The sequence below is a fragment of the Butyrivibrio sp. NC2007 genome, from assembly GCF_000421405.1.
In the GTDB taxonomy this organism is placed as follows: Bacteria; Bacillota; Clostridia; order Lachnospirales; family Lachnospiraceae; genus Butyrivibrio.
This window is the reverse complement of the sequence record NZ_ATWY01000003.1, coordinates 1-115,343: the sequence shown is the minus strand read 5'-3', so window position 1 is coordinate 115,343 and position 115,343 is coordinate 1. Positions and strand designations below refer to the sequence as shown.

109 protein-coding genes and 1 tRNA gene (1 of these 110 running past the window's edge) are annotated in these 115,343 nt (G+C 43.3%); 89 read left to right on the top strand and 21 right to left on the bottom strand.

The annotated features are described in order from the left end of the window. The 7 genes from G632_RS0103420 to pgmB all read left to right on the top strand — a co-directional run. Positions 1 to 138: the 3' portion of a substrate-binding domain-containing protein gene (locus G632_RS0103420; RefSeq protein WP_022767632.1), read on the top strand. The gene continues 1,080 nt to the left of window position 1, outside the view; 138 of the gene's 1,218 nt are visible here — the last part of the coding sequence; its start codon lies beyond the left edge, outside the window; its stop codon occupies positions 136 to 138. An 83-nt stretch (positions 139 to 221) separates the two neighbouring features. After that, positions 222 to 1,235 (top strand): ABC transporter permease, encoded by a 1,014-nt coding sequence (locus G632_RS0103415; RefSeq protein ID WP_022767631.1) that lies wholly within the window; start codon positions 222 to 224, stop codon positions 1,233 to 1,235. Between the two features lie 13 nt (positions 1,236 to 1,248). Further along, the gene (locus tag G632_RS0103410; RefSeq protein ID WP_022767630.1) at positions 1,249 to 2,946 is read left to right on the top strand and encodes a glycoside hydrolase family 3 N-terminal domain-containing protein; all 1,698 of its coding nucleotides are present in this window, start codon (positions 1,249 to 1,251) and stop codon (positions 2,944 to 2,946) included. An 18-nt stretch (positions 2,947 to 2,964) separates the two neighbouring features. Continuing rightward, a complete protein-coding gene (locus G632_RS0103405; RefSeq protein ID WP_022767629.1) occupies positions 2,965 to 3,198 on the top strand; it encodes a poly(A) polymerase in 234 nt (77 codons plus the stop codon). A gap of 67 nt (positions 3,199 to 3,265) precedes the next feature. After that, positions 3,266 to 6,031 carry an alpha-L-rhamnosidase gene (locus tag G632_RS0103400; protein WP_022767628.1) on the top strand — a complete coding sequence of 922 codons (2,766 nt, stop codon included), beginning with the start codon at positions 3,266 to 3,268 and terminating at the stop codon, positions 6,029 to 6,031. Further along, positions 6,031 to 7,530, top strand: coding sequence for a family 43 glycosylhydrolase (locus G632_RS0103395; RefSeq protein ID WP_022767627.1), 1,500 nt, complete (start codon positions 6,031 to 6,033; stop codon positions 7,528 to 7,530). Before G632_RS0103400 ends, G632_RS0103395 begins: the two co-directional genes overlap by 1 nt. A 14-nt stretch (positions 7,531 to 7,544) precedes the next feature. Next, positions 7,545 to 8,183: a beta-phosphoglucomutase gene (gene pgmB / locus G632_RS0103390; RefSeq protein WP_026512359.1), complete on the top strand. Its 639-nt coding sequence runs from the start codon at positions 7,545 to 7,547 to the stop codon at positions 8,181 to 8,183. Here the strand turns inward: pgmB and G632_RS0103385 are convergent. Genes G632_RS0103385 through G632_RS0103370 form a run of 4 tightly spaced genes read right to left on the bottom strand, consistent with a single transcriptional unit; the run spans position 8,180 to position 12,720 of the window. Continuing rightward, entirely contained in the window at positions 8,180 to 9,673 is a 1,494-nt protein-coding gene (locus tag G632_RS0103385; protein ID WP_022767625.1) for an extracellular solute-binding protein, read from the bottom strand. The genes pgmB and G632_RS0103385 overlap by 4 nt on opposite strands. Then, positions 9,673 to 10,476 (bottom strand): ABC transporter permease, encoded by an 804-nt coding sequence (locus G632_RS0103380; protein WP_022767624.1) that lies wholly within the window; start codon positions 10,474 to 10,476, stop codon positions 9,673 to 9,675. The genes G632_RS0103385 and G632_RS0103380 overlap by 1 nt, the downstream gene beginning before the upstream one ends. Then, positions 10,473 to 11,261, bottom strand: coding sequence for an ABC transporter permease (locus tag G632_RS0103375; protein ID WP_022767623.1), 789 nt, complete (start codon positions 11,259 to 11,261; stop codon positions 10,473 to 10,475). Before G632_RS0103375 ends, G632_RS0103380 begins: the two co-directional genes overlap by 4 nt. Before the next feature lie 10 nt (positions 11,262 to 11,271). Further along, positions 11,272 to 12,720, bottom strand: a complete 1,449-nt coding sequence (locus G632_RS0103370; protein ID WP_022767622.1) for an ABC transporter ATP-binding protein — start codon at positions 12,718 to 12,720, stop codon at positions 11,272 to 11,274. A gap of 551 nt (positions 12,721 to 13,271) precedes the next feature. Between G632_RS0103370 and G632_RS0103365 the strand changes: the two genes are divergently transcribed. The 9 genes from G632_RS0103365 (at position 13,272) to G632_RS0103320 (ending at position 21,765) form a co-directional block, all read left to right on the top strand. Beyond that, the gene (locus tag G632_RS0103365; protein WP_022767621.1) at positions 13,272 to 15,113 is read left to right on the top strand and encodes a subtype A tannase; all 1,842 of its coding nucleotides are present in this window, start codon (positions 13,272 to 13,274) and stop codon (positions 15,111 to 15,113) included. Positions 15,114 to 15,324: 211 nt separating this feature from the next. Beyond that, complete coding sequence (locus G632_RS0103355) at positions 15,325 to 15,861, top strand: SGNH/GDSL hydrolase family protein (protein WP_081647056.1); 537 nt, start codon at positions 15,325 to 15,327, stop codon at positions 15,859 to 15,861. A gap of 183 nt (positions 15,862 to 16,044) precedes the next feature. After that, positions 16,045 to 17,550, top strand: coding sequence for a flotillin family protein (locus G632_RS0103350; RefSeq protein WP_022767619.1), 1,506 nt, complete (start codon positions 16,045 to 16,047; stop codon positions 17,548 to 17,550). A 97-nt stretch (positions 17,551 to 17,647) separates the two neighbouring features. Then, a complete protein-coding gene (locus G632_RS0103345) occupies positions 17,648 to 18,382 on the top strand; it encodes a spermidine synthase (protein ID WP_196802265.1) in 735 nt (244 codons plus the stop codon). 26 nt (positions 18,383 to 18,408) lie between these two features. Then, the gene (locus G632_RS0103340; RefSeq protein WP_022767617.1) at positions 18,409 to 19,008 is read left to right on the top strand and encodes an HD domain-containing protein; all 600 of its coding nucleotides are present in this window, start codon (positions 18,409 to 18,411) and stop codon (positions 19,006 to 19,008) included. Then, a complete protein-coding gene (locus tag G632_RS0103335) occupies positions 19,008 to 19,595 on the top strand; it encodes a nitroreductase (protein ID WP_022767616.1) in 588 nt (195 codons plus the stop codon). Before G632_RS0103340 ends, G632_RS0103335 begins: the two co-directional genes overlap by 1 nt. Before the next feature lie 18 nt (positions 19,596 to 19,613). Next, positions 19,614 to 19,811, top strand: a complete 198-nt coding sequence (locus G632_RS0103330; protein WP_022767615.1) for a hypothetical protein — start codon at positions 19,614 to 19,616, stop codon at positions 19,809 to 19,811. A gap of 163 nt (positions 19,812 to 19,974) precedes the next feature. Continuing rightward, positions 19,975 to 20,454 (top strand): DUF2798 domain-containing protein, encoded by a 480-nt coding sequence (locus G632_RS0103325; RefSeq protein ID WP_022767614.1) that lies wholly within the window; start codon positions 19,975 to 19,977, stop codon positions 20,452 to 20,454. Positions 20,455 to 20,571: 117 nt separating this feature from the next. Next, positions 20,572 to 21,765, top strand: a complete 1,194-nt coding sequence (locus G632_RS0103320) for an NAD(P)-dependent oxidoreductase (RefSeq protein WP_022767613.1) — start codon at positions 20,572 to 20,574, stop codon at positions 21,763 to 21,765. 20 nt (positions 21,766 to 21,785) lie between these two features. On the opposite strand, the gene G632_RS0103315 is transcribed toward G632_RS0103320, so the two are convergent. The 5 genes from G632_RS0103315 to G632_RS0103295 are packed head-to-tail and all read right to left on the bottom strand — an operon-like array spanning position 21,786 to position 28,482. After that, on the bottom strand, positions 21,786 to 23,114 hold the full coding sequence (locus tag G632_RS0103315; RefSeq protein WP_022767612.1) for a HAMP domain-containing sensor histidine kinase: 1,329 nt from the start codon (positions 23,112 to 23,114) through the stop codon (positions 21,786 to 21,788). After that, positions 23,111 to 23,833 (bottom strand): response regulator transcription factor, encoded by a 723-nt coding sequence (locus tag G632_RS0103310; RefSeq protein WP_022767611.1) that lies wholly within the window; start codon positions 23,831 to 23,833, stop codon positions 23,111 to 23,113. Before G632_RS0103310 ends, G632_RS0103315 begins: the two co-directional genes overlap by 4 nt. A gap of 37 nt (positions 23,834 to 23,870) precedes the next feature. Then, positions 23,871 to 26,249, bottom strand: a complete 2,379-nt coding sequence (locus G632_RS0103305; RefSeq protein WP_022767610.1) for an ABC transporter permease — start codon at positions 26,247 to 26,249, stop codon at positions 23,871 to 23,873. A 29-nt stretch (positions 26,250 to 26,278) separates the two neighbouring features. Next, positions 26,279 to 27,097, bottom strand: a complete 819-nt coding sequence (locus G632_RS0103300; RefSeq protein ID WP_022767609.1) for an ABC transporter ATP-binding protein — start codon at positions 27,095 to 27,097, stop codon at positions 26,279 to 26,281. Further along, positions 27,097 to 28,482, bottom strand: a complete 1,386-nt coding sequence (locus tag G632_RS0103295) for an efflux RND transporter periplasmic adaptor subunit (RefSeq protein ID WP_022767608.1) — start codon at positions 28,480 to 28,482, stop codon at positions 27,097 to 27,099. Before G632_RS0103295 ends, G632_RS0103300 begins: the two co-directional genes overlap by 1 nt. A 220-nt stretch (positions 28,483 to 28,702) precedes the next feature. Between G632_RS0103295 and G632_RS0103290 the strand changes: the two genes are divergently transcribed. The 18 genes from G632_RS0103290 to aat all read left to right on the top strand — a co-directional run bounded on the left by G632_RS0103290 (position 28,703) and on the right by aat (position 46,578). Then, positions 28,703 to 29,857, top strand: coding sequence for a GTPase (locus G632_RS0103290; RefSeq protein WP_022767607.1), 1,155 nt, complete (start codon positions 28,703 to 28,705; stop codon positions 29,855 to 29,857). Positions 29,858 to 29,958: 101 nt separating this feature from the next. Continuing rightward, positions 29,959 to 32,535, top strand: a complete 2,577-nt coding sequence (locus G632_RS0103285) for a PEP/pyruvate-binding domain-containing protein (protein WP_022767606.1) — start codon at positions 29,959 to 29,961, stop codon at positions 32,533 to 32,535. Positions 32,536 to 32,581: 46 nt separating this feature from the next. After that, positions 32,582 to 33,319 carry a GNAT family N-acetyltransferase gene (locus G632_RS0103280; protein WP_022767605.1) on the top strand — a complete coding sequence of 246 codons (738 nt, stop codon included), beginning with the start codon at positions 32,582 to 32,584 and terminating at the stop codon, positions 33,317 to 33,319. A 23-nt stretch (positions 33,320 to 33,342) separates the two neighbouring features. Further along, on the top strand, positions 33,343 to 34,278 hold the full coding sequence (locus G632_RS18715; protein WP_051154853.1) for a DUF4037 domain-containing protein: 936 nt from the start codon (positions 33,343 to 33,345) through the stop codon (positions 34,276 to 34,278). 431 nt (positions 34,279 to 34,709) lie between these two features. After that, positions 34,710 to 34,782: transfer RNA gene (locus tag G632_RS0103270), tRNA-Ala, on the top strand. 71 nt (positions 34,783 to 34,853) lie between these two features. Then, on the top strand, positions 34,854 to 35,174 hold the full coding sequence (locus G632_RS0103265) for an SCP2 sterol-binding domain-containing protein (protein WP_022767603.1): 321 nt from the start codon (positions 34,854 to 34,856) through the stop codon (positions 35,172 to 35,174). A 75-nt stretch (positions 35,175 to 35,249) separates the two neighbouring features. Beyond that, entirely contained in the window at positions 35,250 to 36,395 is a 1,146-nt protein-coding gene (locus G632_RS22085) for a tocopherol cyclase family protein (RefSeq protein WP_022767602.1), read from the top strand. Between the two features lie 6 nt (positions 36,396 to 36,401). Next, entirely contained in the window at positions 36,402 to 37,307 is a 906-nt protein-coding gene (locus G632_RS0103255) for a patatin-like phospholipase family protein (protein ID WP_022767601.1), read from the top strand. Between the two features lie 4 nt (positions 37,308 to 37,311). Beyond that, positions 37,312 to 37,884: an N-acetyltransferase gene (locus G632_RS20905; RefSeq protein WP_022767600.1), complete on the top strand. Its 573-nt coding sequence runs from the start codon at positions 37,312 to 37,314 to the stop codon at positions 37,882 to 37,884. Between the two features lie 121 nt (positions 37,885 to 38,005). Beyond that, positions 38,006 to 39,019 (top strand): NAD-dependent epimerase/dehydratase family protein, encoded by a 1,014-nt coding sequence (locus G632_RS0103245; protein ID WP_022767599.1) that lies wholly within the window; start codon positions 38,006 to 38,008, stop codon positions 39,017 to 39,019. 89 nt (positions 39,020 to 39,108) lie between these two features. Further along, positions 39,109 to 39,783 carry a response regulator transcription factor gene (locus G632_RS0103240; RefSeq protein ID WP_022767598.1) on the top strand — a complete coding sequence of 225 codons (675 nt, stop codon included), beginning with the start codon at positions 39,109 to 39,111 and terminating at the stop codon, positions 39,781 to 39,783. Between the two features lie 6 nt (positions 39,784 to 39,789). After that, a complete protein-coding gene (locus G632_RS0103235) occupies positions 39,790 to 40,827 on the top strand; it encodes a HAMP domain-containing sensor histidine kinase (protein ID WP_022767597.1) in 1,038 nt (345 codons plus the stop codon). Between the two features lie 97 nt (positions 40,828 to 40,924). Further along, positions 40,925 to 41,293, top strand: a complete 369-nt coding sequence (locus tag G632_RS0103230; RefSeq protein WP_022767596.1) for a hypothetical protein — start codon at positions 40,925 to 40,927, stop codon at positions 41,291 to 41,293. 14 nt (positions 41,294 to 41,307) lie between these two features. Further along, the gene (locus tag G632_RS0103225) at positions 41,308 to 42,543 is read left to right on the top strand and encodes a glycerate kinase type-2 family protein (protein WP_022767595.1); all 1,236 of its coding nucleotides are present in this window, start codon (positions 41,308 to 41,310) and stop codon (positions 42,541 to 42,543) included. Positions 42,544 to 42,618: 75 nt separating this feature from the next. After that, complete coding sequence (locus G632_RS0103220) at positions 42,619 to 43,347, top strand: DUF134 domain-containing protein (RefSeq protein WP_022767594.1); 729 nt, start codon at positions 42,619 to 42,621, stop codon at positions 43,345 to 43,347. Positions 43,348 to 43,382: 35 nt separating this feature from the next. Beyond that, a complete protein-coding gene (locus G632_RS0103215) occupies positions 43,383 to 43,682 on the top strand; it encodes an ATP-dependent Clp protease adaptor ClpS (RefSeq protein WP_022767593.1) in 300 nt (99 codons plus the stop codon). Position 43,683: 1 nt separating this feature from the next. Beyond that, positions 43,684 to 45,912: an AAA family ATPase gene (locus G632_RS0103210; protein WP_022767592.1), complete on the top strand. Its 2,229-nt coding sequence runs from the start codon at positions 43,684 to 43,686 to the stop codon at positions 45,910 to 45,912. 6 nt (positions 45,913 to 45,918) lie between these two features. Then, complete coding sequence (aat, locus tag G632_RS0103205; protein ID WP_022767591.1) at positions 45,919 to 46,578, top strand: leucyl/phenylalanyl-tRNA--protein transferase; 660 nt, start codon at positions 45,919 to 45,921, stop codon at positions 46,576 to 46,578. A gap of 10 nt (positions 46,579 to 46,588) precedes the next feature. On the opposite strand, the gene G632_RS0103200 is transcribed toward aat, so the two are convergent. Further along, positions 46,589 to 48,145 carry a response regulator gene (locus tag G632_RS0103200; RefSeq protein WP_022767590.1) on the bottom strand — a complete coding sequence of 519 codons (1,557 nt, stop codon included), beginning with the start codon at positions 48,143 to 48,145 and terminating at the stop codon, positions 46,589 to 46,591. After that, positions 48,138 to 49,889, bottom strand: coding sequence for a cache domain-containing sensor histidine kinase (locus tag G632_RS0103195; protein ID WP_196802264.1), 1,752 nt, complete (start codon positions 49,887 to 49,889; stop codon positions 48,138 to 48,140). The genes G632_RS0103200 and G632_RS0103195 overlap by 8 nt, the downstream gene beginning before the upstream one ends. 115 nt (positions 49,890 to 50,004) lie before the next feature. On the opposite strand from G632_RS0103195, the gene G632_RS0103190 reads away from it, so the two are divergent. The 4 genes from G632_RS0103190 (at position 50,005) to G632_RS18695 (ending at position 55,364) form a co-directional block, all read left to right on the top strand. Beyond that, positions 50,005 to 51,360 (top strand): ABC transporter substrate-binding protein, encoded by a 1,356-nt coding sequence (locus tag G632_RS0103190; protein WP_022767588.1) that lies wholly within the window; start codon positions 50,005 to 50,007, stop codon positions 51,358 to 51,360. An 80-nt stretch (positions 51,361 to 51,440) separates the two neighbouring features. Next, positions 51,441 to 52,340: a carbohydrate ABC transporter permease gene (locus G632_RS0103185; protein ID WP_051154851.1), complete on the top strand. Its 900-nt coding sequence runs from the start codon at positions 51,441 to 51,443 to the stop codon at positions 52,338 to 52,340. Next, positions 52,340 to 53,176 (top strand): carbohydrate ABC transporter permease, encoded by an 837-nt coding sequence (locus G632_RS0103180; protein WP_022767587.1) that lies wholly within the window; start codon positions 52,340 to 52,342, stop codon positions 53,174 to 53,176. The genes G632_RS0103185 and G632_RS0103180 overlap by 1 nt, the downstream gene beginning before the upstream one ends. Before the next feature lie 16 nt (positions 53,177 to 53,192). Then, positions 53,193 to 55,364 (top strand): glycosyl hydrolase, encoded by a 2,172-nt coding sequence (locus tag G632_RS18695; RefSeq protein WP_022767586.1) that lies wholly within the window; start codon positions 53,193 to 53,195, stop codon positions 55,362 to 55,364. Positions 55,365 to 55,436: 72 nt separating this feature from the next. On the opposite strand, the gene G632_RS0103170 is transcribed toward G632_RS18695, so the two are convergent. Then, positions 55,437 to 55,658 carry a hypothetical protein gene (locus G632_RS0103170; RefSeq protein ID WP_022767585.1) on the bottom strand — a complete coding sequence of 74 codons (222 nt, stop codon included), beginning with the start codon at positions 55,656 to 55,658 and terminating at the stop codon, positions 55,437 to 55,439. 250 nt (positions 55,659 to 55,908) lie between these two features. Here G632_RS0103170 and G632_RS0103165 point away from each other — a divergent pair, with 250 nt between their 5' ends. The 5 genes from G632_RS0103165 to G632_RS18690 all read left to right on the top strand — a co-directional run bounded on the left by G632_RS0103165 (position 55,909) and on the right by G632_RS18690 (position 60,556). Next, positions 55,909 to 56,691: a histidine phosphatase family protein gene (locus G632_RS0103165; RefSeq protein WP_022767584.1), complete on the top strand. Its 783-nt coding sequence runs from the start codon at positions 55,909 to 55,911 to the stop codon at positions 56,689 to 56,691. A 102-nt stretch (positions 56,692 to 56,793) separates the two neighbouring features. After that, positions 56,794 to 57,354: an NAD(P)H-dependent oxidoreductase gene (locus G632_RS0103160; RefSeq protein WP_035781963.1), complete on the top strand. Its 561-nt coding sequence runs from the start codon at positions 56,794 to 56,796 to the stop codon at positions 57,352 to 57,354. A 63-nt stretch (positions 57,355 to 57,417) separates the two neighbouring features. Beyond that, positions 57,418 to 58,575, top strand: a complete 1,158-nt coding sequence (locus tag G632_RS0103155; protein ID WP_022767582.1) for an acyltransferase family protein — start codon at positions 57,418 to 57,420, stop codon at positions 58,573 to 58,575. A 118-nt stretch (positions 58,576 to 58,693) separates the two neighbouring features. Continuing rightward, positions 58,694 to 60,097, top strand: a complete 1,404-nt coding sequence (locus tag G632_RS0103150; protein ID WP_022767581.1) for an MATE family efflux transporter — start codon at positions 58,694 to 58,696, stop codon at positions 60,095 to 60,097. 72 nt (positions 60,098 to 60,169) lie between these two features. After that, the gene (locus G632_RS18690) at positions 60,170 to 60,556 is read left to right on the top strand and encodes a DUF1284 domain-containing protein (protein WP_022767580.1); all 387 of its coding nucleotides are present in this window, start codon (positions 60,170 to 60,172) and stop codon (positions 60,554 to 60,556) included. 83 nt (positions 60,557 to 60,639) lie between these two features. Here the strand turns inward: G632_RS18690 and G632_RS0103140 are convergent, their stop codons facing one another. Then, positions 60,640 to 60,879, bottom strand: a complete 240-nt coding sequence (locus G632_RS0103140; protein WP_022767579.1) for a GIY-YIG nuclease family protein — start codon at positions 60,877 to 60,879, stop codon at positions 60,640 to 60,642. Between the two features lie 146 nt (positions 60,880 to 61,025). On the opposite strand from G632_RS0103140, the gene G632_RS0103135 reads away from it, so the two are divergent. Continuing rightward, positions 61,026 to 61,223, top strand: coding sequence for a hypothetical protein (locus G632_RS0103135; protein WP_022767578.1), 198 nt, complete (start codon positions 61,026 to 61,028; stop codon positions 61,221 to 61,223). 13 nt (positions 61,224 to 61,236) lie between these two features. Next, a complete protein-coding gene (locus G632_RS0103130; RefSeq protein WP_022767577.1) occupies positions 61,237 to 61,446 on the top strand; it encodes a PspC domain-containing protein in 210 nt (69 codons plus the stop codon). Between the two features lie 17 nt (positions 61,447 to 61,463). Here G632_RS0103130 and G632_RS0103125 read toward each other — a convergent pair whose 3' ends face one another. After that, entirely contained in the window at positions 61,464 to 62,663 is a 1,200-nt protein-coding gene (locus G632_RS0103125; RefSeq protein ID WP_022767576.1) for an AraC family transcriptional regulator, read from the bottom strand. Positions 62,664 to 62,794: 131 nt separating this feature from the next. Between G632_RS0103125 and G632_RS0103120 the strand changes: the two genes are divergently transcribed. The 5 genes from G632_RS0103120 to G632_RS0103100 all read left to right on the top strand — a co-directional run bounded on the left by G632_RS0103120 (position 62,795) and on the right by G632_RS0103100 (position 71,087). Further along, positions 62,795 to 64,309 carry an MFS transporter gene (locus G632_RS0103120; protein WP_022767575.1) on the top strand — a complete coding sequence of 505 codons (1,515 nt, stop codon included), beginning with the start codon at positions 62,795 to 62,797 and terminating at the stop codon, positions 64,307 to 64,309. 19 nt (positions 64,310 to 64,328) lie between these two features. Next, positions 64,329 to 66,542: a glycoside hydrolase family 2 protein gene (locus G632_RS0103115; protein WP_022767574.1), complete on the top strand. Its 2,214-nt coding sequence runs from the start codon at positions 64,329 to 64,331 to the stop codon at positions 66,540 to 66,542. A gap of 14 nt (positions 66,543 to 66,556) precedes the next feature. Further along, positions 66,557 to 68,818 carry an alpha-L-rhamnosidase gene (locus G632_RS0103110; RefSeq protein ID WP_026512353.1) on the top strand — a complete coding sequence of 754 codons (2,262 nt, stop codon included), beginning with the start codon at positions 66,557 to 66,559 and terminating at the stop codon, positions 68,816 to 68,818. A gap of 95 nt (positions 68,819 to 68,913) precedes the next feature. Continuing rightward, positions 68,914 to 70,218: a glycoside hydrolase family 1 protein gene (locus G632_RS0103105; RefSeq protein ID WP_022767573.1), complete on the top strand. Its 1,305-nt coding sequence runs from the start codon at positions 68,914 to 68,916 to the stop codon at positions 70,216 to 70,218. Continuing rightward, positions 70,218 to 71,087, top strand: coding sequence for a sugar phosphate isomerase/epimerase family protein (locus G632_RS0103100; RefSeq protein WP_022767572.1), 870 nt, complete (start codon positions 70,218 to 70,220; stop codon positions 71,085 to 71,087). The genes G632_RS0103105 and G632_RS0103100 overlap by 1 nt, the downstream gene beginning before the upstream one ends. 5 nt (positions 71,088 to 71,092) lie before the next feature. On the opposite strand, the gene G632_RS0103095 is transcribed toward G632_RS0103100, so the two are convergent. Beyond that, complete coding sequence (locus G632_RS0103095; protein ID WP_022767571.1) at positions 71,093 to 71,998, bottom strand: DMT family transporter; 906 nt, start codon at positions 71,996 to 71,998, stop codon at positions 71,093 to 71,095. 107 nt (positions 71,999 to 72,105) lie between these two features. Here G632_RS0103095 and G632_RS0103090 point away from each other — a divergent pair, with 107 nt between their 5' ends. The 3 genes from G632_RS0103090 to G632_RS18685 all read left to right on the top strand — a co-directional run bounded on the left by G632_RS0103090 (position 72,106) and on the right by G632_RS18685 (position 78,751). Beyond that, the gene (locus G632_RS0103090) at positions 72,106 to 72,606 is read left to right on the top strand and encodes a hypothetical protein (protein WP_022767570.1); all 501 of its coding nucleotides are present in this window, start codon (positions 72,106 to 72,108) and stop codon (positions 72,604 to 72,606) included. Between the two features lie 178 nt (positions 72,607 to 72,784). Beyond that, positions 72,785 to 77,623: a carbohydrate binding domain-containing protein gene (locus G632_RS0103085; protein ID WP_022767569.1), complete on the top strand. Its 4,839-nt coding sequence runs from the start codon at positions 72,785 to 72,787 to the stop codon at positions 77,621 to 77,623. A 567-nt stretch (positions 77,624 to 78,190) separates the two neighbouring features. Then, complete coding sequence (locus G632_RS18685; protein ID WP_022767568.1) at positions 78,191 to 78,751, top strand: alpha/beta hydrolase; 561 nt, start codon at positions 78,191 to 78,193, stop codon at positions 78,749 to 78,751. 68 nt (positions 78,752 to 78,819) lie between these two features. Here G632_RS18685 and G632_RS18680 read toward each other — a convergent pair whose 3' ends face one another. Next, positions 78,820 to 79,143, bottom strand: coding sequence for a nitroreductase family protein (locus G632_RS18680; RefSeq protein ID WP_081647054.1), 324 nt, complete (start codon positions 79,141 to 79,143; stop codon positions 78,820 to 78,822). Positions 79,144 to 79,225: 82 nt separating this feature from the next. On the opposite strand from G632_RS18680, the gene G632_RS0103070 reads away from it, so the two are divergent. From G632_RS0103070 to G632_RS18670, 6 genes are all read left to right on the top strand, one after another. Continuing rightward, positions 79,226 to 79,702, top strand: a complete 477-nt coding sequence (locus tag G632_RS0103070; protein ID WP_022767566.1) for an RpiB/LacA/LacB family sugar-phosphate isomerase — start codon at positions 79,226 to 79,228, stop codon at positions 79,700 to 79,702. A gap of 17 nt (positions 79,703 to 79,719) precedes the next feature. Further along, a complete protein-coding gene (locus tag G632_RS21880) occupies positions 79,720 to 79,872 on the top strand; it encodes a hypothetical protein (protein ID WP_022767565.1) in 153 nt (50 codons plus the stop codon). A 10-nt stretch (positions 79,873 to 79,882) separates the two neighbouring features. Beyond that, complete coding sequence (locus G632_RS0103060; RefSeq protein WP_022767564.1) at positions 79,883 to 80,350, top strand: hypothetical protein; 468 nt, start codon at positions 79,883 to 79,885, stop codon at positions 80,348 to 80,350. Between the two features lie 17 nt (positions 80,351 to 80,367). Beyond that, complete coding sequence (locus G632_RS18675; RefSeq protein ID WP_022767563.1) at positions 80,368 to 81,018, top strand: metallophosphoesterase family protein; 651 nt, start codon at positions 80,368 to 80,370, stop codon at positions 81,016 to 81,018. Positions 81,019 to 81,276: 258 nt separating this feature from the next. Beyond that, positions 81,277 to 81,912: a hypothetical protein gene (locus tag G632_RS0103050; RefSeq protein ID WP_022767562.1), complete on the top strand. Its 636-nt coding sequence runs from the start codon at positions 81,277 to 81,279 to the stop codon at positions 81,910 to 81,912. Between the two features lie 3 nt (positions 81,913 to 81,915). Then, positions 81,916 to 82,305: an SDR family NAD(P)-dependent oxidoreductase gene (locus tag G632_RS18670; RefSeq protein WP_022767561.1), complete on the top strand. Its 390-nt coding sequence runs from the start codon at positions 81,916 to 81,918 to the stop codon at positions 82,303 to 82,305. On the opposite strand, the gene G632_RS18665 is transcribed toward G632_RS18670, so the two are convergent. The 4 genes from G632_RS18665 to G632_RS0103025 form a co-directional block, all read right to left on the bottom strand. Further along, a complete protein-coding gene (locus tag G632_RS18665) occupies positions 82,299 to 84,146 on the bottom strand; it encodes a glycoside hydrolase family 3 protein (RefSeq protein ID WP_022767560.1) in 1,848 nt (615 codons plus the stop codon). The genes G632_RS18670 and G632_RS18665 overlap by 7 nt on opposite strands. 46 nt (positions 84,147 to 84,192) lie before the next feature. Beyond that, complete coding sequence (locus tag G632_RS0103035; protein WP_022767559.1) at positions 84,193 to 85,416, bottom strand: hypothetical protein; 1,224 nt, start codon at positions 85,414 to 85,416, stop codon at positions 84,193 to 84,195. 14 nt (positions 85,417 to 85,430) lie between these two features. Next, positions 85,431 to 86,315: a hypothetical protein gene (locus G632_RS0103030; protein ID WP_022767558.1), complete on the bottom strand. Its 885-nt coding sequence runs from the start codon at positions 86,313 to 86,315 to the stop codon at positions 85,431 to 85,433. Positions 86,316 to 86,429: 114 nt separating this feature from the next. Further along, positions 86,430 to 87,089: a Crp/Fnr family transcriptional regulator gene (locus G632_RS0103025; protein ID WP_022767557.1), complete on the bottom strand. Its 660-nt coding sequence runs from the start codon at positions 87,087 to 87,089 to the stop codon at positions 86,430 to 86,432. A 106-nt stretch (positions 87,090 to 87,195) separates the two neighbouring features. Here G632_RS0103025 and G632_RS0103020 point away from each other — a divergent pair, with 106 nt between their 5' ends. The 6 genes from G632_RS0103020 to G632_RS0102995 all read left to right on the top strand — a co-directional run bounded on the left by G632_RS0103020 (position 87,196) and on the right by G632_RS0102995 (position 94,533). After that, positions 87,196 to 87,885, top strand: a complete 690-nt coding sequence (locus tag G632_RS0103020; RefSeq protein WP_022767556.1) for an ATP-binding protein — start codon at positions 87,196 to 87,198, stop codon at positions 87,883 to 87,885. Positions 87,886 to 88,093: 208 nt separating this feature from the next. Then, positions 88,094 to 89,398 carry an ATP-binding protein gene (locus tag G632_RS0103015; RefSeq protein ID WP_242826702.1) on the top strand — a complete coding sequence of 435 codons (1,305 nt, stop codon included), beginning with the start codon at positions 88,094 to 88,096 and terminating at the stop codon, positions 89,396 to 89,398. A gap of 216 nt (positions 89,399 to 89,614) precedes the next feature. Beyond that, complete coding sequence (locus G632_RS0103010; RefSeq protein ID WP_022767554.1) at positions 89,615 to 90,940, top strand: ATP-binding protein; 1,326 nt, start codon at positions 89,615 to 89,617, stop codon at positions 90,938 to 90,940. 115 nt (positions 90,941 to 91,055) lie between these two features. Next, a complete protein-coding gene (locus G632_RS0103005) occupies positions 91,056 to 92,156 on the top strand; it encodes a Fic family protein (protein ID WP_022767553.1) in 1,101 nt (366 codons plus the stop codon). A gap of 109 nt (positions 92,157 to 92,265) precedes the next feature. Further along, positions 92,266 to 93,069, top strand: coding sequence for a Cof-type HAD-IIB family hydrolase (locus tag G632_RS0103000; protein ID WP_022767552.1), 804 nt, complete (start codon positions 92,266 to 92,268; stop codon positions 93,067 to 93,069). Positions 93,070 to 93,225: 156 nt separating this feature from the next. Beyond that, positions 93,226 to 94,533 (top strand): ATP-binding protein, encoded by a 1,308-nt coding sequence (locus tag G632_RS0102995; protein WP_022767551.1) that lies wholly within the window; start codon positions 93,226 to 93,228, stop codon positions 94,531 to 94,533. Positions 94,534 to 94,547: 14 nt separating this feature from the next. Here the strand turns inward: G632_RS0102995 and G632_RS0102990 are convergent, their stop codons facing one another. Then, positions 94,548 to 95,558: a LacI family DNA-binding transcriptional regulator gene (locus tag G632_RS0102990; protein ID WP_022767550.1), complete on the bottom strand. Its 1,011-nt coding sequence runs from the start codon at positions 95,556 to 95,558 to the stop codon at positions 94,548 to 94,550. 371 nt (positions 95,559 to 95,929) lie between these two features. Here G632_RS0102990 and G632_RS22645 point away from each other — a divergent pair, with 371 nt between their 5' ends. From G632_RS22645 to G632_RS18645, 24 genes are all read left to right on the top strand, one after another. Beyond that, positions 95,930 to 96,130, top strand: coding sequence for a recombinase family protein (locus G632_RS22645; RefSeq protein WP_442852500.1), 201 nt, complete (start codon positions 95,930 to 95,932; stop codon positions 96,128 to 96,130). Continuing rightward, entirely contained in the window at positions 96,127 to 96,330 is a 204-nt protein-coding gene (locus G632_RS22640) for a resolvase (RefSeq protein WP_022767549.1), read from the top strand. The genes G632_RS22645 and G632_RS22640 overlap by 4 nt, the downstream gene beginning before the upstream one ends. 11 nt (positions 96,331 to 96,341) lie before the next feature. Then, the gene (locus G632_RS0102980; protein WP_022767548.1) at positions 96,342 to 96,686 is read left to right on the top strand and encodes an immunity protein Imm33 domain-containing protein; all 345 of its coding nucleotides are present in this window, start codon (positions 96,342 to 96,344) and stop codon (positions 96,684 to 96,686) included. Positions 96,687 to 96,774: 88 nt separating this feature from the next. Continuing rightward, positions 96,775 to 97,200, top strand: coding sequence for a hypothetical protein (locus tag G632_RS0102975; RefSeq protein ID WP_022767547.1), 426 nt, complete (start codon positions 96,775 to 96,777; stop codon positions 97,198 to 97,200). A 58-nt stretch (positions 97,201 to 97,258) separates the two neighbouring features. Then, positions 97,259 to 97,792 carry a hypothetical protein gene (locus G632_RS0102970; RefSeq protein ID WP_022767546.1) on the top strand — a complete coding sequence of 178 codons (534 nt, stop codon included), beginning with the start codon at positions 97,259 to 97,261 and terminating at the stop codon, positions 97,790 to 97,792. A 22-nt stretch (positions 97,793 to 97,814) separates the two neighbouring features. Next, positions 97,815 to 98,483, top strand: coding sequence for a hypothetical protein (locus tag G632_RS0102965; protein WP_155828831.1), 669 nt, complete (start codon positions 97,815 to 97,817; stop codon positions 98,481 to 98,483). Between the two features lie 2 nt (positions 98,484 to 98,485). Next, a complete protein-coding gene (locus G632_RS0102960) occupies positions 98,486 to 98,956 on the top strand; it encodes a hypothetical protein (RefSeq protein ID WP_022767544.1) in 471 nt (156 codons plus the stop codon). A 28-nt stretch (positions 98,957 to 98,984) separates the two neighbouring features. Continuing rightward, a complete protein-coding gene (locus G632_RS0102955) occupies positions 98,985 to 99,212 on the top strand; it encodes a hypothetical protein (RefSeq protein ID WP_022767543.1) in 228 nt (75 codons plus the stop codon). A gap of 296 nt (positions 99,213 to 99,508) precedes the next feature. Beyond that, positions 99,509 to 99,946, top strand: a complete 438-nt coding sequence (locus G632_RS0102950) for a hypothetical protein (RefSeq protein ID WP_022767542.1) — start codon at positions 99,509 to 99,511, stop codon at positions 99,944 to 99,946. 54 nt (positions 99,947 to 100,000) lie between these two features. Next, entirely contained in the window at positions 100,001 to 100,318 is a 318-nt protein-coding gene (locus G632_RS0102945) for a hypothetical protein (RefSeq protein WP_022767541.1), read from the top strand. 308 nt (positions 100,319 to 100,626) lie between these two features. Then, the gene (locus G632_RS0102935; RefSeq protein ID WP_155828830.1) at positions 100,627 to 101,244 is read left to right on the top strand and encodes a hypothetical protein; all 618 of its coding nucleotides are present in this window, start codon (positions 100,627 to 100,629) and stop codon (positions 101,242 to 101,244) included. A gap of 56 nt (positions 101,245 to 101,300) precedes the next feature. Beyond that, positions 101,301 to 101,654: a hypothetical protein gene (locus tag G632_RS0102930; RefSeq protein WP_022767538.1), complete on the top strand. Its 354-nt coding sequence runs from the start codon at positions 101,301 to 101,303 to the stop codon at positions 101,652 to 101,654. Positions 101,655 to 101,719: 65 nt separating this feature from the next. After that, complete coding sequence (gene gloA2, locus G632_RS0102925) at positions 101,720 to 102,097, top strand: SMU1112c/YaeR family gloxylase I-like metalloprotein (protein ID WP_022767537.1); 378 nt, start codon at positions 101,720 to 101,722, stop codon at positions 102,095 to 102,097. Between the two features lie 112 nt (positions 102,098 to 102,209). After that, positions 102,210 to 103,019 (top strand): hypothetical protein, encoded by an 810-nt coding sequence (locus G632_RS0102920; protein ID WP_022767536.1) that lies wholly within the window; start codon positions 102,210 to 102,212, stop codon positions 103,017 to 103,019. A gap of 328 nt (positions 103,020 to 103,347) precedes the next feature. Beyond that, on the top strand, positions 103,348 to 103,830 hold the full coding sequence (locus G632_RS0102915) for a hypothetical protein (protein ID WP_155828829.1): 483 nt from the start codon (positions 103,348 to 103,350) through the stop codon (positions 103,828 to 103,830). Further along, complete coding sequence (locus G632_RS0102910; protein ID WP_022767534.1) at positions 103,823 to 104,254, top strand: hypothetical protein; 432 nt, start codon at positions 103,823 to 103,825, stop codon at positions 104,252 to 104,254. Before G632_RS0102915 ends, G632_RS0102910 begins: the two co-directional genes overlap by 8 nt. 84 nt (positions 104,255 to 104,338) lie before the next feature. Beyond that, on the top strand, positions 104,339 to 104,710 hold the full coding sequence (locus tag G632_RS0102905; protein WP_022767533.1) for an SMI1/KNR4 family protein: 372 nt from the start codon (positions 104,339 to 104,341) through the stop codon (positions 104,708 to 104,710). Positions 104,711 to 105,286: 576 nt separating this feature from the next. Beyond that, the gene (locus tag G632_RS18655) at positions 105,287 to 106,945 is read left to right on the top strand and encodes an ABC transporter substrate-binding protein (RefSeq protein WP_022767531.1); all 1,659 of its coding nucleotides are present in this window, start codon (positions 105,287 to 105,289) and stop codon (positions 106,943 to 106,945) included. A gap of 24 nt (positions 106,946 to 106,969) precedes the next feature. Beyond that, positions 106,970 to 109,909: a bifunctional diguanylate cyclase/phosphodiesterase gene (locus G632_RS0102890; protein WP_022767530.1), complete on the top strand. Its 2,940-nt coding sequence runs from the start codon at positions 106,970 to 106,972 to the stop codon at positions 109,907 to 109,909. 198 nt (positions 109,910 to 110,107) lie between these two features. Next, positions 110,108 to 110,350 (top strand): hypothetical protein, encoded by a 243-nt coding sequence (locus G632_RS0102885; protein ID WP_022767529.1) that lies wholly within the window; start codon positions 110,108 to 110,110, stop codon positions 110,348 to 110,350. Positions 110,351 to 111,014: 664 nt separating this feature from the next. Then, on the top strand, positions 111,015 to 111,671 hold the full coding sequence (locus tag G632_RS0102880) for a YoaK family protein (RefSeq protein WP_022767528.1): 657 nt from the start codon (positions 111,015 to 111,017) through the stop codon (positions 111,669 to 111,671). 66 nt (positions 111,672 to 111,737) lie between these two features. Beyond that, a complete protein-coding gene (locus tag G632_RS18650) occupies positions 111,738 to 113,873 on the top strand; it encodes a DEAD/DEAH box helicase (RefSeq protein WP_022767527.1) in 2,136 nt (711 codons plus the stop codon). Positions 113,874 to 113,907: 34 nt separating this feature from the next. After that, positions 113,908 to 114,429, top strand: coding sequence for a DUF4256 domain-containing protein (locus G632_RS0102870; protein ID WP_022767526.1), 522 nt, complete (start codon positions 113,908 to 113,910; stop codon positions 114,427 to 114,429). Positions 114,430 to 115,079: 650 nt separating this feature from the next. Further along, positions 115,080 to 115,343 (top strand): hypothetical protein (locus tag G632_RS18645; RefSeq protein ID WP_022767524.1); only part of this gene is annotated, 264 nt, incomplete at its 3' end.

The window sequence follows — 115,343 nt, the reverse complement described above, 5'->3', positions numbered from 1 at the left end:
TACTTCACAGCAAACGCTTCAGATGCACTCTTCACACCTGAAGAAGTACTCAACATGACAGCTTATGCTAATCCTGATGCTACTTACGAGCAGCTCAAGAAATCTATTTCAACACTTACAGTTGATTCACTTAAGTAATTAAAAGAAATACTAATGAAATGGTAATGATGTGGGGGATATTTACTATCCCCCAGGCATCATCCTGGTAATGAGGAAACGATATGAATACAAATAAAGGTTTAGAGATATTCAAAAAAATAGGGTTATCTGTCATTTTTCCATTATTGATGTTTGTGGTGATGCTGATCATTACCGGTACTAATGAAAAATGTTATGTCAATGGAAAGCTGATCTTCCTGTCGGGAGATATGGTGCAGCAGGTATTTCTTAATGCTTCCATGACAATCTGCGTGGCTCTGGCAATATGGATACAGCTCAAAAACGGAAGATTTGATTTCTCCGGCGGAGCAACCATGATCCTTACAGCAATTGTTGCAGGACACATTGGTTATGACACCAGAAACCCATGGCTTGCGCTTATTATTGCAGTAGTACTGGCAGTTGTCTTAAGCATGTTCACAGCAACCGTGTACATCTTAGGTCGCATTCCGATCATCATCTGTACGATCGGTATGACTCTTTTCTATGAGTCACTTACATACCTTGTATTTGGTGGACAGGGTATCAGAGTATTTTACTCCACCGTGGAGACATCAGTATTCGGAAGACTTCCCGGAATCTTCCTTCCTGCAGGACTCGCAATACTTGCATTTGTGGTATTTACCTACTTTACCGCAGCCGGAAGAAAGGGAAAGATCTTATCAAACAACCAGAGAGCCGGTGTAAACATCGGTATCAACGAGAAAAAGAATGTATTCACAACATACATCTTTTCAGGAATCATCCTTGGATTTGCAGCAATCATCTACGTATCACAGCATGAGGTTGGTCCTCAGTCAGGACTTGCCACATCAGGAATCATGTTCTCTTACATCGTTCCTGTATTTATGGGAACCTTCATTGGACTCGCAAGCTGTGATGTTATAGGTATCGCAATCGCTGCAATCGGTATGGAAATCATGAACTACGGACTCAACTGTCTGAACCTTGGAGCAGGCGGATGGCAACAGATCATCCTCGGAATCTTCGTACTTGGATTCTACTCATTCTCAGCTCAGACAGATAAGATACAGGCATTATTTGCCAGAATGAAAGCCGGAAAGGCAAAAGCATAAAGAGGTTATTTCAATGGATTTAAAGGCAAAGCCATTTTATTTATCAGATGAAGATATTAAGTGGGTTGAAGAGACAAAAGCTTCTCTTACATTAGATGAAAAGCTCGGACAGCTCTTTTTCCCAATCGGATATTCCCCAAACGAGCAGTATCTGCAGTATGAGATACTCTCCAAGAACCCCGGCGGACTCATGTTCAGAACAGGAAAAACTGAGGAACTGTTTGATGCATACTCATATCTTCAGACAAACAGCAAGGTTCCAATGCTTCTTGCAGCAAATCTTGAGGCAGGCGGAGACGGAATCGTACTCGAGGGAACATCATTCGGAAAGCAGATGCAGGTTGCAGCAACAGGTGATCCCGAGCAGGCATACAGACTTGCAAAGGTAAGCTGCAGCGAAGGACAGGCAGTAGGATGCAACTACGCATTCGCTCCTGTAGTAGATATCGATTATAACTATCACAGCCCCATAACCAATGTCAGAACCTATGGCTCTGACCCTGAGAAGGTCAAAGAATTTGGCCTTGAGTATATGAGAGGGGCAAAAGAGTGCGGCTCAGCAGTAGCCATCAAGCACTTTCCCGGAGACGGCGTAGATGAAGTTGATCAGCATATATTAACCAGCGTAAACAGTCTCAGTTGTGAGGAGTGGGATGCGACATACGGCGATGTATACAAAACCCTTATCGACGAAGGCGCTCTGTCAGTAATGGTTGGGCATATCGCGCTTCCTTCTTATCAGAAGAAATTTAACCCGGGCCTCCCCAAGAAGCTTATACCGGCTTCTCTCTCTCCTGAGCTTTTACAGAATCTCCTTAGAGATCAGCTTGGATTTAACGGAATGATAATTACGGATGCTACCCCTATGGTTGGTTTCCTCTGCGCAATGGACAGAGAAAAATCAGTTCCGTACTGCATTGAAGCAGGTTGCGATATGATCCTGTTCAACAAGGATTATGACGAAGATATTCAGTTTATGAAGAAGGGCTACGAGGAGGGAATTCTCTCCGAGAAGCGCCTGGATGAAGCACTTACACGTATTCTTGCTATGAAGGCTGCGCTGAGACTCCATGAGAAAAGAGCTAACGGAACTCTTGTACCTGATAAAAAGAATCTTCCTGTTATCGGCAGCGATGAGCACGTTGCCTGGGCAAAAGAGTGCGCTGACAAGTCGGTGACACTGGTAAAGGATACACAAGCTCTTTTACCCATATCTCCTAAAAAGCACAAGAGAGTGCTGTATGAGATCATGGGCGGATGCGCTTCCGAGAAGAGAGTAGAAGAGACCTTTGTAAAGCTCATGGAAGCTGAAGGCTTTGAAATGATCCCCTATGTAAAAGAGGAATTTGATTTCAACAAGCCTATCAAGTTTGAGTCAGTTACTGAGTTCAGGAACAAGTATGACCTTGTTATCTATCTCGGAAATGTGGAGAATGCTTCAAATAAGACCACAGCAAGACTTAACTGGCATACCATCTTCGGAGCAGGCAACAATATTCCATGGTTTGTGGAGGTTGTTCCGACAATGTTCATTTCACTGCAGATTCCATATCATCTTCTGGATGTGCCGATGATCAAGACTTACATCAATGCATATTCAAATCATGATTACGTGATCGAGTCAGTGGTTGAGAAGATCCTTGGCAAGAGCGAGTTTAAGGGCGTAAGCCCCGTAGATCCGTTCTGCGGAAAAGAGTACTTGGCATATTAACTTTGGAGGTAGACAAATATGGTAATCGACAAATTATCGGACTTTGAAGGCTTTTTAGAGGTGGTAGAGCAGTGCAAGGGAGATGTTGAACTGGTGACTCCTGAGGGCGACAGACTTAATCTTAAGTCAAAGCTTTGCCAGATCATAGCATTATCCAGCGTATTCCCTCAGATTGCTGAGATCCCCAATGTTGAAGTGTTCGCGCATCAGCCTGAGGATATGGAGAGGATCGCAAAATTTTTATTTAAGTAATTTGTAGCCTGGATATGAGAAATTCATGTCCGGGCTAATTCTCATATTTGATAAAGGGAAAACTAGTATGAAAATCGTTGATGTAAAGATAAATGGAATTGAAAATCCGATAGGATTCTCCTACCCGAAGATAAAGTGCAGCTGGAAGGTGACCGGGACAACCGGCAAATATCAGGTGCGCTCTAAGATCGTTGTAAGCGAAAAAGAGGATTTCTCAGAGATTCTTTGGAGCAAGGAAGACCACGATCTTGACTGGATCGGAGAGATTATAGATATAACTCCAAAGCCCAGAACAAGGTATTATTTCTACGTTGAAGTAACGGATGATGAGAATAATACTGCCAAGAGCGATGTATGCTTCTTTGAGACCGGCAAAATGGCAGAGAAGTGGAAGGCTAAGTTCATCGGAACAAATGAGGAGCCTTCTTTCCACCCATGCTTTGTAAGAGAGTTTTCTCTTGATGGGGTAAAAGAGATCAAGGAAGGCCGTATTTATGTGACAGGACTTGGTCTGTACGAGGCTTATTTAAACGGCGTTAAGATCGGCGACGACTATCTTGCACCTTTCTGCAACGACTATAACAAGGGCATTCAGTATCAGACCTACGATATCACGAACCTTCTGAAGGCTGATAACAAGCTCTCTATCATCTGCGGAAACGGCTGGTATAAGGGCCGTCTTGGCTACGATGGCGACGTTTCATACTATGGCAATAAGTTTGGTGTCATTGCGGAAGTTTATGTAAATGGCAAGCTCACTGTCATGACAGATGAGAGCTTCAAATATTGCGGAAGCGATATTGTTTCCAGCGATATTTACGACGGCGAGGAGTATAACCGCCTATATTGGAAGGACAAGAAGAACGAGTGCAAGCCTGTGACTGTATGGAAGGACAACAAAGATACGGTGGCAAGGCTTGTGGAGAGATACAGTCTGCCTGTTGTGGTAAAAGAGACTCTTCCTGTAAAAGAGATCATCAATACACCGGCAGGTGAGAAGGTGCTGGATTTTGGCCAGAATTTCACGGGGTATGTATCCTTTAAGTCAAAGCTTCCAAGCGGAACCAAGGTTGTTCTTGATTTCGGCGAAGTCCTTCAGGAGGGCAATTTCTACAATGCCAACTACAGATCTGCCAAGGCACAGTTCACCTATGTTTCAGATGGTTCAGAGGAAGATGTTCGTCCACACTTTACTTATTATGGATTCAGATATGTGAGAGTAACAGGCTGGGAAGGTGAGCTTAATGCCGAAGATTTCACCGGAAACGTGGTTTATTCAGACCTTGAGACCACAGCGACCTTGGACACTTCAGATGCCAAGCTGAACAGACTTGCAAGCAACTGCTTGTGGGGACAGAAGTCCAATTTCCTTGATATGCCAACAGATTGTCCTCAGAGAGATGAGCGTCTTGGATGGACCGGCGATGCGCAGGTTTTTGCTCCTACTGCCTGCTTTAACATGGACACAAGAGCTTTCTACAGAAAGTTTTTATATGACCTTCATCTGGATCAGATGGATCACGACGGAATTGTTGCAAACTTTATTCCAAATATCAGCAAGGCTCCCGGCGGAAGCAGCGTATGGGGCGATGTTGCCACATTCCTGCCAATGGCTCTGTATGAGTACTACGGAGATGAGGATGAGCTTAGGGCCAACTATCCTCTGATGAAGGACTGGGTGGATCATGTCATTCATGAGGACGAAGAGCACGGTGATACCGGCCTTTGGAACTTTGGCTTTCATTTCGGCGACTGGCTTGCTCAGGACGGAATCAGCCCTCAGAGCATGAAGGGCGGCACAGATGACTATTTTGTGGCATCTGTCTACTACTATGAATCACTGATAAAGGCAGGAAGCGCAGCCAGAATCCTTGGGTATGTTGATGACAGCATAAGATATGCAAAGCGCGCAGAGAAGGTAAATACCGCAATCTTAAACGAGTATTTCTCGCCCAGCGGAAGGCTTGCAATTGATACACAGACAGCGTACCTTATCTGCCTCAAATACAAGATTTTTATCAGCAGGGACAAGATTATTGACGGCCTTAAACTCAGGCTCAAAAAGGACTGCTACAAGATTAAAGGCGGCTTTGTAGGAGCCACAATGATGTGTCAGGTTCTTGCTGAGAACGGTATGGAGGATATTGCCTACTACATCCTGTTCCAGGAAGGCTTCCCCGGATGGATGCACTGCATCAACCTCGGAGCGACCACTATCTGGGAGAGATGGAACTCTATCCTTGATGACGGAACCATCAGCGGAACAGGCATGAATTCGCTCAATCACTATTCATATGGCTCTGTAATGGAATATGTTTACCGTTTTATCGCCGGAATCCAGCCTAATTCGGCAGGATTTAAGAGCGCATATATTGCGCCTCAGCTCAGTTCCAAGCTTCAGTATGTGAACTTTGAGTACAACTCTGTAAGCGGTAAGTATTCATCCTGCTGGAAGATAAACGATGACGGCACAATAACTGTAAGAGCCGAAGTTCCTTTCGGATGTTCTGCGGTTTACAGACTGCCCGGAACAAACGGCGAGGAGATACAGCTGGAGGCAGGAATTTTTGAAAAGACCTATAAGCCTGCCAGAGATTACAGGCTCATGTATACCATGGACACAAGGCTTGAGGAATTTGCCGAGGATAAAAGAGCTCTCGACATAATAAAAGCTGATCTACCCCTTGCATATAAGCTTATAGAAAGCAAGGACGTAGAGAGCCTTGGACTTACACTAAATGAGCTGCAGACCATGTTCTTTATGGGCTTTAATCCGCCTATGGTCATGGCAGCGGCAGATAAACTGCTTGCACTTAAAAAGGAGTGGAAATAATGAGACAGGTTTTTAACCCATATTTACCGCTATATGAGTATATTCCCGACGGAGAACCAAGGGTATTTGACGGAAGAGTTTATATCTACGGATCCCATGATTTCGCGGGCGGAGAGAAGTACTGCATGGGAGATTATGTGACCTGGTCAGCACCTGTAGAGGACCTGACAGACTGGAGATATGAAGGCGTTATCTATAAGAGAACCCAGGATCCTTCAAATGCAGATAACAGGATGGACCTGTGGGCTCCGGATGTAGTAAAGGGCGCAGATGGCAGATATTACATGTATTACTGCTTCTCTTTTAACCCGGAATTTGGCGTGGCAGTCAGCGATTCACCCGCAGGACCTTTTTCCTTCTACGGACATGTTAAGTATCCGGAGGATGTGATGGGAGGAAAAGAGCTTCAGGAGAACTTCCCGTTTGATCCCGGAGTACTGGTAGATGATGATGGAAGAGTCTTTTTATACTACGGATTCAGTCCGGCCAAGCCACTTCCTGCGCCTCCGCTCGAAACATTCCTTGAAATGGGAATGAGCAGGGAAGAAGCACAGGCGCAGCTTCAGGCTATCGCTAATACCAAGTTCTCTGACGGAGCCTTTGTTGTAGAGCTTGATAAGGATATGCTCACGGTTAAGGGAGAGCCCCATCTGATGGTTCCCGGCGAAAAGATCGCAGTGGGTACAGGATATGAGGGACACGGCTTCTTTGAGGCCTCTTCGATGCGCAAGATAGGAGATAAATATTACTTTATCTATTCAAGCTCAGTTAGTCATGAGTTGTGCTATGCAACATCAGACTATCCGGACAAAGAGTTTACCTATGGTGGAGTAATTATATCCAACGGAGACATCGGATATAAGGGAAATGTAAAGCCCAGAGCCATGATGGGTAACAACCACGGAAGCATAATCGAAATAAATAACAAGTGGTATATATTCTATCACAGGCAGACTCACGGCACTGAGAGCTCAAGACAGGGCTGTGCTGAGGAGATTCATGTGGCAGAGGATGGCAGTATTGCACAGGTTGAGCTCACAAGCTGCGGTCTTAACGGCGGAGCTCTTGCAGGTAAGGGAACTTACTCAGCTGCCATTGCATGTAACCTTATGTGCAAAGAGAATGACAAAAAGATTGTTTACGGACAGTCTCTTAAGGACTCTCAGCCCTATATTTTCCAGAAAACCGCTGAGAAGGAAGAGGAGTCGGAACAGTATATAGCAAATGTCTTTGACGGTGTTGTTGCAGGATTTAAGTATTTTGACTGCAAAGACGTTAAAAAGATCTGTGTAGAGGCAAAGAGCTACGGAAACGGTAAGCTTCTTATATCGCTGGATTCTGAGGATTCTGCGCCGGCCGGCGAGATCTCTTTTGCGAAAGCAGATGATGGATTTGCATGGTATGAGACAAGCGTAGATATTCCGGATGGGATCCATGGCCTGTTCTTTAGCTTTATTGGTGATGGAAAGATTGATTTTAAGAGTTTTATATTGGAGTGATGAAAGGAGCTGTTATGAAATATAAGGCTGTAATTTTCGATTTGGACGGGGTTATCTGTTTTACGGATGAGTATCATTATCTGGCATGGAAAGAGCTGGCAGATGAGCTGAATATTCCCTTTGACAGGACAATAAATGAGAGACTCAGGGGCGTAAGCAGAATGGATTCTCTTGAGATAATTCTTGAGAAATACACAGGTCCTGCGCTTTCAGACGAAGAGAAGGAAAGACTCGCGACCAAGAAGAATGATATCTACAGAAAGAGTCTTGAGAAAATGTCTCCTGCAGACCTCTCGGATGAGGTCAGAGAGACTCTAAATGCCCTTAGGGATAAGGGACTTAAGCTGGCTATTGGTTCATCCAGCAAGAATACCAAATTTATACTTCAGAGAATCGGCCTGGAAGGTTTCTTTGATGCCATAAGCGATGGCACAAATATCACAAGATCCAAGCCGGATCCGGAAGTTTTCTTAAAGGCTGCTGAGTTTGTGCTCGAAGAGCCCAAGGACTGCCTCGTTATCGAAGATGCTGAAGCAGGCATAGATGCTGCAGTTGCAGGCGGATTTGATGGCGCTGGTATCGGAAGTGCAGCAAACTATTCCAAGGCAACTTATCATCTGGACAGCTTTAAGGATATTTTGAAATACGTTTAACTGTAGAGCTTTTCCTTTGCGGCTTTTTGACGCAGGAGAAAGACTACTATAGCGCAGATCGCCAGTATGATGGTAGCCCATACCCATACAGGAACGGTAAGGATGTTAAAGCACCTTACGCGGATCCACATACGATTGATGACTTCGCTCTTTGCCTGGTCGAAGTAGACCATGATGGAAGCGCGGTCTATGACCTCTGAAGAAGGGTACTGGGCGCCTAATTGGCGTTTAAGCTGTTCCTCGGGAACAGTCAGCACATAATCTTCATCATCAGGGTCTCCTGAGAAGAAATATCCAACGGGGTAATCTGTTGCCTCGTCTTCATCCTCTGCACCGTAATTCCACTCAAGATATTCAAATACGCGACCATCGTCTCCTCCGGAGATGACGGAGGTATATCCGATATAGTACATGTTGCGGATAGCGTTATCAGGTCTTGAAATAAAGTTGATAAAAGCTTCTGCAGCCTGCTGTTTGGCAGGATCCTGGGAAATTCCCTTCTTAAGCATTACCCATCCGTCAAAGTATATATTGGTACTCTCCTTAGGAGCAGCGAAGTTTAAGTAGTAATCGTCTTCTTCGGCCTGATCCATGGCATATACAGCATCTCCTGACCACTGGTAGTTTGCAACTACCTTACCTGTGATCATATCGGCTTTTCCTGAGTCTGTTTCAAAGGAATACAGATTGTCTTTTACCTGCTGCAGATAGTGCTGTACGTTATCTACCGTCTCCTGTGAGACGTCATTCATCTCGGTCTGAAGGGCCATGGCATAGTCAGGCCTTGACCTGAATTCATCAGATGTCAAAAGATCTGACTTAAGAGCACCGACAGCGGCAAAATAAGCGTCTCTGACATTGTCCTTTATGGTAACCTGACGGCGATAAGCCGGGTTTTCAAGAAGCTTCCAGGTAGAAGCATCTTCTTCGCTTACTACATCAGGGTTATACACGAATCCTGTAATACCCCACATATATCCTGCAGCGCAGCGATCCCAGGTAACACCGTTAATATCGTGGGTCTCAAAGATGTTTCTGATGTAGGGAGAAACGCCTTTGATGTAGTAGTTGGTCTCTGTCTCAGGATCAAAAAACTCATCGGATAAGGGCTGAACCAGATCATCTGCCATAAGCTTCATGATCATGTACTCAGAAGGGCACACAAGATCATAGACATCGCCTATTGTGAGCATGTTGTAGAGATCTTCGTTGGTGCCAAAGGTTGAATATTCAACATTTACTCTTTGACCATAAGTCTCGTAATACCATTCTTCAAAGTCATCAACCATGGAGTTTTCTCCGAAAATATCGCCGCTCTCAAGGTCAATCACTTCGTCTTCTCCCCAGTCACCCTGGTCTATATACTCCTCCCAGTTGCAGATGCGCAGTGTTACAGGCTTCTCTGCATCTGAAGCAGCATAAACCGGACGGGAGCAGGTGGTAATAACGCTTGTTATTATAATAATAGCCGTTAGTAGTCTTGCTTTCATCAGGCTCTCTCCTCTTTAATTTCATGTCGCTCGAATTTCAGATTTCTTACGGCAACGATGATGATAACGATCAGAAAGATCAGCGTTGATAATGCCCACAGCGCTGTCTTTATATGAGTCTGCGAACCTTTTGTGGCGTTGACTACGTAGGTGCTGATGGTGTCAAAGGTTGCCGGCTTGGTATAGGTTGCAATGAAGTAGTCATCCAGTGAAAGCGTTATCGCCAGTGAAAAACCGGAGATAATACCTGAAAGTATCTGAGGAACAACCACCTTGGTAAGCGCCTGGAAAGGAGTTGCACCAAGGTCCAGAGCAGCTTCGTAGAGGCTGGAATCCATCTGCTTAAGCTTAGGGATAACAGAGAGATATACAAAGGGTGCGCTCAGAGTCACATGGCCGAAGAGCAGCGGGAAGAAGCTGTCCTTGTTGATGCCCAGAACAACTACAAGCAGAATGCACAGCGAGAAGCCGGTAACAACATCAGCGTTGATGACCGGAATCTGATTTACTGTATCCATCACTGCGGTTGTACGTCTCTTTGAATAGAAGGCTCCTATTGCGCCCAGAGTTCCAAGGAGAGTAGCAAGCAGTGCTGATGCCAGGGCAAGCAGGATCGTGCCCAGTATCATCTCCTGAAGCTCAGGGGTAGTAAAGAGCGTCACATAGTTATTCAGTGTAAAAGAGCGTATGGCTCCGATCTGCGTTGAATCAGTGAAGCTGTACAGAGCAAGCACAAGGATCGGTACGTATAAAAACAGGATGACCAGAATCGGTATTCCGGCCCTAGCTATCTTTTTGGTCATAACAGTGCACCTCCTGCCTTAGCTGTTTCGCCCCTGTCGTCATCATTAATGATGTTGAAAATACATATGATGCCCAGCAGGATAAGTGCGATCATAGAACCACCGTTCCAGTTGTATGCGGAGAAGTAGCTGCCGATAAGACTACCCATGATGTAGGTGCTGTTGTAGAGCATATCCAGTACCACATAGTTGGTCATTGCAGGCAGAAGTACCATGGATACTCCGCTAATGATGCCCGGAAGGGAAAGGGGCAGTGTTACGCGCAGGAATGCATGCCTGTCGTTAGCACCCAGGTCTTTTGCTGCCTCGATCAGAGAAGCGTCCATCTTGGCAAGGGTGTTATAGATAGGCAGAATCATGAAGGGCAGGAAATCGTAAGTCATACCGATAACCGAGTTAAGGAACGGATGGTATGCAAGATTTCCCTCTATCAGGTCCAGAATCTCCTTGAGCGCTGTAATACGGAGCGAGAAGTTGATCCACATGGGCATGATGAAGATCATGATAAGTACGGTATTTTTCTTAAGTCTCCCTGTGGTGAGAATATAGGCAGTCGGATAAGCCAGCAGCAAACATACAGCTGTGGTTGTAAGCGCCAGGGCAAAGCTGTAAAACAGCGTTCCCAGCGTATTAGGGTCAGTAAAAAAGTCTGTCAGGTTCCGGAGCGTGAATTCCCCCTGTCCGTTGGTAAAGGCGTAGTAGAACAGCACCAGAAGCGGAGCTACTACGAAGATCAGCAGGAATACGGCATATGGGATACCTAAGGTTTTTCTGGAAAATCTCATATGCTCCTCCTTATTTCTTAACGGTAAATTTCATCTTATCAAGAGGCAGGATAAGGCCGACTCTGTCGTCCATATTCCAGAGATATTCATCATTAACAATGAAATCCTGCCCAAAATCAGTGTTGATAACGTAGCTGTAGTGGTCACCCTTGTAAATAAGGTTGCTGATAAAGCCTTCTACCAGTACCTGCTCGTCATCAGTGTTATCTGTCATGCGTATGTCGCCGGGCTCAATTGCTGCGACGATATGTATCTTGTCGGGATCAATGACCTCTCCGTGCTCGTCCAAAAGCTCGTGATTTTCATTTCTACGGCTGCCTTTGATGAGCTGAGTCAGGCTGACATCAAGCTCATTATTATTGAACTCGAGACGATGATTTTTGTTCATGTCTACGTGGAAGAAGTTGGTGTGGTTCTCAGCAAGCATGATGTGGATGCCATCAGGCTCAACCTTGATTCCGACATCACTGCCCACTTCTGCAGACTTGGTGTTCTGGATCACAACTTCATATCTGCCGGACTGAACGGTTATCTCATAGTGCATTCCTTTAAAGATAACAGATGTTACCTTTCCGCGGATCTGTCCGTTGCCGGGAGCTACAAGTTCAATATCCTCGGGACGTACAACGGCAGTGATCTGAGTACCCTGGGGCACATCATCGACGCACTGGAAAAGACCGCCTGCAAAACGTGCCTGCATGCTGCCGGTCATGATACCGTTAAAGATATTACTCTCGCCGATAAAGTCTGCAACAAAGGCGTTCTTAGGCTCGTTGTAGATATCTTCCGGTGTTCCGATCTGCTGGATCTTACCCTCTGCCATGACTACGATCTTATCGGACATGGTAAGAGCCTCTTCCTGATCGTGGGTTACGTAGATGAAAGTGATGCCCAGCTCATCGTGCATAGCCTTAAGCTCTATCTGCATTTCTTTTCTCATCTTAAGATCAAGAGCGCCGAGGGGCTCGTCGAGAAGCAGGATTTCAGGCTCGTTGACCAGAGCGCGGGCAATACCTACACGCTGCTGCTGACCACCTGAGAGGGTGGAAACGCTTCTTTTCTCAAAGCCTTCAAGGTCAACCAGCTCCAGGACCTTTTTGACCTTCTTCTTGATCTCGTCTGCCGGAAGCTTTTTAAGCTTTAAGCCAAAGGCGATATTATCGAATATATTCATATGGGGAAACAGAGCATAGCGCTGGAACACCGTGTTGATGGGTCTCTCATAAGGTGGAAGCTGCGAGATGTCTTTTCCATTCAAAAGGATATCTCCGGAAGTCGGCATGTCAAAGCCGGCAATCATTCGAAGAGTCGTGGTCTTGCCACAGCCTGAGGGCCCAAGGAAGGTGACAAATTCCCCGCGCTTTACCTCCAGATTAAAGTCCTCAACAGCCTTGAAGCCATCTTCGAAGATCCTGTTGATGTGTTTGAGTTCGATGATGTTATCGTTCGTGTTCCCCATTTTGGTAAGCTCCTTATTAAATCACAATTCACTGTTTTCTATTTTATCACGTGGACGCTTTACTGTGGGAAAAAGTATAAGAATATTTTTGAGCCCCGGGGACGGAGTCAGTGGCTCATTTTTTGGTCCCTAGGGACGGGGGTAAGGGACCATTTTCCACTGCAATTGCGGAAAAGTGTAAAATGCAGTGGAGTATTAGAAATGAATTTATGAGGGAGTTCCACTGCATATGCATAAAATCATGAAATTCAGTGGAGGGAAAAGAGATTATTTTGGGTGATGGTCCACTACATTACAAGTAATGAGTGAATTGCGTAGGAATACCGGCGCCAATTCTGTTTAAAATGACCACTGCAAAAGCAAGAATTCGTTGAATGTAGTGGAAGGCGGAGAAAAAAAGATGAAAATTTCACCACTGCATTTGTGACAATAAATCAATTGCGGTGGGAAATAAGATTTTTTAGGATTGCTTAATTGGTCTTTTAGGTACGTTTTAAGTTGGATGCATATTATTGCTTTCAGACGAGCAAACAATTCAGGAGGAATGATCAATGATCAGGAGAAAGATTATTTTAGCAATTATTTTGGGCACATCAGTTGCTCTTACAGCGTGTGGAAGCGGTGCAACAACAGAAACACAGGTAAGTACTACACAGGAGAGCACAACGGAAGCTACAGATGCTGAAGATACAGCAGCAGAAGCTAATACAGATGCGGACTCAGCAGAAGAAACATCAGAGATAGTAACAAATCTGTCCAAGATAGATAATACAAAATGGCAGTACAACGAAGAGGATAATGTATACTACCAGCTTGGGATTCAGTATTGTGAGAATCCGGCAGATACAGAGTATGAGGAGCTTGCGATAATTGTTCCGGCAGCTTACATGGATGCTACGGACAACGGAGATGGAACATATACATGTACGCTGAATACTACGGCTGAAGTAAACGGATATACTGCAGAGACAGCGCCAATCGTGTTCCCTGTAAATACACCCGGATATTCAGCACAATCTCCAATGACTGAGTACAGCAGCGCTTCAGAGTATACAGATGCAGGATACATCTATGTACATGCAGGTTGCAGAGGAAGAGATGCCGGAGCTCCGGCTGGTGTTACCGATCTTAAAGCAGCTATACGTTATATAAGGTATAACGAAGGAAATATCGCAGGAGATATGGACAGCATCTTTACATTTGGTATGTCAGGTGGTGGTGCGCAGTCAGCTCTTTTAGGAGTGACAGGTGATTCTGAGCTCTATGATGACTATCTTGAGGCAATCGGAGCTGTTATGGGAGTAAGTGACTCTGTACTTGGATCCATGGGATGGTGCCCTATCACGTCACTTGATTCCGCTGATGAAGCCTATGAGTGGATGATGGGAACCACAAGATCAGGTCTTACTGATGAGGAACAGAGCATTTCAGATGGTCTTACTGTTGCATATGCTGAGTATATAAATAGTCTTGGGCTTACAGATTCCGAGGGAAATGCGCTTACCCTGGAAGAGAGCGAGGATGGAAGATATCAGGCTGGAAGCTATTATGAATACATGGTCAGCGTAATTGAGGAGTCACTGAACAATTTCCTTGCAGATACTACGTTCCCGTATGATTCAGATTCTTCAAGTCAGGGACATCAGGCCGGAATGGGACCTGATGGAGGAAATGGAGGTCCCGGCGGTGGAAGACCTGATGGTGAGAAGCCAAGCGGAGAAATTGATTTCACAGCAATCGATGATATCTCAAGAACTGAGAATAATTCAGGTGTTTCAATTTCCGGAACCTTCGAAACCGCACAGGATTATATAGATGCACTGAACGCAAACGGAACCTGGGTAACCTACGACGAGGCAACAAATACCGCGACAATCACAAGCATTGCTGATTTTGCAGAGGCGGTTAAGACAGCTTCCAAGGGCATCGCAGCATTTGACCAGCTTGATGAGTCACAGGGTGAAAATACTCTCTTTGGATATGGAGACGGAGAAGGTGCTCACTTTGATTCAATGCTTATGTCAGTTTTAAGTGAGCTGGGATCAAGTTACGTTGCGGATTTTGAAGAGGACTTAAGCCAGGAAGATGAACTCGGACACACAGTAGATTACAGATTAAATATGTACTCACCTCTGTATTACCTGCTTTCAAGTTCAGAAGGGTACGGTACATCAAATGTTGCTAAGTACTTCCGTATAAATACCGGCTTATGGCAGAGCGATACAGCAGTTAATACTGAGGCCAATCTGGTTCTTGCGCTCCAGAACTATGGCTCAGAGGTTGATTATAGCTTTGTATGGGGCCAGGAGCACACAACGGCTGAAAGAGATGGCGATTCCACAACCAACTTCATTGAATGGGTAAATGCCTGTGTAGCAGCTGAAGCTGAATAAAATTAGCTCTTGAAAAAGACATTTAATAATATTAGCCTTCTATTAGGAAATTAGAAATTCCTGATAGAAGGCTTTAATTTTTGGAGGAGAGTAAAAGGAAATGAAGTTAGAGGGATTAAAGATCAATTTTCTCGGGGACAGCATCACAGAAGGTCATGGAGTATCTGATCCGCAGAACTTCTAGTGGAGGAGGTTTGAGAAGGACGGCTGTATCTGCAGAGGCTACGGAATCGGTGGAACAAGGATAGCAAATCAGCAGGTTCCATACGATGAGGTTATGGACCGGTACTTTGCATCAAGAGTAGATGAAATGGATGCGGATGCTGACGTTGTTGTACTTTTTGGTGGAACCAACGACTATGGTCACGGAGACGCAGCAAAAGGCAACATGAGCGATCGCACCCCGGATACATTTTATGGCGCTTTGCACGATCTGTATCAGAAGGTTTTAAAGAAATATCCCGGAGCAACAGTCATAGTCATGACTCCGCTTCACAGGACAGAAGAAGATAAGGTATATAACGAGGTCGGCGTTCGCAACTGGGGTACTCTTTTGGATTACGTTGAAGTGATCCGTGAAGTTGCCCAGTACTATGCACTTCCTGTAGTCGACCTCTATAAAGAGAGCGGTATTGAGCCTCAGGAAGATTTCATACGTGAGAGATATTGCCCTGACGGTCTTCATCCCAACGACGCCGGACATGAGATAATCTACAAGCTCCTTAAATCCAAGCTTAAGATGATGTGAGTCACCGGGGACGTTTCAGTTTGACTCATTTTTTTCCTGTTTTGGAAAATAGCCTAAGATAATTCACAAAGCCCGGTATGTATTGTAATACCGGGCTTTCATATAATTTCTTTAACAACAAACGATACTTAAAAACTTAAGTATCACATTTAGGCCAAAGGCCTAAGAAAGAGAGGAGATTGTATGACACTACAGGCTATTTTATTATTTGCAATGATCGCGCTTATCATCCTGATCATTGTTGCAGGATATGTAAAGGCTCCTCCAGACAGAGCATATATCATATCCGGTATGAGGAGAAACCCCAGAATCCTGATCGGACGCGCAGGAGTAAAGATTCCGTTCTTTGAGAGAGTCGATAAATTGTATCTTGGACAGATGACTGTTGATATCAAGACTGAGCAGTCAGTACCCACAAACGATTTCATCAATGTAAACGTAGATGCTGTAGCAAAGGTAAGGATTGGAACAGACACAGAGTCCATACAGCTGGCTGCCAAGAACTTCCTGAATAAGGATCCTGAGCAGATCACAATGGACCTTCAGGATTCTCTGCAGGGTAACATGCGTGAGATCATCGGTACACTTGCTCTTAAGACTATAAATACTGACAGAGACAGCTTCTCAGATCAGGTTATGGAAAAAGCTTCAAGAGATATGAGTAAGCTTGGTATTGAGATTCTTTCCTGCAATATCCAGAATGTTACAGATGAAAATGGTCTCATCAGTGATCTTGGTATGGATAATACCGCTAAGATCAAAAAGGACGCTGCTATTGCAAAAGCTCAGGCCGACAGGGACGTAGCAATCGCACAGGCTGAAGCCGATAAGGCTGCCAACGATGCGAGAGTTCTTGCACAGACTGAAATTGCTGAAAAGAACAACGCCTTGGCTATCAAGCAGGCTGAACTCAAGAGAGAAGCTGATACAGCAGGCGCTATTGCCGATGCTGCTTATCAGATCCAGGAGCAGGAACAGCAGAAGACCATTCAGACAGCAACTGTGAATGCACAGATCGCTAAGGCTGAGAGGGAAGCAGAGCTCAAGCAAAAAGAGGTACTGGTAAAACAGCAGGAACTTGCTGCTGAGATCGAGAAAAAAGCTGATGCCGAGAAATATCAGGCTGAAAAGAAAGCTGAAGCAGAGCTGGTACAGCGTCAGAAAAAGGCTGAAGCTGCCAAGTATGAGCAGGAGCGTGAAGCTGATGCTAAAAAGGCTCAGGCTGAAGCCCAGAAATTCGCTGCAGAGCAGGAAGCAGCAGGTATCAAGGCAAAATATGATGCTGAAGCTGCAGGTATTGCTGCAAAAGGTCGTGCAGAAGCTGAAGCCATCAAGGCAAAAGGTCTTGCAGAAGCTGAGGCAATGGAAAAGAAAGCAGAGGCTTACAAGAAGTACAACGGCGCTGCTATGGCTGAGATGATGATCAAGATCATGCCTCAGATGGCTGCTGAGATTGCAAAACCTCTTTCACAGATCGACAAGATCAATATCTATGGTACAGGCGACGGCTCCAATGGAGCATCACAGATTTCAGGAAATATGCCAATTGTCATGAAACAGGTATTTGATACCATGTCAGAGGCTACAGGAGTTGATTTCTCAGAGATCATGCGTGCCGGAACCTATGATGCAAAGGTAAACAAGAACATCAACATCACAGGTGCTGATGTATCGGTAGAAACTAAGTAAAGAGCTTTACTAAGTAATGGAATCCACTCCCATTCATATAATGGGGGTGGATTTTTGATTGCAGAAAAAGCATAATGACTATATGAGTGCAAAAAACATGTCATTTATGCAAATGCTCAGGCTGGCTGTGGCGCCGAAAACCATTTATCAGTCAGACGACGGGCACATAGTAATCTTCGACAGGATCGAGCATAAGAGGCCGGTAAGGCTTCTTTTGTATGACGGAGTGCGGGAATCAGGGGTGTATCTCGATGAGAATGGTGACACAGACCCGCTGTTTTACTATATGCAGTCGTTAAAAGAGATATCTCTTTTCTATGAGGGGCTTGATAAGGCGCTTCTGATAGGCGGCGGTGGTATGGCATTTCCAAGGTATTATACAAGTTGTGTGCCCGGTGGCAGGATGACTGTTATTGAGAAGGATGCGCGGATGCTGGATCTGGCGCGCAAGTACTTCTCGTTCGCAGAGAATGACAGAGTAAGAGCCGTTGTTGGCGACGGAATAAAGCATATCTCGCAGCTTGCACTGGAAATAGCCGCTGATGAAATTGGGAGTGAATCCAAGAAGTATGACTTTATCGTGTTTGACGCATTTGAGGGCAGAAAGCCGGTAAAAGAGCTGCTCTCAGAGGGAGTGCTCAAGCTGACATATCAGATAACAAGAGCCGATGGCATTCTTGCTATCAACATGCTTAACGAATCCGACGGTGTTATCTCCATGCAGACTCATTTATGCCAAGCGATACTAAAGAAAATCTATAAGAATACTAAGATCATCAACTGTCCGCAGGGCTGGAACTGCATACTGATGGCCTCGGACAGAGAATTGTAAAAGTGAGAATAGTTGGGAGGAGAACAATGATCACAAGAGATGAAGCATTTGAACTGCTGAAAAAGTACAACAAGGATCCGTTTCATATTCAGCATTCCCTTACTGTTGAGGCTGTAATGAAGTGGTATGCAAATGAACTGGGATATGGCGATGAGGCTGAACATTGGGGGATTGTAGGTCTTTTGCATGATATCGATTTTGAGCTATATCCGGAGGAGCACTGCCTTAAAGCACCTGAACTTCTGAGAGACGGCGGAGTAAGCGAGGACATTATTCATTCAGTTTGCTCTCACGGCTATGGAATTACTGTTGGATGCGGACAAACTATCGATGTAGAACCGACTCACGAGATGGAGAAAGTTCTTTTTGCTGCAGATGAACTTACGGGACTTATATGGGCAGCTGCACTTATGAGACCGTCAAAGAGCACCAAAGACATGGAACTTAAATCTCTTAAGAAAAAGTACAAGAGCAAGGGCTTTGCAGCCGGCTGTTCAAGGGAAGTAATTGAGCGAGGTGCGCAGCAGCTTGGCTGGGAGCTTGATAAGCTGCTTACGATGACACTGCAGGCTATGGCTGCAGAAGAAGACCTCATTAACTCTGAGATGGCTAAGGAGGCATCATAATGGAAGCATTAGAAGCTATTTTAACTAGGCGCAGTACAAGGAGATACAAGAAAGAGATTCCGGATAAAGAGCTGATAAACAAGGTCATTGAGGCAGGGAGATATGCGCCGAGCGGCTCAAACAGCCAGACTACGCATTTTATTGTGTTTACGGATGAAGCAGTACTTGCTGAAATGGCGGATCTGGTATGCGGAGAGTTCGCAAAAATGGAGATCAAAGAAGATACCTATATCTCGTTAAAGAACTCTATAAATGCAGCAAGGAAAGGCGGCTACGTTTTCCATTACGGAGCTCCGGTTTATATTGTTACTGCCAATAAAAAGGGTTATGGAAATGCTATGGCGGACAGTGCATGCGCACTGGAGAACATGATGATAGCTGCCAATGCGTTGGATCTTGGATCATGCTGGATCAATCAGCTTCACTGGCTTGACAAGAACGAAGAAATTAGGAAATTCATGTACAGATATGGCCTTAATGAAGACGAGACGATAACTGGTGGACTTATCATTGGCTATCCTGAGAGCGGAGAGCCTGTCAGGGAGCCACTTGAGAGAAAAGGAAATCCGGTAACCTGGGCAAATTAAAAAGAAAGAGATAAAACCATGAGTAAACAAGACTTATTAGATCTTATAGACAAAGCAGGAAAGGGCAGCATAGAAGCAGCCGAAGCCATAGCCGAAGGATACTTCAAAGGGTCTTTTGACGGAAAAAAGAACTTGGAAAAGGCCAAGAAGTGGGCTTTCTACGCAGCAAAACATGGCAGTGATAGGGCTGCGGAGATACTTGCGAGGCTGGGTTAAAATTCCCTATTACACAACCACAAATTTTCTGCTATAATCACTACTCGATGCAAAAAATATATGAAGATATTGAGCTGGTATTTATTGGAAACGCACACCCTGTGGTGATAACGAACAACACGCCTTTGGTCTTCCCCTGGACAATGAAAGGAGAACCCCAGGTATGTTACCACAAAATAAGTTTCAAGATGTTATTTTCACTCTGTTCATGGCATTTGTCATGGTCTATGCAATGATCTGCTACAACATTTCCCTAAGCGTGGGTGGAATGCAGAATTTCGTATTCCTCGCAGCATTTAAAGAGATCATAATCATGTGGCCTATAGCTGTAGCTTTAGAGCTTTTGTTTGTTGGAAAACTGGCGCAGAAACTGGCCTTTAGATTTGTTACACCGGGAAAAGACCCGATGATAATGATTGTACTTGCTATCTCAGCGATGTCAGTATGCCTGATGTGCCCACTGATGAGCCTTGCAGCAACAATTCTTTTTAAGAATGCCGGCGTAGAGTTTGTGGCAGTCTGGCTTCAGACAACAGCCCTGAATTTCCCAATGGCGCTCTGCTGGCAGATTTTCTTTGCCGGACCACTTGTTAGAAATGTATTTGGATTCTTTGTTAAGACTATAGGAAAAGGGAAGCAGTAAAAAGAAACAGTACATAATATTCCACTTTTATGCAAATGTAAACGCTTACAAGGAATATGTTCAAATGATATAAATGGAACAAGAAGCAAAAAGCTATATAAAGTGGAGGAGTATGATATGTCTGTACATGTTATCGATGAAGCAAATCGCTGTTTACAGTGTACCAACCCCAGATGCAGGGAAAACGGATGCCCGATTCACACCAATATTCCCAAGATGATACGTCTTTTCAAGGAAAATCGGATGATGGAGGCTGCGGAGATGCTCTTTGAGAATAATCCGCTGTCCATGATCTGTTCGCTTGTGTGCAACCATGGGAATCAGTGCGAGGGAAATTGTGTAAGAGGCATAAAGGGGGAGCCTGTGCACATTTCTTCAATTGAGAATTACATTTCCGACTCATGTTTTGAGAGGCTTGACCTTAAGCCTGCTCCATCAAACGGAATGAAAGCAGCTGTTATTGGTGCAGGACCTGCGGGGATCACTATTGCGATAATACTGGCACTAAAGGGATATTCCATCACTGTTTTTGAGACTCATGACAAGATTGGCGGAATACTTCGCTACGGAATTCCGGAGTTCAGGCTGCCTAAGTCCATTCTGGACAGATATTACAAGAAGATGCGCGAACTGGGCATCAAGTTCAGGCCTAATTTCTCCATCGGCGGATCTACCGGAATAAAAGACCTTTTAAATGACGGATATAAGAGCGTGTTTATCGGTACCGGAGCCTGGAGACCAAGAAAGCTCGGTGTTCCCGGTGAGACCTTCGGAAATGTCTTTTACGCCATAAACTATTTAAATAATCCGGATGTTTACGAGCTTGGAGATAAGGTTGCGATAATCGGCGCAGGAAATGCAGCCATGGATGTTGCCAGAACTGCTATAAGACACGGCTCAAAAGATGTTGTTGTCTATGTGAGAGGCGATGAAGTCAGCGCTTCGCCCGAAGAATTTGAATATGCCAAGGTTGACGGCGTGAAATTTGAGTACAGAAAGTCTATTGTCAGGATTGAGGATGACGGACCGGTATTTAAAGATGATGAGAACGTTGAAAAACTGGTTCCTGCTGACAGTGTGATAATCGCAATTTCACAGGTTCCGCAGGACAGGATCGTAACTCGTGAAAAAGACCTAAAGCTCAACGAGAAGGGCAATCTTGCCACAGATTCCAACGGAGAGACTTCACTTCCCGGCGTTTTCGCATCCGGAGATGTGGTTACGGGCGCCAAGACAGTTGTTGCTGCAGTAGCAGTATCCAAGCAGATTGCAGAGGATATGGACAGATACATGAAGTCTAAGAAGGACTGATAAGGCCGGAAATATATGGCTTATACCTTCCTTAGTACCAGTTCCACAACGAAACCGTTGTCGTTGTAATACTCCATGCCTCCGCCTTGTTTGTTCATGTACATCTTGCAGAGGTACATACCAAGGCCATAGCCGGATTTGTCGGTGGAATTCTTGCCACGATAGTATTTCTCGGCGATGAGCGGAAGGTCGTCTTTATCGACACCGGGGCCGTTGTCGCGGATTCTGATCTTTATGAAGCTCTCGCTTTTGCCGCTTTCATTAGGGATATCGTCTGCTACAGAGAAGCTCACTGTGATATCCGTGCCTGCGTATTTGGCGGAGTTTCCGATGATGTTATCGATTACCTGTTCCATGCGCTGTCTGTCCATGTAGACAAGGCAGGGATGGATGTGGTTTTCGAGTATGATATTTCCAAAGGAGGAGAGGCTCTTTATCCTTTCCTCGATGAGAACCGAGCTTTCCTCGGTGACATTAATACTGATCTTTTCCATGTCTTCAAGGCTGGCATGCATAACATCGCTTAGGAGCGAGCTTACAGTGTCGGCCTTGGCAGATATGGTTCTTACTTTATCAAGAGTATCGTTACATTCTGAAATGCTGCTGTCTTTGCCCGTTGCTGATGGGTCAGAAGACAGCTCTTTTAATTTACGGGAATATTTAAGGTCAAGAACATCGCAGGTTGCATTGATGACAGCCAGCGGAGTCTTTATGTCGTGACTTAGGTCTTGAATAAGCTCTTTTCGCGCAATCTCAGATGTTCGCTCTCTGTCGATCGAAAGCTTTAGCTGTTCGCGCATGAGGTCAAAACCTTCCACGAAGCTGCCGAACATATTTGTCCGGCGGATGGGAAGGGGCTTATCAAGGTCGCCTTTTGCGATATCTGTTGCAAAATCTTTGAGTTCTTCGATGGGTTTTAAAAAGACTGTGTACATGTACAACAGCAAAAGATAGCCGCTGACAAGCACTGCCAGCCACAGCGCCAATGCGACTTTTAAAATCTGATGTTTGGTATTATCAAAGTTATCTTCCCTGTCATTCCAGGCAACTTTTCCGGCGTATTGTCCGTCAACATTAAGGTCCAGCACCAGAGCGCCAGAGGCGTAGAGCTGGGAAAGCTCCGGATCATCGATCTCTTTTGCAAAAATAATGTGACAGGAGTATTTGTCCTCCACATCGGCCTCAGACATTCCGCTTTCTATGTCGCTGCTGACCTTGTGGAGCTGATCATTGTAGTAGACGATATCTCTTTTGCCATAAACCGTCTTCCTGTTCAGGGTGTAGAACAGGATCAGTATAAGTAGCATAAATATGGTAAAAGAAATAAATATCCGCTTTAAACTCTTCATGGCAGCTCTAAAATGTATCCTGTTCCCCAAACAGTCTTTATGAGCCTTGGCTCATTTGGGTTTTCCTCAATCTTTTCCCTAAGTTTCCTGATGTGCACGTTTAGCGTACTGTCGCTGAAATATGTATCTCCCCACACTTCGTCAAATAGGACTTCCTTCCTGACTATGGTGTCGTGATGCTTGTATAGGCAGTCAAGGAGCGCGTATTCTTTGGCCTTGAGTGGAATGCTGTTGCCGTCTATGATGACCGACATGGTAGGGCTGTCCATTGCAAAGCCGCTGTCATTGCCGGACTGAGCCGTGTCTGCAGGTGCATCCGCTTCTGGCGCCGAGCTTTGAGCGTTTTTCAGCTGGGCTATCCGCTTTAGGTTTACCTTGACCTTGGCCAGCAGCACCGATAGGCTGTAGGGCTTTTTGATGTAGTCATCGCCGCCGATGGACAGGGCGATCAGAACGTCATCATCGCTCTGCCTTGCGCTTATAAACAGGATTGGAAGCTGCATTTCTTCGCGAAGTTTTTTGCAGACATCAAAGCCTGAGCCGTCTCCTAAGTTAATGTCTAGGAGCACCAGATCGGCAGTGTTGCCCTCATCAAAGAAACTGAGGCAGGATGCGGCGCTGTCCACAAACTCCGTGGAAACGTCAAACATCCTGAAATACTCAGCAGTCATTTTGGCAAGTTCAGTTTCATCATCCACAATAAGACAGTTGTAGTGCATAGTTTATCTCCGTATGGATTATTGTATCACAAAGTGCCTATTCTTCGGTAATCATCTTAACCGGCTCCAGGGTCTTTATCCTGCGCCCCATGAATGCGGCGGTCAAAAGAGCTACTCCGCAGATGATGAGTGCAGTAAGAAGGTACGATATCGGATCTATATTGAAGTTTATTCTCTTAAATCCGAATATAGCCATGGTTGCTACCATCAGCTTGGTACCCAGGACAGGAGAGAGCAAAAGACCTACCGACACACCAAGCAGTATCGAAGGCATGTTGGACATCATCACCTGACCGATGAGCTGACGGGAGGTAAAGCCCAGGGCCTTGCTGACGCCAAGATTCCTCCACTGCTTGTTGATATTGGTCCTGACAATCAGGGACTCAACGAAGGCCACAATAAGAATGGTAAGGAACGTTACAAAGAAAGCAAAGGCTTTCATTCCGCTTGTGATAAGGCCAACAGTCTGGTGCGCAGCCTCCTGATAGTCTGTTACCGTCTCTTCGGGATAGAGGTCTTTAAACTCTTTTTCAAATTCTTTAAAGGTCACACCGGGCTTAAAGGTAACGCAGACCTGCATGGTTTCCGGAAGAGCTGTGACCTTGGAAAGGCCTTCTGTTGTCATAAAGGCCATCATTCCCATGTTGTTCATGGTCTGGGATATTCCGCATACAATATAGGATTCCTCGGCCATGTCGTTCTTGACCATTACCACGTCGCCAACTGATGCGCCAAGCCTCATGGAGGTGTTGGTGGCCAGCATGACTTCGTTGGGGTATTTTGGCCAGCGGCCTTCAATAATTGATCCGCCTACAATCGTCGATGTATCTGAAAAAGACCTTGTGGTGATAGATTGCTTGTTTCTCTTGTAATAGTAGTTGACGCTCATCCAGACCTCGCGCCTGGTGTTTTCTACGCACTTCAGGCCCCGGATGGTGTTCTCCATAGCCTCATCACCTGAGAAAAATGCGTCATATACATCAAAACCGCCCATTTCCAGCACACCTGCGTCATTTCCGTAGGTGTCCATCATGCCGAAGGCAACTATGGTAGATATGGAGAGGATCATCATGATAAAGATGACGCCAAGCTGATTCCTGAATCTTCCGAAAGTATCCTTTAGAGCGAGTGTAACTGCGATCGGAAGGGCTGTCTTGTCGAAGGAAAAGAGATTTCTCTTAAAGTTATGCGTATTTACGCCGCCTCTTAAGGCTGATAAAACGCTGACTTTGCTGTACTCTCGTCCAAGATAGACGGTAAGGAGTGCAACGAGCAGGCAAATTCCTAAGAATACGCCAAGTGCCACAGTGATGTTCACGGGCTGGTTCCACTTAAGGCCCAGAGTTATAAGGATGATGATCCCGATCTTGTCAATCAGCAGTGCACCGATAATAATTCCAAGCAAAGCTCCGATTCCGGCTACAAGCAGAAGCTGGCATAAAAGAATCAGTACCAGTTCCCTGACGGTATAGCCTGAAGCCTCCATGATAGCGGTGTTTTTCATGTTTGTCATAATGAAGTTCTTGACGCTGAAGTTTATAATAACGATCGCTATTGTAAGCATGATTACCGCAAAAAGGAAGATCATTACCACAAAGACCATAGGCAGGATCATGGAACCTGTCTTCATGAGCTCAGCTGGAACGATATTGACACTGGTCATTTCGGCATCGGGATGAGCTTTGGAGTATTCGTTGTACCAGTTCATCAGATCGTCACCGAGTTCGTCTGAGAGAGTGTTTGTATCAATGTGCTTCTTTTTGGCAGTATCTGTAAGCTGTGTCTTGATATAGCGGCCTTCGAGGGCACCCTTTGGGTTTTCAAAGAGTATGGTTTCATAGAGCTTATCAGATACATACATTTTGTAGATTCCCATATTCAGGGGTGAGCAAAAGAGATTGTCCTCATTGTAGCCTGCTACGTTAAGATCATAGACGTTATCGCCTATCTTAAGCTGCAGAGTGGAGCCGATATCAAAGGTGGTACTCAGCGAAATCGGGATTATTACATCATGTCCCGAAAACCCGGATGCATCGATACTAAGTGTCTGGATCTTCATTTCTTTCTCGTAATTGCTGATGTAGAAGGGGTATTCGATCCAGGTCTTGGAGCCCTTTAATCTGTATTTTGAGCTGCATTCAATGTAATTTTCAGTCTCATAGTTTTTGAGATAAACATTGCCTTTTATTATTTCTTCGAGCTTGGCTATGACAGGCTCGCTGTGTCCGCATAATGCGAAGATGTCGGCGGAGTTTATCTTTTCTCTGTTGGTATCGACAACCTTTCCTGTATCGGCCAGGAAAGAAGCGCTTATAAAGATAAAAAGAGCTGAGAGAGCAGAGAGGATAAAGAAGGTGATCATGTCGCTCCTTTGCTTTTTTATGTTGTTCTTGGCAATAAAGAAAAATCTGTACACTGTATGTTCCTCTTTCAAAAAGGTAAGGATTACCAGCCCATGTCCTGAAGGAAATTCTTAAGGCGCTGATGGCGTTCTTTAGCGTGTTCAAGATCAGGGTTGGACTCATCCTTGTAATCCCCGGCGTAGGGACCGAGGTCGATTTCATCACTGATAATTCCGTCTGAGAGGTAGATTATCCTGTTTCCGCGCTCGGCGGCTTTGATGGTATGCGTTACCATTACAATGCTCTGGCCTTCATTATTAAGGTTTGAGAGGATGTTCAGGACGTTCTCTGTGTTCTGGGAGTTTAAGGCGCCTGTTGGCTCGTCTGCAAAAAGAACTTCCGGACTGTTTATAACGCCTCTGACCACCGCAACTCTTTGCTGCTGGCCACCGGACATCTGGGTGGGGAACTTGCGGAAGTCGGACTCTCCGATCTCTACGCTCTCTAAAAGCTCTTTTGCCTTATTTGCGAGAGCTTTCCTGTCGGTATTCTTTAAAAGGCCGCAGACCATGACGTTGTCCAGGGCGCTCATGCTGTCATTGAGGTAGTTCTGCTGGAAAACAAAGCCCACGTGATCGCGCCTGAACATGGCAAGCCTGTCGTTGCTGAAGTTTGAGATGTCTGTCTCTGTTCCATCTTCATCTGTGTAGTAGGTGATGGTACCCATGCTGGGGCGATCCATGCCGGAGAGAGCGTATAGGAGAGTACTCTTACCGGAACCGGAGTTACCCATGATTACGGTAAAATCACCTTTGTATATAGAAATATTCAAGTTTTTCAATACGTGCTGCTGCACGGAATCATTTGAAAAGGTCTTGGAGAGATCTTTTGCACTTAGTATTTTCTGCTTTTCTATTGACATTATTTATTCACCTTTACGCCCATTCCGTCGGTTATTTCCACAGAATCCTTCCATACGACAAGACATCCTTCGTCGATACCGGATCTAACTTCGACCATGTCATCGCTCCTTATACCGCACTCGACAAACTCTTTTTCCGCCTTACCGTCTCTTGCGACAAAGACATAACTGCCTTCCTCGTCCTCGTTGAGAGCCTCAAGAGGAATGCGGGTAACATCGGTGAGATCGGAAGTGTGGATCCTTGATTTGGCTTCAAGTCCAAGGATAATGTCGCTGTCAGGCTCATCCAGAGTTATCTCAATGCCGATGCCTGTGCCTGTTCCGGAATCTTTGGTCATTCGCTCGATCCTTGAAACCTTGCCTTCATAGTCTTTATTCTTGATGTTTACTGTGGCCGGCTGGCCTTCTTCAATGTTAACTATATCATACTTATTTACACTGCTTTTTATTACTATATCAGATATGGACTTTAAGGTGAGGAGTTTTGCGCCTTTTGCAACGCTGCCACCTTCTGTGGCATCAATCTGGGTCACAACACCGTCAAACTCGGCGCGGATTCCCTCTTTTGCCTTGGCATAATCCTCGAGCTCAAGGGAGGTTGCGAGCTCATTGGATTCTTTTACGGCTGCGAGCTGATCCTTGGCGCCGGAGGTCATAAGACCCATGACGGTGCTGGCTTTCTGGCTGGTCATTTCTGCTTTGTATTCCTTGTAGTTTGCAAGCTGAGTGTTGAGGGCGTTGAGCTCTTCCTGCATCTGTACGATGTCATCGGCATATTGCTGCTCATAAGCATTGGTCTGAACGAGCTTCTGAAGATTCTCATATTCATCGGAATCAGGCTTGTCGGCCCAGTCGATAAGAGATATCTGGAGCTTTGCACCGAAGTCTGCAAGATCCGCTTTCCTCTGAGCCAGCTTGTTCTGGGTGTTTGCGATGGCCGTCTGTGTGTCGGCTATCTGCTGATCAAGAACCGCGAGATTTGTCTTGGCCTCTGAATAAAGACCTGCTGTACGGCCGCCTGTCTGCATGGAATTGTTGTAGCTTCCAAGATCAGCCTGGGCTTTGAGCTCTGCCATGGTTTCAAGCTGCTCGATTTCCTCAAGGTCGTAGGAGATTATGAGATCGCCTTTTTTTACGAAGTCGCCTTCCTTTACATGGATGGTAGCGATCTTGGCGGATACATCCGAATAGTAACTTCTGTCTGTATTGCTCTCAACGGTTCCGTTTACCTCAACTTCGCTGTCGATGACGCCCTTGTCTACTACGTAGGCGCTTACTGACATTGCTGCGTTTGAACTGATTGAAACGCCACCTACTGTGAGTACTGCGATGGCTGCGGTGATTATTATAAGTAATCTCTTGTTTCCCAATAATTTTTTAATCATAACGTTATCCCTCATACTTAATCGTTTACGTGTGTTACTATACTTACTTTACCGCGATAAAATTAATAAGTCTTAAGATGTCTCTTGCGTAATTCTTAATTGATTCTTAACTGAAAAATATTCAAATTAACACTTTTAATTTCACGGCAAATTGATATGATTAATAGTGCAAAAGTAGATTGGGTATTGAACGGGGTGCATCACACATAGGAGAAAGACCATGGAAAAGCCAAATGTTCTGGTAGTAGGTTTTAATGGAGTAGGAAAGTCAACACTTATTAAGACTGTATTGGGCGATGAGGCGATGAAAAAGCCCAAGGCAGCCGGCGCAGGCAAACATGAGGATTTTCGGATATATGAAAATGAGAAAGTTCCATTCAGGCTGATTGATACGGTCGGCATTGAGCCCGGGCTTCTCAAGGAGCAGCGCGCGGTCAATGCTGTAAAAAAATGGTCGGGAAATGCCATAAAGGCTAAGAAAGTAGAGCATCAGATCAGTGCGATCTGGTTCTGCGTGGACAAATATACATCAAAGCTCTTTCCCAAAACAATTGATTCTTTCATGGATGCCATCAGCTTATGGAAGGATGTTCCGATTGTTGTCGTGATCACGCAGTCCTATGAAGAAGATGATGTTAAGCAGACAAAAGAGATTGTGGAGAAAGCTTTTTTGTCCAAGAAAAAATATGCTACAAGGCTGACTGAGGTTGTATCGGTCATTGCAAAGCCCAAGCAGACTGAAGAAGGTGAGATGCTTGTGCCGATGGGAATCACGGAGCTCATTGAGCTTACGAATGAGCTCTTACCTGTGGGCCTTCAGGCTTCTGAGAAGGATATGGCGAAATATCTTTTAACCAGGAAAAGAGCTATGTCCCATGCTGTAGTCAGTGTGGCAACGCTGGCGGGAATAACAGCGGGAGGCATTGCAATCCCGGCTGTGGATCTCATGATCTTAAAGCCGACGGAGTCTTTGGAAATTGAGTCCATATTCAAGATCTGGGGCATCAAAAAGACCAAGAAGGCAAAAGAGCTGCTGAAGCTCATTGTAGATATCGGAACAGTCAGCCTTACAGGAAAGGCGCTGGTTTCATCACTTAAGCTGATTCCCGGAATCAATCTGGGAGCTGCTTCAGTTAATGCAATAATCTCAGGAACCATCGTATTTGCGCTGGGAGAAGCAGCTGCTTACGTATTTGAGCAGATTGCCACAGGCAAGAAGACGCTGGATGATATGGAATGGGCCAAGAAGATTTTGCAGGATTCACTCTCAAGTACGGTTTTGGACAAGATTACTATTGCTGCCAAGAAATTGTCGAAGAATGCGGATAAAACTGAGATAATGGATTCTGTAACACAGGCATTTGCAAAAGGATGAGTAAGATATATAATATTGGTGAAGGCAAAGACGCTTTTATTCAGAGCGTCTTTGTCTTTTTTTATTTATCAAATTCGTGTCATGTCACGGGAGGGAGTACTATGGCAGCATTTGACAGAGTGTGTTCCGGAATTATGCAGATGGATAAGGCATTTGACAACATCAGGCTTGGCGATAACGTTGTATGGAGGGTTGATGACCTTGAGGAGTTCAAGCTCTTTGTACAGCCCTATGTCAAGCAGGCGATAGCTGACAAAAGAAATCTCATCTACATCAGATTTGCATCCCATGAACCACTCTTGGAAGAACAGGAGGGACTTAAGATTGTTCATGTTGAATTAAACCACAGGTTTGAGAACTTTACTGTGGAGATCCATGAGATCATCAGCAAAGAAGGACGGGATGCATTCTATGTCTTTGACTGCCTTTCTGACCTTCAGACAGCCTGGGCTACAGATCTTATGATGGGTAACTTCTTCCAGGTGACATGCCCGTATCTGTTTATCCTTGATACGGTGGCGTTCTTCCCGCTTATCAGAGGCAAACACTCATTTCAGGCCATAGCCAAGATCAGGGATACAACGCAGCTGTTTCTGGATGTTTATTCTGATAAAAAGAACATCTATGTAAGGCCCGACAAGGTCTGGAACAGGTACTCGGAGGTCATGTTCCTGCCACATATCTATAATCCGGAAAACGGAGACTTTTATCCTATTTTGGATGGAGTTATGGCCAGTCATTTCTATCAGGTCCTGGGCAAGACCGGCTCTGTGACTGACTCCGACAACATGGATAGCTGGGACAGATTTTTTAACATAACGAGAGTTATGCATGAGGCAGGCGCAGATGTCAGCGATAATTGCGGTCGAATGTGCAACATCATGATGACCCGTGATAAGAAGCTTCGCAGCATGGTAAAAGAGCTTTTTACTCCGGAAGATTATTTCTCGGTAAAAGAGCGCATGATAGGAACGGGGATGATCGGCGGAAAAGCCTGTGGAATGCTACTTGCAAGAAAGATAATCGAGCACAGGATGCCGGAAACATTTGAATATCTGGAGCCTCACGATTCCTTTTATATAGGTTCAGATGTCTTTTACACATATATTGTTGAAAACAAATTCTGGGATCTTCGGATAAGGCAGAGGACTAAGGAAGAGTTCTTTTCCCTGGCTGATGAGTTTGCTGAGAGGCTCCTTAAAGGCTCTTTTTCCAGAGAAATGGAAGAGCAGTTTGTTAAACTCCTTGAATACTACGGTCAGGACCCTATAATTGTCAGATCCAGCTCAATCTTAGAGGATGGATTCGGGAATGCGTTTGCTGGAAAATATGAGTCGGTCTTCTGTTCCAATTCGGGAAGTATGGAGCAGCGCATCGAGGAGCTGGAGAACGCCATAAGGACTGTCTATGCCAGCACTATGAGCAGGTCTGCTCTTGATTATCGCAGCAGAAGAGGCTTGCAGGATAGAGACGAGCAGATGGCTCTTTTGGTGCAGAGGGTTTCAGGATCTTACTACGGTGAATTCTACATGCCATGCGCGGCGGGAGTTGGTTATTCATATAGCCCGTATAAGTTCATGGAGTCTCTGGATCAGTCAGCGGGAATGCTCAGGCTTGTCATGGGGCTTGGAACGTCGGCTGTAGACAGGACAGAAGGCTCATATCCGAGGCTTGTGAGTCTTGATAAGCCGCTTGCCACCAATGCAAGGAACTCCATTGAAAAGCATCAGTACTCGCAGAGAAAACTTGAAGTTATGAACAGGGCATCCAGGAAGCTTGAAAGGATAGCACTTGAGGATGTAGAAAAGTACATGCCATTCTCGCTAAGACGGCTCTTGCTTGAGCACGACACCGACACTGAGCGGATGTTCAGGGACAGAGGTGAGGACAGGGATATTGAGTTTATCTCATGCCTGGGAATTGTCAGGAAAGATGCGCTGATGCAGCAGATGAAGGAAATTCTGCATGTTATCCAGGAGGAATATCAGTATCCGGTAGACATAGAATTTACCATGAATTTCTCTGAAGGCGGAGACTATGTGATCAATATCCTGCAATGCAGGCCACTACAGGTGTTTAAGGACACTGAGAGCATGGAGATTCCTACGGATATTGCGGGAGAGAATATCCTCTTTGAATGTAAAAGGTCCGCCATGGGGCTTTCAAGAGCCGAGAAACTGGACAAGATTGTCTACGTGGATCCCGTCAGATATTACAGCATGCCTTATCAGGACAAGAATAAGATAGCAAGGGCCATCGGTCACATAAATTGGGAGATGAGAGGTAAAGGAAAGCATATGCTCCTGATGGTGCCGGGCAGAGTCGGCACAACGTCTCCTGAGCTCGGGGTACCTACTTCGTTTGCAGATATCAGCGAGTTTGACACAGTCTGCGAGATAGCAGATTCCAAGGTTGGATACAATCCTGAGTTGTCCTACGGAAGCCACTTTTTCCAGGACCTTGTTGAGGCGGGGATACTGTATACTGCTATTTTTGAGAATGAGAAGACGCTTGTCTTTGAGCCTGCGCTACTTGAGAAATATGAAAATGAGTTTTCGGAGCAGACTTCGGAATACTATGAATTCCGGACGGTTATTGCGTCTTACGACGTTTCCGGGGACAACGTGTATATTTATCATGATATGAATAAGGAGCACACTCTTTGCGCACGGAGGTAAGTTTCAATGTTATAATGGTTTAAACTTATCCAATGGGAGCGAAGATATGAACGACATATTATGCAGACAGCTTTCTATAGACTATTGCTGCAGCCCGGAAGACGTTCTTGATGGGCAGAATCATTTTACTGGGCATAGCTTTATTGATGGTAGACGTAGATATCATGAAAAAGAGGACTGCTATCTTAAGCTTGTTCTGGTGAATGGAAAGATTCTTTTCACAGGGAGAAAAGACATCGTAGAGTGGTGCAGAGAGAACTATTCCGAAAAGGGTTCTGAGTGGTTTCTGGAAGTGAAGAACATGCGCAAGCTTAATGAGCGCTTTGCGCAGGACGGATATCAGATTGGTATGGCGCATCCGTTCTATATTTCAGAGACTGTCTCTGAAGTCGATACCAAAGGCTACGATATTAAGTGGTATAGAGGAAAAGAAATAGAGCAGTTCAGGGACGATGGCAGATTCTACGAGGCGTTTACCTTCTGTGAAACAGCGCCTGACATAATCGGTGTCGCAGCAATCAAGGACGGAGTTATCCTCGGAATGGCAGGAGCGAGCCTGGATAGTCCATACATGTGGCAGATCGGCATCAATGTCGAGCCTGCCGGAAGAAGGCTGGGAATCGGCAAGATACTGGTTTCGCTTCTTAAGAATGATATCCTTGAAAGTGGACATCTTCCATATTATGGAACATCTATGGGTCACATTGCTTCACAAAAGGTTGCGCTTGGAGCTGGATTTATTCCTGCATGGGCAGAGCTTGTGACCGATAAGATCACGAATTGAGGCGTAAGATAAACGTACAGATTATGAATTCAGAGATTTTCGACAAAAGCAGGCGCTTTTATGAGAATAAGGTTGCGCCTATGATCCATGAGAAGTTTGCTGAATACGAATCACATATAGCAGTTGGACTTTCGGGAGAAGGGTCTGACTGCTTTGGTTTTGATGACTTTATTTCCAGGGATCACGACTTCGGAACCGGAGTTTGCCTCTGGCTATCTGAGGAGGATTTTCACCGGTTTGGAAGACTTCTTTCCATAGCATATAACGAGCTGGTAGACGCTACTCCCGGGGCTGATCTTACTGACAGACTTCGTCAGAGGAGAGGCGTCATGACTATAAATGGCTTCTATTCGTACGTTCTTGGGACCGAAATTGACGCTGAAGAAAACCTTATTACTGATGACGTGTGGAGAGCGCTGGATCATTCCTGCCTTGCAACTGCTGTGAATGGCGACATCTTCAGGGATGATCTTGGTAAGTTTTCTGCATTTAGGAAGACCCTTCTTGATTATTATCCCGAAAGGATATGGAGAGAGCGCATAGCAAATGAACTCCACAGATTTGCTTCTTCGCTTCAGGTTAATTATTCAAGATGCATGGCCAGAAAAGATACCGTTGCGGCAGAGATCTGCAAGGCAACAGGGCTACAGGCTGCAATGGAGCTGTTTTTTCTTTTAAAAAGAGTTTATCCGCCATATTACAAGTGGACGTACAGGGCGCTGGAAGAGCTTGACTCAGGCGGAAGGTTCAGCAGACTGGTAAAAGAGCTTGCTGAAGCAAATTGTGCGTTATCAGCTTGGGAGCATATCAAATATATGCCGGATAACCTGAATATGAGCGACAAGGTCGTGGCGTTGTCCGAGCAGATCGCTGAAATGCTGGTAAAACTGCTGTTGGGGGCGAATCTGATCGATGCACTGGATACGTATCTCGAAGTGTATGTGGATGTTATTCTGTGAGCCGATGGATTATGTATAAAGGCTGCACTAGGCCTTGCATGAGGCTTGATCCGACTGTTTTCTACGCCCACAGGGTACTTTTTCGAATATATATAGAAAGAATTTAGACATTAATTTTTTATCTGCCTGATTTTCTATGCCCAGAGGACACTTTTTATCATATATATAGAAAATGAAAACATCGGATTTAAAAAATTCTATGCCCACAGGGCACTTTTTTGCATATATATAGAAAATATGAGTGATAAAAGTTTTCAGTGAAAAAATTTTCTACGCCCACAGGGTACTTTTAGCTGTATATATAGAAAATATGAATGACATAGATTTCTGACCAAATAATTTCTACCACCAATGGACAGCTTTGGCTGTATATGGAGAATGATTTAATAGAAGCGTACGCTTTAGTGATATAATATAAATAATCACGAATTGGGGCATTAGCGCAGTTGGGAGCGCATCACACTGGCAGTGTGGGGGTCACGGGTTCAAGTCCCGTATGCTCCATTAATACTATCAGGCACAAAGTGCCGTAGATTCCTGTATGCTCCATTGAGATGAAAAGGAGGCTTGTGCAAATGAAATTCGAAACTGTATTATCCAAAGTCAGGAAAATGGCTGAAACCACCGATGTATCAGGCGTAGATTTCCTTGCAGTTCAGATCAACCTCACAGACTGTGATCCGGGAGTCTTCTACGTTGAGGTCAAAGACCATAAAGTTAATGTAGAGCCTTATGACTATCACGACAGAAACTGCGCGATCACAATGAAATCCGATGATTTCAACAAGCTCATCAGTGGCAAGCTTGATCCGATTGCAGCATTTACGATCGGTAAGCTGAAGGTAGATGGAGATGTTGGAAAGGCATTGGAGTTTTCCAAGCTGATCAAGAAATAAATAGTGGAAGTATTGGCACACATTGGATAAAAAACTAAATTCCAATGTGTGTTTTTATCAACAAGAGGTAGTGTTATGGCAATTGATAGATTTAATGTAAACAGCAAGAGAAGAGATGCATTTATGCTGCAGGGGCCACTGGCGCATCAGGGCTATGACTGGTGGTGGCATTCATTTACTGCACAGGATGCGCAGACAGGAGAGGATAAGCCTTTCTTTATTGAATTCTTTATCTGTAATCCTGCGCTTGCGGAGGATGATCCCGTGCTGGGACAGCTTCCCAAGAATAAAAAAGAGGGAAAACGCCCGTCGTATCTGATGGTGAAAGCCGGGACCTGGGGCGAAGACGCTTGCCAGCTCCACAGATTCTTTTCCCTGAAAGACGTTAAGATTCACGGTAGTGCGCCGTATAAGATAACAGCAGACGACTGCCTTGCGTCAGAGTCAGCTTTAAAAGGACACATATCAGTGTCAAAGGAAGCAGCAGCTGCATTTCCTGAGAGAATGAGCGATGCAGGCGAGATCTCTTTTGACCTGGTCATCGACAAGCAGATCGCCTTCAACGTAGGCTACGGTGCGAGTAAGCCCTTAAGGGATGCGGAGGCCTTTGCCATGTACTGGCACGCTGAGGGCATGAAGAGTGCCTATGGCGGAACTATCACGTTCAACGGCAGGAAGTACATTGTCACACCGGAAAAGAGCTATGGATATGCCGATAAAAACTGGGGAAGAGATTTCACAAGTCCGTGGGTATGGCTATCTTCCAACTGCCTTGTCAGCAAAAAGACAGGAAAGCAGCTAAAGAACAGCGTTTTTGATATCGGTGGCGGAAGGCCGAAGATTTACTTTGTACCGCTGGATCGAAGGCTTCTGGGCGTGTTCTATTATGAGGGAAAAGAGTATGACTTCAACTTCTCAAAGCTTCATCTCCTCGTTAAAACTGAGTTTAGCTTCGAGGAAAAAGAGGATGAAGTTATCTGGCATGTAAGGCAGGAAAACATCAAGGCAGTGATGGAAACTGAGGTTCACTGTCTAAAGAAGGACATGCTCTTTATCAACTATGAATCGCCCGATGGCCAGAAGAACCACAACCATCTTTGGAACGGCGGAAATGGCTGGGGCACGATTAAGCTATATGACAAAAAAGACGATGAGCTGGTTTTGGTAGACGAAGTGGAAGCAACGCACATCGGCTGTGAATACGGAGAATACGGAGAGTAAGGTGACATGAGTCACGGACGAAATGTTTACAAAGATTTAGATAAAATACCGACCGGACACGCAAGAGGGCAGCTTATCAAGGGCTGCCTTGTTGTTGAGGGCGGAGCATTCAGAGGCATGTACAATCAGGGCGTTATGGACTTCATGATGGAGAATGGCCTGAATTTTGAGTGCGTGATCGGAGTCAGTGCCGGAGCAATGGCGGCGCTAAACTACGCTTCCGGACAGATTGGAAGGTCTGCCAGATGTAACCTGGAGTTCAGGCATGACCCGGATTATATCGGTGCTCAGGCTGTGCTTCATGCCCACAGTCCCTTGAATATTGATTTTGCCATCAGGCCGAATGAGAAGCTAGGCAAACTCGATGAAACCACGTTTTACGACCCGCAGAGGAGATTCATAGCAGTGGCTACGGACTGTGACACCGGCAAAACCGTATATTTCGAGAAGGGCAAATGCAAAGACATTTTAAGCGCAATTAAGGCCTCGGCGTCAATGCCTTACGTGTCGCCAATGGTTGATGTTGACGGCCAGAGATGCCTTGACGGCGGCTGTAGCTGCCATATTCCCTACAAATGGGCGATTGAGCAGGGGTATGAGAACATAGTTGTAATAAAGACAAGAGAGAGGGGCTACAGGAAGAAAGAATCCTCGAAGACCTACGCTGAGCGCTTTTACAAAGACAATCCTGAGTTTGCAAAAAAGCTGATGTCCATGGGCGCAGACTACAACAAGGAGTGCGACGAGATAGACAGGCTGGAGAAAGAGGGCAGGATCTTCGTGATTGCGCCGTCAGAGCATGTTACGGTCAAGCGTGTGGAGAGCAACATGAACAAGCTTGGTCACCTGTACTGGCTTGGTTATAACGACGCCAAGAACAGTCTCTTTGCGCTGAACAAGTATCTGAGGTGATGGGATGGAGCTGATAACACTTGATAAAGACCGGGTCGCTTCTCTTTATGAGGAGAGAATGGTCCATGATTTTGCAAAAGACGAACTAAAACCCCTTAAGATGATCCTCAAAGCCCTGGACGAGGGAATCTATGAGTGCCTGGGTTTATCAGACGGCGCAGGACTTTTGGGCTACACTTTTCTTGTAAAGCAGGGGAAAAGATATCTTGTCGATTACCTTGCAATATATCCCGAAGAAAGAAACAAAGGCAGAGGCGCTGATATCCTTAAGCTTCTAAGAGACCATGTCACCGATGCTGAGATGATCATCGCAGAGGTCGAAGACCCAATTTATGCAGAGTCTTCAGAGGAAGAAGAGATTCAGGAGAGGCGAGTTTCTTTCTATTTCAGGAACGGCTGCTCAGATACCGGGCTCAGAGTCAGGTGCTTTGGCGTGCCTTTCATCATAATTAGTATCGGAGGAAGTGGCAGTTTAGACCAAAGTGCCATGTGGGAAGCCTATCAGTCTTTTTACAGAGCAGTACTGCCAAAGAAGATGTTTGATGCAAATATCAGACTCATTAATGGCGAGAATTAGTTTTTAATAAAACAGAAACATAAAGGAAACAAAACACAAATATTCTTTTCCTAAAATGTGAAACATCAAATGAAACACATAAACATTTAAAAATACAATTCACACGAAAGGAAAAGAAACTATGTCAGAGAGAATATATTTAGTAACAGGCGCAGCAGGATTTTTAGGAGGAACAATTCGCAGAAAGCTCGTTGAGAGAGGCGACAAGGTAAGAGCCTTTGTTCTCCCAAATGACCCGGCAATGAAGTTCGTACCCAAGGAAGCTGAGATTGTTGAGGGAGATCTTACAGACAAGGCGTCACTTGAGAAGTTCTTCACAGTAGATAAGGATACAGAGACAATCGTACTTCACATCGCAAGCATTGTTTCGGTAAATCCCGAATACAACCAGAAAGTAATGGACGTAAATGTAGGTGGAACACAGAACATCATTGATCTTTGCCTTGAGCATCCTGAGTGCAAGAAGCTTGTTTACTGCAGTTCAACAGGAGCTATTCCGGAGCAGCCTAAAGGAATAAAGATTAGAGAAGTAAAAGAGTTCAATGAGGATGAAGTACTTGGCTGCTACAGTCAGTCCAAGGCACTTGCAACCCAGGCAGTTCTTGATGCAGTTGAGAAAAGAGGGCTTAATGCTTGCGTTGTACATCCCAGTGGAATACTTGGACCTGAGGATTTTGCAGTAGGTGAGACAACAAGCACACTGATAAAGATCATTAACGGAGATATGCCTGCCGGCATCGATGGCTCTTTTAACCTCTGTGATGTAAGGGACCTGGCAGACGGCACTATAGCGGCTATTGATAAAGGTAAAAAGGGCGAGTGCTACATCCTTGGCAACGAGCCGGTATCCTTCAGGGATTTCTCCAAGATGGTCAGTGATGAGTCAGGTTGCAAGCCTGTTAAGATGTTCCTTCCAATCTGGGCAGCAAACCTGATGGGAAGAGCGATGGAGACCATGGGCAAGATCCGCGGAACAAAGCCTCTTATGACTACATTCTCGGTATATAACCTCGCAAGAAACAACGCTTTTGATTCCTCAAAAGCCAAGAAGGAGCTTGGTTATCACACAAGATCTTACCGTGAGACCATCCACGATGAGGTTGAATGGCTCAAGGCTGCCGGAAAGATTGCATAAAAAGTTCATACAGATAAATTTCAGCAACAAAACTCTAACATTTCTATGGTACGATATTATCGTAAAAACGTATCAGGAGGTGTTAGAGTTTGTTTAATTTACTGATTGTTGAAGATGATACAGATCTTAATAAAACTGTTTGCGAATATTTAAAGGCTAAAGGATATGAGACGGTTGGTTGCCTTAATGCCCAGGATGCTTATGATGAGATGTACGGAAAGACGTTTGACCTGATCATTTCAGACATTATGATGCCCGGGATTGACGGCTTCGAATTTGCGGAAACCATAAGAAGACTCAACGAGAATATTCCTATTCTGTTCATGACTGCCCGGGAAGACTTCGAAGCCAAGCAAAAAGGCTTCATGGCGGGCATTGACGACTATATGGTAAAGCCGATAAATCTCGAAGAGCTGACTCTTCATGTGGGCGCCCTTCTTCGCAGGGCCGGAATTGCAAATACCAAGAGACTTGAGATTGGTAGCCTTGTTATGGATACGGATGAACACATCGTTACCGTTAAGGGCGAGGAGATTCCCCTGACCCAGAGGGAATTCAACATCATATTTAAGCTGTTGTCTTTTCCGAAAAAGACCTTTACCAGAGGGCAGCTTATGGATGAATTCTGGGATGTGGACTCCGATGCAACGCCAAGAGCGGTTGATGTCTACATGACAAAGCTCAGGGAGAAGTTTTCGGACTGTGATGATTTTGAGATTGTTACCGTAAGAGGCCTGGGATACAAGGCAGTACCTAAGGAGTAAGGATTTATGGAAAAGAAGACCGGAAGCATTTTTTCGCTAAAAAGATATATCATATTTTTTGTTCTGATATGTTTTGTGGTAACCTGTAGCTTTTATTTATTCCTCAGGTCTTTTGATTTCACGAAAGAGCAGATACAGGAAAACGCGATCCTGACATTTCTTAACATTCTCTTTTTAAGCCTCATCTTTTGCATAATAGACGGCGTACAGAGAAAGCTTATGATAGAGAACCCTGTAAAAAAGATCCTGGCGGCCACGGAGGAACTTGCAAAAGGAAACTTCAAGGCAAGAGCAGAGGACGTATCTGTGATTCCGGGGAGAAACGAGTTTGACATGATTGCAGAGAACATCAATAAGATGGCGCAGGAACTGTCCGGCATTGAGACTCTCAGGACTGATTTTGTGTCAAATGTGTCCCATGAGATCAAGACTCCGCTGTCTGTCATCGGAAATTACAGCACGATGCTTCAGGCGAAGGACCTTTCCGAGGAAAAGAGACTTGAATATGCAAAGGCGATTTCGGATGCGACCGGGAGGCTTTCGGAGCTGATCACAAATATACTTAAGCTTAACAAGCTGGAAAACCAGCAGATTTATCCGGAAAAAGCGACCTATGATCTCGGCGAGCAGCTTGCAGAGTGCATTGTGGGATTTGAAGATATCTGGGAGAAAAAGAACATCGAACTCGATACTGATATCGATGATGGCCTTCAGATAACTGCGGATAAAGAGCTTCTATCACTGGTCTGGAACAATCTGCTATCAAATGCATTCAAGTTTACCGATGAAGGAGGCACAGTAAAGGTCACAGCACACAGTGTTGAGGGCCATATTCGGGTTGAGGTTTCAGATAGCGGCTGTGGTATTTCAGAGGAGACCGGAAAGCATATTTTTGACAAGTTCTATCAGGGAGATACCTCGCATGCTACTAAGGGAAATGGCCTGGGCCTTGCACTTGTTAAAAGAGTCATCGACATCTGCGGAGCAGAGATCACAGTGAAAAGTGAGCTTGGAAAAGGAACTGCTTTCACAGTGTCTTTTTAATAAAACAGAAACAATAGCGAAACAAAACAAAAATACTTCCTCCATATAATTAAGACCATAGAAAGCAAAAACAAACAAATAAACGGAGGAAATAAAAATGAACGAAAACAATACTTTTGAGTACAACTACAGCGCTGATAAGGCAAAAGAGGTTGAAGCCATCAGGAGAAAATATGAGAATCCTGAAGAGGATAAGTTCGAACAGCTCAAAGCTCTGGACAGACAGGCTGAGAGAAGAGGACAGATATACTCCATGGCTATCGGTATCCTTGGTACACTTATTCTTGGAATTGGTATGAGCATGGCGCTGGTGGGTGAGGTGCTTTTTCTGATACCCGGCATTATTATAGGAATCATAGGAATGGCAGTGCTTGGCGCTGCGTATCCTATTTACAAAAAGGTTACAAAAGCAGACAGAGACAAAGTGGCAGCAAAGGTTTTGGAACTTGCTGATCAGATTCAGTAAAAGATGGGGAAGAAATGAATTATAAGCTCAGAAGCGATGCGGATAAGATCATAAAGCATGCGATTGGCGCTGTTATGCCGGAAGAAGCGGTGGTGCGCGCGCTGGAGGATGCGGAACTGACAGGGAACATCTATATTGTTGCTGTCGGAAAGGCGGCTTATAGTATGGCGAAGGCAGCTTCGGAGCATGTTTCGTATGAGAAGGGCATAGTGATCACCAAGTATGGGCATGTTAAGGGCGAGCTTGCCGATATAGAGTGCTATGAGGCCGGACATCCTGTGCTCGATGAAAACAGCATAAAGGCCACCGAGAAGGTGCTGGAAATGGTGGCTGGTCTGACTTCCGAGGATACGGTACTGTTTCTTTTATCAGGAGGCGGAAGTGCGCTATTTGAAAAGCCTTTGGTGGATCTGTCAGAGCTTCAGGATATAACAGGACAGCTTTTAGCTTGTGGAGCAGATATAAATGAGATAAATACCATCAGGAAAAGACTCTCCGGAGTCAAGGGAGGGCGATTTGCAGAGATTGCAGATCCTTCAAAGGTTTACAGCATAATTCTCTCGGATATTGTGGGAGATCCGCTGGATATGATCGCTTCGGGGCCCACTGTACCGGATGGCAGTACCTGTGAAATGGCAAAAGAAATAGTGAAGAAATATGGGATAAGGCTCTCCGAGGAGGCTGAGAAGCTCCTGGAAGTTGAGACGCCAAAGGAAATCAGCAACGCGACCAACGTCGTGATCGGTAGTGTAAAAGAGCTGTGTAAGGCCGCCGGAAAATGCTGTGAGGAACTGGGATACAGGACGGTCTATTTGACAGACAGAGCGATGGGAGAAGCCAGAGAAGTTGGGAAAATCCTTGGAGAAATAACTTATTCTCATGCATGCGACGGCGAGAAAATTGCGTATATTCTGGGTGGCGAGACGGTTGTACACCTTAAGGGAACAGGCCTTGGCGGGCGAAACCAGGAGATAGCCTGTGGCGCAGCCAAGGTGATTTCAGGGCTTGAGAATGTAGCTGTTTTCAGCGTCGGATCCGATGGAACCGATGGCCCTACCGATGCAGCCGGGGGCTATGTCGACGGAGATACAATGAAGAGTTTTGAAGGTGATAGGATCTCTTTTGCCAGATTTGATCAGATGTTTGAGAATAACGATTGTTATCATATATTGGATGCTTGTGACGGCCTCATCAAAACCGGCCCTACGGGCACCAACGTAAATGATTTCTCGGTGGCGCTGATAGGTTGATAATATTTGACATATGTCAGAATGAGTTGTATATTCAAACTGACATATGTCAATTTAGATTAATGGAGGAAAATTATGCCAAGAGCTACAAAGTGCAGAAAAATCTGGAATTTCCCTGACCATTACAGCTTTATCCCTGAAGATGCGGACACGGATGAGCTGGATACCATTGTGCTTTCTCTCGATGAATATGAGACCATAAGGCTTCTTGATCATGAGGGACTCAATCAGGAGGCATGCGCAGTGAGAATGGGTGTTGCGAGGACAACTGTGACAGCCATGTATGAGAGCGCCAGGAAAAAGATGATCAGCGCTATTGTGGAGGGTAAGAGACTTCGTATAGCCGGTGGCAACATCGAAATTGACAGTGAGAGAAATGGATTAAAAGTAAGTATGAAGAAAAAAGGAGACAAGATGATGAGAGTAGCGGTAACATATGATAAAGGGAATGTTTTTGGACATTTTGGAAGAACAGAAGAGTTTAAGGTTTATGATATAGAAGATGGCAAGGTTGTAGATTCCAAGATCCTTGGCACAAACGGTGAAGGATGTGGCGCTCTTGCAGGAATCCTTAATATCGCCAAGGTTGATACACTTATCTGCGGCGGAATCGGCGGAGGCGCACAGCGTGCCCTTGAGGAAGCAGGAATAAAGCTCTATGCAGGCGTTAGCGGAAGCACAGATGCTGCAGTTGATGCTCTTATTGCAGGAACTCTGGAAGCCAGCAGCGAAGCTAACTGCGACCACCACGGCCACGAGCATGCAGAAGGCGAGTCTTGCGGACACGGTGGATGCCATCACTAACTGATACGCCTTAACATCAGGAGGCAGGAAAAGACATGGCGACAGGAAGCCAGACTAAGGAAAAGACCTATAGCAGGATCAAAGAGCCCAGGCAGTATAACGTGATCATGATAAACGACGATTTCACCACCATGGATTTTGTCGTTTCTGTTCTTGTGGACATTTTCCATAAGGATCCCGTCAGTGCTGAGGCCATAATGCTGGGTGTTCACAAAAACGGACAGGCAGTTGTGGGAAGATACCCTTATGACATAGCTGTTACAAGGGTCAACAAAGCCCTTGCCAGAGCCAAAAAAGAGGGATTTCCCTTCAGAATGACAGTTGAGGAGGCATAATATGGATCTTTCAAAAGAAGCGTCTTTGGTTTTCCAGAAAGCTGTTGCTTTTGCCGCAGAAAATCAGTATGAATATGTGACTCCCGAGATCGTCCTTCTGATGATCCTTGATGATGATACCTTCGCTGAGGCTTTTAAGGAGTGCGGCGGAGATCTGGGGATGCTTGATGGCAACCTCAGGAAATATATCGCAGAATATGTGGATAAATCTGAGAATGGCCAGCCTGAGCTTTCCATCGGGACGAACTTTGTCATCAGCTTTGCAGGCCAGAGTGCCTACAGCAGCGGCTGTGACAAGATCCACGTTCGCCACCTGGTGCATGCCATCTGGAACCTGGAGAACAGCTACGCTGTCTATTACATGGAACAGCAGGACATTAGCGAAGCCGACGTGCTTCAGGAGATGGCGATCATCGAATCAGATAATGAAGAGATTTCCGAGGATGTCGACGGCAGTATCAAAGCAAAAGAGGACAAGGCCGGAATAAGCCTCTTTGCCCCATGTCTTAATGATACGTTAAAAGACGTCAATCCTCTTATCGGGCGTGAAAAAGAGCTTGAGAGAACCATTCAGATCCTCTGCAGGAAAGATAAAAATAACCCGCTCCACATCGGAGAAACCGGCGTCGGTAAGACTGCCATTACTTATGGGCTTGTGGAACGCCTGAAAACAGGCGATGTTCCGGATGCCATTAAGGGCGCAAAGGTCTTTTCTCTGGACCTTGGAGGTATGCTGGCCGGAACCCAGTACAGGGGCGACTTTGAAAAGAGATTCAAGAAGGTCCTCTCAGAGATCGGAAAAGAGGAGAAGCCCATAATCTACATCGACGAGATCCATAATCTCTCCGGTGCAGGTGCGGTAGGAGAAGGCTCTTTTGATGCATCAAACATGCTAAAGCCATATCTGACCGACGGCCATATCAGATTCATCGGGGCTACGACCTTCGAGGAATACAAGAAATACTTTGAAAAGAACAAGTCACTGGTCAGAAGGTTCCAGAACGTTGAGATCAAGGAGCCTACAGAGGAAGAGACAGTTGAAATACTGAATGGCCTTAAGGCCAAGTACGAGAAGTATCACGGCGTTAAGTATGCCAAGGGCATAATGGAATACGCCGTTAAGATGAGCGCGAAGTATATAAATGAGCGTTTTCTGCCGGATAAGGCCATCGATCTGATTGACGAGGCCGGTTCCTACAGGAAGCTCCATCCACAGAACAAGAAGGTTCAGACCGTGGACAAGGACGTTATTAACGAGATTCTTACGGGTGTATGCAGAGTGCCCATTGAGACTGTGGATACTGACGATGCTGCAGGTCTTGAGACTCTTGAGAAGCGCATAAAGACTAAGATATTCGGCCAGGACGAGGCTATCAGCCAGGTGGTGAATGCCGTGAAGTTCTCAAAGGCCGGGCTTATCGAGGATGGCAAGCCTCTTGCGAGCCTTCTGTTTGTGGGACCTACGGGTGTCGGCAAGACTGAGATTGCAAGGACCCTTTCCGAGGAGCTGGGCGTTAAGCTAATCCGCTTCGATATGAGTGAGTACGGCGAGAAACACGCTGTTGCTAAGCTTATCGGTTCACCGGCAGGATACGTTGGCTATGAGGAAGGCGGAATTTTGACTGAGGCGATCAGGAAGAATCCTTCATGTGTGCTGCTTCTCGACGAGATCGAGAAGGCCCACCCCGACATCTACAACGTGCTTTTGCAGGTGATGGACTATGCGACTCTGACGGATAACCAGGGCAGAAAGGCTGATTTCAGGAATGTTCTGATCATCATGACCTCGAATGCCGGCGCTAACAGGCTCGGTAAGAGCGGAATAGGCTTTATCAGCACCAACATGGATGAGAGCGTCCTCACTGAGGCAGTCAAGAACACCTTCCAGCCCGAGTTCAGGAACAGGCTCAGCAAGGTCGTTGTCTTTAACAGCATGGACGATGACATGGCCACAAGAGTTGTGGATAAGAAGTTAAAAGAGCTCTCGGAGCAGCTACTGGCTAAGAAGATCACTCTTTCTGCTGATAAGAAGGCAAAAGATCTTTTGAAGGAAAAGGGCATCAGCCAGGAGTTTGGCGCAAGAGAGATTGACAGGATAATCAGAAACGACGTAAAACCGCTGTTTGTTGATGAGATTTTGTTTGGAAAGCTGAAAAACGGCGGAAAGATCAAGCTTTCAGCCAAGGGCAAAGAATTTTCGATAGAGTCTTCGAAAACCGCGAGGAAGTGATCCGTAATGCCTGTTTACAAACTTGATGACAAAGAAATATCTTTTCCTCTGCCCACGCTTGCAAGGGAGGACGGACTTTTGGCAATCGGCGGAGATCTGTCGGTAGAAAGGCTTGTGCTGGCCTATTCCAATGGGATTTTCCCCTGGTACAACGAGGGTGATCCCATTTTGTGGTGGTGCCCGAAGGAGAGGTATATCATAAGGCCGGAGAACATCCATGTTTCGCACTCCATGAAGAAATTCATGAGAAAGCATGAGGTCCGGGTAGAACTGAATCGGGATTTCTCCCACACCATGCACCGGTGCAGGGAAAAGAGAGAGTCCACCGAGGAAGGGACATGGATAACAACTGATATGGAAAAAGCCTACGCGCAGCTTGCATCCCGGGGACTTGCGCTCAGTGTTGAAGCATATATTGACGGGGAACTGGCCGGGGGATTGTATGGCGTAAATCTGGGCAAATGCTTTTTTGGCGAGAGCATGTACTCGGATATGGAGAACGGCTCCAAGATAGCACTGATAGGGCTTGCGCAGATACTCGCTGAGAATGGGTATCTGCTGATTGATTGTCAGTTCCACACGGATCATCTTGAGAGTATGGGAGGAGAGAGTATCAGCTATTCAGACTACATGGAGCTGGTGAAAAAAGGAACAACAAAATCTTAAATAACCGGAATTACTCCAGTTTTCGATATTCCTCGGGAGTCATTCCGGTTTCTTTTTTGAAAATCCGGAAGAAGTATTTTTCATTGTCATAACCCACCTGTTTGGCAATCTGATAGGGCTTCTTGGCCGTGGATTTGAGCATATATTTGGCCTTGGCGATTCGCACATCTGTCAGATAATTGCTAAAGGTCTCGCCGGTTCTGGTTTTGAACAGATGGCTGATATAGCTGGGATTCATGTAAAAGAGTCCTGCTATGAAGTCCAGGTTGAGCGGGTTATAGTATTTTTTGTCTATATAGTCTTTGATCTTTTCTATTACATCCTCATTATCCTCTTTTTTCTGCGATGAAATGGCATTTGGGATGTTGGTAAAAAAGATTGTCATGAATTTTTTTAGCTCGGCAAAAGAGAAAATGGTCTCCATAATAGCGTTGGAGTTGCCTGAACCATTCTGCTTTATAGGCATGACATTCCTTAATATCTCTTTTCCCTCTCCTATAAGATAGGTGCAGTATTCCTTGGCATCTCCAAGGGCTACACCTTCCATAGCACGGATCTCCTCAAATAAATTGTATAGAAGATTCAATACAGGCGCAGTTTCTCCGTTTTCTACCCTGAACAGGAACTCCTCTTCCATAGGCCAGTTCAGCCTCGATGTGGCGGGGCGGAAGGGACTGTAGAAATAGAAGTTGTTCTCTGTGTCGAAGGTAATTGAATTAAGAGCTTCTCCGGCTTCAAGATATGCGCTTCTAAGATCGCTCAGCGAATTGTGAGCTGCGCTGATTCCGATAGAAAGAGCTCCATGCAATTCCTCAACATACTGAATAAAGGAGGAGGCAATCTTGTTTATGAAGGGTTTGCCATCTCCCGGAAGTTCCTGTGATATGCGGCAGATCAGCGTGTTCAGGCAGTTATTGTTGGGCTGAGGTATAAGGATGCACATATCAGCCATCTCGTTTTCGGTTATGAAGTCATTTATTGTGGCCTCGGAAAGCATCGTTTCCGATGAGATGAGCATGAGATAATAGGACTCATCAGCCTTTAGGAAATTCATGATGCGCAAGGAGTAAAAGGCCTTATCATCCACCTGGTATCCCATGATTATAGAGGACATGGCATCCAGATCATATTGAAGCTTGATGTTCTCGTGTTCCTCCGAGATTCTGCTGATATAGTCTGTTTGTGCCTGTTCTTTTTCTATTGATTCAATGGCCTCGTTTACTGCATCGATTATCTCTTCCTTGGAAAAAGGTTTTAAGATGTACTTGCAGGCATTGGATTTGATGGCGCTCTGGGCATACTCGAAATCCTTATAACCGCTTATCACAATGATGGGGATGAGAGGCAGTCTTTTCCTGATCTCCATAAGGAACATGGTTCCGTCAAGCTCTGGCATGTTCATGTCAGTGATGATTATGTCGGGATGAGCTTTTTCAATAAGATCGAGTCCTTCAAGGCCGTTTCCGGCTTCTCCGACACAGGTTATCTTATCCCCAAGAGAGGAGAGCTTTTTAATTGTGCCCTTTCTAGTAAGTGGTTCATCGTCAACTACTATATAGTTATACATTTTGTTTCCTTTCCTGTTTGCGAGGTACTGTTATCAGCGCAGTTGTGCCTTCGTTCTCTACACTGTCTACATCTAATCCGTACATGGTTCCGTAGTAGAGCTGGATACGTGAATTGATGTTCTTTATGCCGATGCTTTCATAAACTCTTTTTCCAAGTTCTTCAACAGCGGGCTTGGAATTAAGAAGGTTCTTCAGTTTCTCGAGCTGAGTTTCATTCATACCGACGCCGTCGTCAGAGATACGGATGTAGAGGTTTAGATCGTCGGTATAAGCTTCAATAAGGATCTTGCCCCTGATCTGGCAGCGCTTAAAGCCGTGGTTGATGGAGTTTTCAATAACAGGCTGAAGAATGAGCTTTAGGACACGTTCATTCAGCGTCTCTTCCGGAATTTGAATATCTACAGTAAAGCGATTGTCGTAGCGGATATTCTGAATGGATATGTAATTTTTAATGTGGTTGATCTCGTCCTTCAGTGGAACCAGTTCACTCTGTGTCTTGATGCTGTAGCGGAACATGTTGGCCAGAGCCATGGAGATGGTCTGTATAGGCTCAACCTCTTCAATTTCAGCAATACTGTTGATGGTTTCCAGCGTGTTAAAGAGGAAATGCGCGTCAATCTGCGCTTCCAAGGCACGCATTTGAGCATCCATCGTGGCCAGCTTGTTCTGATAGTCTTTGCGGATATATTCATTAAGCGATTTAACAACTGCGTCGTATTCCCTGTACATCAGACCAATCTCATCGCTGCGCTTGCTGTATTTGGGCATGTTGGCAGGTTGTCTGAAGTGTGTGGCATGCATGTGATTGGTGAGCTTTCTGATCGGCTTGATAACTCCGTTAAGGAGAGGTATATATACAAGCGCCAGAACCGCCATGATTGCCATTGCAACGAGGTACATCTGCCTGGTTGCGCTGTTTACGTTGTCAGCGAAGTAATCGTGATTCATGGCTACATTCATGGTAAAATTGCCATTGAGTATGTCCTTTGATATGAAGAGTGGATCGTCTTCAAACTGCTCTTTTCTGATAGGAGTTTTTGTATTGGCGTAGTAGATGCTGTCCGGGTTATCAGCGTCAGTCAGTGAAATGTAGATATCTGAAGGCAGCATGTTTACAGAACTCAGGTCAAAGATTTCAGGAGAGCAGTCTATAAGCACGGTTCCCAGATAGTCATTGGTATAGATGTTATGAAGCGCTTTTGCGAAAAAGACTGATTCCCCTGCGCCCAGGAAGAAGTCTTTTTTGGATAGATCACTTATATAAAGGCGTCCGTGGAGGTCTAAAGTTTCCTTGTACCAATCATCCTCGGCAGGTTTGTATTTGTAGTCAAAATCGATTCCGTTGCTCCAGCCAAGGGTCTGATTGTTAGCCAGTATAACGAAGATTCCGTTGATATTGGGGTTGGAAATAAGGAGTGTCTGGCAGATGTACTTGATGTTCTGTCTGCTGGTATAAAGATCATAGTAGGACATGTCATAGTTCATATCTTTATATTTCTGCAGCTCATCTATGATGCTTCCTGAAGTTGTACCGTTTGCCTGAAAGAGGTAGGTGGCGTTGGTAATGGCTCCCACCATATTTTCCACCTGGGCAGTGGCAGAGTACATTGTGTTTTCAAGCATCTGATTGGCTTTCTCGGTACTGACAAGGGTGTACCTGTACATAAAGTACTGCATAGCGCCAAAGAGCATAAGCAGAGAGCATAGAAAATATATTAGAAAGAATCTCATTCGTAGTTTCATATTAATACTCCATAATTGCAGTGAACTCAAAATCCAAAATAAGTATACTATATGTCTGCGAATATGTACACTATCGAAATGATAATATGAAACTACAAAAGAACGGAGGTGTGATATGAAAAAGAAAATGATTTCACTGTTACTTGCCTGCAGCATGCTGGGAACACTTATTACCGGCTGTGGCAGCGCTGAACCTGCAACTTCTGATAGCGGAGCAGCTACTCAGCAGACTACCGAGACTGCAAAGGCTGATACTTCGGATAATGCAAGTAGTGATGAGCAGATCACTCTGACAATGATGTTCTCAGGTGTTGCAACTGAGGGGGATTTTGAGACAGAGGTTCTTCCCAAACTGGTAAAAGAGAAGTTTCCTAATATTGACCTTGAAGTAACCAAGCTTCCTGATGATCAGTATTACACAGCACTTAAAACAAAGCTTGCATCAGGTGAGTGTCCTGACATCATTTTGGTTCAGCCCAAATACGCAGGATCCAATTCTGTAATCGAGCTTGCCAAGGCAGGATATCTTCTGGATATTTCAGATCTTGAGTTCCTTGATAAAGCCGGTGATGCAGCTAAGGAAGCATTCAGCTATGACGGCAAGGTTTACGGCGTAGCACAGGGCGTTTCAATCCTTGGAACTTATTACAACAAGAAGATGTTTGAAGACAACAACCTGACAGTTCCCAAGACCTGGGATGAGTTCCTTAATTGTTGTGAAGTTCTCAAGAATGCCGGTATTCAGCCAATCGTAATGGGAGATAAAGATGCTTATGTAATGCAGTTTGGTCTTTATCAGATCGCAGCAAATGAGATCTATCCTCAGAACGGCAATTATGATGACCAGCTCCGCACAGGTGAGACACACTTCACTGATGAGGGAACATGGGACAAGGTTCTCTCAATGTATGGTGAACTCTATGAAAAAGGCTACGTTATTGATTCTTCACTTGGACTTGGCGCAGCACAGAGTATCCAGATGTTTGTTGACGGAGAAGCTGCCATGACCTTCGATGGCTCATTTAATGCTTCAGCTCTTTGCGCAGCAGGCGCTGTTGACTTTGAGAGAGGATATTTCCCTCTTCCTGCAGTAAATGGTGATACATACGCTTCAATGGCTCCTGGCGGCGGACCGGCAGTATACTCAGGAACCAAGCACCCTGACGAAGTTAAGGCAATCCTCAATTACTGGTTTGACGGTGAGTCTCCTGTATATCAGGCATTTGCAAGCACAGGAAACGTTCTTATCACTTATGGATATGGCGCAGACCAGAACGACCCTATGTATGATGAGTTCATGAACCTCTACAACCAGGGCAAGGCATGGTACTGGTGCAATCAGGCTTGGCCTGCAGGAACAGAGAACGAGATGGAAGCATTGTTCGGAAGCATGATCGGCGGACAGGGCACTACAGTTCCCGATATCACAAACGGAATGCAGAATAAGCTTGAGGAATTGCTGGATCAGTAATCACATCTTGCAAAAAATAAAGAAAAAGTGCCGTATATCTCCTGTTTACGGCACTTTTTTAAAAAGGAAAGAGGATAGTAATGAGAAAAAAATTACGTGGCGCATCTTTGGTCATGCCAGATCGTATGTACTTATTTGTTGTGCCGGCGCTTTTGCTGTTTCTGGTTTTTTGGGTTTATCCGGTTCTTCAGATGTTCTTTTACAGTGTTACAAACTTTAACGGTATTGACTATAACTACGATTTTGTTGGGATAAAGAACTTTAAGCGAATTCTGGAGGATGGCTCACTCGTTAATGCCACTAAGAATACGCTGATATATACGGTTGTCAATGTACTGTGTACCAACGTGCTGGGACTTGTCCTGGCCCTTCTTCTAAATCTGAGCATTAAGGTCAAAGGTCTTTTCAGAACAATATGTTATATTCCGGCGCTGTTCAGTGCGATAGTAGTAGGCTTTATCTGGTCTTACGTCTATATGCCGGGGTCAGGTATGATCTCGTCTGTTATGGACGCTGTCGGGCTTGACGGAAGCTCTTTTAACCTGATTGGAAATTTCAAAGGGGCTCTGTACGGAATTATCATAGTTGATATATGGAAGAATGTCGGAACAACTATGATCATCTACCTTGCAGGCCTTCAGACAATAGATGAGAGCCTTGTTGAAGCAGGTAAGATAGACGGTGCTTCCGAGTGGGAGCTTATCAGGAAGATCAAGCTTCCTCTTATCTCGGCGACTATAACTATAAATGTTGTACTGAGCATCATTGGTGGTCTTAAGGCCTTCGACTATGCGTTTATCATGACAAACGGAGGCCCGGGAAAATCTACACAGACCCTCATGTTTGTAATATTCCAGACAGCATTCAACAATCAGATGATGGGTAAAGCAAGCGCATACAGCGTTGTTTCGTTTGTGCTCATTATCGCGATTACCATAGGAATGCTGATATTTATGAACAAACGGGAGGTGGAACTGTAATGAAGAATGGAAAATTAAAGGCCGGTACCATAGCAGCGTATCTGTTTTTGATCATATATAGCGTGGTATCCATTTCGCCTCTTGTTATCGTCCTTTCAAGCTCTTTTAGAAAGCCTGAGAACATGACCTCTCCGTTGAAGCTCTTTATTGAATTCTCTCCTGAGAGCTATCGCACTGCCTTTACCAAGATGGGCTTTATGACTGAGTTTGCGAACAGTTTGATCACTACCGCAGGTTCTGTAATTGTGATTGTTCTCATTGCGACTATGGCTTCGTATCCAATTGCACGAATTAAGAGAAAGAGCAGTCGTTTCCTGTATTATTTCTTTATCGCAGGACTTGTAATTCCGGCACAGATGGTAATTGTGCCTGTAGCTCAGGTTTTTGGCAGGCTTAATATTCCGAATTCAAGATTTACTCCGATGATCATGTTTATCACATGTTCACTGCCATTTTCGACATTTCTTTTCACAGGATTCATGAAGGGCGTTCCTGTTGAAATTGAGGAAGTTGCGTATATGGAGGGCGCGAGTCTTTGGACTAGATATTTCAAAGTGGTATTTCCGCTGCTTAAGCCTGCGACGGTTTCTTGCGTGATCACACAGGGTCTTTGGATCTGGAACGATTATTTCTTCCCGATGGTCTTTGTGTCCAAGAGGGCGCACTACTCGCTACCGGTTGGAATGATACAGTTCCTTGGGGATAAAGAGAATCCGGCGCAGTGGAACGTGCTGTTTGCGTCCTGTGTTTTGTGTGCATTACCGCTAGTTGTAGTATTCATGCTGCTTCAGAAGCAGTTTGTAAACGGAATTGCTGCCGGAGCTGTAAAGGGATGATGAAAAGAGGTCTTTTATGGATCGAGAAATTTGGAAAAACCCGGAATCAGTAAGGGGCCTGGATGAAGCCCAGTGTCCGCTGTGGTTCTGGAATGACAAGCTGGAGAATGAGGAACTTGTAAGACAGCTGCGCCTCATGAGTGAAGTGGGCGTAAAAAGCTGTAATCCTCATGCCAGAACAAATGGGGGAGAGGGGTTCATCGGCGGATATTTGGACGATGAGTGGTTTGACCACATAAAGACTGTAGTGGACTACAAAAAAGAGTCCGGTGAACCCATGTGGCTGTATGACGAAATAGACTGGCCGGCAGGAACCTGTGGAAGGAGTCTTACAAGGAATGAGGATTTCAGGGAGCATTACCTGGTTTTTGAAACTCATGAGATTCCGGCAGGTTCGGTGTTCAAGGCGCAGAGAATGTTTGCACTGGCTCTTTATATAGTGGATAAGGAGAGTGGAGATCTGATTGACCTGGCGCCATTTGAAGAGAATTATCTGTTTGGTCCGGAGCTCTGCTTTAAATCCGATCGCGATGCTGTCTGTTATATAGTTCGCGTGCAGATCCGCAGCTATGATAACGGCGGTGATGAGGAAATAAGCTATATAAATAAAGAGGCGACGGAGGCTTTCCTTAAGTCAACCTATGAGCTGTATGCTGAGCGCTATGGTGACTGTTTTGGGAATACAATAACAACCGTTTTCAATGATGAAACCCGCATGAGCCATGCGTTTGTGTGGGACAAGAGAATTCCTGAGCTGTTTAAAGAGACTTACGGGTATGACATTATGGAGTGCCTGTATTTGCTTCCGCTCGAGGGTGAGAGAGCAGGGAGACTTCGGATAGACTATTACAATCTGATCGCTGAAATGTACGGAAAGAACTATTTTGAAGTGATCAGGAAATGGTGTAATGAACACAGGCTTAAACTCTTTGCGCACCTTTTGGGAGAGGAGTCAATTTATGGGCATGCCAGGTACAGCGGTGATTATCTAAGGCAATATCGCTACATGGACGTTGCCGGTGCTGATCACCTTGGAAAGGGCATTGGGAGCCTTAATATCAAGTTTGCATCAAGTGCTGCGCACTCCTATGGAAAAGAACGCACGGCTGTGGAGGTTTTTGCCGGATGTGGCTGGGATATGACCTATGAGGAGTATATCAGGATGATAACCTGGATGTTCCAAATGGGAATGCAGACCATAATAAACCATGGATTCTTTTACTCAGACAGAGGTGAGCGAAAGAACGACTGGCCACCATCTCAGTTCTTCCAGTGGAAAGGGTTTGACAGGATGGCAGAAGCTAATCGCATGACCAGGAGGCTTCACTATGCTTTGACTGATGGTTATAATGATGCGCATATTCTGGTCTTCCATCCGCTGGACAGCTTTTTGCTGGATTATCAGCCGGATAATCTTTTTACACATGCGTTTATTTCAGGGCCTGTACATAGAAGTGAAAGGGCGCGCAGGATTGATCAGGGTGAACAGATTCTCATGAATACACTTCTGTGTGAAAACATGGATTTTGAGGTGCTTCATAGGGATGCATGTGAGAACTTTGTAGCTGAGAAGGGGGCGATTGAGAATAGACTTACAGGTCAGAGATTTAGCGTTCTGATACTACCGTATTGCAAGGTTCTTCCGCTTTCGGCTGCGCGTATTGTTAAGGACTTTGCTATCGGCGGCGGACGTATTATTTGCGTTGAGGAGATTCCGGAGATGGGTGTAAGTACCGCAGAAGATGCCGGGGTGCAGGAGATATTTGAGGAAATCCGAGGAAAGTGCACTGTGATATCCGGGGATGAGATCAGTAATATTGCAGAAATTGTCGGGGAAGCAATCGCACGGGATGTTGAGATAATCAGCGGAACGAAAAGAACGATCAATAATCATATGTCCTATGGAGATTATCTGATAGATCCTTATGTACATACCGGGGAAGATATTTCCGGAGTTATGTTTAACACCTACGTTGCAGGCGATGAGCGTAGAACATTGTTTATGAATTATGGAAAAGAGTTAGAGGAGATCCGGGTGAGAGTAAGGAGCCTTACAAAGCCCGTGATTTGCGATACGCTGAGCGGCGAAGTGCGAGAGGTTTCGGACTTTACCGTGGATGGAGATGACTGGTTCTTTGACCTGACACTTCCGAATACGCATGGAATTGTTGTAGTTGCCGGCATGTGAGCTGGATCATAATGAAAAGTGCCTCGCGCTGTGTTTTTATCAGCGGAGGCACTTTATTTAGTTGTTCTGTATTTAGTTTTTAACTCGTACCGGGATCAGCTTGAGATCTCCAACGCCGAAGAACAGGGAGTTTCTGATCATCCCTATTCTGTAGAGGTTAAGCACATAGAACATGGCAACCATGATCTTAAAGGTGCCAAAGTTCAAAATAAGCTCCTCCACTGTGGGCGGATATCCGCGCCTTCTGGTGTAATTTCCTACGAATTCAGCAATTGCTGCTTCAAGTCTGTTCATATTAGTAATCCCCTTTTGTGTTTTTACTCACAATGAACATTCTACAAACTTAATATGTTTGTTTTGTGGCTGATAAATAAAAAAAGTATAAAATCGGTTTTTCGTGATTTGTGAGTCACCGGGGACGTTTCACTTTGACTCATTTTGAGACACCGGGGACGTTTCATTTTGTCTCAAAATGAGACAAAGTGAAACGTCCCCAATGACTCAAAACAAAATATATAATAGAATAGGTATGAGGTGACAGACTATGAGAATACTGATTTTTAGGCACGGCGATCCCAATTATGAGATTGATGGCCTGACAGACAAAGGTAAGGTTGAGGCTGAGCTCCTTGCTAAGCAGATTAAGAGTTATGGGATTGATGAGGCGTATGTTTCGCCCCTTGGCAGAGCGAGAGCTACAGCTGATTATTCGTTAAAAGAGCTGGGGGTGGAAGCAGAGGTTTTGGACTGGCTTCAGGAGTTTCCGGCATATTTTGATGCAAATAAAGCGGATCCGGAGACGAGAGGGGCTTATAAGAACGAGCTTAAGGTAGGCAGTGATGGGACTTATGAGAAACGTATTGTCTGGGATATGATGCCCTCTTATTTTGCGGAGCATCCGGAAGTTTTTGGTGCCAAGGCCTGGCGTGATAGCGAGGTGGCAAAGGCATCGAATATTTTGGAGATCTATGATCATGTGATCGAATGCTTCGATGAGTTTCTGAAAAAGCAGGGCTATGAGAGGAATGAAAATGTATATAAAGTTAATGGCGGGAATGAAAAAGTGCTAGCATTCTTCTGCCATTTTGGAATAACATGCGTTTTGTTATCGAGACTTTGGAATGTATCGCCATTTATTCCGATGCAGTTTCTTGCTATGGCTCCGACATCGCTTACAGAAATCGTGACAGAAGAAAGGGAGAAGGGAATTGCGATCTTCAGGACACTGAGAATTGGTGATATTACACATTTGACTGTAGGTAATGAAGAACCATCTTTTTCTGCGAGATTCTGTGAGAGATTTGAAAACGAGAATGAGAGGCACTGAGTCATTGGGTGAGTCAAAATGAGACAAAGTGAAACGTCCCCGGTGACTCAAAATGAGACAAACTGAAACGTCCCCGGTGACTCAAAAAGTGAGGAAATGATGATGAGTAGGAAGATTCTTTTTGTTAATGCATGTGTACGTAGTGATTCAAGGACGCTTAGGCTGGCTCACAAGCTACTTGATAAGATAGGGCAGCCATATGATGAAGTAAAGCTTGAAGAAATTTCTTTTCCGGTAGTAGATGATGCATTTCTCAAGATGAGAGATGCCATTATAGCCGCCGAAGACTTCGCAAACCCTGTCTGTGATCTTGCTAGGCAGTTTGCGGAAGCTGAAACCATTGTTATAGCTGCGCCTTACTGGGATTTGTCTTTTCCTGCATCGCTCAAGCAGTACTTTGAGCAGATAAATGTTCTGGGTGTAACCTTTAAATACAATGAAAAGGGCATTCCTGTAGGACTTTGCAAGGCGGAAAAGGTCTTTTACGTGACAACCGCCGGAGGCGACTTCGCGCCTGATGAATACGGATTCGGATATGTTAAGGCCCTGGCACAGAACTACTACGGAATTCAGGATGTCAGGAAGATTGAGGCTGTTGGCCTTGATATTTACGGCGCTGATGTGGATGCCATTATGAAAGCTGCTGAGGAAGAAATTCTGTGATAAACGTGTGATATTCAGACTGATATCCTTGTCTTACGGTATAAATGACGAGGAGAAAATGTTATGAATAAGGAAGTAGTCAACGTTGGAAGGCAAGAAGAGCTGGATTGGGGCAAGTCTTTGGCAATAGTTGCCATGATCTGCGTGCATGTCTATGAACAGCTCAGCATAGTTGATATTGAAGTTGTTCCCACAGATGCTTTCAGAATTATATTGGAGTTTGTTGCCGGCCCTCTTACAGCGCCGTTATTTATGTTCTGTATGGGTGTTGGAATAATGTATTCAAATAACAGTGCTCCGCTCCAAATGGTAAAAAGAGCCTTTAACCTGCTTAGAAATGGATATCTTCTGAGCTTTTTTAAAGGGACCATTCTTGTTGCAATAGCCTTAGCGCTTGGTTATACGATCAATTGGACTCTTGCTGATTCTCTTTTCCTTGTAAGTATCTTGCAGTTTGCGGGAATGGCATTTCTTACAATCGCTCTCATGAAAAAATTAAGGATTAGTCTGCCGGTAATGCTGGTGATTTCTCTGGCCCTTTCAGTACTTGGAGGACAGCTCTCTGAGCTTGATTTTTCAGGATCATGGCTCCAGTATTTATTTGGACTTTTCTTTGAAACCAACTATGTTACAACCTTTCCGCTGTTTAGATGGATTTTTTATCCTGTGTTTGGCATGATCTTTGGCTATTTCCTGTTAAGAACAACGGATAAGAGCAGGTTTTATCTTAGAATTTTCCCAATAGGAATTTTGGGAGCGGTAGCTTTTTCCATTATTTATACTGCTTTGGGATTCGATCTTAGAACTATGTTTATGCTGTCGGGCAGAGTTTATTATTCTCAGTCATTACTGCATTATTTGTTTACTTCGCTAGTCATTATGGCTGTGCTTCCTGTGTACTACTTTTTATCTGTAAAGATCAAAATTGAGCCGGTAAATAAGGCTGTTTCATATCTGGGTGAGAATCTTGGTTCAATCTATCTGGCGCAGTGGATGATAATTCCTTATGTTCAGGCGATTCTGGTTCTCGTAGGAGATGTCAGAATCGATGTAGCATTGATCATTCCTGTGGGAATTTTGGTTTTACTTGGCAGTATAGGAATAATAGAATTGATCCGCCTTGTTAAAAGAAGAAATTCTGCGCATGACTTTTTAGAAAATCGAAAAATGTTTGTGAAACATGACTATTACATGAGGCCATTAAAATCGGTAAAATTTTAAACTGAAGTTTAGAAATGAATATTTGGTTGTCTGCAAAGAGATTGTAGACAGCCTGGTTGTAACTGTACGCGTGTGAAAGTGAAGACCTTCGCATGCGTATTTTTTTATGGAGGTTTTTATGAATCAGAACACAAACAGATATCTTGCAGAAGAGAAGATCGGCAAGCTTCTTTTGAAGTTTTCTATTCCTTGTATTATGTCTCTACTGGTATCCGCACTTTATAACATTGTGGACCAGATATTTATCGGAAGAGGAATCGGTTACCTTGGAAATGGCGCAACCAACGTTGTTTTCCCGATAACTGTCATCTCTTTGGCTGTAGCTCTTATGATTGGCGATGGCTGTGCTGCATTTTTGAGCCTTTGTCAGGGCAAAAAGGACCTTAAGAGCGCTAATAAGAGCGTGGGAAATGCGCTGACGCTTCTTGGTGTTATCGGAATTGTGATGACAGCTCTTTTTGCAATATTCAAATCACAGATTCTGCTTGCGTTTGGCGCAACTGAGAACAACTTTGCCTACGCCAGTGAGTATTTTAACTTCATTATTATGGGCATTCCATTTTTTGTTGTCGGAAATGGCCTTAATTCAATTATCAGGGCAGACGGAAGTCCCAAATTTGCGATGATCACAACACTTCTTGGATGTATCATCAACGTTATCCTTGATCCGGTTGCTATCTTCGCGCTTGGCTGGGGCATGAGAGGTGCAGCACTTGCAACTATCACAGGTCAGATTGTTACTGCAATTTGCGGACTTGTTTATCTTACAAAGGCGAAGTCCGTTAAGCTTGGGCTTAGAAGTTTTATGCCATCCCTTGATATTATTGGTAAGTTCCTGCCTCTTGGAATCAGCAGTTTCCTTACTCAGATCTCAATCGTGGTCATCATGGGCGTTATGAACAATATCCTTGTAAAATACGGCGCAATGAGTAAGTACGGCGCAGACATTCCGCTTACAGTTGTTGGAATCGTTATGAAAGTGTTCCAGATCGTGGTTTCAATATGCATCGGCATTGCAGCCGGCTCACAGCCTGTAATCGGCTATAACTATGGCGCCGGAGAGTATAAGAGGGTTCGAGAGCTCTTTTTAACTATAGTAAAAGCTGAGGCAATTGTCGGACTTGTGGCGCTTATCCTCTTCGAGGCATTTCCGCTCCAGATCACAGCAATCTTCGGAAGCGAAGACGGCCTCTACAACGAGTTTGCAGTGCTTTCATTCAGACTTTTCCTGTCGATGATCGTACTTACATGCATTCAGAAGTCAGTTAGTGTCTTCCTTCAGGCGCTGGGCAAACCGGTTATGTCCATGGGACTTTCACTTCTCAGGGAATTTGTGTTGAGTGTTCCGCTGGCAATCGTACTTCCTATGTTCTTCGGAGTTGAAGGTGCGCTGTACTCCGCACCAATCGCAGATATCGGCTCTATGATTGCAGTTATCGTCATGTCCGCAATTATGCTCAAGGAGCTAAAAGAGAAAGAGGAGAGCTCTCTGCAGTTTGTAAAGGCCGAGGAAGCAGCCTGAAGAAATGTCCCGCCAACGCGCATAAGTGCTATAATACAATCTTGAAAAAGCTACACAAACAGGGAGATTGTTATGGAACTTAGGCCACATCATGGTATGTGCTTTCAGTTTTATGAAGGTAAGGGTTATAGCGAGGATTTCACGGACCATATGGGCCGGGTGATTGCGCAATTGGGAAAAGACCCTTCGCAGAAAATCAGGCTAATCGTAGCAACGGACGTTGTGTGCGCAAATTGCCCTAACAATGACGAGGGAAGTTGCACTACCCTTGAGAAAGTAACAAGATACGACGAGGAAGTGCTTAAGGCATGCAATCTGGTAGAGGGAGAAGAAATCTCTTTTGCCAAATTCACGCAGCTAGTTAGGTCAGAGATTATATACAAGGGGCTTCGGAGCAGCATATGCGGAGACTGTAGCTGGGACTATATCTGCAGACCGAAGGAAAATGAGTCAAACTGAAACGTCCCCAGTGACTCAAAATGAGACAAAGTGAAACGTCCCCAGTGACTCAAAATGAGTCAAAGTGAAACGTCCCCGTTGACTCATTTTATAAGAGCCTGCTTCTGGGCGTGGGTGAGCTGTTTTAGGTGCCACTCGCGACTCATGGCTTCTTCCTTAGTTTCAAATTCTTCAAAATAAACCAATACAACCGGGAGCCGAGGCTTTGTGTATTTAGCGCCTTTGCCCCGGTTGTGTGTTTCTATTCTCTTTTCCAGATCATTGGTGTATCCGCAGTAGTAGGTGCCGTCTGCGCATTCCACGATATAAGCATAGTGTTTCATAGGCTGATTATAGCAGATTTGAGTTTATCCCTCCAAAAATGTAAAATAAGACACAAAAATACGCCAAAAAATGGATGTAACCTTTCTATGTTCGGTTATAGAATAAACTTGTAACAAAGCAACCGGTACTAGGAAGGGGGAAGCTTATGAGCAACTTTTGGAAGGGATTTTTAGTTGCGCTGCTTATTGTTTACGTTATCTCTCCGATGGATCTTTTACCAGGACCTGTTGATGACATACTGGCAATAGTCTTTGCCCTGGCTGCCACCAAGAACAGGCAGAACATAGAGAAAAGAGATAATGAGAGAATTGAAGTGATTGATGTTGATGGAACCGAACTTTAAGGAGGTACGTGTGATGGAAAAGAAATTGTACAGAAGCAATGACAGAAGAATCTTTGGTGTATGTGGCGGTGTTGCTGAATACTTCGGCTGGGATCCTACAATCGTAAGAGTTCTTTGGGCAGTATTCTCATTGTCCGGAGGCATTGGACTTCCGCTTTACATTATCCTTACATTCATTATGGATAATCGCCCTGATTATGTCAGCAAATACGACCAGCAGTAATAAGAAAAGCGCACCGATCAGGTGGCTTTTCTGAATTCTGTAGGCGTCATATCATAGTTCTTTTTAAATACTTTAACGAAGTAATTATTGTCGGAGTAACCGACGTAGCTGCTGATCTCCTGGATAGGAAGATTCGTCTTCTTCAGGAGGTTGGCAGCTTTTTTGCAGCGCAAAAGAGCTATATACTCTGTCATGGTAACCCCGGTTTCTTTTTTGAATACCTTGGCCAAGTGAGATATGGACATATTGGCATTTGCTGAGAGATCTTCGTTTGATATATGGTCCCCGAGATGCAGATTAATGTACTCAAGGACTTTCTGAATTGATGGAGAATACTTGTCCAGAGACAGCTTGTGATTGTGAACTGCCTTTGTCAACTCAACAATCATATCGGTCTGATAGCGGACCTGAAGATCGGCGTTGTTTGTGGCTGATGAAAGCTGAGTGTATTTTTGGGTTATCTCATCTATTGTAATGACCGAAAGACCTGATTCTTCCGCAGCTTTTCTGGAAAGAGCTTTAAGTATTGCCATACCATAGCCCGAGGCATAGTAGTTAAGAGTCTCTTTGGAAAAATCGGAAAGAGCCTCCGGACCGGACAATTTTTCAAATGCTGTCATGATGTTTTTGGTATCGCCGTTTCTTATCATCGATAGGAACTGTTTTTCCAGATCATATCGCTTGTAGATTTCACTATAATTCTTCTCGGACAGTTCTGTCTTATCATCTTCTTCAGATACATCCTGAATAAATCCCGATAGTCTTCTGTATGAATACTCGCTTTCCGTAGGGGAAAAAGAGATTATGCATTTATTTACAACACTGGTGATCTGCTCGGTATAAACTATGGGGAAGGCTGTGTAATACAGCTTAAAGGCCAATGATTTGGATGAGGATTCATCGTTTTTTGCAAGTACGGTTTCTGTCTTAAGCTCTGAATATTTCTCTTTTACATAAGGTCCGATTATATAAATCCTGTTATCAAACGTAAAAAAGGACGCACAGATTCCCAGCTGGTCTATGAGCTCATAGATCATGCTTCCTTTGGATGAGGCCAGAAGATAGTGCAGAGCATCGCCTGTAAACATGGGCTGCATCTTGATGCTGAAGCAGTATTTCTTTTCAAAGGCGTCAAGAGAGCTGTCCATGTCTGTTGCATCCGTGACATCCACAGAGAGCAGGTTTTTTAAAAGAGCTGAAAAAAGAGTGTGGTCCATATTTTTTCCTCAAAACAATAAAATAATATTAATCGGGATAAAATAATTCTAACATATTGCAAAACTAAATGATACTATGACCATAACAGGAAAGCTTTCAAAGATTATCATGCAACTGAAAGGGGTTAATAATGAGTAAGGACAAATCTCTGATAAGAGAAGAAAATGGGGTAACTTATAAAAGAGCTAAAACCTGGCATATTGCGCTTGCAATGATGACAGGTGCAGGGCAGATGGCATTTTATCTGCTGATGAATGGTGCAACATATATTGGAAATTCCAACTTTGGAATACTTGTTGCAGTTACAGGACTTATTATCACAGGATCAAGGCTTTTGGATGGAATTACAGACCCGGTAATAGCTTTTTTCCTGGAAAGATTTAATTCCAGATTTGGAAAAGTAAGATTTTCAATCATGTTTGGATGGCTTCTTATGGCCATTGCTACGACGCTGATGTGCAATATAGGGGCAAAGCTGTCACTTACGGGTGCAGCGGGAATAACATTTTTTGTCCTCTGCTATGTGATCTATATCATTGGTTATACATTCGTAAGTATAGCAGGTCAGATCAATATGAACATTCTGACAAATGATCCAAAACAGCGTCCTACAATCGGTGTCTGGAGTACAGCGTATTCATATCTGGTTCCGATGATCATGAGCGTTGTGGCATCGGCTGTGATTCTCCCAAGATTTAATAACATTCAGGGAACAGAATACTTCGCAACTTACAATGTAGTGGTAATACTTGTTTCACTCTTTTTCTACATTCTGGCATGCATTGGAATTGCGCCATACGATATTCCTGAGAATTTCGAAGGGATTAAAAAGGCCGGCGAGGCAGATGAAAAGCCTAGCTTTAAGGACATGCTGGCACTAATCAAGGAGAATAAAGAGCTTCAGAGATTCATCATGGCTGCAACATCCGATAAGCTAGCCCAGACGATAGGTTCTGCAGCAGTAGTTTCCACAATGCTTAACGGAATCATGCTAGGATCCATGGCTATTTCATCAATTCTTTCTGCTGTTGCAATGCTTCCATCCATTATTTTTGCAATTATTGGTGCGAAGATTGCAGGTAAACAGGGTAGCAGAAAGGTAATGATCGACTGGACCAAGAACTGTATCGGACTGAATATCGCATTTGCAGTATATCTTTTATTTACACCTACAACTCTTGTGGGAACAGTATTCGGTGGCAACTTATCAACCGGAGCAGTTCTCATGGCAATCACTTATGTACTCTTTACATTTGGAAATAACGCAATGAAGATGGTTGTTTCTGTATCAACAAGCGCGTTCAGAATGGATGTTGTTGACTATGAGATGGATCGCTCAGGAAAATACATGCCTGCGACAGTATCAGCTACTTACAGCTTCATTGACAAAATAGTTTCATCCTTTGGCGCAACTATCGCAACACTCATGATCGGACTTATAGGATATACAACTACTGCTCCGCAGCAGGGCGATCCGCTTACCTTTGGCGTCAGAGTTATGACCGTAATACTTCTTATCGGATTCCCTATTGTTGGATGGATCTGCACACTTCTGGCAATGAAGAATTCCGAGCTCACATATGAGAAGATGGAAGAGATCCAGAAGAGTATCGGCGAGAAGAAAAAGGCTGCAATGGGTCAGTAAAAATCTGGAGAGGTGAAACATGCGAACAACAATTCTTTGGAATGATAACTGGATATTTGAAAAAGAGGGAAAGAGCGAGAGTATAACTCTTCCGCATACCTGGAATGCTATTGATGGACAGACAGGTCCCGAGCAGTATTACAGAGGAACCTGCTTTTATAAAAAGACATTTGAAAGACCGGTAATGGAAGAAGGACAGCGGGCGTATGTGGAATTTCGCGGCGTTAATTCTTCTGCAAAAGTTGCTTTAAACGGCCGTGAGGTTGCGAGCCATGATGGCGGATATTCGTGTTTCAGGGCAGATATTACAGAGGCACTTTCAGATTTAAATGAGATGGTAGTTTCTGTTTCCAACGAGCCCAATACAAGGGTGTATCCACAGAAAGCGGATTTCACTTTCTATGGTGGCATTTACAGAGATGTTTATCTTGTGGTTGTGGATGAAAAGCACTTTGACATGGACTATTATGGTGGAAAAGGACTGTACGTCACACCAAGACTAAACGGAAATGAAGCTGAAATTGAAATAAAGGCATACACGAGCGGCGGAGAGCGCGTAAGAATATCAATAGATGGTGTAACAGAGCAGGAGTTTGAGGTGGTTCCGGTAGAGGATGCATCCTGTGGATATGTTGCCTGCGGTAAGATCACGATAAAAGAGCCACATTTATGGAACGGCCTCAAGGATCCGTTCTTGTACAACATAACAGCAACTCTTTTGGATGGAACCAAAGAGTGTGACAGAATTTATGACAGGTTTGGAGTAAGACAGTTCCATGTTGACCCTCAAAAGGGATTTTTCCTCAACGGAGAAAGCTATCCGCTTAGAGGAGTCTCAAGACATCAGGACAGAGCAGGTGTCGGTAATGCGCTTACAAAAGAAATGCATGAAGAAGACCTTGACCTTATCCTCTCTATGGGAGCAAATTCCATAAGGCTTGCACACTATCAGCACGATCAGTACTTCTATGATCTGTGCGACGAAAAGGGCGTAGTAGTCTGGGCTGAGATTCCATATATTACCGTACATATGGACAGTGGAAGAGAGAACACCATATCCCAGATGAAAGAGCTGATAAGCCAGAATTACAATCATGCATCAATAATGTGCTGGGCACTTTCAAATGAGATATCTCTGCAGGGTGTAACTGAAGACCTCTTGGAGAACCATAGGATATTAAACGATATTGTCCACGAGATGGATTCTATCAGATATTCTGCCATGGCAAATCTGTTCCTTCTTGAGACAGACTCGCCTCTTGTTACACTGCCTGATATTCGCGGCTACAATCTCTACTATGGCTGGTACGTAGGCGAGATGGAGGACAATGACAAGTGGTTTGACGACTTCCATAGTCAGCATCCCGATGTGGCAATAGGACTTACGGAGTATGGCGCAGATTCAGTAATTACGCTTCAGTCTCCAAGACCTGAAAAGGGCGATTATACAGAGAGTTATCAGGCTGTTTATCACGAGCATATGCTTGAAATGTTCAGCACCCGTCCATATATCTGGGGAACATACCTTTGGAATATGTTTGAGTTTGCTGCAGCAGGACGTGATGAGGCAGGAGATCCGGGCAAAAACCACAAGGGCGTCATCACCTTTGACAGAAAGCAGAAGAAAGACGCCTATTACATTTATAAAGCATGGTGGTCAGATGAGCCTTTCATCCATCTTTGCGGAAAAAGATATCACGACCGCATCGAGGATAACACAGAGATTAAGGTATATTCAAACCAAAAGTCCGTAACTCTCTTTGTTGACGGCGTAGAAGTAGGAAGCGCAAGCGGAGAACATGTCTTTAAGTTTAATGTTCCCATAAACGGAGTTCATACCATAAAGGCTGTGAGCGGAGAACTTTCGGATGAGATGGAGATAACAAAGGTTTCCGAGCCTAATCCGGCATATTTCGCACCGGATAAGAAGGTACGAAACTGGTTTGATAAGGCAGATGAGCCTGAGGAAAAAGAGGGATATCTCTCCCTTTCAAGTACAATGGCTGAAATTCAGGCTATTCCTGAAGGAAAAGCAATTCTCGACAGGATGATGGCTGCAATGACATCAAGAACAGCAGGCGGAATGGGAGAAGGCGTAGAGATTTCAGAAGCAATGCAGCAGATGATCGCCCGCCAGCCCCTTAAGAAGCTCCTGCAACAGGGCGGAATGGATATAGAATCCGATGAGATTAAGGCACTTTCAAATGCTCTTATGAATATCAAAAAGCGCTAAAACAGAGGTGTTAAATGGAAGCGGCTAAGATTTTTGAAAAAGCAAAGTGGATATCACCTGAAACCGTGACAGAACCTGATAAGAGAAAGGGAGCAGGATATTTAAGGACCACATTCTCTTATAAAGATGGGAAAGTTTGCATATATGCTACGGCCCATGGCTTGTATGAAATATTGATAAATGGCCGGGAAATCACGGATGCACGACTGACACCGGGATGTGATGAGTATGATAAAAGGCTTCAGTATCAGGAGTATGAGATCACTGAAGTGCTAAAGCCCGGTGAAAACGAGATATTTATAACGCTTGGTGATGGCTGGTACAGAGGATGCAACGGAATTGACGGCGTGAGAAACCTCTACGGCGAGGATATTTCATTTCTGTGCGCAGTGATAGGCGATGGAGACATGGAGAATCCGATACTTGTCACGGATTGCAGCTGGGATGCCTGTGAATACGGACCCATTAAGCTTACGGACCTTGAACTGGGAGAAACTTGTGATGCCGGTGCGGGCTTTGGTGAGTGGCATAAGGCCGTGGAGATGTCTTTTGACAAAAGAAATCTGACAGCCCAGAAGGCGCCATTTATCACTGAGCATGAGGTATTTGAAGGAAGGCTCATCACAACTCCGAGCGGAGAGAGTGTATTTGATTTCGGACAGAACCTTGCAGGTTATACGTCTTTTATTGTAGAAAACGCCAGGGGCGGTGAGAAGATCTGCCTCGTCCACGGTGAAACCCTGGATGAAAACGGAAACTTCACGATCAGTAATTTCCAGCCCGGAGACAGGAACAAATCAGGCGGAATAAAACAGGAAATAAACTATATCTGCAAGCCGGGCAGGAATGAGTTTAAGCCTCATTTTTCGATGTTTGGATTCAGATACGCAAAGATAACGGGTGATATTTTGCCGTCTGACATCAAAATAAAGAGCATAGCCGTGTATTCTGACATGAAGGAAACAGCAGGCTTTGAATGTGGCGTGGATGCGGTAAATAAGCTCTTTGCAAACAGTGTATGGTCCATGAAGTCGAACTTCTGCGATATACCGACCGACTGCCCTACAAGAGAGAGAGCAGGCTGGACAGGCGATGCAGCGGTTTTTGTGAGGACCGGAGCATATCTCATGGACTGTAAGAATGTTTACGAGAAATGGCTTGCAAACGTGAGGATAGGGCAGCACTCCGACGGTAAAATGGCGTATATCTGTCCCAAAAACTCAAATCCGGGCAAGGTAGCAGAGATGTTCTCAGCTTCAGTAGGCTGGGGCGATGCGGCTGTTATAGTGCCCTGGAATCTGTACAGAATATACGGTGATAAGCAGGTACTTGCTGACAATTATGAAATGATGAAGAAGTGGGTGGATTTCCTCGGAAGAAGAGCAGGAAAGAGCAAGCTCAAGAACCGCTTTGGAAAGAACCCTTACAGAAAATACATCATCGACACCGGAATGGACTATGGTGAGTGGTGCGAGCCAGGAGCAGACGTTATGAAGACTATGATGGCTGCTTTCAAGGATGGCCAGCCTGAAGTGGCAACAGCTTACTATGCATATTCATCGGGGATTCTCGCCAAAATATCAGAGCTCCTTGGAAATGGCGCCGATGCGGATAAGTACAAAGAGATCTCGGAAAAGGCGACTGAGGCATACAGATATCTGGTTCTGAAAGACGGGCATATAAAATCTGACAGGCAGTGCGAATACGTAAGGCCTCTTGCGTTTTGTCTTTTGCCTGAAAAAGAGGCAGTGGAAGCGGCGAAGGACTTAAATGAGCTGGTAGTGAAAAATGACTATCATCTTAATACTGGCTTCCTATCAACGCCTTTCCTGTGCAGTGTGCTTGCTGATTACGGCTATGCGGATACTGCATACAGACTGCTGTTGCAAAAAAGCTATCCTTCGTGGCTCTATGCTGTGGAGAAAGGTGCTACCACTATCTGGGAGACCTGGGATGGCGTCAGAGAAGACGGCACTGTGCATGATTCACTGAATCACTACTCCTATGGAGCTGTTTCCGGATGGCTTTTATCCGGCGTTTTGGGAATCAGATACGATTTTGACAAGGTCCTGATAAAGCCGGTGCCGGATGAGAGACTTAAGTTTGCAAAGGGTTACTATGATTCACCGAAAGGTCGCATAGTTTCTGAATGGAGATATATTGAGGAGACGGATTCTTTTGCCTACAGATTTGAAATTCCTGAAGGAATGGAAGCAGAGCTGGAGCTCCCCGGCGGGGAAAAGAGAATTCTGACAAGCGGAAGTTATGAGATTTAAATGGTAGTGTAAAGCAAGTTATGAAAACAGTAGACCGTCCTAAGGAATCCACCGCAAGCGGTACCCCCTTAGGACCAATTATGGAGGATAGGAAAATGAACAAGTTTGAGAACGGATTTATGCTGGGCGCTTCTACTGCAGCCCACCAGGTTGAAGGAAACAATACAAATTCAGATTACTGGCTCATGGAGAATATGGAGTATTCACAGTTTGTTGAGCCTTCACTGGATGCAGTGGATCACTATAACAGATACGAAGAAGACATCAAGATGCTTGCGGATGCAGGCCTTAACACCTACAGATTCTCTGTTGAATGGGCACGTATTGAGCCTGAGCAGGGCAAATTTGATGAAAAAGAGATTGAGCATTACAGGAAGATGATCAAATGCTGCAGGGACAATGGCGTTGAGCCGGTTATTACTCTCATGCATTTCACATCACCAGTGTGGCTTATAAAGCTCGGAGGCTGGGACAATGAGCAGGTTGTGGAGCTTTTTGCCAACTATGCCGGATATGTTACTAAGCAGCTTGGAAGTGAGATAAAGTATATCTGCACCATAAATGAGGCTAACATGAGACTTCAGATTGGCGCTCTCATGGAGAGATTCAAGAAGCAGATGATGGCTAAGATGGCAAATGCAGCTAAAAGCGATGGCGACTCCATGGAGGGGCAGGTTCAGGTTGGTCTTAATCTCTCTGATCCAATGGAGAAAATGAAGCTGGCAGCAATGGAGAACGCCAAAGTATTCGGAGATCCTCAGCCGCATACATTTGTTTCTGCAACAGATGCAAATGGCGATATGATAGTTATAAAGGCGCATCAGGCAGCCAAAGAAGCAATCAAGGCTGTTAATCCGGATATTCAGGTTGGTATTACTCTTTCCCTGCACGACTGCCAGTACATAGAAGGTGGCAAGGAGCGCGCAGACAGCGACTGGAATGAGGAGTTTAGCCATTACATTCCTTATATCAAGGATGATGATTTCTTTGGTCTTCAGAATTATACAAGAACTACTTACGGCCCGGATGGAATTGTGCCTGTTCCCGAGGGAACACCAATGACACAGATGGATTATGAAGTATATCCTGAGGCTCTTGAGCATGTAATAAGACGCGTGCATGAGGAGATGCCAAATGTTCCGATCATGGTTACAGAAAATGGAATAGCAACATCGGATGACGAGCAGAGAGTTAAGTTTATCGACAAGGCAATTGAGGGTGTTCAGAGCTGTATAAATGATGGAATTCCTGTTATCGGATACTGCCACTGGTCACTTATCGATAATTTTGAGTGGCAGAAAGGCTATGCGCTGACATTTGGTCTTTGCGCAGTTGACAGGAAAACACAGATCAGGGCGCCAAAGCCCAGTTTGAAGCATCTTGGAGGCTATTTGAAATAATGAAAGACACAGTACTGACGGGTGTGCAACAGATAATGATTGGAAGCAGATGCAATAGTTATGAGAGTGCACTCAGCACACTTCAGAGCATCAAGAGTGCCGGCTATGACGGCATTGAACTAAATGACTTCATGATCAAGCCAACGCCTTTTATTGTGAAGTTACTTACTAAATTTGCCGGTATGCCCACGGGGAATGGCGGAAAACTCGACTGGAAGAAACTGATCTCAGAGAGCGGATTGAAAGTCATAAGCCTGCACAGCTATCTAAACAGCATTGAAGAGAATCCCGAGGCTGTAGCGAAAGAAGCCTTGAGCTTTGGGACGAACACCGTTGTTATAACCGGTATGTACAGGTTTGATTACGGAAATGCATCAGAGGTAAAAAAGCTTGCTGAGCGCCTGAACAATGCAGGAAAAGCTCTTTTACCCTATGGAGTAAAACTGCTTTATCATAATCACAATGTAGAACTGCAGAAGATCTCAGAAGATAAAACTGCATATGATGTGATCATCGAAAACACAGATCCTCAGTATGTAAACTTTGAACTTGATACATATTGGCTTGCAGATGGTGGTGCCGATGTTTCCGCCCTGGTAAATAAGCTGTCAGACAGGATGGTGATGTGGCACATAAATGACAGGGGATGTAGAAAGAAGGGGCCTTTCATTACGCCCATCCTTAAGGAAGATGCTGCTGAACTCGGCACAGGAAATATGGCCCTTGGTACTATTTTGGAAAATGTACGGGCAACTTCCAAAGTGGAAGCGATTGTTTTGGAGACCCATAAGAACTGGATCGATAATGATCCTGTAAAAAGCTTTACTGTAAGTGCAGAATGGTTAAGGAAACATAAATTGATGTCCTGAAAACCTCAGGACTTCGACGGAATCTGAGCCAGAAGGACTGCAGAAAAGATCAAAACGCAGCCTGTGATCTCTTTTCCCGACATCAGCTGATGGAGTATCAGCCAGCCGAAAACCGATGAGAACACGGATTCAAGGCTCATGATGAGGGATGCAAGGGCTGGATTTAAGCCGCGCTGGCCTACTGCCTGCAAGGTGTAGCCTACACCACAGGAAAAGATACCTGTATAGAGGATGGCTATCCAGGAAGAAGGCGCAGATAAAGAGCTGATCCACGCTGAAGGGTCAGGCATAAATTCAAATATAAACGCAGCAATCAGTGAAACTGCGCCACTTACGAAGAACTGAACGCACGCAAGTGCAACGGGACTCATGATGGGAGCGTAGTGATCAACGCACAGAATCTGCACTGAGAATAAAAGAGCGCACATAGGGAGCGCCAGGTCTGCGGTTGATATTGAAAAGCTTCCGCCGGAAAAAGGATTGCAGAGAAGGTAAAGACCGATAAGGGCGATGCCCACAGCCGGCCATACCCAGAAGCTGCATTTTCTGCCGATGAAAAGACCTATAATTGGGACCAGAACGATATAACAGGCTGTCAAAAAGCCCGCTTCACCGGCGCCGGCGCCAAGTGCGATTCCGGCCTGCTGAAAGGTGGATGCCAAAAACAGAGCAAGACCACATATTACGCCTCCAAGGAGCTTATTAAAAGGGATCTTTGAAGGCGTTATATTATGCCCTCTAAGAAATGGAAGAAGGCATACTCCGCCGATAATAAAGCGTATTCCGTTAAAAGTGAAAGTACCGACCCTGTCGCCTGCTACGGACTGAGCTACAAAGGCAGCTCCCCAAACGATAGAGGCCAGCAGGAGCAGTAATGAATTTTTAATCTGAGATTCTCGAATTTTTTCCATAACAGGCCTATTATAGCAGATTGCGAAGAATTTAGAATACTTTTAGATTTGTTTTGGGGAAATGGTAGTAACATAGAATCGTTATGAAATTTGAGGAGGAATGTATTATGAAAAAGAAATTCGCAGTTATGCTTGCATGTGTTATGGCCCTTGGCCTTATTGCATGCGGTACTAAGACAGAGGAGACAAGCAGCTTACAGGTTGAAGAGATTCCTGCAGCACAGGAGACTGTACAGACCAGCGAGACTACAGAAACTGCAGAAGCTACAACAGTAGAAGAACAGACTGCAGAGGCAGAGACACCTGCAGAGACAACAGGCAAGATCACAGAGGAGCAGGCTACACAGGCAATCCATGATTACTGCATAGAGTCTTTCCCTGATCTGGCAAATATGGAAGGTTCAGACGATTACACTCTCTACTGGGAAGCCAGCACAAATGAGAATGGCGAGATTGTTGTTCTTTACAGATCTTACACAGGTGCACTGATCCGCTATTACGTTAACCCAGAAACAGGCGATACCTACGTTACAGAGCAGGTTCCGGGCATCATTGATGATGAGCAGCGCACAGAAGAGACTTTGAATGTAAAAGACTATATCAAGTGATATTTAACCTGTATTTAGGTAAAAATACACAAGTATGGAGAAAGTATTTAGGTAAAAACAGAGAAAATCGGGGTTTTAGCAAGAATAGAATATAGAACGCAAGAATAAGAGATGTAGTAATTTAGCCGGTAAATATAATTTAACTTACAAAAACAATTTCTTTGTAAGGGAGGATTATATGAAGCTGAAGAAAAGAGTTTTGTCACTAATTGTATCAGCCGGCCTGATTTTCACATCTGCAATGCCTGCTTACACGGTTGCAGCTGCTGAGCCACCGGGTAATGCAGGCTTTTCTAATTATATTACTGTGTCCGGTACAAAGCTCATGGACGGGGAGAATGAGCTGAGGTTCGTATCTTTGAACTATCCGCAGGCAACTAGTGATACACCTTGGGAACATGCAAATGCCATGAAGACCTTCAGGGCAATGGGAGGAAATGTAACAAGGACCTACACAATTCCGGTGTTCAACGGGCAGAACAGTGCAACAGCGTATGTTACAGGCGTTGATAATGAGGGCAATCTTACCTTTAATGAAGATGCTCTGAACATGCTCGATGATGTGCTGGCCAAAGCAAATCAGTACGGGATCAGGGTGATTGTTCCCTTTGTTGATCACTGGCACTGGATAGGCGGAATGGACGGCTACGTCTGGCTTGCGGGGGAGTCAGACGGGAAAGCACCGTCACAGTCGGGATTTCAGGACTGGGCATGGAGGTTCTACAGCAGTGAGAAGTGCATGGATCTCTTTAAACAGATGATCACACATCTGCTTAACAGAACCAATTCGGTTACAGGGGTCATGTACAAGGATGACCCGGCGATACTGTGCTGGGAAACAGGAAATGAAATAGGTAACAGAAGCCAGGTCGAGAGGGACGAGGAGCTCAGCGCCTGGACCAACGAGGTTGTTGCCCACGTAAAGAGCATCGATTCAAATCATCTTGTGCTGGACGGCAGAATGTCCATGTCCCCTAAATCTCTTAGTGCTGACAACCTGGCAGACATCCTTGGAGCGCACTACTATGAGGGCAACTACGCACAGAGATGCGAAGATGATACCAGAGATGCCCACAATGCAGGAAAGCCCTTTATACTGGGCGAGTTTGGTGCAAAGGTTACTGCGCAGCCCTGTATCGATGTATTCCAGAAGGGCATTGAGAATGACACCAACGGAATCATGATGTGGAGTCTTAGAGCCCACAAGGACGGATTTGGCTACTACTTCCATAATGAGGATGGTTACTGGGCTTCCTACCACTGGCCCGGTTTCGAGGCGGGAAATTATTACGGAGAAACTGAGATAATCCGCTCAATATATGCCTATGCACAGATAGTGAACGGTAAGGCTTCAAGTTATGAAGAGGCTAAGAATATCCCGATTCCGGCGCCTGAAGATGAGGAAGCCCCCCTTCTTTATTCAGAAAACGGCACTTCCCACGACAGCTCTTTTGCCGGAGGATCTGTGGGTGATATCAAGTGGCGAGGTGTTGTCGGAGGCGCGTGGTACGAGATCCAGAGGGCGGAAGGAAGCGTGACAGACCAGAACTCCGATGCTTTCATGACTGTGGCAGGAGAAGAGGATTACATCTATGACTCCGGCAGGAACTGGGAGGATAAGGCCCACGACTGCATCGCAGGTTACCATGACGAGACAGCCCTTGATGGACTTACCTATTCATATAGGATCAGGGCCTGCAATGAATCCGGAGTCGGCCCATGGTCTAACATTGTGGTAGTGGACAATGTTAAGCACGTGGTAAAAGACAATTTGGACCTGATCGCAGTTTCCAGCAGCGATCCAAATCCCACCGAGATCAGGCGCACTTACAGCAGCGATCATTCTGCAAACATAGAGTATTCCAGCAGTTCAATCGTGAATAAGAGTGCAGAAGAAGGTTATATCGAGTACTCATCAAGGATTCCCGTGGATGAAGTGCGAATTGAAGCTGTAGCGGAAGGTGCAGCACCAAGGCTCATGGTTTCTAAGGACGGAATCGTATTTGAAGAGGCTGAGCTTAATCATGATGCTGGAACGGCGCTCTATAGTGCATCTTCAGTTCTTTCAACAGGAAATTACTACTACAGCAGAATTTATCTTCAGGGAAACAGCAGCTGCAAGCTGGACAGCATCGAGATTACCTACAAGAATGATGGCGAGTCTTACAATGAATCAGCTGCTTCGGATGCAGTGAGAACCAACGTAATGATTCAGGATTCTGCCTTCGGAGAGGATGTTCCCAAATACTATGTTTCAAAGAGCGATAACCTGGTGCTTGCCGGCGATGGTGCTTTGAGAGGCCTTACTGCATCAGGCGCAGAGAGCGGATCAATCGTTTACAAGACAGGCGATGATATCAATGCTTTCCGCGTGAGCACCCTTGCGGTAGATGGCAAGAGGGCGGTAGTTGAGTACTCCTTTGACGGTGTGACTTTTAAGGAGGCAAAAGAGCTCTCGGCAGTGGATGCAGGCGAAGCTACAAGCGTGGTTTACGGAGACCTTAACGTTTCGGGAGCTGTGCGAGTTATAAGGGTTACAGTTCCGGAAAACAGCCAGGGGCAGGTATTTGTAAAGCTCGTTGAGATCTCAAGCGGACGAAAGATGATCCCTCTTGCTGATTCGGCACCTTCAAACACCATCGAAGACGGAGAGTATTACACAGGTTCAGATGCGAGTCTGAATGCTGTTTACAGCATAACCTTCGGGGAAGGTGAGATCTCTTTTGCAAAAGAGCTATCAGGCAAGGACTACAGCGCGTTTGACAGCATATATCTGTGGGTGAAGCCTGACGGAAGCGGTAATGAGCTTCAGGTAAGACTTAGGGACAGTGAGAACAGAGTCTGGGCAAGTGAAAAGATAGCTCTGAGCGGCGCTGCGCAGATGAATAAGCTAGCGATTGACAAGAGCGGTGATTTCAACTGGGGAAGTGTCAGCGGAGCTGAGTTTGTCATAGTAAACAATGATGGTTCAGCCGGTGCAGATGGCTCTATTATGCTGGATTCTGCCAATGTATATACAGGTAATTACGGAATCGGACTGGAGTATTCATTTGGCGGAGAAAGCAGCAGAGTTTATATTGACAGTGTCTATGCAAGTTCATCTACAAAGGTGGATGATTTTGAGGGCTACAGCGGATCAAATACGCTGCTGAACCAAGCATATTCGAGAAATACAAACGGTGGAACTTTTAATCTGTCACTGGATTCGGGCAACAAATACGAGGGTTCATATGGGCTCAGGGTTGACTACGACTACAACGGAACGGGTTATGCCGGAGCAACCAAGACTATGGATATGCTGAACCTCAGCGGATATGACGGATTTACGATGTATCTTGATTCCGACGGGTCAGGTAACGAGATCAAAGTCCAGATGGAGACTGATACATCAACTTACGCTTACACGGGTTATATGACTGGTAAGGGCCCGATGATCATGTACATGCCCTTTAGTAAGATCATACAGCCCGATTGGGCAACATCGGGAACACCTCAGCCAATCGACAGTTCGCAGAATCTTAAGTCGGTGTCGATTTATACAAACCAGAGCGGACAGGCTGCCAGCGGAACGTTTTATGCGGATGACCTTAAGGGCGCCAATTTCGCTGAGGATCTGGCATCAGGCGCCGGAGTTTCCATGGATGAGCCTTCTGAGGAGATTACAGAATTTCCTTACAGTATTGGTGGTAGTGCATCTTATGTGGAGTATGTGACTGTAACGGTTGGTGATAAGAAATTTAACGTGCCTGTAGATGCCGATGGAAAGTGGAGCTATGAGCTCACTGAGGATTTAGGACTTTATAACACGGATGCACTGGGTCTCAAGGCAGGAATCTATTATCCTGATGGTGAAGCAGTGGTTGAGAGTGCAGAATATGCAGTTAAGCTGCACCTTGAAGCCAATGATGGGCCGGAAGAAGAGAAGTATGACAATATCATCTGGAGCTGGGACTTCGAAGAAAAAGGCGTGGAAGGCTGGACTTTTGAAGGATTTTCTCCATGGCTTGAGAGCGGAAGGCTGGTGGCCTGGTCTCAGGATGGCTATGAAGCAGAGTTTTCCTTCACTGTTACGGATATTCCAAACGGAGTATATGCGCTCTCAAACGATATAAAGGTAAAGAGTAACATGAACAGCGCAGTAATGGCGCTGATTTCCGGGGATAATGAAGTAAGATCCCTGCCGATCGATACTGCGGACCAGATTGTAGAGGATCAGCTCCTTGGGGAGAAGATCACTGTTGAGAATAACACGGTTACGGTCAAGTATTATGTGAATGCGCCTGTTGATGCCAATGGCGTGACCTTTGCTGTCGGGGATGTGAAGTTGTATCTTATGAAGAGCCTTGAGAGCGAGGAGCCTGAAGGTGTTGAAGAGCCCGGCGGAAATGAAGGAACTGAAGGCAATCAGGGATCTGAAGGCAATCAGGGAACTGAAGGAAGTCAGGAAACCGGAGATTCCGGAAATGCTGGTGGCTCGGGAGAAGCCGGTAGCGCAGGAAACACAGAAGGTTCTGGAAATGCAGGAAATACAGGCGGCGGACAAGTAAGCCAGGACGGAAGTCAGGAACAGAGTACTGGTGGAAGTGGTGATTCTGTGGGAAACACACAGGCACCGACTACTCAGGTATCAACTACGCAGGCATCAGGTAAGACTTCAACAGCATCTCAGGAACAGAAGCAGAGTGCTCCACAGACCTCAAAGCCAGGCACAAAGCCGAGCGCGGCTCAGACAACGATTGATGATGAGCCTGTAGCACTGGCAGATTCTGTGAAAGAGGCATCTACATCAGATGAAGAATTGGCTGAAGAGACCAATATGCAGGAAAACGTGCAGAATACTGAGGAGAAAGCTGATGCAGTTGAGGGAACCAATATCCAGGAGGAAGAAGTACCTGAGGCTTCATTCAATAACGTAGAGCCATCAGACAGCTCTTTTCCTATAGTCCCTGTAAGTACAATAGTAGTTCTGTTGATTATTGCATTAGCAGTATTTGGAATAAGAAAACGCTTTAGATAATAATATTCAGCCATGGAGTCAGTGGGACAGAAGTCACTAGAACCGTCCCCCTGACTCCTTCAATTTTTTTATGGAATCACTAATATCCCCGGAAACGCCCTGTAAAGTGCATCACAATGACCTTCAAACAAGTTACTTGGTTGGAAAGCTTTTTTCAATTGCATAACAAAAATTGTCATATGAAAAATTAGTTGGAAATTACAAGCCTCCACACTTGGAAAATTTGATGCCTAGCGTCTTCCCTGCATCACAACTACCGGCCTACGGATGCCATGTGATGTAGTTTTTTTCAAATACTTGTTTGCGACACCAAAATCTTTTTTGCAATTTCCAACTATTTTTTGCATAGAGGAAAGTTATGGGGTTGTCGAAATCACGTTTCCAACCAACGTTCAAAATATACGGCCATGTGATGAAAACTTAGGCCAATCAAGCTTCTCGTTCCTCTATTTTTCCATACCCCAACCCCAGTATTATTCATATATATAGAAAATCCTCGGACAGCGGAGCATAAATGGCTTCTAGGGGATATAATAGTATCAATAACAGAAAGGAATGACACAAAAAATGAGCAAGATTGCCGTAATCTTTCCCGGAATGGGATACCACAGTGATAAGCCGCTTTTATACTTTGCAAAAAGGCTGGCTCGAGAGGCCGGATATGAAGTGGTGGAGGTTAATTATGAATTCCCGTTCAAGGCAAGGGAGATCATGAATGACAAAGTCCACATGAAGGAAGCCTTCAAAATGGCGGTTTCGCAGATAAAAGAGCAGCTTGGAGAAATGTCTTTTGACCAAAGTGAAGACGTAGTATTCGTGGGAAAGAGTATAGGCACAGCGCTTGCTGCGTATTTCGACAGCGAGCTTGAAGTTGGCGCCAGACAGGTGGTGTTTACGCCGGTTCCGCAGACCTTTGACAGGGTCAGAAAGGGCTCAGGCATTGTCTTTCACGGACTTGCTGATCCCTGGTGCGACACAGAAATCGCGGAAGAGAAGTGCGCGGAGCTTGAGCTGCCTTTGTACAAGGTAGAAAGAGCTAATCATTCTCTGGAGACTGAGGATCCGATGGAGGATTTATCAAATCTTCAGTGGATCATGGATAAGGTAAAAGACTTTCTGGTTGATTAAGAAATAATTAAAGGATAGAGCAGCTACGCTCTATCCTTTTTTGTAAATCATATGGCTGAATTTGAGTATCAAACCTTCTTAATATATCCTTCTTTTCTGACAGGAGCGGGGCCGATGCTGCCGGGCTTTCCGTAGCCGAGGATTACGTTTCCGACACCTACATAGTTGTCAGGGATTCCCCATGCTTTCTTAAGCTCTTTTCCCTCTTCACTCTCAAAGCTCTCCTCAGCACGCCAGATATAGCAGGAATCAACGCCAACTGCGTGAGCAGCGTTTAAGAGGTTGCCGATAACGAGGTTACCGTCTGCGATTCCAAAAGGAAGAGTGGGATCGCCAAATACTACAACTACTGTAGGAGCACCGTAGAAGGTGTGCACAAATGATTTTTGCACAACGCCTTAATACAATTTTAAGAACGATATCTCACGTAATATAGTAATATATAGTTAGTGAATGAAAGGGGGATTATACAAAATGGAAAAGATGAAAATCGCAATGGCAAATGATCATGCCGGAACACAGATGAAGGAAGAGATCAAAGCATATCTTATTTCTCAAGGTTACGAAGTAGAAGATTTTGGCACATATGATGATAAGTCTTGTGATCTGTCCGATTTCGTATACCCTGCGGCTCTTGCAGTTGCCAAGGGAGAGTGCGACCGTGGAATTTTCTGCGATGGCGTCGGCTATGGAAGCGCGCTGATAGCGAACAAGATAAACGGTTGTTACGCGGCTGTGTGTCAGGATCCTTTGTGCGCAACACTTGCAAGGCAGCACACCGACTCTAATATCCTGTGCCTCGGAGCCAAGATAATTGGCGGACTGATGGCCATGGAGGTTGTTAAGACATGGCTTACCACAGAGCCACTGATGGAAGAGAAGTACAGACGAAGAGTGCAGAAGGTCTGTGAGATCAACGATAAGCACTGCGTTCCGGTAAAAGAGCTTTAAGAGGGTGACTACTGCGTATGAGTGAGAATCAGGATAAAAAGCTGCCGGCACCTGGCAAGAAGCAGGATATTAGGGTAAAGAAAAATCCGACTGCGGAAGCTTTAAAGAAAGCTCCGGATGAGGCTCTGGCAAGAGCTATACATGATGTGCTGTTAAAGGAAAAGCTATAGGAGGTTTCATATGTCTAATCGAGAGGATTTCCAAATAGTTGCTGATATTTTAAATGAATGGAACATAGCTGAAGAGCTTGAAGGCACTGTATTGGTAGGGCTCAGATTTTCTACAATATATTTGACTGATAACGGTGCTTTTTGTGACTGGATGGTAAGTTTCACATCAACCAAGAAACTCCAACTTGAAGAAGCTGAAAAGACACGTCAGGAAAGCCTTGCCGATGTTTTCTCAGGCTATGATATTGAGTATTCTCCCGAGGATTACTTTATCGAAGTCTCCAATCAGGAATTCATTGAAAATGCTTATGACGAGTACGATGTTGCAGAGAATGCAAGCGATCTCGTGGATACAGTATTTGATTCACTTACTGACCTTGCCGTATCAACAGCCATCGACCCTGAGCACGAAGAAACAGCTAAAGAGAAATTGGAGCAAAAGAAAACCGAGATCAAAGCAGCTCTTAACGCAGACTGAAAACAGGAGCCGATAAAATGCTAATTGGAATCATATCTGACACGCACGGATTACTCCGCCCCGATGTCATAGAAGCGCTTAGGAACGTTGATATGGTCATACATGCCGGGGATATTGACAATGCATCTGTCATAGATAGGTTAAAAGAGCTTTCTCCAAACCTCACAGTTGTCAGAGGTAATGCTGATAAAGAGTGGGCTGAGGGCATTCCCGAGTCTGCCTGGCTCGAAATCCTTGGAAACAAGATCTATGTAGTCCACAACAAAGGTAAGATTACTGAAGATATCAGTGAAGCAGATATCATAATCTACGGACACACTCACAAGTACTCTCAGGCGGAAAAAGACGGACAGATCTGGTTCAATCCCGGGTGCTGTGGAAAGAGACGAGCGGACCAGGAAATCTCTTTTGCCATTCTTGAGATTCGGGGGAAAAGAGATTTCGAATTCAGGAAAGTTGTTATTGGGAATGGCCGGGCGGAAACGAAGCTTCCCAAGGATATAGATAAGATAATCGTCAAGGTGATGAAACTCACTGACAAAGGAAAGAGCTATAAAGAAATAGCCAAGACATGCAAGATTCCTGAGGGATTGGCGGAGAGTATCTGCAGGATGTACCTGACGCATCCGGGAGTGGATGTGGCAGGTATACTGCAAAGAATTTCTTAAGCAGAATCAGAGAGGTGGTCTATGAGTAGCAACGTCAAAAAGCTATGTATAAATTGTGGAAGAGAATTTGTTGCAAAAAAGTCCGGGCATATATTCTGCTCATTGGAATGTAGAAAGCGCTACGGAAACCATACCGGTTATAGATGCAGCGAATGCAGGACTTTGCCCTGTGAACATCGCAATGTGTTTTCAAACAAAACGCCTGACGATTGCCCGAACTATAAGTGGACCTGGTAAATGCTAAAGAGGGCTACCAATATGGATTACATTTATTCCGTGGAAGAAGCACGAGATAAAATAATAGGCCTGTTGATTGAATCAACTGGCTGGAAATATTTAAAAAGCAGGAATTGTCTCAAGAAAACAGTTAAGGACCTGGTATTTGAGATAAATTTCTTTAGCTCTAAATGGAATCAGTCTCATCAGAGCGTCGAGATGAATGCAGATTTCAGAATGATCTATAAAAAATATGGATCTGTGCCTGTGAACAATATCGTTGCATCAGTTCAATATCTTCCTGAGAAAGGCAAGCAGGGAGATGGATACTGGTTTGATATTTCTACCGAAAAGAAATTGCTGGATGTATTTAATGATTTGAATAACAGGATACAAAAAACAGCAGTGCAATTGGCTTTGGATTTTGAATCAGATTTTATCGGAGCAACAGAGAGACTATTCAACGACCATTTTGAAGACTACAATGTTCATCTTGATTTTGTGGCAGATATTCTTGGAGCAGATGCGATAAAAGATAAGGCAAAAGAGATTTATGACAATCTTTCTGATGAGTATAAGCGTCAGGTAACTGACTATAAAAACGGCGATAGGTCCAAGCCATGGATGATCAACAGATCCAATCTTAAATATATTGCTGATAATGGTTTTGGAGGATAACCTATGTATTATTTCAAAAATAAAGTCGCAGTAGTAACCGGTGGTGCCAACGGCATCGGAAAATGCATCGCAGAAGAATTTAGCAAATATGGCGCCATCGTAGAGGTAATAGACAAAGAGCCCGGGAATCACTTTGTAGGGGATATTTCCAGCAAGGAAGTCCTGGAGGACTTTGCGAAGCATGTCATAGATAAGCACGGACACGTGGATTTTCTCATAAACAACGCGCTGCCTCTTATGAAAGGGCTTGATGACTGTTCTTACGAAGAGTTCCAGTATGCCCTTTCTGTTGGTGTGACAGCGCCGTTTTATCTTTCAAAGCTCTTTAGCCCTTACTTTTCTCAGGGCAGTTCAATTATCAATATTTCTTCAGTTAGAAGCAGAAATCAGTAAGTCAGTCCATATCCGTATTCAAGCCATGGAGTCTGTGTTTCTATACCTTCATCGTCAGCATACCAGGGACTTGGGAGCTTTCCGGTAAAGTCTGCGTCTCCGCAGAGGACTTTAGCGACGCCCTGACCTTCACTTCCGGGAAGGTAGCCCATTACAACGCCGTCCCACTGATCGATATAGTCTTTTATAAACACATTTCGTCCGGCTATGACAAGACATATGATGGGTTTTCCCAGCTCTTTTGCCTGTTCAATCGCTGCTTTGTTGCCTTTAAGGCCATGTTCTCCGCAGATGTCCATATTCTCTGCATCGCCGTTCCATTCTGCATAGGCATCCTCTCCAAGAACGAGGAGAATGGCATCTGCATTAGCAGCATCTTTTTCATCTGTGATCACAGTTATGTTATGAGCTGAGGCCACATCTTCGAAGCCCTGCTTAATTGATGTGACACCCGGGATTTTGGCTCTGGTGCTCTTGTTCCAATCCATGGTCCAGCCACCGCACTGAGAGACGTGGTTGTCCATAGCCGGTCCCATGATATACACGCTGCTTCCTTCCTTGAAGGGGAGGATGTTGTTGTCGTTCTTTATGAGAACCTGGCTCTCTTCAACCAGCTTTTCTGCGACCTGACGGTATTCTGCTGAGCCGGTTTCACTTTTTGTTGTCTCCATGTTCTTAAGGAAAGGATCTTCGAACAGGCCAAGATCTTTTTTGACCTTCAGTATTCTGAGCACAGCATCGTCGATGCGCTCCTCTTTGATATCCCCGTCATTAACGGCTTTGACAATGATCTTTCTTGCATGTTCAAAAGTATCGACTTCCATGAGCATATCGATTCCGGCGTTGACGCTGGTTATGACCTGCTGATCGTAGGTGGTAGGAGAAGTGTTTTTTACTGAATCCCAGTCACTTACGATAAAGCCTTCAAAGCCCATGTCGTTTTTGAGAATATCAATGTACTTCTTGTTTTCATGCATCTTTACGCCGTTCAGGGATGAATGGCTTATCATTATGGTTTTTACCCCGGCGTCTATCTGCGCCTGATATACGCTGAGGAGCTCTTTTATCTCATCGTCAGAGAGACTTGAATCGCCTCTGTCCATAATGCTTCCAAGCTGCTTCTCGCCGGTTCCGTATGAGATGTTGCCGTCTGCAAAAAAGTGCTTGGCACAGGCGGCTATACCTGCATCCTGTTGGCCCTTTGTATAGGCAGTGGAGAGGCGCTTGATCATTTCAAGATCTGAGCCGTAGCTCTCATAGGTTCGTCCCCATCTTGGATCAACCGACTGTGCAACACAGGGAGAGAAGTTCCAGAGCATGTGGCAGAGCTTGGCTTCGTCGGCTGTTATCTGACCGACTTGGTACATCAGCTCTTCATCATTGGCAGCGCCCATGCCTATGTTGTGGGGGAAAATAACAGCGTCAAGGCAGTAGTTTACGCCGTGGACATCGTCCTGACCGTACAGATAAGGAACCCCTGAATCTGACTTGACCGCAGCCTTCTGGAAATCGTCCACATATTGCTGCCAGTTTTTGTAATCAAGGGTTTCTGCCTTGGATAGGATGCTGCCGTAGTCGTAGGTGAGCATTCCTTGTTCGTCTACGCTGTAGCAGGCGGGTTGAACCATCTGGGCTGCCTTCTGGTCCAGAGACAGCTGCGCAAGGATCTCCTCAGGAGTCTGACCTGCGTATTTTGAAGCATCCGCTGTAATGGCTGCGTCAGTGGTATCTGTAGCTACTCCGGCTTCAGGATCGGGAACATTTGCTTTTCCACAGCCGGCAAGCATTCCTGCAGTAATTACGGTTGAGAGTAGTATACATAGTAGTTTCTTCATTTTCATAGATGATTCCTCCAAATGTGATTCTGCGTGGGTATTGCCCAATCAGCTATTTCAGAATAGCACGAATATTTCTTAGAGTTGGCTCCATATCATAGCTCCACTCAATAAGCCTTATGCCATTTTCCTCACATAGGCTTTTCTTTTGTCTATCAAGCTCTTTTCTCTGCAAAAGAGCTTCTTCTCCTCCAAAGAAAGCAACAGGAGCAAAATGCTGGATCCCCTGATACTCAATTCCCACCTTGATGGATGGGATGAACAGATCAAGGCTCTGCTTCCCCAGCCACTCCGGCCTGTACTGATAGAGTGTGTCAGGATAGAGCCTTCTTATTTCTCTAAAGAGGGATAGTTCATGCTTCCATTTAGGTCTGATAATTCCGGCAGCTGTAAGGTTTGTCCTTATCTTAGTCCGTTCAAGCCTCCAGTTTGTCTTGAACCCATCTTTTTCCTCATACATGGCTATATCTTCATAGAGCCATTGAAAAAGCGGCATAATATCTCGGGTAAGAGATAAAAAGAACTCCAATTCAGAAGAAAAATAGCCACAATCAAGGATATGTTCTATGTTTCTTCTTACATACACAGTTTTTACAGGATTGTGATAGTACGGAATGTTTCCTTGGAATTTAGCGATCTTATCAGGAAGATATGGAGATCGAAGGACATAACCGTCCTGCCATAAATGGCTCTGATACCAGGGCAGCGGATAATCATAAAGTGAATATCCCCCAAAGACATCCTGAGAAGAACTTGTGTATAGAAGATGATACATAAGAAGCACATCATCCATGTTTTCTTTATCAAAGACTGCTATATAGTGTACCTTTTCCTCGTCAGGGAAAAGACATTTTATCGGATTAAAGCACTCAGCTCTTTTACAGACTTCTGATATTACAAAAAACTGTGACACAAAGCTCTCCGGGAAAATAAAGTACGCCTTATGGTCGGTGTCTATATCCGAAAACTGTGACAGAAATGCATCCACATAGCTGTTTCTTGGTATTTCAGGAGCAGAAGACAGCAATTCCATCGTTTTATATCGATAAGGAAGATCATCCCATGAGAGCTTGATAAGAAATGCTTCATAGCCTTTCTCTATATACTCAGCGCGGACTTCGTCATCAAAGTCTTTTCTGTAAGAATCATGCTCCTCTAAAATTGAATCAAGCGTGGCAAAAGTAGAGATCTCGTGGTGTTCGGGATACTTATCCCAAAGGGTCATGAGTCTGTCAAAGCTGTATTTATTTGTTGGTCTTGTATGGATTGGATACATGCTTTTCTAATGAATTATCTTACGCCAAGTGCAGAAAGTTTCTTGCGAAGATTTCCAAGGAACACAGCCATGGAAATGACAAATACGGCTGAAAAAACACCGGAAATTGCATTAAGCACTGTGGATGAAACAACTTCCAGATCTCCAAGGCCGTACTGACTAAGCATCAGGCCTGATGATATGGCGGAGTTTATTGCCTTGCCGGCTGCTGAAATAATTATAGTAGTTATCGCAGCCAATACGCTGGTTACGCATCCAAAAACAGTGAATACAATAACGTATGTTGAAATATTGCCTGTCATATAACCGAGGTTGGCGCCGTCTTCAATTCGTTTTATTGATGCATTCAGCTTGTAATAGTAAACGGCGGCCAGTATTACGAGCACAAGATATAGTGCGAAAATGGCGATTATAATGCCTATTCCGACAGCTGCTATTTTTCCAAAATCGCCAAAATCCGTTGAACCGAGGGCGCTTAAAAGGCCTGCACCTACTGCGAATAAAGCTATTGCGATACCGGAAATAGCGGCTAAAAGGATGAAAAGGATCATGCATAATACACAGATGCCCCTCAACATGCCAAATCCCTTGATGATGGGGGTATCCTTGCCGGCTCCAGTATAAATCTGCCAAAGGCCTATTGTAGTGATGACCATAGGAATAAGAAATATTAACATAAAAGAGCTGCCGAACCCGGAGGCAAGTATTTTCTCAAAAGAATTGTCTGAGAGTGTGCTAAGCCCTGTGTTAACAACTACCATATAGTAGATCATATTTATGACAGACATAATAAGGCTTGCAGAAAAAGTTATTGCCATAATAAGAAATGGCGTTGACCTAAGAGCCTCTCTAACCGTCTCTCTTATCTGATACTGTCCATTGTTGAAGTTTCCATCCATTTTATCGATTCCTCTTTTCCCAAATACTTTAATCTCTCTATTTATATCAGTAAGACAAACCTTTATCAATGATAATGTCCTCGATTTTTGAAAAAGTGTAAGTTTAAATACTGGCTAATCAGTCTCAAGAAGTCTGAAATGACTTTTCTTATACTCTATAAGCCCTTCATCTTGCATGCGTGAGAGTTCTTTTGACATATTGGTGCGCTCAAGGTTCAGATAATCAGCAAGTTGTTGTCTGTTGAATGGAATGTCAAATTCTCTGGAGTCAGTCTGTAGTGCAATGGCATTGAGATATGACAGGAGGCGTCCGCGGCAGCTTTTGGAAGAAGTATAAAAGCTACGTCCGGAGAGGACAAGATTCTTCTGTGATGAGATGATAAGTATATTTTTAAGGAGCTTTTCCTTCCAGGGAGAGCTCTTTTTGCTATCTTCAAGAAGGTTCTTTATATTGCAAAAGAGAATGCGGCTTTCCTCATTTGCTCTGACATCAACCAGAAGGACTTCACCAAGAAGAGCATAGGTCTCGGCAAAGTACTGGTTCTTTCCCACATGGCTTAATACAGTACGGTTGCCCCAGATGTCATTGCTTTCAACAGTAACACTACCAGAAAGCACCATGCCTATTTTGGAAGTCTGTTCTCCAGCGTGGAGAATCACATCATCTTTTCGGAATCTCTTTTCCTTTGCACCCAGGAAGTCAAGGCACGAGGATAGCTCTTTTGCTGTCATTCCCTGGAACAGTCTGCTTTTTTCTATACTTTCAAGATTCATAAATATTTCTCCTGAAATGTGGTTTAAACAACATACATGTTATGAATAGTATATTATACTGACACTATCAGAACAAGGTTAAAGCTAAGAACAGAGAGGTTTAAAGATGGTAAGAAAGATAATAAAGATTGACGAAGAAAAGTGCAATGGATGTGGTATTTGTGCTAGTGCCTGCCACGAAGGTGCTATTGATATTGTGAATGGAAAAGCAAAGCTGGTAAGAGAGAACTTCTGCGATGGATTTGGAGACTGTCTGCCTGGCTGCCCTACGGGAGCAATCTCTTTTGAAGAAAGAGAAGCGCCTGCGTATGATGAAGCTGCAGTAAAGGCAGCGCACGGATGCCCGGGGTCAAGATTTATGACGCTCAAGAGTGGCAACCAGAAAGAGAATGATTGTAGTCAGGACATGATTTCAAGAATGAGCACTCATCCATCAAGATTAATGCAATGGCCATGTCAGATAAAGCTTTTGCCGACACAGGCAGATTTTTATAATGGGGCCAAGCTCCTCATTGCAGCTGACTGCACAGCATACGCCTATGCAAACATGCACGAAGAGTTCATGAAGGGGAAGGTTACAATGGTAGGATGCCCAAAGCTGGATGATGACGACTACACAGAAAAACTGACAGAAATCATATCAAATAATGATATTGTCAGCGTTACCATAGTAAGGATGGAGGTTCCATGCTGCGGAGGACTCCAGAGGGCCGCAGAGAATGCTATAATGAACAGTGGAAAGTTCCTTCCCTGGCAGGTTGTAACCATCTCTCGTAACGGAGAGGTACTTGATTAAATTTCACAGGATTAAGAACAGCGCCTATGAGATCATTGAGAAAAAAGGTGCGTAAATATTTTCTGGACATTAGGGAACTTATTAGTTTGAAGTTCCCTAATTTTTTATCGCATGATTTGCAAAATGTTGATGACAACTACATTTTAATATTCTAAAATGTTGATATAAGGTACTGAATTATATTCCAATATGTTGATAGAGGGTAGTGATGAGAAGAAAGATATCTGAAAAACTCAAAAAATGGAGCACATTAAAAGATAGGAAATGCCTCGTCGTACAGGGGGCAAGGCAGGTCGGAAAAACATATTCGATTGAGAGATTTGCAGAAGAAAACTATGATGAAGTAATAGAGATTAACTTCAAAGAGCTTCCATCTGCTGCAGACATTTTTGCTGGAGATTTGTCAGTAGATGCAATGATAATGGCAATGAGGTTCCGATTTCCGGAAAAGAAGATACTTCCCGGAAAGTGCTTGATCTTTTTAGATGAAATACAGGAGTGCCAGGAAGCAATCACTTCCCTGAAATTCTGGGCAACAGACAATAGATACGACGTTATAGCTTCAGGATCATTGCTTGGGATTGATTACAAAAGAGCATCCTCATATCCGGTAGGGTATGTAGACTACATTAAAATGAATGGAATGGATTTTGAAGAGTTTTTATGGGGACTTGGAGTTACCGATGACATGATTGACACTCTTCGCAGCTATCTTCATAAAAAAGAAGTGGTTCCGGAAGCAATTAATAATCAGATGATGATCTATTACAGACATTATATTGCTACAGGGGGAATGCCTGAAGCAGTAAAGAAGTATCTTGAAACGAAAGATTTTAGGGAAGTTGATAGAGTTCAGCGTAGTCTATTACAGGGATATCAGTATGATATCGCCCATTATGCTAATGCAGAAGAGAAGGTTAAGGCTGAGAAGTGCTACTTATCGCTTGCAAAGCAGCTCCTTGAAAAGGAAAATCACAAGTTCCAGTATAAAGAAGTAGAACATGGTGGAAGAGCACAGAAATACTATTCCAGTATAGAGTGGCTTCTCAGAGCTGATATTATCAGCCTATGCAAGGTAGTAACAGACGTTAGATATGATCTTGACGATTATGCGAGGGATGATTTCTTCAGGGCATATACTACAGATCTTTCCCTGCTTGTTGCCATGAAGGACTTTACGCTAAAACAACACATTGCTGAAAATACACTTTCCGGAAGCACAAAGGGAGGCATTTTCGAGTGTGCCATAGCGGATGCCCTATACAAAAACGGATATTCTCTGTATTTTTACAAGAATGAGACAACCAAAAGAGAGTTGGATTTCATTATCCAGAAAGAAGGGAAAGTTATTCCAATAGAAGTCAAAAGTGGCAATACACGTGCCACCTCATTAAAATCTTTCGTAAAGAATAAGGATGATATTGAATTTGGTTATAAATTCATAGATGGAAACATTGGAGTTAACGATGAGGGGATTATCACGGCGCCGCTGTATATGGCGACTTTTGTGTGATGAGTAACCAGATACTAACTTGGGAAACGCGAAATTCTATAGTATATGGGGACTGATCCCATTCTATGTAGCATGGGTTATCCCATACTCAACCTTTATACAATAGATACATTTAAAAGTCTTTGGAAAAATTCGAGTATATAATTGCCACTTAATCCGATTAGTGGTAAAATAAAATCGAAATAATCCAAAGACTTTTATAATTATGGAGTAAACATGGAATACACTAGAGCAAAATATGTAGATCGGCTTGTAGAAAGAAAACAGAACGGCCTGATTAAAGTGATAACTGGGGCAAGACGTTCAGGAAAATCATATCTTATGAATGAATTGTATTATAAGTACCTTTTGGCTAGTGGCGTGCCAAGCGCCAATGTTATCAGGTTCGCTTTTGATGCCGATGAGGATATCGATCTGCTTGATTCGTATTTTCCTGATGAAGAGACAAAACTTGAACAGAAGAATGGGATTTATTATATAAATGCCAAGAAATTCAGGGCTTATATTAATGATAGGATCAATGACAAAGACGATTTCTACCTGTTACTTGATGAGGTTCAGCTTCTGGATAATTTTATCGGCACCTTGAATGGTTTTCTGCGTCATAAGAACTTAGATGTCTATGTTACAGGCTCAAATTCAAGATTCCTTTCGTCGGACATAGCTACAGAGTTTAAGGGCAGGGGTACAATTGTACATATTTTACCGCTTTCTTTTTCTGAGTATATGCAAGGGCAGAGCATAAGCCCGCAGGAAGCATGGAAAGAGTATATCAGAACCGGTGGAATTCCGCTTGTTGCACAGATGGTGGGAAGTGATGAAAAGATATCTTATCTGAATTCTTTATGCGAGGAAACGTATCTTAAAGATATAATAGCCCATAATAGAATAAAAAAGAAAACTGAACTGGCTGACACATTTAATATCATAGCTTCAACGATTGGTTCACCTGTAAACGTAAGTAAACTCACAAATACTTTTAAAAGTGTAATGGGAAAAGATATTACTGATGACACGATTGCTAATTTCATAGGTTATTTTGAGGATGCATTCGTTATATCCAAGGTCAGCAAATACAATATAAAAGGCAGAAAGTATATCGGGGCTCCATTTAAGTTATATTTTGAAGATATAGGGGTAAGGAATGCCAGACTGAACTTCAGACAGATTGAAGAGACTCATATTATGGAAAACATCATATATAACGAGCTTAGATACAGAGGTTTTAATATTGATGTTGGGGAAGTAAACGTCAGCGAGAAGACCGACAGAATAGATATCAATGGAAAGTCTATTTATGCACAGAAAGCACTAGAAGTAGATTTCATAGCATCTAAAGGAGATATGAAATATTATATTCAATCAGCACTTTCGATGGACGATGCCGATAAACAGTTGCAGGAAAAGAAGAGCCTTTATTATATTGATGATTCCTTTAAAAAGATTGTTGTTGCAAAAACAGGATTAAAACCCTCTTATGATGAGAAGGGAGTTATGGTTATAGATTTATTTGACTTTCTTATGGATAATGTTGAGCTGTAGTCTTTTATATTTCAGTTTTATCGACTAATGAAAATGAAAAATAGTGAAAAAATAGTGAAATTTTAATGGAGGTTCCAGAGACGTTCTGCTATAATATCACCGAGGTGATTGGAAGATGATCAAAGTAGCTTTGACAAACGAGATTTTAAAATACATAACCGAGATTGATATAAACAGATACAAGGTTTCCTCTGTAAAATTGCCGAGATCTGTAGCAAGCAAATTACGTAAGAATTCAAAGAAGAAGAGTTCCTATGCATCAAATAAGATAGAAGGGAATCCACTCTCTGAAAAGCAGGTTGATGAGGTTATAGAGCGGGATGAAAGAAAGCACTTTTTAAAGCCGGAGCAGGAAGTGCGCAATTATTTTCTGGCGCTGAATTATCTGGAGGAAAAGGTAAAAAAGAAAGAACGATTTTCAAAGAAACTGATATTAGATGTTCAGAAATATGTTGAGAAGGGAGCATCTAAGGAAAAAATCGGACTAAGAGGAGCTATGCCTCCAGGCGTGCTGTTTGCCGTATATGATTCCCAGACTGGGAATCCTGATTATATTCCACCGGAGTACCTCGATATACCGGATCTATTGGATGAATTGGTCGAGTATGTAAATACTACTGATGATCACCCGTTGATAGTTGCGGCGGTTGTACATTATCAGTTGGTTACGATACATCCGTTTGAAGACGGAAATGGTCGAACTGCACGTTTGCTTTCGGGATACATTTTGGATATCAATGGATATGGATTTAATGGTATCGGTTCATTAGAGGAATACTTCGCATATGACATTAACGAGTACTATAAATCGATACAGATGGGACTGCCTGCCCTTTATTACTCGGGAAGAAATAATCCACCAAATCCGGAAGTGTGGGTGAATTACTTCCTTCGCATGGTGCTGTTATATTCTAATAAGATTTGTGAACTGTCGGAAAGTTCAAGCGAGGATGAAATAAGCGGAAGCTTATCATATTTAAAGGGCAAAGAGAAGGAACTGCTTTTATTTTTGATTAAGAAATATAAAGGAGAGTTTACTCCAATCGAAGTCAGTCGTGAAATCGGTGTGACAAACAAAACGGTAATAAATAGATTATCTGTGTTGGTAAAAAATGGTTTTGTGGAACCGTTGATGGTAAATCAGCGTATCAGATCTTACGAACTAAGCGATTATACGAGGGAGAATGAAAAAAGGATAAAGAAGATGATTTCATAACTTGATTCAGCAGAATCATTATTACGTTCGCATGAGAAATCTTGATCCCGTGTTCGGTTCATACCCGGCGATACAACTTCATTTTAGAAAGAAATGTTAAGAGACATCAATGGATTTTAAAATAGTTTTTTCAGATATAGACGGAACAATTCTAAACAGTGAACATAGAATGCTTAAGGGCACACTTGATGCAATATTTGCCCTAAAGAAAGCCAATATCCCTTTTGTCATTGCGACAGCAAGAGGACCATCCGGAGTACGGCCGATTTTTAAAAGATACGGGTTTACCTGCCCGATGATCTGTTATAGTGGGGCGCTTATCATTGATGAAAACGATAAGATAATGTACTCGGAGGGATTTGATGCCGATGACGCGAGGGATATTATTTCTTATATAGAGGCGGAGAAGATTGACTGTACATGGAATATCTATTCAGAAGAATTGTGGATTGTAAATGACAGGAATGACCGACTGGTCCGCGCAGAAGAGGAAATCGTTGAGGTCTGTGCAACAGAGGGCGGCATAGAGCTTCTTCCAAAAGATGCAATCATAGGAAAGCTCCTTTGCATATGTGAGCCTGAAGCAATATGTGGTATAGAAAATGAATTGAAAAAGAGATTTCCAAAGCTGTCGATAGTTAAATCCTCAGATGTTCTTCTTGAAATCATGGGAAAGGGAATTACAAAGGCCGACGGAGTCAGGCGAGTATGCTCGTATATGAACATTCCGCCGGAGAAAGCGGTTGCTTTTGGTGATCATTTTAATGATGCAGAAATGCTACAATCTGTAGGATTTCCTTTTCTGATGGGAAATGCTCCGGAGGAATTGAAGAAGGAATTCTCGTGTGTGATCGGAAGTAATGATGACGAGAGCATTTCAGAAGCCTTAAGGAGTATTGGCCTATTATTATAGTGGAAAATTTGGAAAGGACAGAATCAGTGTGACACCCATTTTTATTGCGCCATAATCAATAAAAATGTAGAATTCTACGAATTTGTTGATTATTGATTGAGGCGGTGGTACACTATAAATGAAAAAAATGTAGATTTCTACAATTTAGGAGATTATATGATAAAGAGGGATAAGTACTTAAATCAGCTTATAAGTGCCCAAAAGAACGGTTTTCCCAAGATTATTACAGGCATTAGACGATGTGGGAAGTCATATTTATTAAAAGAAATCTATAGAGATTATTTAAGAAATAATGGTGTTAAAGAAAAGAATATCCTTGTTATGGAGCTGGATGATGATAGGAACAGCAAATATCGCGATCCTATCGCACTTGGCGAGTTTGTACGTAAGTATTGCAAGGAAGAGGGAGAATATTTTGTCTTCATTGATGAGATTCAAAAAGTATATAAAATAAAGAATCCGATTCTTACAGGAGGGAAGCATATTCTGGCAAGAGAAGATGAAGAAGAAACATTATCTTTTGTAGATGTTGTTCTCGGTTTATCGAGGGAAAAGAACATTGATTTGTATGTTACGGGATCGAATTCGAAGATGCTTTCTTCAGATATAGTTACCGAATTCAGGGACAAAGCTACTAACATCGCTCTGGCACCTTTATCTTTTGATGAATACTATGAGTATGTAGGAGGGTCAGCAACTGATGCATTATACTCATATATACAGTATGGAGGAATGCCACTCGCTGTCTTAAAGAGGGAAGAGGAAAGAAAAGAGTATCTGAAGAATCTTTTCCACACCACATATTTCAGCGATATTGTGGAAAGGAATCATCTTAAGAAGGGCGAAGCGTTGGATGAACTTTGTAACATTATCAGTTCATCAACCGGTTCATTACTAAACGCTGAAAAGATTGCGAATACATTTTTGAGTGTTCGGCATGAAAAAATAGACAGAGCAACGGTAGCGAATTACATAGAATACTTTAAGGATGCTTTTTTGTTACGTGAAGCATCAAGATATGATCTTAAGGGTAGAAAAGAGATAGGAGCGTTAAGAAAGTACTATTTCTGTGATACAGGGCTCCGTAACGCCAGACTGAATTTTGCTTTCCCGGATGAGGGACAGATGCTTGAGAACATTGTTTATAATGAGCTCCGTTACAATGGCTATACTGTAAATGTTGGTGCATTTGATACAGTTGAAAAGGACAAGAACGGAAAGTCTGTTAGAAAGACTAATGAGGTGGATTTCTATGCTACAAAGGGATTCAGGGCATATTATATCCAAGTAACTGAGGATATATCAAATTCTGATACAAGGGCAAGAGAAGTAAGGCCATATATCATGCTAAATGACCAGGTTCAGAAAATACTGGTAATCAATAGACCTATCAATGAGACCAGAGATGAAAAGGGATTTACAGTTATAGGAATTACGGACTTTTTACTCAGATTTATAAAGTGATAAAGCTTAATCGGTCATACGCTGTCTCTTAAAATTAACTTGGTTTCAACTTCTATTTTTGTATTTACATTTCTATCAGACTTAATCAGTTCAATCAGCCTTTGAGCTGCAACTTCCCCCATTTGTTGTTTGGGAACTCTTATAGTAGAAAGTGTGGGCTCAATAATTGTACACAGAGGTATATCGTCGAATCCAATTACAGAGATATCCTTTGGAACCTTGTATCCACTTTCTTTAAAGGCTCTGATTGCACCGGCAGCAATCAGGTCATTATCTGCAAAGTAACATTTTGCGAGCTGATCCCCATTATTATTAATTGAGAGCATGTCAGAATAGGCGCCATCTACGGATGGTGCTAATTTGTGTACTATGGAGCGGGATGTTGACATTCCGTTTCCTCTTATGGCCTTATAAAACCCATCAGCCCGTTCTGAAAAGTTCTGTATTGGGTAGCTGGATTGTAAGTATCCTGGCTGGGAGTGCTTCTTTTTTATCAGATATTCTGTAGCAATATATGCACCCTGCATGTTGTTAATAAGTACATAATTGGCGGGATAATCAGAAAAATAACAGTCTAGTATCACTACAGGAACTTCTGCATTTTCAAAGAGCTTCAAGTCTTCTTTATGCATTTCCGTGCCAAGCAGCACAATTCCTTTACATCCAGATGACACAAAATCCTTAAGCTTTTGACCTACATCATTGAAGTCGTAAAGATATTGAACATTTAAGTAATAACCGGATCGTACACAGCAGGAGCTGATTCCTTCGGTAAGTTGCGAAAAGAAGGGATTATCAGTGATGATAGCGCCACTCCTTCTATATAGAGCGAATACGATATTACCAAGGTTCTTCTGCGACTTTACAACTGGAAGCCTTGTAAAGTCATAGCCATTTTCTTTAGCTGTCTCAAGAATTAGCTTCCTAGTTTCCGTGCTTACACCGGGTTTGTTGTTGAGAGCCATTGAAACTGCAGCAGTTGAAACCCCAAGTTTAGCTGCAAGTTCTTTTCCAGTAATAGCCATTTTGATACCTCCACTAAATTGATGGTAGCAGAATTAAGTGAATTAAGCCAAATTAATCCTGAATAATACTTAATAATCTATTTAGATTAAGCTATGTTCGATTTAGTATTTTCTCAACACAGTAATACCACAAATTTGTAGGAGGGTTAGAAATGAGAAAAAGAGAGAAAGGTTATTTACTTACATCAGTTGTGATGGCAGCAACTGTAATTATGTCTACAGCATGAGCTCTATAAAGTAGTACCATATCTAACGAACCTCAGCCTTAGGATAATTGCTAAGTGCTGAGGTTTTTTGGAGGAATCCGGTGTCATATATAGGTGTCGCTATGAAAATGCAAAAATGGTAACTCTTTAGAGGCACAGGAAAAGATCCTGAGAGCTGCAGGTGCTGAAATTATATTTAAGGATGCTTTTACCGGGACAAAAGCTGATCGCCCGGAGCTCGATAAACTCAAGGCAATCCTAAAGAAGGGCGACAAGGTGATTGTCACAAAGCTAGATCGTCTTGCTAGATCCACTGAAGATGGCCTAAACCTGGTCAAGCATTTGCGGAGTTTGAGCGAGATATGATAGTAGAGCGCACTCAGGAAGACCGAGAAATAGCAAGACAGAACCCCAACTATAGAGATGGTCGTAAAAAGAAATACACTCCGCAGCAAATGGAACATGCTCTGGCTATGCTCAAGAAAAACTCTTATAATCAAGTTGTGGCTATGACAGGGATTTCAAAGTCCACATTGATAAGAGCGAATAAGGAAAAGATTAAATAAAAGGTTGTATTATGGGATTATTTGATAAGTTTAAGAAAACTGAGGAAAAGGAAACTCTGAAAACTCACAACTTGGGTGGATGCATCATTACTAAATCTTTAGATGATGGTACTTCTAAATTAAAGTGGATTTTCAGAGAAGAGTCAGTCAATCCAGTCGATAATGGCTGGCGAGCTTTGGGTGATACAGACACCGAAGAGTATATAAATGTGCCGGAGAACAATCTGGTTGTCGATTTTGATAGGCTCGTTGAAATAGAGCCAGCAGTATTGGCTATATATGACATGCCGGTTGGAACAGATTTGGAGTTTGACTCACAAAGAAAAGTATTTATAGATTCAAATACGGGAAAGTGAGATTTGAAGCATTGTTAAAAGTGGTCGATTATGTAGCAATACAATGACGATGATTTCAAAAATAGTAAATGTACTAGGAGAGCTGTAAATGTTTGACGTAAGAACCTTGTATGAAAAGTATTGTAAGAAAGAATCCGGTGAGAAGTATTATTGTGAAAAAGATAGCCATACTTACGAGATAGTACCAGCAAAAGACACTGAACTTGATGCTTTTAAAGTACATTGTGAAACCAATAATATACCGAAAGACGTAATAGAGGATTTGTCCGCGTATTATAAACAGAATAATAATTTCTTTAATTACTATTCGTGTGATGATCTGGGAATTTTCGAATGGTGGGACGATTATAAAGAACTTTGGCTAGGCTGCGTAGATATGGATGTTTTCAGATATAGTTCAGATCTAGGGAAGTATACCATCGGCGACGTTGGTAACGTCTCGTATAGTGAGCAATGCGAGTTTGATACCATTGAGGAAATGTTGATTGCACATTTCGAAGGAATTGAAATGTAAATTTCAGTATTATCGACTAAGACAAATCGCGGTTTGCCATTACGCAGAAGGAAATACAATGAATACAATAGATATCAAGGAAATCAGAATACCAAGTGGATATGAGAACAGGGTCTTTTTCATTGATGGCAAACCATTATATGAATATTTCGAGGAGTGGCTACCTGACAATTCAGAGTTTATGAAAAGGTTAACTCCACTGGATTGTTTTGCGATCTGTTGGACAGACAAATATGATAATGAGGGAGATGCCAGATTTATGAGATTTGTATTGAATCAAAGACAGGCAATAACTCCCATACTTAGTTGTCCGGATGATTTTGATTTTTCCTGCTTAGTTATTGTTGTGGATGTTATTATGCAGAAAAAAACAGTTATTTGGAAGCGGATCGGGATAGTAGACCATAGCAAAGAAGATGGCGAAGAAGAGAGGCTTAGCGGGATTCTAGATTTGGAAAAATACACGGATGAGGACTGGGAGCTCTATGGCGACAATATAGCTTTGGCAAAAGTGGACAGTAAAGAATGGTTCGAGTGGATTGGTTTGCGGATTGCAATTTTGAGTTTGAAAGAGAAAATTATATTCATTTAATTGATAGCTGCTATTAGCATTTGTGGCAGATTACAGACAGGACAAAAACATAATAAAAAGATATCTACGGATTGGCATTGTTCCGTTACTGATGTCTCTTATAACTATTGGTGTGGGAGTGAGTGTAATCATCTTTGATTCTCCGGCCAGACAATATTACTATTTTGAGCTGTTACTGGCAGTGATTATTATAATTTCCGGAGGGGTTGGAGTTGTTGGCGCCTGCCACAGATATAAAGAATTACCTCAAGGAAAGTTCTGCTGTTGCCCCGGAGGATTAGGTGTATATTCCGCGGGATTCAATTTTACTTTTTGGTGTATAGGGTTAATACTTTTTGCGCCATGCTTTACATTAGAGAAGTTTGGGCTTGGTGAATTGCTATATTTTGGTGTTTTCCAGACTTTGATTATTTTTATTTCTATGTTTGGTGTTTTATGTAACAGAACATATGGAATTGTTGATGGCGATGAAAAGATATCTGTGCTTGGAAGGAGAGGAATAAAGGATTACAGCTACTCTGATATCGCATATGTAACTGATAAAAACTCCTTCTTTAACTATAAGGCCTATGATCACGAAGGAAGAATATTGTTCAGATATGTTATGTTGTGGGATGATTCTGAAGGGCTTTTTGATGAATTACGTAAGCATAATATAACATTTAAAAGAAAAGCAAGGAAAAGAGTTTAATTATGATAGGAAAATACAAAGGTGAATACTACTCTTATATTTGCAATTCTAAAGCACAAGTACTGGTAACGCGAAGCAAAAAGAAAGCAGACGGCAGCTTTGAAAAAGATGACGGTGCTTATGTAAAGAAGGCAAAGGACGAGGACTTAAGCGACATCTTCGAAGTAAAGTTTCGTGTTGAATATGATGCAAAATTGCAAGACACGCCTCTTTGGTGGAATGTGTTTCCGGAAGACTTTACAAAATTTGGTGTAAATCTGGTATTTGCAGAAGGGTTTTTACCGAATTGGAAAGTTGTTGATAAGTTTGTCTGCAAGAAGTTTATTCCGTATATAGAGCTGGGCAACTGTGAAGTGGTTTATAAATATATAAAAAAAGACGGAATAGTTCAGGACATTACCGAGAGCACAGGAATTGTTTCCGTAAAAGAAATGCTTAGGAGATTGAAAGAATTTAGGCAATATAAAAGGTAAAGAATCAGTAAAAACAGAATATGATTTATTGCGAATAGTTGGTTTTGACGAAGGAAGATTAATTGATAGCGAAAAAACAAACAAACCCAGTTATGATAAATATTTCATCCAATATAGAACCAAAGACTGTGATGAAATAATACTATTCTTTACCTCTGATGAGAAAAATTTAATCGAAATAATAATAGCTCCTAAAAACGATATATCCCTGAAAGAAATTGAAATGATGCATGGAACTATGAGGATTCATAAATGATAGATCCAAAGGTGCATTAGATGAAGCTAAACAGGTATAAGTAATTTGGAAAAAGTCTATGGTGAGCGTTGGTGGAATACAAAAATAGAATGGTCAAAGAAATGTCTGAAAATCAGGCAAAAACCATTCATGAATCAAATGGTTGGCTTATATGTGAGTGATTTAAGTAATTGATTCGTGATACAAAAAGGTAATACCTATCGGTATAGCTGCGCAATTAGGAGAATATGGAGCTATTGATAACTTCTTTATGACTGGAGAGGGAACATGTGATGGCAACTGGTGGAATTATTTAGTTGAAAATGAAAAAACAGTATTTAATCGGAAGAGCACTCTTATTCTTAGGATCTGTCTGCTTAAGTGTGTTGGAATTAACAGGGTATTCTTCATTGGATGCATTCTTCAAGTGGGGGGTTATCGTATATATTGCAATAATGTTGATCTGTTATTATTTTCTTCTTGCTGATATCTACATGATCAAGGTATTGGATGAAAGTATATTGTTTAGAAGCTTAATTCGAACCCACAATGTTAAATGTAGTGAGATAGATAAGATTTACCATATAAAAAATCATTATATCAGTCCGAGAGTGCTTGTGGCTTCAAATGCAATATTAGTTGTGTTCAATGGAAAAAGACGTTATATTTCAGAGAATTATGATAATTATAGAACTTTTGAAAAATACGTTTTAGAAAAATTCAATGTCATTGAAGCAGAAAAAGATCCTGCATAAAATTCAAATTTGTAGAGCGATTAAATTCCAGTTTTACGCAATAAAGAGGGGCATATGCAGACTATTATAATTGTGCTTGATTCTACAAAAATGAGCAATCCGGATTTGGATATTTGTTATTCTTTGCCGGATCGAATAGAATCCCTTACTGATGGTCGTGTTAGGGATAATGGTTATGATTATTTATCCGGAACGGAAATAGGAATTTGGCTTGAAACGGAAGATGCTGAAGCAAATGTTGAGGATATTCTTGAATTAATGAAATCTGAGACAATTTTAGATAACGATTTATCGAAAGTTGCAGACGTTTATATTTCGACAGAGGAAAGTGCAGATATAGAAAACAGCAAGAAAATTTTCCCAATCAAATGAATGTAGTTTGTGAATTCGACAGGAGAAATACCATGGAAGAAAACCAACCCATATGGATTCAGGATATCCTGAAAAAAGGAAAAATGCTCACGATAGATTTTTTCATGATCATGAAGACACTTGCATGAAAATATGAGGGGGATAACGAAGAGTAATGCATCAAAACTTGCGCTTATTTATCGAAATAATAAACTTGTAAAGTTTGGCTTCATAATTATTCCATGCGTTGATTTGCTTGTATTTGGTAGTATCTACTTTTCAAGGAAGAAGAAGGGAAATCAAAAAGAACAAAAATGACACCTCAAGAGATGGATAAGGAACTTACACTGATTTTAGAAGATAAAATGAATTCGTTAGGGTTTACAAAAAAGCGGATACATGAATTCTGCCGCAAAGTAAACGATTGTGAGCAGTATTTCTCATTCTATTATACGAGAGACAGGGGATTGCCAGGCACGTATTATTCTATGTTTCCAACTCTTTCATTCAGATATTCGAAGGTGGATGAACTACAGTGCCTGTTCATGGGAAAAGAATATGATAAGCGTGAAAAGGAGTTCAATACTGGTTGTAAAGGATTGTATACGCTTGTTCCGGGATGCGATTCGGGGAGATACAGATATTGCTCAGATAATCCCATGAGCAATCATGCTGAGTTTATCTTCGATGATTTTCACGATTATGCATTTTCGTTTTATGATAAATATGATTCATTAGATAAAGTGGAAAAATACTTTGATCTAAATAGGAGTTATAACAGAAATGGTTTTGATGTTGTTAGAAATAATGCTTACGGATGCTGCATGGTAGCAGTTTTGTGCGTAAATGGCAAGTTTGATAAATGCAGACAGCTTATGGAAGAAGAATGCTTAGTAACTGATGAGCAGAAGGCAAGAATTATTGAGTATATTGGATTGAGGGATTGATAAGATTTTATATTACAGTATAAATGAAAAGATTAATTGAGGTTTAGGGAAAAAGTATGGTTGATAAAGAAAAAATTCAAAAAAAGATTAACCTCCAAAAAACTAAGAATATTATCTCTAAGATTAAGGGAATACAAGTTATTGATTACGAAGGACCATCCATTTTTGATGAAGAATACCTCCGGAAAATAAATTATTTTAGTTCTGAAAAAATAGCTGATTCAAAAATATCTGACTGTTCAAATGATTCTGAAGTCACAGAGTGGATATATAAACTTATGGATTTTCAAATGGATCAAATATGGTATATATTTCTGAATGGTTTTCTTGTTAAAATTCAAATACTTGATATCAAAACGGCAATAATGGGTTTATGGAATGAAACTATTTATTCGATAAATACCCGTTAACAAAGTAAATTTCAGGATAATGAAATAAGCAAATCGGTTTTTCTGGTTAAAACAGGAGGCGCCACATGAAATTAAATCGCATTCATCATATTGCGGTGATTTGTTCCGACAAAGACACTGCTCTGAACTTTTACCATAATAAGCTTGGCTTTCGAATTCTGCGAGAGAACTATAGACCGGAACGGGATGATTGGAAGATTGACCTTAAGCTCGATGACAGCGAAATTGAACTTTTTATTATGAAGGATCATCCACTCCGTCCTTCTCCCGAAGCTTACGGATTGCGTCATCTTGCTTTCCGTGTAGATAGTGTAGATGAGACCGTCGCAGAATTGGAGTCTATGGGTATCCCTTGTGAACCGATACGACGGGATGCTTTCACGGGTGAAAAAATGACGTTTTTCCGTGACCCGGACGGGCTTCCTTTGGAAATACATGAGTAAACTACTTGTGACAAATGAGATTGGTCTGGCTGAAGTGTTAGCAAGTTCTCCCGGAAAACAATGCAGAACGACAAATCGCAGTTTGTCTAAATGAAACATATAGAGGAAGACTATGATTAATATAAGCAACTTTACAGATCCTTCACCGGAGCTTTTTGATCTTAATCTATGTCGAAAAGAAGTTGATGGCGGAATGATTAACTATCATCAGATTGATGAGATAGAGAAATATCCAGATGCAAAAACGATTATTATTTCCGGATTAAGGCAAGAGACGTTTGAGTATTTTGTTACGAAATATGCCAACCAATTTGAAGCGATTTCCTTTTGGAAAAATAAAAGTGTAGAGAATTTGGCTTGCTTAGGTGAGTTAAATAAAGTTAAATATATCAATTATTTCTTTAATCAGCGAGCTATTGACTTATGGAATATGTCAGGAAATATAAATCTGATTGGACTAGGAATATATGATTTTAGCAGACTTCATGATATCGGTAGGATTGAGACTGCGCCTAATCTTGTGAACTTTCATATTGGGGATAAGGTTACGGCGAGTATGACGATTCAATCTCTTAAACCAATAATAAATACTGGGATAAGACATTTTGAGTGGTGGGGAAAGTCTGTTGGGGATAGGGATTTCATATGCTTATCCAAGAGCAAAATCGAGGAATTAGAACTTAATCCTACACAGTTTACAATGGAAGAACTGGCCAGTTTACTTGCACATTTTCCGGAATCGCTTAAAGGTTCCATAACAAAGCCTTATACCAAAATAGGAATAAGAGATAAAGATGGTTATCGAGTGTTCTATAATTTATGCAAACACAAGAAAATGTGTGAAGAAGGGAAAGATGATCAGCGATTTCAGAATTATTTGCATGAGTTTGAATTTTTGCTGGATGAAAAAAGAAATCACTAAATTCAAGTTTGTCGGGATGAACGTTGGAACATAAAATCGCAATATAATTTGCTAAAATAACTTGGTTAAAAAACCTTCAGAGCATCTCAAGTCTAAAGGGTAACTTCTTTTGATACTTTTGTAAAACCAAAGTCGACCCTCAGTTTTGGGACAATCCCCGGAACTGAGGGTTTTGATTGTGAATAGGAAATTATCAGCGTTTATTTCTCCGTGTTTTGAATTGTGGATGCATGCCCTGATGGTATAATGTCATAAAAGTACGAAAAATAGTTGTGTTAACGTAATGAAGGAACGGTTTCGTTCGAATTGGAATATGAATGGAGAAAATATGGAAAACTATGATTTTTGTTTAAGGCCTAGAGGAAGGTATTTGGCGTTGCTTTCTTTGGCGGTGTCAATAGCCATGTTCGCATTTTCGGGGATATATCTGCCACACGAAGCTTTTGCTATTGAGCGGGACAAGACAGAAGTAGTTATAATTATTGCAGTAGTAGTTTTCTTTGTTTCCATATCGGTATGGTTCTTTATAAAGTACCTTGGAATGTTCCTTGAAAAGATATACGTTAAGGGAGACAAGATTACTATATGCGTCTATCGCAAAAGGCAGTATTCAGTTAGTGAAATTACTGAAGCACGCATTGAATACATTGGTGGCGGCAATAGGCAGCTTGAGTGTTTAACACCCTATTTTAACGGAAAAAAGTGCTGGTTATTTCTGGAGATTGGTGAGCACATGCATAATTATGATCTGTGGTATAAATACATACAGGATGCCGGAGTAAAGATAACATCAGAGGAAGACAATGGATAATAAGATAGTACTAAAAGGAAATAGAAGTGCTGGAATGAGAACCGCAATAGGCGCGGTAAGTACCTCAACAATAGCTTGCGCGGCAGTACTTGCAAAAGGTTTTATTGGTAATTCTCTTGCAGAAACAGTGATTCTTTGCATCCTCTATGTTTTAGCGGGAACAATCATTGTATTTCTGGTTTATTTTTTGACAATTAGTAAAATAGTAATATATGATGAATATTTCGTTATCTATAGAGGGTTACTTCGAAGGAAGGTATTATTTTCACAAATTTCCAGATGCTTTTTGAGAGGCAGTGTCCTTACGATTTATGGAGGACCATCTGAAGCTGTCATTAATCTTGGGGATTATGATAACGCTTATAAGTTGATTGAGCTGTTAGAAGCGAATAATTTTGTGATTGAAGATATTAACCGAGGCTAACAAATACGATAGTCATTATGGAGATGGAACTAGTTTATATGGATATGATGAATATTATCATGGTAAGAATAAGGGTGGATATGAATGAATGTATTCAATCTGATAAATAAAAAGTATAAAGAGAAGATAAGTTTACAGGAACCTTTAAACTGTGATGATACTCTTCCTAAAGAGTTGATAGCAATACTTGGGCATTCAAACGGGATAATGGAAATTATGATTCATCCTAAGACCGGAGAAATGATGGAAATTGGATGGATCATCTATCCCTATGATGAAATCAAAAAGTGGAGTTCTTTTTATCAGAATGAGTACGGATTGTCAGGCGTGGTGTTCTCGGATGATGGTGCAGGCAATCCATTTTATTTGTTTGATGGTAAGGTTTATGAATTTGATCCTATAGATAACGAATCAGAACTAATTGCAGATTCACTTGAGGAATTTTTCCGGAATTAAATGATATATTAAATTGGAAGATAATTGATCAAAAATCATGGCTCAAATCGTAGAATTCTTCATATGAGATCCTGAAAACGCAATACAGAGCATTTAGAACACCCAGATTCTTTGACAAAAGACCCTCTGGGTGTTATTATAAAAGAAAACGCTTTAACACGTTAATACTGCACTTCGTAAAACTAAGGTTATATATACTTCCCCAAAACCGTACAGATGGTACAGAAATGTATCTAATGTACGGCTTTTTCTTGCCTTTTTTAGGATAATATTACTTAGTTAACATCGTTCACATCGAACAGAAAGAACAGTCAACCTATACATGAAAATTGCATTAGGATTTCTGAAAACCCTGTATCTTCTTGGTATAGAGACAGAAGATAAAAAATCGGTGTATATGCTGAGTATTATTCCAAGTGCTAGCATGAACACTGATGAAATGATGGACATGGCAGAAGAATGGTTTATGGACATTTAAGATTTTTTGCGTCCCGTTCATGTTACAATTAAATGGTAATATTATGCCTAAATATCGTTGGTGTCATGCAAAAAGTTTACTAAAGAAAGGAGGCTGCCATGAAGAATGATTATTTTTGTAGGATATTCCTATGCGTTCTGCTGACAGCTTCGATTTTCGTAGATACTTCGTGTGGATCGCAGACATCAACAAGCAAAACGCTCCAACAATTTGAGCCCAAGAAATATGAAATATCACATTTTCTGGTGGCAGTGGAAGACGAGCCTGACACAGTAGATTTCCAATGCACATCTATCCATTACACCATTGCTCAGAATGTATTCAACCGTCTCGTAGAAATGGAGAACGATGAGGCGGGGAATATGCAGATACTTCCTTCCCTGGCCAAGTCCTGGGAGATTTCCGATGACGGAAGGGAATATACTTTCCACCTACAGGAAGCTGTAGAATTCAGTAATGGAAAACCGCTTACAGCGTCTGATGTACAATTTACATTTGAAAGGCTTTTAACGCACCCGGATTCCTGTAATAGCGATATAGTCGATATAATCGTCGGTGCTGGTGAACTGGAAAGTGGGGAGACAGACCATCTGGAAGGCTTCAGGATTCTTGATGACCTGAACTTTGTCATAACAATAGAGCGGCCATTTGAGGCTTTTTTAGCCTGTCTCTCAATGCCCGGAGCCTCAATCCTTGACCAGGAATCGACTATGGCGGCAGGAGATCTCTTTGGGAAAGATCCAAAATGGACGATAGGGACAGGCTCTTTTGTCCTAAGAACATGGACGCCCGGAGAAGGAATGCTCCTGACTGCAAATCAGCACTGCTGGATGGGCATTCCTAAATGCGAAGGACTTGATCTTCGCTTTGTAAATGATGCCCGTGAGATCCGAAGAATGTTTGAAAATGGAGAGATTGACGTGCTTGATCTCGATGAGCTTGGCAACGCTGCAGAGTTCTTTTTACATGGAAGTGAGTATCAGGACAGGCTGTTCAGCGTTCCACGTATTGGAATAACGTATATTGCGATAAATGAGAGCATAGAACCTCTGAGTGATGTGCGAGTGCGTAAGGCCATGCAGATGGCAATAAACCGTCCGGTTCTGCTGGCTGCGGTTTATGGCGGTCGTGGACAGATTGAGAATGGAATATTCCCGCATGGGCTTTATGGCTATAACCCTGATCTTCCGGAAATCCCTTATGATCCGGAGGCGGCAAAAGAGCTTTTGGCAAAGGCCGGCCTCGAAGACGGTTTTGACCTTACTGTCAGTGTGAACTCTGCTTCGACACGATGGGAATTACAGGTCCTTGAGATGGCAAAATCCATGTGGGACGAAGTAGGTATAAGGGCAAAAATAAAAGTTATAGACGAAAGTGACTTTATGAGCAAGAGAAAGAATGGAGAACTTGCATGTTATACGGCTCAGTGGATGGCAGATTTTAATGATCCTGACAATTTTATCTACACATTTTTTGGGAATAGCCATAATACTACTTATCGTAGTCTGTGCTATTCGGATGAAAAGGTCATGAAACGAATTCAGCAGGCTCGTGTAATTTCAGATTCGAAGGAGCGCATCAAAGAATATCAGGATCTTGAACGCATAATTGTTCAGGAAGATGCTGCCTGGATTCCTCTTTATTCCAGAACACGTTACTACGTTACATCGGAGAGACTTCAGGGGATACAGGCGTCCTGGAATGGTTCGGTAAAAAACAAGTATTGTGAAATGTCCATAATAAGTGATGAGGAGTAGGTTTCTTGAAAAAGGAGTTAGTCAATGTATTCAATCCGCTCTAAAATCGCAATAATCACGGTTCTGGTAATCCTTACGAGTGTTCTGTCTGTCTTTGGCGCAAATTATTTTATTATCCAAAGAGAAACAGACCAGAATTCCGTAGATATGATGAATCTGATAAATTCAGATACTGACAAAGCTCTTGAAAAGTATTTTGAGAGTATTGAGCAGTCTGCAGAAATTACGTCCAATATCGCTATTGATGATCTTGACAGCGTTGTATTGGCTAATTATGGTGCAATAAAAACCGGAACGGATATAAGCGCACAGACACCTGATCAGATCAAAGCTTTGGATGATTACTTGGAATCTTATTGCAATAAAGTTCAGGGATTATTCTCCGGAGTGGCGGAAAATACACAAGGAATAAACTCATATTACTATTGCATCAGCCCTGAGATCAGTAAAAATGTTCATGGATTCTTCTACATGAAAGAAGGAAAGACGGGCCTTATTGAAAAAGCTCCGCTTGATGCGTCAAATCTCACACCCAGTGAGCAACTCGGTGCAACCTGGTATGATACTGCCGTTGACATGGGAAGGCCCGGATGGGTTGGCCCATACATTTTCCAGAAAGAGTGGGTATATTCATACTTTGTTCCCATTTATAAAGCCGGTATGCTGATCGGTGTACTTGGAATGGATATTCCCTGTGAGATTCTTATAGATCAGGTCAAAGATATCAGTATCTACGACACCGGTTTTGTTTGTCTTCTTGATAAAGACGCAAAGGTAATCTATCATCCTGATCTTCCAATCACAAGCGATCTTGATGAATTACAGCTCAGCGTTTCGTCTGAAACCCTCACAAAAGATAATAGCGGTAATGATCTTATACGCTATGAAGCCCATGGCACAAAAAGGCAGATGTCTTTTTCCACACTGTCAAATGGTATGCACGTGGTCTGTATTGCGCCAACAGAAGAGATCAATGCTCCCTGGATCACACTTATCAGAGATATTGCACTGATTACCGTGATAGTCATCTTTGTTTTCGTTTTACTGATTCTCCTCGTGATAGGAGCACTTACCCGTCCTTTGAAACAGCTCACAAATGCTTCAAAGAGGCTTGCTGATGCTGACTATGATGTTGATCTGACATATCAGGGCAAGGATGAGATTGGCGCACTGACTAATGCTTTCATGCGAATGAGGGATCAGCTGAAGCTTTATATTGAGAATCTGAATCATCAGATCTTCTATGACACAATGACAGATATTCCTAATATGCGTCACTTTTTTAAGCTGGCGGTAGAGGAAAAGAAACGCATCCTTTCAGAAGGACTTGATCCGGTAATGGTCTATATCGATATTATAGGTATAAGATACTATAACCGACAGTATGGATTTGAAATGGGCGATAAGCTTATTATGGATTTCTCCAAAATTCTGGCCGAAAACTTTGGAGAACACCGAATTTGCCGCTTTAGCGGAGATCATTTCACTGCAGTCGCAGAAGGAGACAAGGTAGATGAGATACTCCAAAAAGTTTTGGATGAATGCAGAACAGCCGTGGATGGAAAAGAGCTGCCGATTCGCGTGGGAATCTATAACAACGCCCTTGAAGATGTAGATGTGAACGTTGCCTGCGATCGTGCAAAATATGCAGCCGACAGGAAGAAGGGAGAGTTGTCTTCAACAATTACATATTATGATGAAGACATGCTAAAGAGGAACGAGATCAATGTTCACATCATCCAGAATCTGGACCGTGCCATTGAAGAAGGCTGGATCAAGGTGTACTATCAGCCAATCGTGCGCGCTTCCAATGGTCAGGTATGTGATGAAGAGGCTCTGGCACGCTGGATAGATCCTGAACTTGGGTTCCTTTCACCGGGATATTTTATTCCTGCTTTGGAACAGGCCAAACTGATATATAAGCTTGATCTTTATGTGCTGGAACAGGTACTTAAAAAGATGCAGAAACAGAAAGAACTGGGATACTACCTGATATCCCAATCTATCAACCTGTCCCGTATGGATTTTGAGAGCTGTGATATCGTAGAGGAAATACGAAAGAGAGTTGATGCTGAAGGCATTGACCATTCGCTTATTTCTGTGGAGATTACGGAAAGTGTAATCGGTGAAGAATTTGACTTTATGAAAGAGCAGGTTGCCAGATTCCAGAAGCTTGGATTCCCGGTTTGGATGGACGATTTTGGAAGCGGCTACTCATCTCTGGACGTACTTCATCAGTTGCACTTTGATCTAATCAAGTTTGATATGCGCTTCATGGAGCGCTTTGATGAGGGTGAAGAAGGAAAGATCATCGTAACCGAGCTTGTAAATATGGCTATAAGTCTGGGACTTGATACTCTTTGTGAAGGCGTAGAACTGGAAGAACAGGTAGAATTCCTGCGTGAGATCGGCTGTACGAGAATACAGGGCTACTACTACGGAAAACCTACTCCTTTTGAGGAAATAGTTGCCAAGATTGAAAGGGGAGAGGCGCTTACAATAGAGAACCCGGAGGAGGCAGAATATTATGCATCGATAGGACGCCTCAATCTGTATGATTTCTCAACGCTTTCTAATGGAGAAAATGATGAGATCATGACGCAGTACTTCAACTCACTGCCTATGTGCATTATAGAAGTCAATGACACAAAGTTGTGGTATAACCGTTGTAACCGTTCATACCGTGATTTCCTGAAACGGACGTTAAATATTGACTTCAATACATTAAAAAGAGATATACTCGATACTAAAGACAGAGAGGAATCGACATTCCTTAAGGCTATTATGCATTGTGGCAGGGAAGGTGGACGTTTGGTTGTTGATGAAAAAATGGATCAGGATACGTATGTCCACACATTAATCCGTCGAATTGGAGTCAATCCTGTAACAGGTACGTCAGCAATCGCTGTGGCAATCCTGACAATAGCTAACGAGTCAACATCGGGAATGGCTACCACAAACTGACAATATATTCCTGAGGGTTTGCCCGAAGGATAAGGGCGCTGAAACAGGGATGTTTCAGGGCTCTATTATATTGCCAGATAAATTTACATTCAAATAGGGAATTAGAAGGGTTTATTTTCTCAAGATAATGATTGTAGGTGCAATGTGCGGTAGATATAATAGGATAAATTCTTTAAATACTACTTGGGGGACAAGGTAATGAGGGTTACAAAGGAATATTCTAGAAACAAATCGTGGAAAATAGCACTTATTGTTGGCATAGTTGTTTTGGCTGTAGCAGTGATTGCGGGGTATATTATTATAGAACAAGTTGATATTCTTGATCTGGTTGTTATTATCACGATTCTGATTCCGGCTTTAATTTGGGATTATCTACCATGCCTGCTTATTATTGTGGGGCTGGGTATTGCTGTGAAGCTAATTATGACCAGGAAAAAGTGAGGGAACTCTATGACTTTGGATTACCTATTGCAGAGAATGTATCATAAGAGAGTTATATCGGAAAATATATTCCAGAATTATGTACGATGACAAAGTGCGGGGCGGAATTTTAGAAATATGCCTTAACAAGATGTGTTTGTTTTCTAAAGGCATATTTTTTATATATTATTGATCTTTGATTTGCCTTTGTATGCCTTAAAAAGCCCTTTGTATCCATTAAAGGCATACATTACGTATGGAAAAACCTTCACTGGCACCAAAATGTATGCCCTATAGCTATATTTTTTCTTATATAAGGCATACATTGAAATATTTTCAATTTTTGACTAAGCCATCAATTGCCAAATTATATGAATAAGAAAATCTAATTGCGGATGATAAGTTATATCAGAAGATAATGATCGATAGCTTCCTTGTGGTTTGTGCACGGACTTGTATCTGCAAGGATGAAAGACGCCGTAACCTGTATCCGTGCAGGGCGATTGTAAAGTGGAGATCGTTCTCCACCGGCGTACTAATATATAATATTCTAGAAGATAAATTGGAATACTTGATATGAGTAATATGACTGAAGGTTTACTTGGCGAGGCGGGCTCGTTATTGGCTGAATTACGTAAGGTAAATATATTGATATAAATTTAATGGTCATATTTGGAGGTATGAGATGTCGATTGCAAAAACGCAGACCTCTGAGAGCTTTCGATTAAGTGCATTGCTTTCATTTTCGGGAGGACTACAGGATGCATATACTTATAACGTGAGGGATGGCGTATTCGCAAATGCCCAGACCGGTAACGTGGTACTGATGAGCCAGAACTTTATGCAGGGAGAGTGGAATAAGGGATTACACTATATGCTCCCGCTCCTATCATTTGCTGCAGGTATTTTTCTGGCTGAAAGGATCGAGAGCAGGTTTAAGACTGGCAGCAAGATCCATTGGAGACAGATCATACTTTTTATAGAGATAGCAATGCTTTTGGCGGTAGGATTTATGCCGACAGGGGTAAATATGCTTGCAAATATCATGGTTTCATTTTCATGTGCCATGCAGGTGCAGACATTCAGAAAAGTTCATGGATATGGATATGCCAGTACGATGTGTATCGGCAATCTTAGGAGCGGTACGGAAAGCCTGTCACAGTATTTCAGAACAAAAGAGAAGGGATCCTTGTATAAGGCATTGCATTTCTTTGGCATTATTCTTATCTTTGCCACAGGAGCCGGCATCGGAGGGGTACTTTCCGCAAGGTTTGGTATTGGAACAATATGGATCTCACCGGCAATCCTTCTGGTTGTGGTCTTGATGATGCTAAAAGAATGAAATACGTGGATACATAAAAATGAGGCTAACAGAGTCTCAAGACACAGTCGATAAAGGTATGAAGCCATGAAGAAACCTGACTTTAAGGATCTGAAAAAACTAATAAAGGCGATAAATGACACCAACGATGCATTTAAGAGCATCTATGCAGAGAAAGACTCGCAGGAAAGCCGCATTAAAGCCATTTGCAAAAGGATGTCATCCGAAAAAGCCAGAGAATCTCTTGGCGAATTTTCCGTTGAGGAGCTTAAGAATGCCAAGGTTGGTATACGCGTGGCAGCCCTTCAGGAGGCCGGATATACCGACCTTGGGAAGATCGCAAAAGCTACTGATTACGACATCCGGAACATAGAAGGCATCGGCGAGAAGCAGATAGAGGCCATAAGGCATATTATCACTGAATTTGCAAACAGCCTCTCATCAAGGGTTTCCATCGTGCTTGATGCAAATGACCCTGAGCTGATTACTGAGATGTACCGCTATCTAAAGAGTGAAGATGTGCGCAGAGATGCTCAGGAGCCGGCCAAAAACCTTGATCTGTATGCCGCGAAAGTCGCATCCTCAGGTATAATACTTGGCGGCTTTGGATGGCTCTTTTCCGGAAACGATAAAAAAACCCGCACCATTAATATGGTTGCGGAGATATACGAATTCTGCAACAGCGCTTTCTTTGAAAAGCTCCTTGGCCTTATTGACAGGTATCACAGCGCCATCAATTCGCCAAGTGCAGATGCCGTGCAGGCTTTTACCCTGAACGGTGCGGATTTCTATGCCCTGCTGGAGAAGCTTGGAAGTAGCAGTGGTAACAGGCCGTTTATCTACGACAGCATACCAGGGCAGCTGGCCGAAGAAATAAGTAGCATGCAACTTTCGCAAAAGACCTTTCGAGGCAACCTGCGTGTGTATCAGGAATTCGGCGCAAAGTATATATTGCATCAAAGCAAGGTCCTCCTCGGCGATGAGATGGGCCTTGGCAAGACCATTCAGGCGATAGCTGCCATGGCTCATATTCAAGAAACCACGGATGGATTATGCCATTTTCTGGTGGTCTGCCCGGCCAGTGTCCTTGTCAACTGGTCAAAAGAGCTATCGAAGTTCAGCAACATTGATGCGTACATTCTGCATGGCCAGACTTTAGATGATGCATTTGACAGGTGGAGAGATTATGGGGGAGCCGCCATCACCAACTACGAATCCATGGGGAAAATAGTGGATCGTATCGACAATCACATGACTCTCGAGATGCTGGTAATTGATGAGGCGCATTACATCAAGAACCCCGATGCCAAGAGGACCATGTACATCAGGCGCCTTGATAATGAATCCAAGCGCATTCTTATGATGACCGGGACACCTCTGGAGAATCGTGTCGATGAAATGTGCAATCTGATAGATTTTGTAAGGCCTGACATGACCAAGGAGGTTCGAGGAATGGCGCACCTTAGCCATGTTCCGGAATTCAGAGAGGCGCTATCTCCTGTTTATCTGCGAAGGACAAGGACTCAGGTGTTAAAAGAGCTGCCTCCTATCGACGAGAAACAGGAATGGTGCGAAATGTCTTTTGACGACCAAAAAGCGTATACTGCGGCTGTCATGAACAGGAATTTCCAGGATATGCGCCGCGTGGGCTTTCTTCAGGAAGACATAAAAACTTCCGCTAAAACCTGCAGGCTCCTTGAGCTGTGCAATGAGGCAAAGGCGGAGGGAAGAAAAGTCGTTGTATATTCCTTCTTTAGAGATACCATATCCAAAGTGGCCGCGATCCTTGGCGATAAGTGCATAGGCGTTATAAGTGGAGATACACCCGTAGCTCATAGGCAGGATATAGTCGACAGATTTGGCGAGGCAAAAGATGGAAGCATCCTGCTCTGCCAGATAATAGCAGGAGGAGTTGGTCTTAACATACAGGCTGCCAGCATGGTGATATTCTGTGAGCCGCAGATAAAGCCGTCCCTTACAAGCCAGGCACTCTCCAGGGTTTACCGAATGGGCCAGGTCAGGAACGTGACGGTGTACCATCTTCTTTGCCCGGAAACCATAGACGAAGAAATGATGCTGGTGCTTGAACAGAAACAGAACGAATTCGACAATTATGCAGGCGAATCAGTACTGGCAGGTGCTTTCGACAACCTTATGGACAAGGAATGGATCAGCGATGTGATTGAAAAAGAAAGCAAGAAATATCTACCTGCAGTGCTGTAATTTAATTCAAATCGGGAGATTGGAGGGATAAACCATGTTAGAAATATTAAAAGCGAGGTTTCAGGATAATAAGAATCTTCATATGGATCTGAGTTGGCTTGACGTGGAGAAACGTTTGCTTGAGCATCCGGGCTCCATGGATGTTTTGAGAAGGATGGAGGAGAGCGGAGGAGAACCGGATACCATCGGCTATGACGAAAAGACGGGAAAGCTAATTTTCTGCGACTGCGCAAAGGAGTCCCCTTCTGGGCGCAGAAGCCTGTGCTATGACGAAAAGGCATTACAGGGGCGTGCTAAAAACCCGCCATCAGGCAGCGCCGAATGGAAAGCAAAAGAAATCGGCGTTTTGATCATGACGGAGGAACTCTATCGCCGACTGCAAAGTCTCGGGGAATTTGATTTGAAAACGTCAAGTTGGATCACTACGCCGGATGATATTCGCGACAAGGGCGGTGCATTGTTCTGCGAACGACGTTACGGAACGGTTTTCACATTCCATAACGGGGCGGATTCGTACTATTCCGTGCGCGGGTTCAGAGGCTATACGCTTATATGAATTCAAATTTGTAGAGCGATTAACTCTCAGTATTATATGCGATGACAAAGCGCGGGTAGGATTTTGGAAATATGCCTTAACAAGGCGTTTTTGTTTTTTGAAGGCATATTTTTCAAATATTATTGATCTTTTGATTTGCATTTGTATACCTTAAATGGCCCTTTGTATCTATTAAAGGCATACATTGAAATATTTTCATTTTTTGACTAAGCCATCAATAATTCCCTAATTTAGTCACTCTTTTTGGAGCTTCTGATGATGCTTGAGTGACTCAGGTGATAGATTTCAGCTGACTTAGTCAAATTTTCTTCAATTTGAAATTGAAAATTGTCTGATTCAAGTCACTAAAGCATGCAAAATAATATACATTAGTCAATTTTGCAAATTTGACAAATTATATGAATAAGAAAATCTAATTGCGGATGAGAAGTTTCCGGCAAATCGAAATTATTGAATTAATTCAGTATTCTAAAATTGATATCCCTAGTGAATTCCTAGATATTATCAAAGAAAAAACAGAAATTGAGATTTTGGTTAATAAAGAGAAGTATGTGCGATTGTGGAGTTCAAAGGTATTCACCCATCTCTTGAAAAATATGGTACTGTAGAATTCGAAATAAAGAGTATTAGAAAACAAGAAGGTTATAAGAATGGATAAAACAGGAAGATATGCTATATATGAAGGGAAGGAATATCACGCTTCTCTTGAGGATGATAAAAGGCATGTAGAAATATGGTCGAAAGATAAAGAGGATGAGGACAAGGGATTTAAGAAGCATCAATACCTTCAAGTTTATTCGAAAATTGTTGAGTTAAATGAATTAAGTGAGTTTTATGATGTTGAGGCCGTATGTGACTATATGGGAAAAACTCACAAAATATTTATTTCAGCAGATGGCGAATCATTCCGCATC

Bases quoted from the DNA above. Each gene is read 5' to 3' on its own strand.
- G632_RS0103415 (WP_022767631.1), top strand. From the start codon at position 222: ATGAATACAAATAAAGGTTTAGAGATATTCAAAAAAATAGGGTTATCT.
- G632_RS0103410 (WP_022767630.1), top strand. From the start codon at position 1,249: ATGGATTTAAAGGCAAAGCCATTTTATTTATCAGATGAAGATATTAAG.
- G632_RS0103405 (WP_022767629.1), top strand. From the start codon at position 2,965: ATGGTAATCGACAAATTATCGGACTTTGAAGGCTTTTTAGAGGTGGTA.
- G632_RS0103400 (WP_022767628.1), top strand. From the start codon at position 3,266: ATGAAAATCGTTGATGTAAAGATAAATGGAATTGAAAATCCGATAGGA.
- G632_RS0103395 (WP_022767627.1), top strand. From the start codon at position 6,031: ATGAGACAGGTTTTTAACCCATATTTACCGCTATATGAGTATATTCCC.
- pgmB (WP_026512359.1), top strand. From the start codon at position 7,545: ATGAAATATAAGGCTGTAATTTTCGATTTGGACGGGGTTATCTGTTTT.
- G632_RS0103385 (WP_022767625.1), bottom strand. From the start codon at position 9,673: ATGAAAGCAAGACTACTAACGGCTATTATTATAATAACAAGCGTTATT.
- G632_RS0103380 (WP_022767624.1), bottom strand. From the start codon at position 10,476: ATGACCAAAAAGATAGCTAGGGCCGGAATACCGATTCTGGTCATCCTG.
- G632_RS0103375 (WP_022767623.1), bottom strand. From the start codon at position 11,261: ATGAGATTTTCCAGAAAAACCTTAGGTATCCCATATGCCGTATTCCTG.
- G632_RS0103370 (WP_022767622.1), bottom strand. From the start codon at position 12,720: ATGGGGAACACGAACGATAACATCATCGAACTCAAACACATCAACAGG.
- G632_RS0103365 (WP_022767621.1), top strand. From the start codon at position 13,272: ATGATCAGGAGAAAGATTATTTTAGCAATTATTTTGGGCACATCAGTT.
- G632_RS0103350 (WP_022767619.1), top strand. From the start codon at position 16,045: ATGACACTACAGGCTATTTTATTATTTGCAATGATCGCGCTTATCATC.
- G632_RS0103345 (WP_196802265.1), top strand. From the start codon at position 17,648: ATGTCATTTATGCAAATGCTCAGGCTGGCTGTGGCGCCGAAAACCATT.
- G632_RS0103340 (WP_022767617.1), top strand. From the start codon at position 18,409: ATGATCACAAGAGATGAAGCATTTGAACTGCTGAAAAAGTACAACAAG.
- G632_RS0103335 (WP_022767616.1), top strand. From the start codon at position 19,008: ATGGAAGCATTAGAAGCTATTTTAACTAGGCGCAGTACAAGGAGATAC.
- G632_RS0103330 (WP_022767615.1), top strand. From the start codon at position 19,614: ATGAGTAAACAAGACTTATTAGATCTTATAGACAAAGCAGGAAAGGGC.
- G632_RS0103325 (WP_022767614.1), top strand. From the start codon at position 19,975: ATGTTACCACAAAATAAGTTTCAAGATGTTATTTTCACTCTGTTCATG.
- G632_RS0103320 (WP_022767613.1), top strand. From the start codon at position 20,572: ATGTCTGTACATGTTATCGATGAAGCAAATCGCTGTTTACAGTGTACC.
- G632_RS0103315 (WP_022767612.1), bottom strand. From the start codon at position 23,114: ATGAAGAGTTTAAAGCGGATATTTATTTCTTTTACCATATTTATGCTA.
- G632_RS0103310 (WP_022767611.1), bottom strand. From the start codon at position 23,833: ATGCACTACAACTGTCTTATTGTGGATGATGAAACTGAACTTGCCAAA.
- G632_RS0103300 (WP_022767609.1), bottom strand. From the start codon at position 27,097: ATGTCAATAGAAAAGCAGAAAATACTAAGTGCAAAAGATCTCTCCAAG.
- G632_RS0103295 (WP_022767608.1), bottom strand. From the start codon at position 28,482: ATGATTAAAAAATTATTGGGAAACAAGAGATTACTTATAATAATCACC.
- G632_RS0103290 (WP_022767607.1), top strand. From the start codon at position 28,703: ATGGAAAAGCCAAATGTTCTGGTAGTAGGTTTTAATGGAGTAGGAAAG.
- G632_RS0103285 (WP_022767606.1), top strand. From the start codon at position 29,959: ATGGCAGCATTTGACAGAGTGTGTTCCGGAATTATGCAGATGGATAAG.
- G632_RS0103280 (WP_022767605.1), top strand. From the start codon at position 32,582: ATGAACGACATATTATGCAGACAGCTTTCTATAGACTATTGCTGCAGC.
- G632_RS18715 (WP_051154853.1), top strand. From the start codon at position 33,343: ATGAATTCAGAGATTTTCGACAAAAGCAGGCGCTTTTATGAGAATAAG.
- G632_RS0103265 (WP_022767603.1), top strand. From the start codon at position 34,854: ATGAAATTCGAAACTGTATTATCCAAAGTCAGGAAAATGGCTGAAACC.
- G632_RS22085 (WP_022767602.1), top strand. From the start codon at position 35,250: ATGGCAATTGATAGATTTAATGTAAACAGCAAGAGAAGAGATGCATTT.
- G632_RS0103255 (WP_022767601.1), top strand. From the start codon at position 36,402: ATGAGTCACGGACGAAATGTTTACAAAGATTTAGATAAAATACCGACC.
- G632_RS20905 (WP_022767600.1), top strand. From the start codon at position 37,312: ATGGAGCTGATAACACTTGATAAAGACCGGGTCGCTTCTCTTTATGAG.
- G632_RS0103245 (WP_022767599.1), top strand. From the start codon at position 38,006: ATGTCAGAGAGAATATATTTAGTAACAGGCGCAGCAGGATTTTTAGGA.
- G632_RS0103235 (WP_022767597.1), top strand. From the start codon at position 39,790: ATGGAAAAGAAGACCGGAAGCATTTTTTCGCTAAAAAGATATATCATA.
- G632_RS0103230 (WP_022767596.1), top strand. From the start codon at position 40,925: ATGAACGAAAACAATACTTTTGAGTACAACTACAGCGCTGATAAGGCA.
- G632_RS0103225 (WP_022767595.1), top strand. From the start codon at position 41,308: ATGAATTATAAGCTCAGAAGCGATGCGGATAAGATCATAAAGCATGCG.
- G632_RS0103220 (WP_022767594.1), top strand. From the start codon at position 42,619: ATGCCAAGAGCTACAAAGTGCAGAAAAATCTGGAATTTCCCTGACCAT.
- G632_RS0103215 (WP_022767593.1), top strand. From the start codon at position 43,383: ATGGCGACAGGAAGCCAGACTAAGGAAAAGACCTATAGCAGGATCAAA.
- G632_RS0103210 (WP_022767592.1), top strand. From the start codon at position 43,684: ATGGATCTTTCAAAAGAAGCGTCTTTGGTTTTCCAGAAAGCTGTTGCT.
- aat (WP_022767591.1), top strand. From the start codon at position 45,919: ATGCCTGTTTACAAACTTGATGACAAAGAAATATCTTTTCCTCTGCCC.
- G632_RS0103200 (WP_022767590.1), bottom strand. From the start codon at position 48,145: ATGTATAACTATATAGTAGTTGACGATGAACCACTTACTAGAAAGGGC.
- G632_RS0103195 (WP_196802264.1), bottom strand. From the start codon at position 49,889: ATGAAACTACGAATGAGATTCTTTCTAATATATTTTCTATGCTCTCTG.
- G632_RS0103190 (WP_022767588.1), top strand. From the start codon at position 50,005: ATGAAAAAGAAAATGATTTCACTGTTACTTGCCTGCAGCATGCTGGGA.
- G632_RS0103185 (WP_051154851.1), top strand. From the start codon at position 51,441: ATGAGAAAAAAATTACGTGGCGCATCTTTGGTCATGCCAGATCGTATG.
- G632_RS0103180 (WP_022767587.1), top strand. From the start codon at position 52,340: ATGAAGAATGGAAAATTAAAGGCCGGTACCATAGCAGCGTATCTGTTT.
- G632_RS18695 (WP_022767586.1), top strand. From the start codon at position 53,193: ATGGATCGAGAAATTTGGAAAAACCCGGAATCAGTAAGGGGCCTGGAT.
- G632_RS0103170 (WP_022767585.1), bottom strand. From the start codon at position 55,658: ATGAACAGACTTGAAGCAGCAATTGCTGAATTCGTAGGAAATTACACC.
- G632_RS0103165 (WP_022767584.1), top strand. From the start codon at position 55,909: ATGAGAATACTGATTTTTAGGCACGGCGATCCCAATTATGAGATTGAT.
- G632_RS0103160 (WP_035781963.1), top strand. From the start codon at position 56,794: ATGAGTAGGAAGATTCTTTTTGTTAATGCATGTGTACGTAGTGATTCA.
- G632_RS0103155 (WP_022767582.1), top strand. From the start codon at position 57,418: ATGAATAAGGAAGTAGTCAACGTTGGAAGGCAAGAAGAGCTGGATTGG.
- G632_RS0103150 (WP_022767581.1), top strand. From the start codon at position 58,694: ATGAATCAGAACACAAACAGATATCTTGCAGAAGAGAAGATCGGCAAG.
- G632_RS18690 (WP_022767580.1), top strand. From the start codon at position 60,170: ATGGAACTTAGGCCACATCATGGTATGTGCTTTCAGTTTTATGAAGGT.
- G632_RS0103140 (WP_022767579.1), bottom strand. From the start codon at position 60,879: ATGAAACACTATGCTTATATCGTGGAATGCGCAGACGGCACCTACTAC.
- G632_RS0103135 (WP_022767578.1), top strand. From the start codon at position 61,026: ATGAGCAACTTTTGGAAGGGATTTTTAGTTGCGCTGCTTATTGTTTAC.
- G632_RS0103130 (WP_022767577.1), top strand. From the start codon at position 61,237: ATGGAAAAGAAATTGTACAGAAGCAATGACAGAAGAATCTTTGGTGTA.
- G632_RS0103125 (WP_022767576.1), bottom strand. From the start codon at position 62,663: ATGGACCACACTCTTTTTTCAGCTCTTTTAAAAAACCTGCTCTCTGTG.
- G632_RS0103120 (WP_022767575.1), top strand. From the start codon at position 62,795: ATGAGTAAGGACAAATCTCTGATAAGAGAAGAAAATGGGGTAACTTAT.
- G632_RS0103115 (WP_022767574.1), top strand. From the start codon at position 64,329: ATGCGAACAACAATTCTTTGGAATGATAACTGGATATTTGAAAAAGAG.
- G632_RS0103110 (WP_026512353.1), top strand. From the start codon at position 66,557: ATGGAAGCGGCTAAGATTTTTGAAAAAGCAAAGTGGATATCACCTGAA.
- G632_RS0103105 (WP_022767573.1), top strand. From the start codon at position 68,914: ATGAACAAGTTTGAGAACGGATTTATGCTGGGCGCTTCTACTGCAGCC.
- G632_RS0103100 (WP_022767572.1), top strand. From the start codon at position 70,218: ATGAAAGACACAGTACTGACGGGTGTGCAACAGATAATGATTGGAAGC.
- G632_RS0103095 (WP_022767571.1), bottom strand. From the start codon at position 71,998: ATGGAAAAAATTCGAGAATCTCAGATTAAAAATTCATTACTGCTCCTG.
- G632_RS0103090 (WP_022767570.1), top strand. From the start codon at position 72,106: ATGAAAAAGAAATTCGCAGTTATGCTTGCATGTGTTATGGCCCTTGGC.
- G632_RS0103085 (WP_022767569.1), top strand. From the start codon at position 72,785: ATGAAGCTGAAGAAAAGAGTTTTGTCACTAATTGTATCAGCCGGCCTG.
- G632_RS18685 (WP_022767568.1), top strand. From the start codon at position 78,191: ATGAGCAAGATTGCCGTAATCTTTCCCGGAATGGGATACCACAGTGAT.
- G632_RS0103070 (WP_022767566.1), top strand. From the start codon at position 79,226: ATGGAAAAGATGAAAATCGCAATGGCAAATGATCATGCCGGAACACAG.
- G632_RS21880 (WP_022767565.1), top strand. From the start codon at position 79,720: ATGAGTGAGAATCAGGATAAAAAGCTGCCGGCACCTGGCAAGAAGCAG.
- G632_RS0103060 (WP_022767564.1), top strand. From the start codon at position 79,883: ATGTCTAATCGAGAGGATTTCCAAATAGTTGCTGATATTTTAAATGAA.
- G632_RS18675 (WP_022767563.1), top strand. From the start codon at position 80,368: ATGCTAATTGGAATCATATCTGACACGCACGGATTACTCCGCCCCGAT.
- G632_RS0103050 (WP_022767562.1), top strand. From the start codon at position 81,277: ATGGATTACATTTATTCCGTGGAAGAAGCACGAGATAAAATAATAGGC.
- G632_RS18670 (WP_022767561.1), top strand. From the start codon at position 81,916: ATGTATTATTTCAAAAATAAAGTCGCAGTAGTAACCGGTGGTGCCAAC.
- G632_RS18665 (WP_022767560.1), bottom strand. From the start codon at position 84,146: ATGAAAATGAAGAAACTACTATGTATACTACTCTCAACCGTAATTACT.
- G632_RS0103035 (WP_022767559.1), bottom strand. From the start codon at position 85,416: ATGTATCCAATCCATACAAGACCAACAAATAAATACAGCTTTGACAGA.
- G632_RS0103030 (WP_022767558.1), bottom strand. From the start codon at position 86,315: ATGGATGGAAACTTCAACAATGGACAGTATCAGATAAGAGAGACGGTT.
- G632_RS0103025 (WP_022767557.1), bottom strand. From the start codon at position 87,089: ATGAATCTTGAAAGTATAGAAAAAAGCAGACTGTTCCAGGGAATGACA.
- G632_RS0103020 (WP_022767556.1), top strand. From the start codon at position 87,196: ATGGTAAGAAAGATAATAAAGATTGACGAAGAAAAGTGCAATGGATGT.
- G632_RS0103015 (WP_242826702.1), top strand. From the start codon at position 88,094: ATGAGAAGAAAGATATCTGAAAAACTCAAAAAATGGAGCACATTAAAA.
- G632_RS0103010 (WP_022767554.1), top strand. From the start codon at position 89,615: ATGGAATACACTAGAGCAAAATATGTAGATCGGCTTGTAGAAAGAAAA.
- G632_RS0103005 (WP_022767553.1), top strand. From the start codon at position 91,056: ATGATCAAAGTAGCTTTGACAAACGAGATTTTAAAATACATAACCGAG.
- G632_RS0103000 (WP_022767552.1), top strand. From the start codon at position 92,266: ATGGATTTTAAAATAGTTTTTTCAGATATAGACGGAACAATTCTAAAC.
- G632_RS0102995 (WP_022767551.1), top strand. From the start codon at position 93,226: ATGATAAAGAGGGATAAGTACTTAAATCAGCTTATAAGTGCCCAAAAG.
- G632_RS0102990 (WP_022767550.1), bottom strand. From the start codon at position 95,558: ATGGCTATTACTGGAAAAGAACTTGCAGCTAAACTTGGGGTTTCAACT.
- G632_RS22640 (WP_022767549.1), top strand. From the start codon at position 96,127: ATGATAGTAGAGCGCACTCAGGAAGACCGAGAAATAGCAAGACAGAAC.
- G632_RS0102980 (WP_022767548.1), top strand. From the start codon at position 96,342: ATGGGATTATTTGATAAGTTTAAGAAAACTGAGGAAAAGGAAACTCTG.
- G632_RS0102975 (WP_022767547.1), top strand. From the start codon at position 96,775: ATGTTTGACGTAAGAACCTTGTATGAAAAGTATTGTAAGAAAGAATCC.
- G632_RS0102970 (WP_022767546.1), top strand. From the start codon at position 97,259: ATGAATACAATAGATATCAAGGAAATCAGAATACCAAGTGGATATGAG.
- G632_RS0102960 (WP_022767544.1), top strand. From the start codon at position 98,486: ATGATAGGAAAATACAAAGGTGAATACTACTCTTATATTTGCAATTCT.
- G632_RS0102945 (WP_022767541.1), top strand. From the start codon at position 100,001: ATGCAGACTATTATAATTGTGCTTGATTCTACAAAAATGAGCAATCCG.
- G632_RS0102935 (WP_155828830.1), top strand. From the start codon at position 100,627: ATGGATAAGGAACTTACACTGATTTTAGAAGATAAAATGAATTCGTTA.
- G632_RS0102930 (WP_022767538.1), top strand. From the start codon at position 101,301: ATGGTTGATAAAGAAAAAATTCAAAAAAAGATTAACCTCCAAAAAACT.
- gloA2 (WP_022767537.1), top strand. From the start codon at position 101,720: ATGAAATTAAATCGCATTCATCATATTGCGGTGATTTGTTCCGACAAA.
- G632_RS0102920 (WP_022767536.1), top strand. From the start codon at position 102,210: ATGATTAATATAAGCAACTTTACAGATCCTTCACCGGAGCTTTTTGAT.
- G632_RS0102915 (WP_155828829.1), top strand. From the start codon at position 103,348: ATGGAAAACTATGATTTTTGTTTAAGGCCTAGAGGAAGGTATTTGGCG.
- G632_RS0102910 (WP_022767534.1), top strand. From the start codon at position 103,823: ATGGATAATAAGATAGTACTAAAAGGAAATAGAAGTGCTGGAATGAGA.
- G632_RS0102905 (WP_022767533.1), top strand. From the start codon at position 104,339: ATGAATGTATTCAATCTGATAAATAAAAAGTATAAAGAGAAGATAAGT.
- G632_RS18655 (WP_022767531.1), top strand. From the start codon at position 105,287: ATGAAGAATGATTATTTTTGTAGGATATTCCTATGCGTTCTGCTGACA.
- G632_RS0102890 (WP_022767530.1), top strand. From the start codon at position 106,970: ATGTATTCAATCCGCTCTAAAATCGCAATAATCACGGTTCTGGTAATC.
- G632_RS0102885 (WP_022767529.1), top strand. From the start codon at position 110,108: ATGAGGGTTACAAAGGAATATTCTAGAAACAAATCGTGGAAAATAGCA.
- G632_RS0102880 (WP_022767528.1), top strand. From the start codon at position 111,015: ATGTCGATTGCAAAAACGCAGACCTCTGAGAGCTTTCGATTAAGTGCA.
- G632_RS18650 (WP_022767527.1), top strand. From the start codon at position 111,738: ATGAAGAAACCTGACTTTAAGGATCTGAAAAAACTAATAAAGGCGATA.
- G632_RS0102870 (WP_022767526.1), top strand. From the start codon at position 113,908: ATGTTAGAAATATTAAAAGCGAGGTTTCAGGATAATAAGAATCTTCAT.